Here is a 113571-nt window from a genome sequence, read left to right as displayed (position 1 = left end):
TTCACGCCCTCGATCCGCACCTCCCAGACATCGGGGTTATCGGTTACCGAGGCTGGTGGCGCGGGCAGGTTATTACGAACGAACAAGCGGTCACTTGAGGTAATAACGCCATTGCCGATGGCCCCCCGTTGGGTTTCCATCGTGTTTGCGCTGTGAACAATCAGGGCGTTGCGTTCTTTCCAGGCGGCGTAATCCGGGAGTGATTTTGGTTCATCGGCTTTGGCAAGGGGCGTAAATCCCAGCACGCTTACCGCGGCCATGGCGCCGGCACTGCCAAGTAGCAGGGTGCGGCGGGAGGGGTTCTGAAGGCCCGGGTCATTCGGGCCGCGCATCAGCGCTGATTCCTGCTTCATTATCCGTCTCCTTCTTAGGGTTGTCGTCGGACGGTGGGACTGCTTTTTCAATTCTTCGCGGTTATATCCTTATATCTTATAGGTAATGGTTAAAAATTAATCAATACTTTTGTGTGTTATTCAACGGGTTTTTCAGTCGCTATAATTCGCCCCCTATTGAACGCGCAGCAACGAGGCCGCGAACGAACCCGGGAAACAGAGAAGGGTGCTGAGATGATTCGATTGAAGATGAATCCGCTAACGGAGTCAGCAACGCTTCTTCGGCGGGCGGGTGTGGTTCTGGGCAGTGTCGGATTGACAGCACTCTTTTCCCTATTGGTTTTGCTGAGGGCGCTGTTCGGGAGGTTGAACCGGCCCATCGTCGACAAATACTGCCGCGAGTGGTCGGCCTCGCTGTTACGACTGGTTCGTGCCAGCCTCACCGTACGCGGGCAAGTGCCTGATTTCGGCGACGGGCGCCGGTACATCATCATGTGCACTCATGCCAGCCACTATGATATTCCGGTCACCTTCGTATCGTTGCCGGGATCGATCCGTATGCTGGCAAAAAAGGAGCTGTTCAGTATCCCGCTGCTGGGGCAGGCGATGCGTGCAGCGGAATTCCCCTCAGTAGACCGCTCCAATCGGCAACGTGCAGTCAGGGATCTGGAGAAGGCCCGGGCGATGATGGAAAGTGGAATCGTGCTCTGGGCCGCGCCCGAGGGAACCCGCTCGCCGGACGGAAAACTTCTGCCTTTCAAGAAAGGCTGTTTTCACCTGGCGCTGGATACTGAGGCGGTGATCGTGCCGGTGGCCGTGCGGGGTATCCACCGTGTTTTACCGGCCCGCACCTGGCAGATCAACCTCGGGCAGCCGGTGGATGTGAGGGTAGGAGAACCGCTGGATACGGCAGGAAAGACCAAAGCCGACCTGGACGAAGTCATGACCGAGGTGCGCGCAAGGCTGACGGAGCTGTTGGGAGACGGTGAAGCCGGTTAGCACCGGCCTCACATCGGCACGCAGATCAGGCCGTACCGGCAGCCACCAGCGTGGAGAGCAGATAGCCGGTATAGGCCACGTACACCAGCACCAGGATGCCACCATCCACACGGCTCACCAGTTTTCGCCATCCGGTAAGCCCGTAACCCATCAGGAACAGACCCACCGTGAGCGCCAGCATCAGCGTCCAGTCACGGTAGAGCACTTCCGGGTCCACCGCGAGGGGTTCGATAACAGCCGCGAGACCCACCACGGCGAGGGTGTTGAAAATGCCCGACCCCAGAATATTGCCCAGGATCAGGTCGTGTTCGTTCTTTTTGACCGCGGCCAGAGCCGAGGCGAGTTCGGGCAGGGAAGTGCCGATGGCAACGATGGTGAGACCGATCACCAGATCGCTGACTCCAAGGCTCTGGGCAATCGTGACGGCACCCCAGACCAGCATCCGGGAGCTGACGATCAGCAGTACCAGGCCAATTACCAGCCAGATCACGGCGGTTTTCAGGGGCATGGGGTGCGCAATGATCTCGGCGTCGGCATCACCGGCCAGGGGGTCTGCCTTGCCTTTCAGGCCCTGGAAGATTGACCAGCCCATAACCACTGCAAATACCGCCAGCAACACCCAGCCATCCATACGTGAAAGTTGCCCGTCGAGCAGCTGGGCGCCGGCAATGAGGGTGAGTACGATCAGCAGTGGCAACTCCTTGCGGATCACCTGGGAGTGCACTGCAATGGGCGCGATGATGGCTGTCAGGCCGACAATGAGCGCAATGTTGGTAATGTTGGAGCCATAGCCGTTACCCAGTGCCAGCCCGGGATTGCCATCGGAGGCTGCCATGGCAGACACGGCCAGTTCCGGTGCCGAGGTACCGAAACCGATAATCACCATGCCGATCAGCAGGGTGGGCATGCCGAGATGTTTGGCGGTCGCCGCGGCGCCCTCCACAAATTTATCGGCACTCCAGACCAGGAGGACCAGGCCGGCGATGATTGCGCCAAATGCCATTAGCATAGATAGACCTCAGTTGATGAAACGCCCGAGCATGTAGACACCGGCGTAGCCCAGGGTATAGGCCGCCAGAAGGTGTGCAAGATACCGCATATAGGCGGCAAAGGTCAGCCCCGGAATCTTGCTCATTGCCACTATACCGGCGGCTGAGCCAATCACCAGGAGCGATCCACCCACACCCACGGCATAGGTCAGGCCCATCCACTCGCCGGGGCTCATGTCGATGCCGGCCTTCAGCAGGGCCGCCGTCAGAGGCACGTTATCGATAACGGCCGAGAAGATGCCCATCAGGTAATTGGCGTACAGCGGCGGCAGGATGTCGTAAATCGCCACCAGCGAATCCAGCGCATGGATCTCCTTGAGCATGCCCACCAGCAGGAGGATGCCGAGAAAGAACAGGAGCGTTTCAAACTCGATGATGCGGATGTACTCGAGAATCGGGTCCAGATCGGAGTCGTCACTCATGAATCGAGACACCAGGAACATGATGGACAGGCCGAACAGAAAGGTCAGTACCGGTGGAATCCCGAACAGGGCATTACCGGCAATGGTGCTCAGGATTGTTAACAAAAACAGCCCGCTGATGATCGCGTCCACCCGTCGCACCGGGGTGGTGTTGGAGCGCAGTGTCACGGTTCCTGTGAGCCCTCGCGACAGGAAAACCGCAAGGATGAAAACGGTGATCGAGGCCGGAATGGCCAGGGTTAGAAGGGTCAGTATTTCAACCTTTTCCGCCAGGAAAATCATCAACGTAGTGACGTCGCCGGTGATCAGAGAAACACCTCCCGAGTTGACCGCAAACACAACCAGCGTGACGAACTGGATACGTTTTTTCAGCTCCAGATCGAGAGACAGAATCAGCGAACATGAGACTAAAGTGGCGGTGATATTGTCTGCTAAAGAGGAGAAAATGAAACAAAAAAGACCGGTCAGGAATAGTAGCCGTCGCTCGCTTACCTGCTTCGGCATGATCAGGTAAATCACGTTTTCGATCATACCCTTCTTGTTCAGGTAGGCGACAAACGTCATGGCTGCGACCAGAAACAGCCACAGCCCGGCGATTTCGGCGATGCTCTCGGACAGACCATCGGAAATGGCAGACGTTTCACCAGCGTTATCACTGAACAGGAACAGCAGCATCCAGCTCATGGTGCCAAAGAACAGCGTTACCTTGGCCTTGTTGATGTGGATGACCTCTTCAAATATGACGCCAAGCAGTGCCAGAACCGCGAGCATAATCAGAAACGCATCAAGGGCAGACATTGGGGAAATCCCGTCCTGGTTTGTCAAAGTGGAGGCCTGAGCCGGCCAGACAGATCACGTGGGCGGATTGGATTTTAGACCTTTGACCCGTAGCAAACCACTGTTCGTAAGTGCACGTATCTGCCCCTGAAGCAATTAGATGCCGAAGAAAGACGCAACGATTGACAATCGCAATTTATTATCCCGGCAAAAATCGGGATAATTGCGCGCACATTCAGACCGGAAGCAGACGGCGGCGCCGTTTACCTCGCGCCCGGCCGGCTTCCGACAGGCTCTCTTGCTGATCGTGAGAGGGCAAAAGGCTCAACACTAGCTAGGGTGAAAACCAATGGCCGTTAGACAGGCAGACGTAGTGCTGGTCGGCGGTGGCGTCATGAGCGCCACTCTCGGCATGATGCTCAGGCAGCTTGATCCGTCCCTGGACATCGTCATGGTGGAGCGTCTCGACCACGTTGCCCATGAGAGCACAGACGGATGGAACAACGCAGGTACCGGGCATGCCGGGTACTGTGAGCTTAACTACACTCCCGAGACCGGTGATGGCGATGTCACCATCGATCGGGCCCTGCAGATCAACGCCCAGTTCGAGGTGTCACTGCAGCTGTGGTCCTACCTTGTGGAGCAGGGCATCCTGCCCGAACCCTCCAGCTTTATTAACCGCACACCGCATCAGAGCTTTGTCTGGGGCGAGAAGGATGTGGCCTTCCTCAAGCGTCGTTATGAACGCCTGAGTGCCCATCACCTGTTCCGCGACATGGAATATACAGAGTCCCCGAAGGATCTCGAGGAATGGATGCCGCTGATCGTCAATAACCGGGACCCCATGCAGCGGGTTGCAGCGACCCGGATCAAGCACGGTTCCGATGTGGATTTCGGCTCTCTTACCCGCAGCATGGTGAGCTGGCTGGAAACTCAGCCGAATTTCGAGCTGATGCTCAGCTCACCGGTGCACTACATCGACCAGCGGGATAACGGCCGATGGAAGATCCGCGTCAAGAACCAGAAGACCGGCGAGCTGACCAAGCTCGAAACCGGCTTCGTGTTCCTCGGCGCCGGCGGTGGCGCGTTGCCGCTGCTGCAGAAATCCGGTATCGACGAAGCCCGGGGCTACGGTGGCTTCCCGGTGAGCGGTCAGTGGCTGGTGTGTGGCAAGCCCGACATCGTCAAGCAGCATGACTCCAAGGTATACGGCAAGGCGCCGATCGGGGCACCGCCCATGTCGGTACCGCACCTCGATACCCGCATCATTAATGGCGAGCCGGCCCTTCTGTTTGGCCCCTTCGCCGGTTTCACTACCCGCTTCCTGAAACAGGGCTCGATCTTTGATCTGATTGGTTCGGTGAAGCCCACCAACCTGAAGCCCATGCTCTCGGTGAGCAAGAGCAACATGGACCTGACACGCTATCTCATCGGTGAAGTGTTCCAGTCCCACGGTGACCGGGTGGCATCGCTGCGCAACTTCTTCCCGGACGCCATGGAAGAGGATTGGCAGTTGCGCATGGCCGGCCAGCGCGTCCAGATCATCAAGCAGGTCGATGGTGGTGGTGGCAAGCTTGAGTTCGGCACCGAAATTGTGGCGGCAAAAGATGGAACGCTGGCGGCGCTGCTGGGTGCTTCGCCCGGAGCGTCCACCGCAGCCAATGCCATGATCAACGTGATCGAGCGCTGTTTCCCGGAGAAGATCAAGACGCCGGAGTGGCAGGAGCGGATGAAAGAGCTTGTTCCGTCCTATGGCCAGTCCCTGGTAGAAGACGAAGCACTGCTTACCAAAGTTCGCGAGAGGACCTTGTCGACCCTGAAACTGGGCTGATATTCCTAATCGATCTAAGAAAGCCTAAGGCACTGCGATTGCTGGATTCACTCCCGGCTGTCGTAGTGCTTTTTGCGTTTCAAATGGGGGCGAAATTTGCGATTTCACAGCTAATGCGTAGGGTTATAAGTCAACCCTTATGAAAGGAGAGAGCCTGTGAGTGAGCAAAAGTACAATCCTGAGAAAGGGTATATTGCATTACTGGGCTGGAGCCTGAATGCGGTTGAAGCGGCCGACAAATTCGATCGTCGGTATGTTGTTGTGGCACCGGACTGGGCCGAAGCCTATTGCGAAGAGCATGACATTCCCTACGTGCCCTGGAATTTTGAGCGCCTGAATGACCGTTCGGTAGAAATTGCGCAGACCCTCAAGGAGATGGGCGTAGACGTTGCCATCCCGTTGTTTGAGGAGACTGTGGAGTGGGCAGGTGCCATTAACTCAGTGTTGATGGACAAGCCTCGTTTGTTCGGTCAGGCCATGCTGCTGCGTGACAAGGCCCTGATGAAACGCCGTGCCCAGCTCGGTGGTATCCGGGTGGGTATCTTCGAGGAAGCGCACGACAAGGGTGATGTTATCCGGTTCCTCAAGCGGGTTAACCAGACTCTGCTGAAGCTGGATGGTGACCCCAACGATCCGATTCACCTCAAGGCCTTTGATAAGGCCGGCTGCCTTGGCCACCGGGTGATCCGTACGCCTGATGAAGTCGATACCATCCCGGAAGAAGAATTCCCGGTTTTGATGGAGTCGCACCTGGATGGCTGGGAGTTTGCGGTCGAGGCCTGGATTCACAACGGCAAGATCGCCTTCCTGAACATTTCCGAGTACGTGACGCTGGGCTATTCGGTATTTGTGCCCGCAACACCGGACCTGGAGAAGTATCGCGACCAGATTCGCGGCGAAATCGAGAAGCTGATCAAGACCTTCGATATCGAATTCGGGTTTATCCACCCGGAGTACTTCGTGACCAGCGACCGGACCATGTACTTTGGCGAGGTGGCCTATCGCCCACCGGGCTTCAAGGTATTCGAGCTGCTTGAGCGTGCCTATGGTTTCAACGCGTATCAGGGCATGATCCTGGCCTTTGACCCGAAGACCACGGAAGAGGAAATCAAGGCCTTCTTCCCGAAGGAAGTGGTGGATGCGAAGGGTTACGCCGGTTGTTTCGGTGTGTATCCGCGCCGCCGGGTTGTCAGCAAGCTGGAAATCCCGGACGAGACCGAAAATCACGAGTATTTCGAGTCTCACGAGCTGACTGCGCCGCTTGAAGAAACGGTCACCAAGCGTACCGCTTTCGGTACCCACTGGGGACTGGTGTATTTCTTCGGTGAAGACCCCTATGTTATGCGGGACCTCCTGAAACATCAGGAAGACCTCGATTTCTATGTATAATCAGGAGAAGCATTAACAACAACCGGGTTTGGTGCCAGGCCCTGAGGATTATCGTTTGAACGATCACCAATCGGGCAGCGCAGCGCCAGCTGTAAACATTGACAAGCTGGCTCAACGCCTGGATGACGCCATTCAGGCTTTGGAAGAAAGCCGGTCTTTTACCAAGGCCGGCAAACTGCCGCGTGTGCTGGATATTGCCCGCCGGGTCCTGCTGCAGCCGGATGGCTGCCGGATCATCGAGGAGCGCGCTGAGCGCCTTGAACTGGCGGGCGTCTTTGCCGGCACCGACTGGGCCGAACCCGGTATTCTCCTTCCCACGCTGACAACCTATTCGCTGCAGAGCCAGAATGCCGATACCGTCGTCATTGAGGCCTTCAGCGAATTGCGGCTTCTTGCCGTCGCCCGGGGCAGCTATCTGCACCCTTCGGTGTCGGCTGAACAGGCCCACCACTATCTGACTCAGGTTCTTGCCATCAACCTCGGCCTGCTGTTTGGCATGACCGGCGAGGCTGAGCGGGAGCAGGGCAAGCTAGCTCTGATCAGCCAGAACCTTGTGCAGTACGTGGCCCACCACATCGGCTACGAACATGTCATTGATAGTCTGATCGAGGAGATCTGGCGCATCCTTGAACAGCGACCGATCCAGGTATCGGACGTACGCAAGATGATTACCCAGATTGCCCTTTGCCGGGCCGATCCGCAGGCCGATCTGGGCAGTGCCGGGCGCGGTGCCGACCGGTTGATCTCCAGCCTCTATGGGCCCACCCGGGCCTGCAGTGAAGACCCCGGAACCGTGGTCTATGAGCAGCGGCTGGAAACCATGGACGCCCAGGCCCTGCAGAACGAGGCCACCGGGTTTGCGCGTTCCATGCACGATACCGGCCTGGTCTCGCCTTACCATGCCTCGTTCATACGTTTCATCCTGTTGGACCAGGACACCTTGCTGAGCGAGGCGCTGGGGCTGTCCAGTACCGGCCGGGATTGCCTGATGTGCTATCGGGAGCTGGTCCACACCCTGATTAAAGAAGGTATCTATCCGGAAACGGCACAGGGCATCTACGGCCTGGCGCTGCTGCTGGAGCGGGGTATTCTTTACCAGCCTCCTGTTGCGCCGGGTCTGTGGCGCCAGGCACGGCTCTCTCTGTGCCCCCATGCGCGGGAGCGACTTGAACTGGCCTATGGCTACCAACCGCAACCCAATGCCTGGCTGATTCAGGGCGTGTTGAACATGTTGGGCCAGCCTTTGGGCGTGGGGCAGGGCAACAATCCTACCTGCCAGTCGGCCCGTGCTCTCTCGATGTGGGCCTATAACGATCCGGATTATCTCTTGCAGATGGTTGCCTGGGCTGCCCGAGACAATGAGATCGTCATTCACTTTGAAGGCCAGCCGGTGTCGTCGGCCCGCAGTGTCGGCGGTGTCGCGTCCGAGGTAACCCTCGATCTGGATCCTGTCTCCCTGGTTGTAGTGCCGCATCTGGACCGCATTTATGTGGAGATGGGCCGGTTGTGCGTCGGCCGCCAGGGCGATCCCCACAAATGGGTGAACCCGGAGTTCCACGGCTGGTCTGCCGGGCGCGGATTTGCTATTAACGTGGATGTGGCCACTGGCAAGCTGCATGATCTGGAAGGCTTTATCCGGCATTTCTATGCCAGCTATCACCCCTACTACAACGGCAATCAGCCGCTGATCCACCCGCAGCCTGCGGGTATTGCAGTGACCGACAGTGCCGCCCGGTTTATCGGCTGGCACGCCATTACCATTCTCCGGGCCGCGCTCGACCCGGAAGGTGAGATGCGGATTTATTTCTTCAATCCCAATAACGACAGCGGCCAGAACTGGGGCGATGGAGTCAAAGTCAGTACCTCGGGCAACGGAGAGCGTTTTGGCGAGTCGTCGCTGCCTTTCGAACAGTTCACATCGCGACTGTACATCTTCCATTACGATCCCCTGGAGCGGGGGGAGCCTGCGGAAGTGAACGAGGATGCCCTTCGGCGCGTAACAGAGGGTGTGTATCGCAGTTGGGGTCTGGATCGCGTGCCGGCGGATGCTTTGCAGGCGGAGCCGCCCATAACCGATTGATCCCGGAACCTGCCGATCACCCGGAATCCACAGATCAAGAGGAAGGCCATGGCCAACGAACAGACCCCGGCCCGTAATGGGGCCGAGTTGTTTATCCGGGCGCTGGAAAACGAAGGCGTTGAATACATTTTCGCGGTGCCCGGTGAGGAGAATCTAGCCTTCCTTGAGGCTTTGAGGACCTCCAGTATTCAGCTGGTCCTCAACCGCCATGAACAGGCTGCCGGGTTCATGGCCGCCACCTACGGCCGCCTGACGGGGCGCGTGGGAGTCTGCCTTTCCACGCTCGGGCCCGGCGCCACCAACTTCGTGACTGCCGCCGCCTACGCCCAGCTGGGCGGTATGCCCATGATGATGATCTCGGGCCAGAAACCCATCAAGTCCTCCAAGCAGGGGCTATTCCAGATTCTGGATGTGGTGGACCTGATGCGTCCGCTCACCAAGTACACCCGGCAAATCAGCAATGCCAACACCATCCCCGCCAAGGTTCGGGAAGCTTTCCGCCTGGCCTCTGAAGAGCGCCCGGGTGCCGTGCATCTGGAGCTGCCGGAGGACATCGCCGATGAGGCGCCCGAATCCGATACCCATATCTTCAAACCCAGTGACGCCCGGCGGCCCTCGGCCAGCCCGAAAAGCCTGGAAATGGCGTGCGAAATGCTGCGCGAGGCCCGGCATCCGCTGATCATGATCGGCGCCGGCGCCAACCGGAAACGGGTTTCCCAGGCGTTGCTGCATCTCGTGAATGTCACCGGCATCCCGTTCTTCACCACCCAGATGGGCAAGGGCGTGGTGGATGAGCGACATCCGCGCTACCTGGGCAACGCTGCCCTGTCGGCCGGGGACTTCGTTCACTGTGCAATCGACCGCGCCGACCTGGTGATCAACGTGGGCCATGATGTGGTGGAAAAGCCACCTTTCTTCATGACCCCCGGCGGCAAGAAGGTCATTCATGTGAACTTCAGTGCGGCCGACGTGGACCCGGTGTACTTCCCCCAGCACGAGGTTGTCGGGGATATCGCCAACAGCGTGGAATACATGGCCGAGAACTGTGGCCAGTGCGCCAACCATGATTTCACCCGCCTGATGGAGGTGAAGGAGGCGGTGGATGCGCACCTGCAGGAACGAGCTGAAGACGATCGTTTCCCGGTGATCCCCCAACGCATTGTTCATGATGTGCGCCAGGTAATGCCCGATGACGGCATCATCACGCTCGACAACGGCATGTACAAACTCTGGTTTGCCCGCAATTACCGCGCCTACGACAACAATACGGTACTGCTCGACAACGCCCTGGCCTCCATGGGCGCCGGCTTGCCCAGCGGCATGATGGCCTCCATGCTGTATCCGGATCTGAAAGTGATGGCGATCTGTGGCGATGGTGGCTTCATGATGAACAGCCAGGAGCTGGAAACGGCGGTTCGACTGAACCTGAATCTGGTGGTCCTGATTATCAATGACAGTGCCTACGGCATGATCAAGTGGAAGCAGGGCCAGGAAGGCTACAGCGATTTCGGCCTGGATTATCGCAACCCGGATTTTGTCACCTATGCCCAATCCTATGGCGCCAAGGGTCACCGCGTGACCCGCACAGAGGACCTTCGGCCAACCCTGGAAGGTGCCCTGGCTGAAGGCGGTGTTCATGTGGTGGACGTGCCCGTGGATTACAGTGAAAACCGACGGGTGTTTGATGAGGAGCTGGCGGAACTGACCTGCAAACTCTGAGGGGTGTATTATGCGTCCATGGATGATGAACCCGAGGTAGCACTGCAATGATCCGTTCCTTTTTTCGCGGCCTGGTGGCCATCGCGACACTGACGTTGCTCGCCGGTTGCAGCAACCCCGAGACACCCCAGGAAGTGGCGGCGGCCTTCTGGCAGGCCATGGCCGAGAACGACGCCGGTGATGTGATGGAATACTCCACCCTGGCAGAAGCCACCGCGTTCGACGGTTACAAGCGTAGCTGGACCGACGCTGTGCCATCCTTCGGCCGGGTCGTCATTGAAGATCGCGAAGCCACTATCGTGACCCGCCTGCCGGCCGAAGCCGGAACCGAAGGTGAGCGGCTGGAGCTGGTCACCTATCTCGTACGGTTCCAGGATCAGTGGCTGGTGGATTACGACCGTACTGGCGAGGCCATCCTTAATCCTTCCCCGTTCAGCAGCATCATGGGCGAGCTCAGCCGGCTCGGTGACGAGCTCAGCGCCCGTTTCTCATCGTCTTCGGATGACTTTGAGCAGCAGATGGAGCAGCTGGCGCGGGATCTGGAAGCCTACTCCGAGGAAATCGGCCGCGAGGCAGAGGGCGCCATGGAGGCGTTCGGCAAGAAGTTGCAGGAAGCCATGCGGGAGCTTGAGCGCTCGGTGGAAGACGCCCTGAAAGACAGTGAGCCGACACCGGAAGAGGACCGGGTGATTCTGGAGCAGGCTGCCCGGGATCTGGATCGCCAGGCCGATGAGCTGAACGAGCCCACCATGGAATCGATCGCCAGTGCCAGCCGCACCGTGGCCGAAACCGGCGAACGCTTCACGCGCCTGAGTGAGGAAACGCTGAATCGTTACCGGGAGGAGTGGCAGCAGAGGCTGGCTGAGATGCGCGCTGACGCGGACGAATTTATCGAGCAGCTCAGACTTTAGCGGGCTTGCTCGGCGCCTCGCAGCATGGCCTGAAGCAGCTCCTCGGCATCGAATTTCGTCAGCGCTTCGTTGGCGCCCACCTGATTGGCATAGCTTAGGCTCATCTCACTGTTCAGTGACGTATGCAGGATGATGTAAGGCTGCTTCAGCGCTGAATTGTCCCGCACATTGAACGCCAGTTCGTACCCATCGAGCCCCGGCATCTCGATATCGCTGACCAGAATGTCCGTGGGCCGGCCCAGTTCATGGTCGCGCAGCAGAATCTGCAGCGCGTCATCACCATTCGACGTCACCTGGTAGGGGATGTCCTTGCTGTCCAGCACGTCCGAGAGTTGCTTACGGGCCACCTGGGAATCGTCGACCATCAGAATGTTCAGGGACTTGAGCGTCTCACTCTGCACATCCGTGAGAACCACCTCCTGGGTGTCCAGGGATTCCGGGTACACCTTCGCCAACAGCAATTCCACATCCAGCAGCTGGATGATATCGCCCTCCACGTCCAGCAGCCCTGTGATAAACGCCTTGCTGCCCAGGGCTTTGGGTGGCGGCATCACCAATTTCCAGTCAGTCTCGATGATCTGTTGCACGCTGCGCACCAGAAAACCGATCTCCTGGCGCTGGATATCCGTGACAATAATCGAGGCTTTTTCCCGTTCTTCCTGCGTCAGCGGCGGATAGCCGACCGCGGCAGCCATATCGATCACCGGAACGGCGGAACCCCGGAAGGTGGCCGTGCCGATGACGGCGTGATGGCTGTGGGGCAGTTTCGTCAGCCGCATGAAAGGCAGGATTTCCCGGATCTTCAGGGTTCCGATCCCGAACAGACGCTCGCCGGAAAGCCGGAACAGCAGAAGTTTCTGGGTCTGCTTCGCTTTGCTGGACATACAACCGGGTCCTTTCAAACGCAAAAGCCCCTGCCGCAGGAGCTTTTCAAGAATTGGATTCAGCAGGCTGTCTGGCGGGCGGACGCTGCCAAGCCAATAAGCCTGAGGTATGTAGCAATAGTAGCAGCTTTACCGTGAATCGGGATTCAGAAGGATTGTTTCAAATGGTGACAGAAACACTCCGCGCGAGGCCTTGTGTTGCCATACCAGTGTGCCCTCAGAACGCCATGTCCTTGCCGTCCCAGGCCTTGAAGCAGCCGGTTTCGGCGAGGGTGAGGCTATCAATCTGCCGCCTGAGGCCATCAACCGATTGTTCAACCGATACCTCGGCGTCGCTGCCGCCCATGTCCGTGGCCACCCAGCCCGGGTGGTAGATGCCCACGGCTATGCCCTGCTCACGCAGGTCCACGGCCAGATTTCGCCCGAGATTGAGCGCCGCCGCTTTTGAGGCACGATATATGTACCGGCCGCCACCGGCAGAAGCCTGGGATCCAAGCTTGCTGGATATGATGGCGATTTTCGGGGTGCCGACCCCGGCCAATGCCAGTCTGAGATTGGGTAGCAGCGCCTGTATGGTGAGGAATACGCCGGTCACATTGACCTGGAAGTGCTCCGCCCAGAGTTCTGGCGGATAGCCGCCTTCCAGCTGTTCATGGCGATCAAGCAGAATGCCGGCGTTACAGACCAGGGTTGAGATCGGTTGATTTTCGAGGCGCTCGCCCAGCGCGGTCACGCTGGCGGGGTCGGCGACATCCAGCACCTCCATGCCCGGTTCGCTGCGGGCCGTGCCGATGACATGCTCGCCCGCCTCTCTCCATTCATCGGCCAGGCCCTTGCCGATGCCGCGATTGGCGCCCGTGATAAGAATGGTCATGTTTGTATTCCTTGTGGCTGAGGCTCAACAGTAGCACAGGTCTCTGGCGATCCCTGCCGGAGGTGCTGCCTACCAGGGGAGGTTATTCAGGATGAACCAGGCGGTGCCGCCGGTCGCCAGGATTGCCACCAGGGCAAGCAGACCGTCCCGCGCCACGATGGCGAGGCCGAACGCCATCAGGGCGATTCCGGCACCGTTGGCGCTGAATGGAATCACTTCCATCAGTGGCATGGCAGCCGCTACGGCCATGCAAATGATGGCGATAACGTATTGCCCCGGCCCGCGAACCAGCCAGAGCAGCCTTTGTTTTGTCCATCGATCCACAAATCGGGCGGGCTTGTTCATCCAGTCCAGCCCCCTGGCAAGCTTTTCTCTTTCGATGTTCCGGCGCGCCAGCTTTGAGGGAATCCATATCGAGTGGCGCTGGAAAATCAGTTGCCCCAGGGTGAGTAGCACCATCAGACCAAGCAGCGTCGGTACTCCCGGAATATCACCTATCAGCGGGGCCAGGGTGATTACGCCGGCGATCAGAACCATCGGCCCGAAGGAACGTTCACCAACAGCTGCCAGTACATCGCCCACAGACACCTGAACCTGTCCCCCGGTGTTTGCGCGAAGGCGTTCCAGAAGTTCTGTCAGACTGGCCGGATCGTCTGGCTGGTTCATGGTGGTGCTCGTGGTCTCCTATTGAACAGGTTTTGCAGACACTACCTTGATTGGGCAACGAGTGCATGAACACAAGATGACAGGGAGTTAGCCCGGGCGTTGCCGCTCAGAATATTGAGTGCCTGACTAATTAGTCTATATTAATTAGACCTCCCCTCCTCGGCGGCATCAAAGATGTATCCAGGCCAGAGCAACGGGTTGCCGTTCTCAAAGTTGTTGCACCCGCATTTTTTGACGCCCGCACGGCGCAGATCTGCTTTGGTGCTCGCGTTCATTCTCTGTTTTTCCGCCCCAAGCTATGGGGACTGCGACATCTCACTGCGCTGGGACGATGATCCGCCCTATTTCATGGTTCAGGAGGGTAAGTTGGTCGGCATTGATGCCGACCTGGTCCGTGAGGCCATTGGGCGCCTGAATTGCGGGCTTTCCTTTCAGAAGATGCCATGGGCCAGGGCGCTTCGGGAGTTGCGTGATGGGCATGTGGATATGCTCTCCGGCGCCTACCGGACTCCGGAGCGAGAGGAGTATGCCCATTACTCCGACGTGGTCGGTCTGGTATCACCCAATATCCTGTTTATACGGCGATCTGACGAGTCAAGGTTCGAGCTGAATGGCTTGCGGCAGCTGCTGGAATCGGGTTTCAGGCTTGGTGCCCAGATTCATGTGTCCTACAGCGAGGAATACAGCGCCCTCATCCAGAATCCCGACTACGACAAAAACATCGAGTACCTCTCCCGCAGGGAGCCGCTATGGCTCATGCTGGCCCGGGATCGGGTCGATGGTGTGGTGGCGAGTGAGTTAACCGGGCTCTAAGAGATTCAGGAACTGGGGCTGACCGGAACGGTTATTCCCAGCTCCCTGGTCGTGTCCAATAAGCCCGCGTACTTTGTTTTTTCCAAAGCCACGGTTACAGCCGGATTTGTGGCAGATTTTGATCGCGCGCTGCAGTCGATGCTGGATGATGGCACCTTCACGGCTATCGTAAATCGGTACGTTTGCGTGGATGCAGGCGCTGGGCTGTCAGAAACTGAAGATGACCCAGAGGCTTGTTCTTTGGCAGGTCTTTCGGGGGTAGCAGATCTGGCAAAAGCGAATGAAAAAAGCCGGAGTGTTGCTCCGGCTTTTTCGTCTTCAGGATTGGGTCATCACTCGCCAGTTTCAGTGGCGCCGACACCACCCTGGTAGTTGGCAGGAATGAATTCATAGCCCTGGTCTGCGCTTTTCAGGTGCCCCAGGCCGGGAAAAGACAGGTGGGCAGAGCCTACCCAGTACCCGGTTTCCTGGGCGTCGGCAAAGGCCTGTGCACGAGACTCCACTGCCTGTTCACTGTTCACATCGAACTGGATGGCAATGTCCGGCTGCGGGAACTGAACCGCTGCCACGTGAATCAGGTCGCCCCAAAGCATCAGCGTGTTGTCCCCGCTTTCCACCTTGTAAAGGCTGTGGCCCGGGGTGTGCCCGCTGGCGGACACTGCAGAGATACCCGGCACCAGCTCCCGGTCTTTGTCGAATGGCTTGAACTGGCCGGACTCGACATACGGGTTCAAAGAGGCCATCGCGCCCTTGAAAAAGCCCTTCGAACCTTCGTCAGCGGCCTTCAGGTTGTCTTCGTTCAGCCAGAAATTCTGGTCCTCCACGCTGGCGCGAACAATGGCATGCGGGAACACAATCTCACCGTCAGATACCAAACCGCCAACATGGTCCGGATGCATGTGCGTGATGTAGATTTCATCGACATCTGCCGGCTCGTAACCGGACGCTTTCAGGTGCTCAACGAGTTTTCCGAGTGTCGGCCCGAACAGACTGCCGGCACCGGTGTCGACCAGTACCAGATGGTTGCCGGTGTTGATCAGATAGCCGTTAACTGACGTGTCGAGCGGGGCAGAGAGGAAGTTATCCGCCAGGGTGTTATGCACGTGTTCTTCGGTGGTGTTCAGCAACAGTTTGTCCACCGGCAGCTTGACGGTGCCATCGGACAGGGCGGTGATTTCGAAGTTGCCGAGCATGGTGCGGTAATAGCCCGGAGCCTGCTCTTTTACCATCGGGGCCTCCGCCTGGGCGGCGGCCGCAAACAGAACACCGGCTGTCAGGCCGGTAATGCGAGTCAGCATGGTAGGCATACGTAATCCCTCTTCCGTCTTGTAAACAGAATGAATGTTTGGGTGTGGCGGTAATCTTCGTTGAGGGAACCAGTTTAGACCACTCTGGCCGGGCACAAAAAAAGGCCTCGTTGTGTGACGAGGCTTTTTGGTTGTTTGGTGGAGACGGCGGGAATTGAACCCGATGCCGCGCGCTCTTGAGGCAACACAGTAAACCACTGTTCCTGTCAAATCAGACATTTGGGATAATAGCCATTCACTGTAAGCCACATCAGACCACTAAGCCGTGGACACTTTGTTGACACCTTCGGTAAGCTTCCTATCGGTGTTTCAATGGAGTGAACGATGTCCTGGTTCAAAATCTTTTCTGCTGTCGTTGTCGGCAATATCGTCTCTTGGGCAATAATCGGCATAATTGGGTTTTTCCTTTCGTTCGTAATTATGGAAGCGACCATGGAGGAAATCTTTGGTGGTCGCCCTACGTTCAGTGTTCCTTCAAGTTCTTCTCAACAACCTTCGATCGGCTCGAACGTTGACTTGGCCGAGCAGGCGAGAGAGGAACAGCTACGTCTTCAACAAAACCGGCGACAGCAAGCTGAGGAGCGCACAGACCCGAGCGTTATTCGTACCAACAGGCAAATGTGTGAATTCTGGACTGAGGAGTTCAAGAAAGATGGATCTGAACAAAGCCGGAAGTACCGTGACGCAGCCTGTTCTAGGTAACGCGCCAGTCTCAACTGACTTAACGTCTTTATTGGCCGTTGTTTAGCCGTGCCTAAAAAGCCTTTTCCTGGCTTTTTGTGTTGTTAGAACCTGCCCATAAAATGATCATACGTATTGTTTTCCTAACTCTGCTTCTATACTATCGGCGGTCCAATTTGCGCTGCTGAAAGGGATGAGCGAATGCCGATTGAGCTTAGAAAGGTTTCGAAAGATGTTGTTGCGGAGCTTCAGCATCAGTGGCTTGAGCCCCTTTCTAAATTGCCAGATGTTCCCGACGCCCCTTATGAAATGGCTGTCGCTTGGGCTGAAAAGTCAGCCGAAAGTCCCTCTGGCACAGATGTTCATTGTATTTATGATCGCGAGAAGGAAGAGGCTCTTGCGATAGCGACTTTTAAGCCAGTATTCCCCAATAACCCGGATGGGTGGCTTAAAGTGATGAACATTGGTCTTTCTCCGTGGTTTGATCTTCGTCAGCCTGAAACGGAGGAGTCTAATCGTTTTACGCGCGGTAAAATCTTGGGTCAGATCGCTTCATCCCTCGTTATTGGCGGTCTGGAACTTGCTACTTCTGTTGGCGTCAAAAAGGTTAAGATTTACGCGAGTAACGAAATTACACTTGAATTTTTTGAGCTTGTGGTCTCAACTATGGACACAGAGCTCTATAAACTTTCCGAGCTAAGTGTTGATACTCACGGAAATTGGCTCGTATTTACTGTAGGTTGATTTGATTAAGGTAGAGTTCCCTTAAGGAGAGGAAGCTATGCAAAACCAAAATCCTGCGTTTTTTAAGTATAAGGAAGAGCTTAGAAAAGATATCGCAGACTCTGTTGCTAAAGCGTTTGTTCAGATGGGAGAGAAAGGCAAGCATATTGATTGGAGCCTCTCTAACTCTCGCGCCTCTCGCAAAGATCGAAAAGCAGCTTAAAACAAGCTGCACTTTAGAAAAAACCCGGCTAGTGCCGGGTTTTTTGTTTGTTAGAGGTTGCTATCGAAACTAGGAGTCTGCGCGGCAGAAGCTACATTCTGGCACAATAGATCAAAATTCTTCAGCAACAGGATGACTGATGGGAACCACTTTCCGCCCGTATTCGCCTGGCCAGGAACTGCTTCTTCCCCCGAGCCTGAACGAGTGGCTGCCTGAGGGGCATCTGGCCTATTTTGTCAGTGATGTCGTCGAGGAGCTGGATTTAAGCGCGTTTTATGCCCGCTACGAAGGCAACGGCCGACGCAACTCGCCCTTCGATCCACGAATGATGCTGAAGGTTCTGATCTACGCCTACGCCACCGGCGTTTTCTCTTCACGCAAGATCGCCCGGAAGCTGGAAGAAGACGTGGCCTTCCGGGTTCTGGCGGCAGGCAACTTCCCCAGGCATCGCACGATCTGTGATTTCCGCAAACACCATTTGGTTGCCTTCAAGGCCGTGTTTATTCAGGTGGTCCGGATTGCCCGGGAAGCGGAGCTGATCACGCTGGGAACACTGGCGATTGATGGCACCAAGGTTCGGGCTAATGCCAGCAAGCACAAGGCCATGAGCTATGGCCGCATGGGCGAGGAAGACGATCGTTTATCGAAAGAGATCGATGCACTTTGTCGTCAGGCGCGTCAGACAGACCAGTCGGAAGACCGACAGTTCGGCCCGGATAACCGGGGTGATGAACTGCCTGAAGAGCTTCAGTACCGGCAGGCGCGGCTGGACAAGATTCGTGCCGCCAAAGAGAAATTGGAAGCAGACCAGAAAGAGCGGGACAAGGCCCGGGGTCGGTCCCCGGACGATGATCGGCGCTCACCTCGCGGGGGCCCGAACTTCAAGCGGGATTATGGGGTTCCGGATGACAAGGATCAGAGCAATTTTACCGATCCGCAAAGCCGGATTATGAAAACGGCGGACGGGTTCCAGCAATGCTACAACGGCCAGTTGGCCGTGGATGGTGAATTCCAGCTGATTGTCGCCAACCACCTGGGCAATAATCCCAGTGACAATGGCTGTCTGATACCACTGCTGGATCAGGCAAAAGACACTCTGGAAACCTATCCGGATCAGTGTCTGGCTGACGCGGGTTACCGTAAAGAAGAAGATCTACAGACCCTGGAAGACAAAAGCATCGACGGCTATGTCTCGCTGCGCCGGGAGGGCAAGAAGAGTTCAGAGATAGACGCGAGCCGTTATCCGGCCAGCGCCCGGATGGCCGGGAAGCTGGCCACGGCAACCGGGCGATCGGTTTACGCTCAGCGCAAGCATCTGGTTGAGGCGGTCAACGGCTGGATCAAGCATGTTCTGGGCTTCCGACAGTTCAGTCTGCGGGGCCTTCACGCCGTGCAGGGTGAATGGGATCTGGTCTGTCTGTCGCTTAATCTCAGGCGGATGAGTTCACTGATGAGGCTGAAATAGAGGGTCCGAGGGATCCTTGGGCGTACTGAGTGATCGGACTACGATAACGCATTCGCTGATAACCGTCTTGACTGACTGAATAGAGAGAATCGAGACTCTATTCGGCTGGATATTGTGGATACGTTCTCGGGCCGAACTGTGATTCGACGCGGCGGGGTCACTTGCTCAAAATACTTCTGCCGCGCAGACCCCTAGCTCTCTTTTCATATTCTTCTAGGGTTGTTCTACAACTGCCCGAAACCGCCACCACATACTACGACGGCCAGCTCTTTTTCACACACGAATGGGAAGGAGTGTGGCAGAGTGCAAAACAGTGGGCGAGCAAAAGCAAATCATTCTGATCGCAACCCCCGTCATGACTCAGAACCGCTACGCCCAGCTTACGGGCTCAACGGAAGGGCAGGTCAGGGGCCAGATTGAAAAAGGACATTTGCCTTCACTCAAGTTTGGCCGGGTGCGCATGATCAACATCGCCGCGCTCTCTCAGCAGGCCCTGGACCAGGAGGACTGGCAATGACTCCGGACGTTCGCAACCAGAAGAAAACAATCATGCGCCTGCGCTTTCAGCAGGCCTGTGAAGTCCATGAAGCGGGCGATTACGAGCTTGCCGCCCTGCGATCAGCCAGATCCACCAGATGGTGTCTTCCTACATGGGCGTCGATTCCGACCTCTACTGATCCGGCCTCAATCTCACCATCAGCTGGGCCGAATTCTTCCTCCAGGATGACACTCGCGACTTCAACGCGTGGGCTGTAGGGCAGGCCTGCACTGCACTGAGGGCTGCAGCAAGAAAACGCTGAATAATCACCTGGGCTACCTCAATGCGGTCTATAACCAGCTGAACCGGCTGAACGAAATTGAATTCGACAACCCGATCAGGAACGTCGAGATGATCCGCCTGGATGAAAGGGAGCTATCCTGGCTTACGATCGAGGAGATCCGTCACCTCCTCAAAACCATCGAGGAGTATAGCCAGAATCCGCACGTTCATCTTTTAACCAGGATCTGTCTGGCAACAGGTGCTAGGTGGGGAGAGGCTGAGAATTTGCAGCTGCGTCACATCCAGGAAGGAAAGCTTACGTTCGTGAACACAAAGAGCGGAAAGTCGAGGTCAGTGCCTGTCAGTAAAGAGCTGTTCGAGGAAATCCGGAAGCACTTGAAAAATCATGGATACTTCAGCTTTTCTTTGTCGGCGTTCCGTCGAGCGCTCGATAGGACTGATATTAATTTTCCTTCTGGTCAAGCTGCGCACGTCCTGAGGCACACTTTTGCAAGTCACTTCATTATGAATGGCGGGGATATCTTGTCGCTTCAGAAAATCCTGGGGCAATCTACTATTGCGATGACTATGCGTTACTCGCACCTTTCAGCGGACCACCTTAAGGATGCTATTTCAAAAAGTCCTATGAGTAATTTGGCGAGTTAACTTGAAAAAACCAACTTCTTGCTCTTTAATTACCAGCCACCGGGCGGCCACCCGGTGGCTAAGTAACTCCTTACATAGTTGCTTTAGTTCGGGGTAGAACGGTAATGCTCTGGGATCTTGATCCTTTTACCGTTCTTACCTTTCCTCTCATGTTCGGGAACATGAACCTTTTTCTTACCTTTTTTTGTGGCTGCCATCGTCAGTATCCTCCGTTAGGCTGCTTGTTTCATTCGGCTTTTTAGCCAGGTGACGACGTTATTATCCAGGAAACCGGAGTGCTCATAAGTCACCCTGTTTACCAAGATTCGGTCGTTCGCATCGAGAGCTGGTGAAAGCTTTCGATAAACGTCGTTGGCGGAATCTGACGTGTGAATCAGCCAGGTGGATTTAAGCCCTTTGATCCTGTCGGGATAGCTCCGCGAAATGCGCTCCTCAAGACCGTTATAGCGTTGACCCGGGCTGTTCAGGTCATAGTTCACTGAGAATACTCTCATTAGTCACCTCTCATATCTTGTGTTAACAGTAGATGACCACCGCACTATATAGTGGTGTGGTCAAAAAACACTCTACCAGCATGTGTATTTGTCCGACAATTGAAATAAGCTGTTACAAATCTAAAAGGTGAAAATAAAATTTATGGCACGCCTATTGCTTTAGAGTATTTTCAAAGGTATCTGAGAGTTACAGGATGGACAGTTTGTGGACGTAGCAGGGATGGGGCCGTTTTTCAGGCAAAAAAAAGCCCCTGAAATCAGGGGCTTTCTCTCGGTTGTTTGGTGGAGACGGCGGGAATTGAACCCGCGTCCGCCAGTACTCAGCCTTGAGGTCTACATGTTTAGCGTCTCTCTATTGATTTAAGTTCAAGCGACCCGAGAGCCAGGGTGCAGGAACCGAGTTCTTTAAATCTTAGCCGTTAACCAGTGAACTCTGGGTAACGGAGCATCCCGTAAGCGATGACGTCCTGAGATGTTGCTTCCGGGCTACGGGCGACCCGGTCAGGACGACTAGCAGCTTACGCTGCTAGTGCGTAGTTTTCGTCGTTTGCGACTATTGCGTTGCAGCTTTGGATTAACGAGATTGGCTGCCATCTCGACATGCACTCAAGGGTTCGCCACCGGCGTCGAAGCCATGTCGTCCCCTTACCTTCAGTATATGTGTCCGGTTTGCCGGACTTCAAGGTTTCTTTGTTGCAGTTTTGTGCTTTCGGGGCTGTAGATGTACCTAGAACCCTAGCTGGCCTTGCGCTCAATGGCGTCATGTCGGCCTGCCAGGGCCTCGTGGCTCAGGGCCTCGAAGCTTTCCCGGAAGTAGCCCATCACGGCGTCCGGATCCGCGTGAATCGCCTTGTCCACGGTGATGCCGAATTGCACGGTGCCGGCATAACTGAGAATACTCATGCCGATACCGATGCTGCCGCTCTGGGGAACCCAGAACATGGGCTGGGTCAGCTTGCTGCCCGCCAGATACAGGGGCTCTTTCGGGCCGGGCACGTTGGTCAGTACCGCCGAGGCCTTGTTGCTGAGCAGATCCAGGGCCCTTCGTTCGATAACATCGGGGCCGCGCCCGAAGATATCAAGCAGGCTGTAGGTAACCTGGGCCTGATAGGACTGTTTGAGCCGGTTCATGTTCTCCTGCACCTGGCGGAAGCACACGAGCGGGTCCCTCACTTCCACCGGCAGGGTAACCAGTACGAGCCCGAACTTGTTGCCGAGGGTTTCGATGGGCTGATCAAGAGGCCGCAGATTGAACGGTACGGCAACCCGAATGCCGCACTCGGGGATGGTTTCTTTGTGGGCGGCAAAATGTCTCTGCAAGGCGCCTGTAACGGTGCAAAGGAGGGCATCGTTGATGGTGCCCCCCAGAGCCTTGGCACAGGCCTTTACCTCGGCAAGGTCGAGGGGATCGGCCCAGGCCACTTGCTTGCGCCCGGATAACGGCTCTTTCAGTCCGGTTTTGGGTTCGCCGGGCGCCAGGCCCAGTTTCAGGAGGTCAAGGGCGACACCGCTGGCGGTGGTGGCCAGTTTTAACGGGTAGTTGGGCTCCTCACGGACGGACTGGATAAACAGTCTGGCCTGGTTGGTGGCTGTCTGCGCGCTATCCACGGCACGGTGCAGAAAGTTCTGGATGGCCGATTTCCTGCCGGGTTTGGAGCGACGCTTGCGGGCCACTTTGCCCAGCCGGGGTTCCGGCGTTTTGTCGGTCAGTGACAGCATCACACGAACCAGCGAGATGCCATCGGCGATGCAGTGGTGAATGCGGATGAGTAGCGCGCCGCCGTCCCCGTAATTGTCGATGTAGTGCATTTGCCAGAGCGGTTGCCGGAAATCCAGCGACGTGCTGTTCATGTCACTGACCAGCTTCTGGAGCTCTGCCTTATCGGCCTTGCCCGGCAGGGCGATGCGGTGCAGATGGTTGTCCAGGTCGAACAGGGGATCGTCCTGCCAGTACGCCCGGTCGCCAGTGTCGATCACCCGTTGCCGGAACCGGTTGAAGCAGAGAAACCGCTCCTCGAGCGTGTGCCTGAGGCGGTTCATCGATACGGGGCGTTCCAGTGTCCATACCCCGCAGATCATCATGGGGTTCTGGGGCGAGTCCATGCGTAGCCATGCGCGGTCTACGGCGGACATTGGTATCTGTTTGGGTGACATAAGCGGCTCCCTTTGCCATGCACCAGAGTTCCCGAGTATAGGCCCGATGGAATTCTGAACAAAGAGAGTGAGTATGCGACATACCCGTTCACGCCGGCCATGACCGGCGTCAGGTATTTGTTAATTGGTGGCGGGCAGGATCAAACGTTGGTTTCGCGCAGGATGCGTTGCTTCTGGCGGTTCCAGTCGCGTTCTTTCTCGGTGGCGCGCTTGTCGAACAGCTTCTTGCCTTTTACCAGGGCGATTTCGCATTTGACCTTGTTGTTTTTCCAGTACAACGCCAGCGGAATGCAGGTGTAGCCGGCCTGGTTGACCTTGCCCACGATCTTGGCAATTTCCTTGGCGTGCAGCAGCAGCTTGCGGGTGCGCGTGGGGTCTGCGATCACGTGGGTGGACGCCGCAATCAACGGGGTAATGTGAGAGCCGAGCAACCAGGCTTCGCCGTCCTTGAGCAGCACATAGGCGTCCACCAGCTGGGCCTTGCCCGCACGCAGGGACTTCACTTCCCAGCCCAGCAGGGAGAGACCCGCTTCAAAGCGTTCCTCAATGTGATACTCGTGCTTCGCCTTTTTGTTCAGCGCAATGGTATTGCTCGGCGTTCCGGGTTTTTTCTTGCTCATGAATCAATGAATCCGGGGTCGGACGAATGAACGGGCCGGCGTTGCTGCAGCCGGAAAAAGGCGCATTGTAGCCCAACAGTGGCGGACCGGTCACGAATTCGGCGTTGTGGCGGTGTCTGGTTCGTGCGCGACGGGATCCTTCAGCTACAATACTGGCCCAGACTTTCTCCCCGACCTGTTGAGTGGCCTCAGGGACGCGAATGCCTACGCCGTATCAGACACATATCGGGTCCTTTACCCGAAAATCAACCTTCTTCTGGGCCGCGGTGGGCGCTACCGTGGGTCTTGCCAACCTGTGGCAGTTCCCTTATCTGGCCAGTCTGCATGGTGGTGGCCTGTTCATCCTGCTTTACCTCGCCTGTCTGCTGCTGGTGACCCTGCCACTGATGGTGACGGAAGCGGCTGTTGGCCGGTATTCCCGGCACGGCATTGTATTGGCCATGGACGGGTTGATTCGCAGTGCCAGGCAGTCCCGGGCCTGGATGGCGGTTGGCCGGCTCAGCATACTGGCCGCCTTTCTGGTTCTCTCGTTTACGGCAGTCTTCGGATCCATTGCTCTGGCTTACGTGTTCTTCGGCGCACTTGGCCGTTTCTCCGGCGCCGGTGAGGCAGAGGCAACCGGGATTCTGGCGGGGCTGGTGTCCGACCCCAGGCAGTACCGGGTATTCATGGGCTGGCATATCTTCTTTCTGCTACTGGTGCTCTGGGTCTCGGCGCAAGGCGTAGTGAGGGGGCTGGAAAGGGCCCTGAGAGTGGTTGTGCCGGGCGCCCTGGTGCTGATGCTCGTGCTGTTCGCCCTGGCTGCCTGGCATGGTCGGATCGACGGGGCCATCAACCATATTCTGGCCATGCATCCCGAGGACCTTTCCTGGGAAAGCCTGAAAGCCGCATTGTTTCATGCCTTTTTTACGCTCGGGCTCGGTATGGGTGTCTGGGCGATACTGGGCTCGTACACCACGCCTCAAACCCGTCTGAAGCGTTCGATTCTGGCCGTGGTGCTGATGGATACCCTGGTGGCAATTCTGGCTGGCCTGATGATCTTCGCGATCGCAACAGACGGCAACAGCTTTGACGGTGAACGGGGCTTCAGCCTGCTCTTTGTTTCCATGCCGGTCACGCTGGCCCAGTTGCCCGCGAGCCAGTTCGTGATCGCCGCTGTTTTTCTGCTAGTGGTGCTGATTGTCTGGACCACATCCCTGAATCTGCTGGAGCCCATCGTGGGCTGGTTTCGTGAGTGGACCGGGGCGCCCAGGGCACTGTCGGTGCTGCTGATTGGTCTGTCGGTGTGGCTGGCCGGGCTCGCGTCTCTGCTGTCGTTTAATGTCTGGGCCGAGGAGCGGATGGGCGGCGCCACCATGTTCCGCTGGCTGGAGCTGATCACCGGTGGCCTGCTGATTCCGCTCGTTGCCATCTTGATTGCGCTGTTTACCGGCTGGTGCCTGACCCGACACCTTTCGGGTACCATGCTCGGCGCAACGCCAAAACTGTTCGCCGGCATCTGGTTCTGGGTGATGCGCCTGGTGCTGCCCCTCGTGGTTGCCTGGATAGGGATCCAGTACACGGCCTTTTCACTGGCTAACCTGTGCAGCAACGGCAATGTTGCAGCCTGGTGCGATCAGCCTGCTGCCATGGTCTCGGAAGACGGGGAAGTGCCAGCGAGAGATCGGCCTTTTGCCGCTACGCCGGCCGAGCCGGAGGAGAAAGCCGCCGAGGCCGAGAAGACAGCGCCCGCGTCAGACCAGAAGCCGCCGGGGGTGGAGGAAAGTCGTGGTAAGTCAGGCGAAAAAGCCCCAAAACAGGACGATATCCTTTATGATAGCGTGTGATTGAGGCTGTCTTCCTCTCCAGAAGTCTGCAACCTTTTCACAGCGTGTTTGCAAGCAGGACAACCGGTTCCAATGCCCCATCAGATTGATAAAACAGCTTTGGTTATGCACTCCGCCGAGCGCATGTTTCACCTGGTGAATGACATCGCCCGTTACCCGGAGTTTCTCCCCTGGTGCGCTGGCGCGGAGATTCATGAGCGCCAGCCCGAGCAGGTGACAGCGTCGCTAGAAATCGCCAAGGGTGGGGTGCGGCACACGCTCACAACCCGGAATCAGTTGCTGATGCCTGAGGCGATCGAGATGAACCTGGTGGATGGCCCTTTTCGCAACCTGACTGGTCGCTGGCATTTCAAATCCCTGGATGAGAACGCCTGCAAGGTGATCCTGACCCTGGAGTTCGAGTTCTCCGGATCGCTTTCAAGGATGACCTTCGGGCCGGTATTCAGTCAGGCGGCCAATACGATGGTGGATGCCTTTTGCCGGCGCGCTGATGAGCTCTACCGGAAGGAGGGTGCATGATTCAGGTGGAAGTGGCCTATGCCCGGCCTGACCGGCAGGAGATTGTGCCGGTGAATGTGCCCGAGGGCACGACCGCCCTGGAGGCGGCCAAGCTGTCGGGGATCAGCGATATTTTTCCGGAGATCGATCCGGATACGATTGATATGGGCGTGTTCGGGAAGGTGATCAAGGACCCGGCCGCCCATGAACTGCGTGAAGGTGACCGGGTGGAACTGTATCGCCCGCTGAAGATCGATCCGAAGCAGGCGCGACTGAATCGGGCGAAAAAGAAAGGTCAGGCTCAGTAGGCCGGCGTTTCTTCCAGCAGTTGTGCCTCGTAATAGGCGTACTGGTCGTTCTCGTAGTACACGATAATGCGCTGTTCCTGGATGTCCCCGCCTTCTCTCTGGAAGGTATACACGTAGTATTCGCGGGAGGGGTCAACCGGGTTGAGCATGAGCGGTGTTCCCATCACGGCGTGCACCTGGCTGCGTGGCATGCCCTCGGTCAGCTGCGTCAGCTCCTCATCGGTAACGATGTTTCCCTGCTGGACGTTGATTTTGTAGACGCCCGGGAAAACGCAACCGGATAGAACGAAAGTGAGAATGAGAGCTGTGAGCTTTTGCATCGCCGGGGGAAATCCTCTATCTTGAAATCGCCTGCCAGAGGCAGGTGTGACACGGGTTAACCGTTCAATGGCGGCTTCATCATACCGGAAGCCGTGAGGCACACCAAAGAGTGAATAGTAACATGTCATCCGAAAACGCCGAATTACGAAAAGTCGGTCTGAAAGTGACTCTGCCGCGGGTCAAAATCTTCAACATTCTGGAGACCGCGGAGGAGCATCACCTCAGTGCCGAAGATGTATACAAGAAGCTTCTGGAGCAAGGCGATGACGTGGGGCTGGCAACAGTCTACCGGGTGCTGACGCAGTTTGAAGCAGCAGGGCTGGTACTGCGCCATAATTTTGAGGGCGGCCATGCCGTGTTCGAGATGGCCGGCGACGACCACCACGACCATATGGTGTGCACCCAGACGGGTGAGGTAGTCGAGTTTGTCGACGAGGTCATTGAAGAGCGACAAAAGAAGATTGCCGAAGAGCACGGTTACGAAATCGTCGACCACAGCCTGATTCTGTACGTAAAGCCGATCAAGTCCTGAGCCTGGCTCGGGTCGTTGGCTGAAGGAACGAAAAAAGGGGCGGGTTTATGGCCCGCCCCAACAGCTCTCAGGATCGAGAGGGGTAGTGGATCGTTGCTCGCGGCTCAGTGATGGGTTGCCTGCCCCTTTGAAAACATTTCCCTGGCATGAGCGATCGTATGTTCGGTCATGTCCACGCCTCCCAGCATTCTCGCCACTTCACTGATTCTGCCCTGATCGTCCAGCGTCTCGATTTTCGAGAAGGTGGCATCCTGCTCGGTGAACTTGCTGACAAACAGGTGCTGATGACACTGGGCCGCCACTTGCGGCAGGTGGGTGACGCAGAGCACCTGTCCGTTGCCGCCAAGAGTCCGTAACAGTCGGCCAACCACCTCGGCCGTGCCGCCGCCAATGCCGACATCCACTTCATCGAAGACCAGTGTGGGTGTGGTTGATGTCTGGGCAACCACCACCTGGATGGCAAGGCTGATCCGCGACAGTTCGCCGCCGGAGGCTACTTTGGCCAGTGGCCGCGCAGGTTGCCCCGGGTTGGCGCTGACCAGGAATTCAATCTCTTCCAGTCCGTGGGGTGCCGGCTCCCCACCGTTGCTGCGGTTCAGGTGTGTAATGAACTGCATGTTGGGCATGCTTAACTGGGCGAGCTCCGCTGCGACCCGCTGATCCAGTTCGGCGGCGGCCCTGGCACGGGCCTCTGACAGCTCCGCGGCCAGTTCATCGAAGTGTCCGCGCTGGCTGTCCAGCTCTGCGGCCAGCTGCTCCAGGCTGCCTTCGCCACCGTCCAGCTCGGCCAGCTCCGCACTCAGGCGCTGATGCAGTTCCGGTAATTCTTCCGGTGTGATCCGGTGTTTGCGGGCCATCTGGTAGATGGCGCTCAGCCGTTCTTCCACTTCCGCCAGTCGAGCCGGATCGGCCTCGTAGTCCTCGACGAAATGGCGAAGGTTGTCGCCGGCCTCACTGATCTGGATCTGGGCTTCGTTCAGCATCTGGATCGTGTCTGCCAGTGCGGGAACATCCACCGGAAGCTGCTCCAGCTGCTGTAACGCCTGGCGCACCAGATCCACTGCGCTGGTTTCATCTTCGGTGCAAAGCAGGGCGGCCTGATGGCTGTTGTGCAGAACCGTATCAGCCTGGCTGAGCTGCGCCTGTTCCTGTTCCAGGTTTTCCTGCTCGCCCGCTTCCAGGGCCAGACGATCCAGTTCTTCCACCTGATACCGCAAAAGCTGGAGTTTGGCCTCTGCTTCATCGGCATTCTGCTGGCGTTCGGTCAGCCGCTGGCGGATCTGGTTCCAGGATTTCCAGGCTTCCCGTGTTTCAGCGGCCAGGGTCTCAACGCCGGCGAACTCGTCCACCAGCTTGCGGTGGGTTTCCTTGCGCAAAAGAGACTGGTGCTGATGCTGGCTGTGAATATCCATTAGCACACCGCCCAGTTCCTTGAGGTGGTTCAGGGGGCAGGGTTGGCCATTGATGTAGGCGCGGGAGCGGCCATCCTTGCTGATGACCCGGCGCAGGATGCAATCGTTGTCGTCATCCAGCTCGTGTTCTGCCAACCATTCGGTTGCCTCGGGAATGCCGGATACGTCGAAGGTCGCTGTGATGTCGGCGCGTTTGGCGCCATGCCGGACGGCGCCGGCATCGGCTCTGCCACCCATGGCCAGGCCGAGGGCGTCCAGAACGATGGATTTTCCGGCGCCGGTCTCGCCGGTCAATGCGGTCATGCCCTTGCTGAACTGGAGTTCCACCCGTTCAGCGATGGCGTAATTGGAAACCGTAAGTTGAGTCAGCATGCAGATAACCTCCGCGTTGTTCCTGAAACCGGCAAAACACTGTGGATGTATACAGTGACTGTGAATATATACAGGGTTTTTGTGGTTTGCAAACCTGAGGCAGGTATTTTCTTCAGGATTGCAGGCTTTGGTGGTTGAAACCTGGAGAGCGGGCCCCATATCCGTTCGCAACGACATTTTCCGGCTCGAGGCGGCCGGAGCCCATGTTCAACCGGCCACTGACAGCGGGCCGCTTTAGATGAAGCAGGAGTAGCCATGAGCACTGACGAGAACCGCAACGAGCATGAGGAACTGAACGAAGCCCTCGAGGCTGCGAAAGAGGAGGCCCAGGCCGCTGAAGGCGAAGCCGGCGACAACGAAACCTCCGAAGTGGAAGCGCTCCAGGCTCAGGTTCAGGAATTCCAGGAGCAGATGCTGCGCTCCCAGGCGGAAATGCAGAACGTGCGCCGTCGGGCCGAGATCGACGTTGAGAAGGCGCACAAGTTTGCCCTGGAAAAGTTCGTCAAGGAGCTGTTGCCGGTAGCTGACAGCCTTGAGAAGGCGGTCGAGAGCACCGAGGGTCACGATGAGTCCGGCGAACTGGTTGCCTCAATTCGCGAAGGCGTGGAAATGACCCTGAGTCTTTTCATGTCCAGCCTGAAGAAATTCAACGTTGAGCAGATCAACCCGGTGGGCGCACCCTTCGATCCCCAGCATCACGAGGCCATGTCCATGGTGCCTGCGCCGGATGCCGAGCCGAACAGCGTGGTAGCCGTGGTGCAGAAAGGGTATCTGCTGAATGGTCGTGTTGTGCGGCCGGCCATGGTGGTGGTCGCGAAAGCGGAAGATGCACCAAAAATTGATGAGCAGGCTTGAAAAGCCGATTAAAGCGCCAATATAGCCAGTAAATAGCGAAAGCGGAGGCAAATGGCCTCCTGGAAAGCATTCAGAAGAATTGGAGTGACTCAATGAGCAAGATTATCGGTATCGACCTGGGAACGACCAACTCTTGTGTAGCCATCATGGATGGCGACAAGGTGAAGGTAATCGAGAACGCCGAGGGTGATCGCACCACCCCGTCCATCATCGCCTACACCGACGATGGTGAGACCCTGGTTGGCCAGTCAGCCAAGCGCCAGGCGGTTACCAACCCGAACAACACTCTGTACGCCATCAAGCGTCTGATCGGTCGTCGTTTTGAAGACGATGTGGTCCAGAAAGACATCAAGATGGTGCCCTACAAGATTGCCAAGGCAGACAACGGTGATGCCTGGGTTGAAGTGAAGGGCGAGAAAATGGCGCCGCCGCAGGTGTCTGCAGAAGTTCTCAAGAAGATGAAGAAGACTGCAGAAGACTACCTGGGCGAAAAAGTGACCGAAGCCGTCATCACTGTTCCGGCCTACTTCAACGACAGCCAGCGTCAGGCTACCAAAGATGCAGGCAAGATCGCCGGTCTGGAAGTGAAGCGGATTATCAACGAGCCGACCGCAGCAGCCCTGGCTTATGGCCTGGACAAGAAGAGCGGCGATCGTACCGTGGCGGTATATGACCTGGGCGGTGGTACCTTTGACCTGTCCATCATCGAAATTGCCGATGTTGACGGTGAGCACCAGTTCGAGGTTCTGGCCACCAACGGTGACACCTTCCTCGGTGGTGAAGACTTCGACCTGAAGATCATCGAGTACCTCGCAGACCAGTTCAAGAAAGACAGCGGTATCGACCTGCGCGGCGATTCCCTGGCGATGCAGCGTCTGAAGGAAGCGGGCGAGAAAGCCAAGATCGAGCTTTCCAGCAGCCAGCAGACCGACGTTAACCTGCCGTACATCACCGCAGACGCGTCTGGTCCCAAGCACATGAACGTGAAGCTGACCCGTGCCAAGCTGGAATCTCTGGTAGAAGACCTGGTTCAGCGCAGCCTCGAGCCGTGTAAAGTGGCGCTGCAGGACGCAGGCATGAAGGCAGGCGAAGTCGACGAGGTTATCCTGGTCGGCGGTCAGACCCGCATGCCGCTGGTGCAGGAAAAAGTGAAAGAGTTCTTCGGCAAAGAAGCTCGCAAGGACGTTAACCCGGACGAAGCTGTGGCGATGGGTGCTGCCATCCAGGCGGCCGTTCTCTCCGGTGATGTGAAGGACGTTCTGCTGCTGGACGTAACCCCGCTGACCCTGGGTATTGAAACCATGGGCGGTGTGGCAACTCCGCTGATCGACAAGAACACCACGATTCCGACCAAGAAGTCGCAGACGTTCTCCACAGCGGACGACAACCAGACCGCGGTAACCATTCACGTGGTTCAGGGTGAGCGTAAGCAGGCTGCCCAGAACAAATCGCTGGGCCGTTTCGATCTGGCTGATATTCCGCCGGCAGCGCGTGGTGTGCCGCAGATTGAAGTTACCTTCGATATCGACGCCAACGGTATCCTGAACGTGTCCGCCAAAGACAAGGCGACCGGTAAAGAGCAGTCAATCGTGATCAAGGCCTCTTCCGGTCTGAACGATGACGAAATCGAGAAGATGGTGCAGGACGCCGAGGCCAACGCCGAGGAAGATCGCAAGTTCGAAGAGCTTGTCCAGGTTCGCAACCAGGGCGACGCGATGGTTCACGCCGTTCGCAAGACATTGAACGAAGCCGGTGACAAGGTCAGCGACAGCGAGAAAGAGTCCATCGAAGCGTCCATCAAGGAGCTCGAAACCGCTCTGGAAGGTTCCGACAAGGAAGACATCGAAGCCAAGACTCAGAAGCTGACCGAGGTCTCTTCCGAGCTGGCCCAGAAGATGTATGCAGATCAGGCGGATCAGACCCAGCAAGCCGGTGGGCAGGAAGAAGCCCAGGGCCAGAAGTCTGACGATGCTGTCGACGCTGAGTTCGAAGAAGTCAAAGACGACGACAAGCGATAAATCTGACGTACATCAGGTAGTTGGAAAACGCGGGGAGATCCCCGCGTTTTCCGCGTTTAAAAACAGGGTTTTAAAAGCATGGCCAAGCGCGATTATTACGAGATTCTCGGGATTTCCCGGGACGCGGACGAGAAGGAAATCAAGCGAGCCTACCGAAAGCTCGCCATGAAGTACCACCCCGACCGTAACCCGGACGACACCGAAGCCGAGAACAAGTTCAAGGAGGCCAGCGAAGCCTACGAAGTACTGGCAGAGCCGTCCAAGCGGGCTGCCTACGACCAGTTCGGCCACGCCGGCGTTGACGGCCAGGCCGGTGGCGGCGGATTCGGAGGCGGCGGTGCCAGCTTCTCGGATATCTTCGGCGATGTATTCGGCGACATCTTTGGTGGCGGCGGTCGTGGCCGCAACACCCGGGGTGCGGACCTGCGCTACACCCTGGAGCTGGATCTGGAAGAGGCCGTGAAAGGCAAGACGGTCCAGATCAAGATCCCGGGGCATCGCGAATGTGAAGTATGCGACGGCAGCGGCGCCGAGAAAGGCTCCCGCCCGGAAACCTGCAGTACCTGTAAGGGTATGGGGCAGGTGCGCATGCAGCAGGGCTTCTTTACCGTACAGCAGGCCTGTCCGACCTGTCGGGGCTCCGGCCAGATCATCAAGAACCCCTGTAAGGCCTGTCACGGTCAGGGCAGGGTTCAGGAAGAGAAAACACTGTCGGTCAAGGTGCCGCCCGGCGTTGACACCGGTGACCGCATTCGCCTTTCCGGTGAAGGCGAGATGGGCGTCGATGGTGGTCCTCCCGGAGATCTGTATGTGCAGATAGCCGTGCGGGAACATTCCATCTTTACCCGCGATGGCCGCAACCTCTATTGCGAAGTTCCCATCAGCATCGTTGATGCCTCACTGGGTGGAGAGCTCGAGGTGCCGACACTGGATGGCCGGGTGAAACTGAAGATTCCACCGGAGACCCAGACCGGCAAGCTGTTCCGCCTTCGTAACAAGGGTGTCAGCCCGGTTCGTGGTGGTCCTGCTGGTGACTTGCTGTGCCGTGTGATCGTGGAAACGCCGGTGAATCTGACCAAGCGCCAGAAAGAGCTGCTGGAAGAGTTCCAGAAAACTCTGGACGCCAGTAACGGCACAGAGCACGGCCCGAAGAAGACCTCCTGGTTTGAAGGCGTGAAAAGCTTCTTCGACGAAATGAAATTCTGATCGGCGCGACAAGAAGGAACGCGAGCATGAGGGTAGCAATCATCGGCGCCGCCGGGCGCATGGGAAAAGTCCTGATTGAAGCCGTTGACGGCACCGAGGGTCTCGAGCTGGGTGCCGCCGTGGTCGAGCCCGGCAGTAGCCTGATCGGCGCCGATGCCGGCGAAATGACCGGGATCGGCAAAACCGGCGTCAAAATGGCCGGCAGCCTGGCCGATGTGAAGGATGATTTCGATGTGCTTATCGACTTCACCTTCCCGGACCTGACTCTGGAAAACGCCGAGTTCTGCAAGGCCAACGGCAAGATGCTCGTGATCGGCACTACCGGCATGTCCGACGCCGAAAAGCAGCAACTGGCTCTGGCCGCCGAGTCCACGCCCGTAGTGTTTGCGCCCAACATGAGCGTGGGCGTTAACGTCGTCCTCAACCTGCTGCGCACCGCCGCCGCAACCCTGGGTGACGACTACGACGTGGAGATTATCGAAGCCCATCACCGCCACAAGAAAGACGCGCCCTCGGGAACGGCCCTGCGCATGGGTGAAGTCGTCGCCGATGCCCTCGGTCGTGACCTGAAAGAGTGTGCCGTCTATGGTCGTGAGGGCTTCACCGGCGAGCGAACCCGCAAGGAAATCGGTTTCGAAACGATTCGGGCGGGGGATGTGGTGGGTGATCACACCGTCTTGTTCGCCACCGAGGGTGAGCGTATCGAGGTGACCCACAAGGCCAGCAGCCGGATGACCTTTGCCAAGGGTGCCATGCGGGCCGCTTTATGGCTGAAGGATAAGCCGGCCGGGCTTTATGATATGCAGGACGTGCTGGACCTCAAGTGAGGCCATTTCTCGTGGACACAAAGCGCCATATTTTTTACAATAAGGCGGTTTGACTGCACCAAGCGTACCTTTGCACAAAGATTCTGAAAAAGCGGGACCGAGTTAAGACTCCGTCTCGCTTTTTTGCAACCTGAATTTGCGCTTGCGTTCCTGTTCGTGACGAACCGATACGCCACTCGATGAGGATACAAGCCTTGAGCACACCAGCAATCCTTGCACTCGCAGACGGAAGCCTGTTCTACGGCACAGCCATCGGCGCTGACGGAGAAACCAGCGGCGAAGTGGTGTTCAACACCGCCATGACCGGCTACCAGGAAATCCTGACCGACCCGTCCTACTCCCGCCAGATCGTGACCCTGACCTACCCGCATATCGGTAACACCGGTGTGAACGAAGAAGACATTGAGTCAGACCGCATCCAGGCCGCCGGCCTGATTATCCGCGATCTGCCTCTGCTGGCCAGCAGCTGGCGTAGCAAGGGAACTCTGGACGATTACCTGCGAAGCAACAACATTGTTGGGATCGCCGACATCGATACTCGCCGTCTGACCCGCATCCTCCGGGACAAAGGCTCCCAGAACGGTGCCATCGTTGCCGGTGAAAACGCCACTGCCGAGCGGGCTCTGGAACTGGCAAAAGCCTTCCCGGGCCTCAAGGGTATGGATCTGGCAAAAGAGGTTACCTCCGACAAGATCTGGTCCTGGAAAGAGACGGAGTGGACCCTGGGCGAGGGTTACGGTGAGCGTGAGGAATCACGGTTCAAGGTGGTTGCCTGGGATTACGGCGTCAAGCTGAACATCCTGCGCATGCTCGCCTCCCGGGGCTGCGACATCACCGTGGTGCCGGCGCAGACTCCGGCCTCCGAGGTTCTGGCGATGAACCCGGACGGTGTGTTCCTGTCCAATGGTCCCGGGGACCCCGAGCCCTGTGATTACGCCATCACCGCCATCAAGGAAGTGCTGGAAACCGAGATTCCGGTGTTTGGTATCTGTCTGGGGCACCAGTTGCTGGCCCTGGCCAGCGGTGCCAAGACCATGAAGATGGGGCATGGCCACCACGGAGCCAACCATCCGGTTCAGGATATCGCCACCGGCACCGTGATGATCACCAGCCAGAACCACGGGTTTGCCGTGGATGAGGCAACTCTGCCGGCCAATGTCGAGGCGACTCACAAGTCCCTGTTTGACGGCACCCTGCAGGGCATTCGCCGGACCGACAAGCCGGCCTACAGCTTCCAGGGCCACCCGGAAGCCAGCCCCGGCCCCCATGATGTGGCCCCGCTGTTTGACGAGTTTATCCGCCTGATGGAGGCGCGATCGGCCTGAGACCGATCGCTACGGAAAGCTCACGGGCGCCGCGTGTTGCGCTGCCAGAATTCAAAAGTTGCTGACAGGTTTACCAAGACATGCCAAAACGTACCGACATCCAAAGCATCCTGATCCTGGGCGCCGGCCCCATCGTGATCGGGCAGGCGTGCGAGTTTGATTACTCCGGAGCCCAGGCCTGCAAGGCGCTGCGCGAAGAGGGTTACCGGGTTATTCTGGTTAACTCCAACCCGGCAACCATCATGACCGACCCGGTCATGGCCGATGCCACCTACATCGAGCCGATCACCTGGAAGACCGTCGAGAAGATCATCGAGAAAGAGCAGCCGGATGCGCTGTTGCCCACCATGGGCGGCCAGACCGCGCTGAACTGCGCCCTGGACCTCGAGCGCCACGGCATTCTGGAAAAGCACGGCGTGGAAATGATCGGCGCCAACGCCGACACCATTGATAAAGCCGAAGACCGGGACCGCTTCGACAAGGCCATGAAGAAGATCGGCCTCGAGTGTCCGCGGGCCACCATCGCCCACTCCATGGAAGAAGCCTGGAAAGTGGCTGACGACATCGGCTTCCCGTGCATCATCCGTCCGTCCTTCACCATGGGCGGCTCCGGCGGCGGTATTGCTTACAACCGCGACGAGTTCGAGGAAATCTGCACCCGTGGTCTGGATCTGTCCCCGACCAACGAACTGCTGATCGACGAATCCCTGATCGGCTGGAAAGAGTACGAGATGGAAGTCGTCCGGGACAAAAACGACAACTGCATCATTGTCTGCGCCATCGAGAACTTCGACGCCATGGGTGTGCACACCGGTGACTCCATCACCGTGGCCCCGGCCCAGACCCTCACTGACAAAGAATACCAGATCATGCGGAACGCCTCGTTGGCAGTCCTGCGTGAAATCGGTGTGGAAACCGGCGGCTCCAACGTGCAGTTCGGCATGAATCCGGACACCGGCCGCATGGTCGTCATCGAGATGAACCCCCGGGTGTCCCGCTCCTCGGCGCTGGCCTCCAAGGCCACCGGCTTCCCGATCGCCAAGGTCGCCGCGAAACTGGCGGTGGGCTACACCCTGGACGAACTGCGCAACGAAATTACCGGTGGCGTCACCCCGGCCTCGTTCGAGCCGTCCATCGACTATGTGGTCACCAAGATCCCCCGGTTCACCTTCGAGAAATTCCCCCAGGCCGACGCCCGCCTGACTACCCAGATGAAATCCGTGGGTGAGGTCATGGCCATCGGCCGGACCTTCCAGGAATCCCTGCAGAAAGCCCTGCGCGGCCTGGAAGTGGGCTCCGAAGGCTTTGATGAGAAACTCGAAGATCTGGATTCCGAGAATTCCCGGGAGACCCTGACCCGCGAACTGAATGTGCCCGGTGCCGACCGCATCTGGTACATCGGCGACGCTTTCCGGGCTGGCATGACGGTGGAGGACCTGCACGAGCATACCCACGTGGATCCCTGGTACCTGGTGCAGATCGAGGACCTGATCAGGGAAGAGCAGGCGCTGAAGAGTGCCGGCAAGGCCGACATTGACCAGGCCACCCTGTTCCGTCTCAAGCGCAAGGGCTTCTCCGATGCCCGCCTGGCGAAACTGCTGGGCATCTCCGAGGTAAGCCTGCGCAAGCTGCGCCACGATCTGGATATCCGCCCGGTGTACAAGCGCGTGGATACCTGCGCCGCCGAGTTTGCCTCCGACACCGCGTACATGTACTCCACCTATGAGGAAGAGTGCGAGTCGGACGCCAGCGACCGCGAGAAGATCGTGGTGATCGGTGGTGGCCCCAACCGGATCGGCCAGGGCATCGAGTTCGATTACTGCTGTGTGCATGCGGCCCTGGCCATGCGTGAAGACGGCTACGAAACCATCATGATCAACTGCAACCCGGAGACCGTGTCCACCGACTACGACACCTCCGACCGGTTGTACTTCGAGCCGATCACCCTGGAAGACGTGCTGGAAATCATTCACGTCGAGAAGCCCAAGGGCGTGATAGTCCAGTACGGCGGCCAGACCCCGCTGAAACTGGCCCGCGGCCTGGAAGCGGCCGGCGTGCCCATCATTGGCACCAGCCCGGACGCCATCGACCGCGCCGAGGACCGGGAACGGTTCCAGCAGATGATCACCCGCCTGGGCCTGAAGCAGCCGGAAAACGCCACCGTGCGCAGTCACGAGGAAGGCATCCTGGCAGCCAGAGAGATCGGCTACCCGCTGGTTGTGCGTCCGTCTTACGTGCTGGGCGGTCGTGCCATGGAAATCGTCTACGACGAGGAAGAACTGGTTCGCTACATGCGCAACGCAGTGCTGGTCTCGAACGACAGCCCGGTGCTGCTAGACCACTTCCTGAACGCCGCCATCGAGGTGGACATCGACGCCATCTCCGACGGTAAAGACGTAGTGATTGGTGGCATCATGCAGCACATTGAGCAGGCCGGCGTTCACTCCGGTGACTCCGCCTGTTCACTGCCGCCGTACACCCTGCCCCAGCAGGTTCAGGACGAAATGCGCGATGCCGTCAAGAAGATGGCCATCGAGCTGGATGTGGTCGGCCTGATGAACGTGCAGCTGGCCTGGCAGGACGGCGAGATCTACGTGATCGAGGTAAACCCGCGGGCCTCGCGTACCGTGCCGTTCGTGTCCAAGGCCATCGGTGCGTCCCTGGCCAAGGTGGCGGCCCGGGTGATGGCTGGCAAGACCCTCAAAGAGCTGGAGTTCACCCAGGAAATCATCCCCAGCTATTATGCGGTGAAAGAGTCGGTGTTCCCGTTCAACAAATTCCCGGCGGTGGATCCGATCCTTGGGCCGGAAATGAAATCGACCGGTGAGGTTATGGGGCTGGGTGACAGCTTCGACGAAGCCTTCGCCAAAGCCGCGTTGGCTGTTGGTGAGCGTCTGCCGGCCAAGGGCACTGCGTTCATGTCTGTGCGGGATGTTGACAAGCCCGGCGCCGCAAAAGTGGCCCGGGATCTGGTCGAAGCCGGCTTCAAGCTTGTGGCTACCACCGGCACCGCCAAGGCCCTGAGAGAGGCCGGAATCGAGGTTGATCGCGTGAACAAGGTCCGTGAAGGTCGTCCGCATATCGTGGATGCCATCAAGAACGGTCAGGTTCAGCTGATCATCAATACCACTGAAGGTCGCAAGGCGATTTCCGACTCGGCCCAGATCCGCCAGTCGGCGTTGCAGACCAAGGTAACCTACACAACAACACTGGCGGGCGGCGAAGCCTTCTGCCGGGCCATCAAGTTCGGCCCGGAGCGCACTGTACGCCGCCTCCAGGATCTTCACGCAGGAAAGTGAGACTATGGCTGACAGAGTACCGATGACAAAGGCGGGCGAGACCCGCCTCCGCGAGGAGCTTCAGAAGCTGAAGTCCGAGGATCGTCCCCGGGTTATTGCGGCGATTGCCGATGCCCGGGAGCACGGCGACCTGAAAGAGAACGCTGAATATCATGCTGCCCGCGAGCAGCAGAGCTTTATTGAAGGCCGTATCCAGGAAATCGAGGGCAAGCTTTCAGCCGCTCAGGTAATCGATGTGACCACCATCGAGAATACCGGCAAGGTGATCTTCGGCACCACGGTACACCTGCTTAACATGGATACGGACGAACAGGTGATCTACAAGATCGTTGGTGAGGATGAGGCGGATATCAAGGCAGGCAAGCTGTCGATTTCCTCACCGATTGCGCGGGCGCTGGTAGGCAAGAGCGAGGGCGATGTGGTCGCCATTCGCGTGCCTTCCGGTACCGTGGAATACGAGATTGAGCAGGTCGAGTACATCTGATCTCGTCTGTGCTGAACGAAAAAAGCCGGCTGGGGTTTTCCCGAGCCGGCTTTTCTGTTTCTGGGTTCCGGGCGGATCAGTGTTTGTGGCGCAACAGGTTGGAGAGCTTGGGGTTCGGCTTTTTGGCCCGGCGCAGTATGACGGCGATCTTGCCGATGGTCTGGACGAGCTCGGCGCCAGAGGATTCGCACAGCGCGGTGATCGCCTCGTGCCGGGTTTCCCGGTCTTGGCTCGCCACCTTGATCTTGATCAGCTCATGATCATTCAGTGCGCGCTCGAGTTCTTCCTGCAGTCCCTCGGAAAGGCCTTTGTCGCCAACAATGATGACGGGCTTGAGGTTGTGGGCAATCGCCCGGTATTCCCGGCGCTGTTCCGGTGAAAGACTCATGATGTAATCTCTTTATTGGTGCAATTAACAAAAGGTCAGCGGCGGAAAGGCTGACTTGAACGTATAATCGACGAATTGTAACAGATCGTTCCGCTGTAAGAATGGCCGTTAACACGTATCGACGTGGGGGGCAGCAAGCAGAAGGAACCAACCCGGGTGGCAAGGGTCAAAAGGTTCGCGGAATTGGGGGCGTATTGAAGGTTGCTGTTGTAATTTCAGATATGGCGCCCAATATGAAGGTTAAGGCGACTTTTCATTAAAAAACTGTGTGCTGCGTGTGGCCGATACGGATGGGCCGTTTCTGGTGGACGGGCGTACAATTGGTGTAAGGTGTCAGAAAAGGGTGCTTTGAGAAAGGTTAACCCTACAATTCACAGGTGATGATCCTTGAACGATATGGCAAAAAATCTGGTTCTCTGGCTAATTATAGCCGCCGTGCTGCTGATGGTGTTTCAGAACTTTTCTCCCACCACCACCGGCCAACAAGTCAACTATTCCCAGTTTGTGGAGATGGTCCAGGAAGGCCAGGTCCGTCAGGTCACAATCGATGGGTTGCAGGTTCAGGGTACCCGTGGTGACGGCTCCCAGTTCCAGACAATCCGTCCTCAAGTGTCTGACAACAAGCTGATGGACGATCTGCTCGCGAACAACGTTGAGGTTATCGGTAAGGAGCCTGAGCGCCAGAGCCTGTGGACACAGCTTCTGGTAGCCGCGTTTCCGATACTGATCATCATCGCACTGTTTGTGTTCTTCATGCGCCAGATGCAGGGCGGCGGTGGCGGCAAAGGCCCCATGTCGTTCGGCAAGAGTAAAGCGCGTCTGATGAGCGAAGACCAGATCAAGACCACCTTCGCGGACGTGGCCGGTGTTGATGAAGCCAAGGAAGATGTTAAGGAACTGGTGGATTTCCTGCGAGATCCCAGCAAATTCCAGCGTCTTGGCGGCAGCATCCCCAAAGGTGTCCTGATGGTTGGTCAGCCGGGTACGGGTAAAACCCTGCTCGCCAAGGCTATTGCCGGCGAAGCCAAGGTGCCCTTCTTCTCCATCTCCGGTTCTGACTTTGTCGAAATGTTCGTGGGCGTGGGTGCTTCCCGGGTTCGTGACATGTTCGAACAGGCCAAGAAGCAAAGCCCCTGCATTATCTTCATCGACGAGATCGATGCTGTTGGTCGCCACCGTGGCGCCGGCATGGGTGGCGGTCATGACGAGCGTGAACAGACGCTCAACCAGCTGCTCGTTGAGATGGACGGTTTTGAGGGTAATGAAGGCGTTATCGTAATTGCCGCTACTAACCGTCCCGACGTTCTCGACCCGGCACTGTTGCGCCCGGGCCGTTTCGACCGTCAGGTTGTTGTTGGCCTGCCAGACATCATTGGTCGTGAGCAGATCCTCAAGGTGCACATGAAAAAAGTGCCCCTGGCGGATGGCGTAGAGCCGGTTCTGATCGCTCGTGGCACGCCCGGATTCTCCGGTGCGGACCTCGCAAACCTGGTCAACGAGGCGGCGCTCTTCGCGGCCCGTCGCAACCAGCGTCTCGTGTCCATGGAAGAGTTCGAGCTTGCCAAAGACAAGATCATGATGGGCGCCGAGCGCAAGTCCATGGTGATGAGCGAGAAAGAAAAGCGGAATACGGCTTACCACGAGTCTGGCCACGCTATTGTGGGTCGTCTGATGCCGGAGCACGATCCGGTGTACAAGGTGAGCATCATTCCGCGCGGCCGCGCTCTGGGTGTCACCATGTTCCTCCCCGAGGAAGACAAGTACAGCCATAGCAAGCGCTTCCTGATCAGCTCGATCTGCAGTCTGTTCGGTGGCCGCATCGCGGAAGAACTGACGCTGGGCTTTGATGGTGTGACGACCGGTGCGTCGAATGACATCGAGCGGGCGACCAGTCTGGCCCGCAACATGGTGACCCGTTGGGGTCTGTCCGAGAAGCTGGGTCCGTTGCAGTATGATACCGACAGCGAAGAGCCGTTCCTCGGCCGGTCTGCGGGTCAGTCCCAGACGGTGTACTCACCGGAAACGGCCCAGCGCATTGATGAGGAAGTTCGCAACATCATCGACAGCTGCTACGAAAAAGCCAAGCAGATTCTGGTCGATAACCGGGACAAGCTCGACATGATGGCCGACGCGTTGATGAAGTACGAAACCATCGATCGTCACCAGATTGATGACATCATGGAAGGCCGCACACCTCGCCCGCCGAAAGGTTGGGGAGACAGTGGTCCCGCTGGTGGCGTCAAGGCCGACGAGCCTGAGACGGCGCCGGAGCCAAAGGCTTCCGATGACGGTCGTCATCCCGGCGTTGGCCGGCCGGCCGGAGAACACTGACGGCTAGCAGCTTTTGGTTATAAAAAGAGTGTAGTTCCCTGCGCCGCCCGGATTCCGGGCGGCGTTTGTTTTTGTCATTGTGAAAAAAGGTTTGCCATGAAAATGAATTTTGCCGGGCGGGAACTGGATATGTCCCGCTGCCACGTGATGGGCGTTCTGAATGTAACACCGGATTCGTTTTCCGATGGTGGCCAATATAACCGGCCGGATGCGGCTCTCGTCCGGGCCAGGCAGATGGTTGCCGATGGCGCCACGTTTATCGACATCGGTGGCGAATCCACGCGCCCGGGTGCCACGCCCGTGTCGTTGCAGGAAGAGCTGGACCGGGTCTGCCCGGTGGTTGAGGCAGCAGCCCGGGAGCTCGACGCGGTTATCTCGGTAGACACCAGTGCGCCGGAAGTGATGGCTGAAACGGCAAAACTCGGGGCCGGCCTGATCAATGATGTGCGGGCCCTGCAGCGTGACGGTGCTCCGGAAGTGGCTGCAAAAGCGGGCATACCGGTTTGCATCATGCACATCCAGGGGGAGCCGGATACCATGCAGGATCGTCCCGAGTACCGGAATGTGCGTCGGGAAGTCAGTGCTTTTCTGACCGAGCGCATCCGCGTTGCGGAGCAGGCCGGAATTCGCCCTGAAAACATCCTGCTGGATCCCGGCTTCGGTTTTGGGAAAAGCCTTGAGCACAACCTGCAGTTGCTGGCCTCCCTTGAGCAGATGCACATCCTCGGGCATCCCCTGCTGGTTGGCGTTTCCAGGAAGTCCATGTTGGGCCATATCACTGGCCGTGAGGTGAATGAAAGGTTGCCTGCGAGCCTTGCGGCCGCGACAATAGCGGCCATGAAGGGTGCCAGTATTATTCGTGTGCACGATGTCAGGGAAACAGTGGACGCTATCCGTGTGGTGGCGGCAGTGAAGGAGGCAGGTTAATGTCCGAGAGAAAGTACTTTGGTACGGACGGTATTCGCGGGCACGTGGGTGAGTTTCCGATAACGCCGGAATTCATGCTGAAACTTGGCTGGGCTGCGGGCCAGGCCTTCAAGCGCGATGGTCAGCGCAACAGCGTACTGATCGGCAAGGATACTCGCCTGTCCGGTTACATGTTTGAGTCGGCCCTTGAGGCTGGCCTTGCGGCGGCGGGTGTGGATGTAAAGCTGCTTGGTCCGATGCCAACGCCGGCAATCGCTTACCTGACTCGCACTTTCCGCGCTTCGGCCGGCATTGTGATCAGCGCCTCCCACAATCCCCACCACGACAACGGCATCAAGTTCTTCTCAGCGGCCGGCACCAAGCTGGACGATGCTCTTGAAGCCGAGATCGAGCGCTGGCTGGACAAGCCCATTGAGGTTTGTGGCCCGACTGAGCTGGGCAAGGCCTCCCGCGTTGACGACGCGCCGGGCCGGTATGTGGAATTCTGCAAGAGCACTGTGCCCAATGAGTTTACGCTCGACGGCATGAATATCGTATTGGACTGTGCCCATGGCGCCACCTATCACGTGGCCCCCAAGGTATTTCGGGAGCTTGGGGCCAAGGTTTCGGTTATCGGTGGCGATCCCGATGGGCTCAATATCAACCTTAACGTTGGCTCCACTCATCTGCAGGCGCTCAAGGCAGCAGTGATCGAAAAAAACGCTGATCTGGGGATCGCATTCGATGGGGATGGCGATCGGGTTCTGATGGTGGATCGGGACGGATCCGAGGTCGACGGCGATGAGCTGCTCTACGTCATCGCGTCCCAACGCTTTGCCGAGGATCGCCTGAAAGGCGGTGTGGTCGGTACGCTGATGACCAATCTGGGTGTCGAGCTTGCTTTGAATGAAATCGGAATCGAGTTCGAGCGTGCAAAAGTCGGCGACCGTTACGTGATGGAGCGGCTGCTCGCCAACAACTGGGTGCTCGGTGGCGAAGGCTCTGGCCACATGGTTATCCGCGACTGCACCAGTACCGGTGATGGTATTGTTTCGGCGCTGCAGGTCCTTCTTTCAGTGTGGAAGTCCGGGAAAACCCTTGCGGATCTGCGGAAGGGGATGAGCAAGCTCCCCCAGAAAATGATCAACGTTCGGGTGGCGCAGCGTTTCGATCCGTTCAGTCGTGATGATATCGTAGCTGCGGTGCGCAAGGCCGAAACCGAGCTGGGCAGTTCCGGCAGGATTCTGTTGAGGGCTTCTGGCACAGAGCCGCTGATCCGTGTGATGGCGGAGGGGCAGGACGCCAGCGAGATTCTTCGGGTAGTCGAGGAACTGGCAAAAGTTGTGGAGAAATCCACCGCTTAATTTTGTGTTTTCAGGCGGTTGTCTGCCGGGAGGGAGTGCTGTATAGTTCGCCCTCCCTAACGTTCGGGAACTGTTATGCGTCGGAAGATTGTAGCCGGAAACTGGAAAATGAACGGGTCAAAAGACCTGGCACAAACGCTGGTAAGCGATGTGCGATCCCAGGCGGCCTCTCTTGATAATGGCGTTGAGGTTGTTATTATTCCTCCCGCTATTTACGTCCCGGACGTAGTTGCCAGCGCAGGCGATATACTGTCGGTCGGTGTTCAGAACGTGGCGCAATGGGCGTCAGGAGCCTACACCGGTGAGATTTCCGCGGACATGGCGTTGGATCAGGGCTGTCAATACGCCTTGGTCGGTCATTCCGAACGTCGCCAGCTCTTCGCTGAGACAGACGCTGCAGTGGCCGAAAAAGTCGGTCGCATTCTCGCTTCCGGGCTCCAGGCCATGGTTTGTGTTGGTGAAACCCTGGAAGAGCGTGAGGCTGGTAAGGCCGAGACCGTTGTTGCCGCCCAGGTAAAGGCCGGCCTTGCGACGGTCGCAAGCGAGCAGTGGCAGCGTGTAGTGGTTGCCTATGAGCCTGTCTGGGCGATCGGAACAGGTAAAACCGCTACGGCACAGGACGCGCAGGCAATGCATGCGTCGATTCGGCAGGTGCTTTCAGAGATGGGCGCGCCGGCCAATGAGATTTCCCTCCTTTACGGGGGCAGTGTAAAAGCGGATAATGCAGCCGCTCTTTTTGCCGAGCCGGATATTGACGGCGGTTTGATCGGCGGAGCGTCGCTCAAAGCAGAAGATTTTGTAAGTATTTGCCGGAGTGTTCCGGCGGGTACCTGAATTTAAAGGTTCGCGAGAGTCGTTATGGATTGGGTAGAAACGCTGGTAGTCGTTGTGCACGTGGTGATCGCGGTGGCGCTGGTGGGTCTGGTGCTGATCCAGCAGGGCAAAGGCGCAGATGCCGGCGCTGCCTTTGGTGGTGGTGCATCGCAGACTGTGTTTGGTAGTCAGGGTAGCGGTAGCTTTCTCACCCGCTTCACGACTCTGCTCGCAGTGGTGTTTTTTGTAACAAGTTTCTCGCTGGCGATTTTTGCCAAGCAGCGTGCCGAAGTGGCAGGCGAAGCCGGTATTCCTGTTGTTCAGGAATCCAGCAGCGCAGCCCCTGCTGATACCGCTGCTGACAATGGCGAAGCCGCAGCCAGCCAAGCCGAGGGTGGGGAGTCTGATCTCCCTGAACTCGAGTAAGAATGTTGCCCGGGTGGTGAAACTGGTAGACACGCTATCTTGAGGGGGTAGTGGCGAAAGCCGTGCCGGTTCGAGTCCGGCCCCGGGCACCATATTAGAAGAAAAACGGCTTGGAGTTTCCAGGCCGTTTTTTTTGGTCAGTCCTTGACCAGTCTGTCCGGCGTCTCTATACTCCGGCGGATATTGGGACCTGCCGCTTGGTGCTGGCGGGTTTCTGGCAGGCCAGGTGTCTGTCAGCAGGAAGCGGTACACCGGTTTGCTTCCTGCGAGTTCTTGCAACAAAAGGCCCCATTGTCAGGGGCTTTTTGATTAAGGGGCCTGGCGCAAAGGGCCCTGGTGCATAAAAAGGGCTGATAAAACAGCCCTTTTTTTGTTTTTGGGGCCGGTAAATTGATAACGGAGAAGGCACAACTTGTCAGCCAAGCTTAAGCAACTGGAAGACATTCTTCAGCCCGTGGTGGAAGGTCTGGGGTATGAGTTCTGGGGCATTGAATTCCGCTCGCAGGGCCATCATTCCCTGTTACGGGTGTTTATTGACGATGCCGAAAACGGCATCGGAGTCGACGACTGTGAGAAAGTCAGTCGCCAGATCAGCGGTGTGATGGATGTGGAAGATCCCATCCAGACCGAATACACACTGGAGGTCTCATCCCCGGGGATGGATCGCCCGCTGTTTCGTCTAGAGCAATACGAGGCCTTTGTTGGTCATCAGGTTCAGATTCGTCTCCGGATGGCATTTGAAGGTCGCCGGAAGTTTCAGGGGCTGATCAAAGGCGTGGAAGGTGATGATGTGGTTGTGGTCGTTGATGATCACGAGTATCTGCTGCCATTCGACAGCATTGAAAAAGCCCACATCGTGCCGGTATTTGAGTGAACGATTTGAATAAAGTCCGTGGACGCACAGTTGATTTTAAGGGCAGGGCAATCCAATGAGTAAAGAGATCTTGCTGGTGGTTGAATCCGTCTCGAACGAGAAAGGTGTCGAGAAGGATGTGATTTTTGAAGCGATCGAGCTGGCACTGGCCACCGCTGCCAAAAAACGCTTTGAAGACGAAGAGGCGGATATCCGCGTATCAATCGACCGGAAAACCGGCGAATACGAAACCTTCCGCCGCTGGCTGGTGGTGGATAACGATGCCGTTCCTGCGCTGGGCACTGAGCTCACCCTGCAGGAAGCCGAGGAAATCGACCCGGCCCTGAAGCCTGGCGATATCCACGAGGAGAAAATCGAATCCGAAGCCTTTGGCCGCATTGGCGCCCAGGCTGCCAAGCAGATTATCTTCCAGAAGGTTCGTGAAGCTGAACGCACCAAGATTGTGGACAGCTACCGCGACCGCGTTGGTGAGCTGGTGTCGGGTACCGTCAAGAAGGTTACTCGCGACAACGTGATTGTCGATCTGGGCGCCAATGCCGAGGCGCTGCTGCCCCGCGAATTCCTGATCCCCCGCGAGACGTTCCGGATGGGTGACAGGGTGCGTTCGCTGCTGCTGGAGATCCGTACGGATCACCGCGGTCCCCAGTTGATTCTCAGTCGCACCTCTCCGCAGATGCTGATCGAGCTGTTCCGCATCGAAGTGCCGGAGATTGCTGAAGATCTGATCGAGATCCGCGGTGCTGCTCGTGATCCCGGTTCCCGGGCCAAGATTGCGGTGAAGACCAACGATCGCCGTATTGATCCCGTTGGCGCCTGTGTTGGTATGCGTGGCTCCCGGGTTCAGGCCGTGTCCAATGAGCTGGGCGGTGAGCGCGTTGATATCGTGTTGTGGGACGACAACCCGGCCCAGCTGGTGATCAATGCCATGGCGCCTGCAGAAGTGGCGTCCATCGTTATGGATGAAGACCGGCACACCATGGAAGTGGCTGTGGCGGAAGACAACCTGGCCCAGGCAATCGGCCGTAACGGTCAGAACGTTCGCCTGGCCACCGATCTGACAGGCTGGACCCTGAACGTGATGACCGAGGAAGAAGCCGGTGAGCGTCAGGAGCAGGAATACAGCCGGCTTGTCGAGCATTTCACTGGCAATCTGGACGTTGATGAAGAATTTGCCGGTGTACTGATCGAGGAAGGGTTTACCTCCATTGAAGAGGTGGCCTATGTGCCAATGGAAGAGATGCTGGCGATCGAAGGTTTTGACGAGGAAACCGTCACCGAGCTGCGCCGTCGCGCCAAGGATGTCCTGCTGAACCAGGCCCTGGCAAGCGAGGAAGCGCTCGAAGGCGCTGAGCCGGCAGAGGATCTTCTGGGAATGGATGGCATGGACCGTAGCCTGGCCTTCAAGCTGGCCGGCATGGGTGTGCGCACCATGGAAGATCTGGCAGAGCAGTCGGTTGGCGACCTGCTCGAGATTGAAGGTATGGATGAAGAGCGTGCCGGTCAGCTTATCATGACTGCACGTGCCCCCTGGTTTGAAGACCAGGCTTAATTCGGGAGGAGGACCAGTATGGCTGAAGTAACGGTAAAACAACTGGCCGAAGATGTAGGCGCTCCCGTGGATCGTTTGCTGAAGCAGATTGTGGAGGCTGGCCTGAAAGCCCGCTCCGAGAATGATTCTGTCTCCAGCGATGAGAAGCAGCAGTTGCTGGCCTATTTGAGAAAGACCCACGGTGAGGCCGACGCCGAACCGCGCAAGATTACCCTGAAGCGCAAGACCACTACGACGCTCAAGGCCGGCAAGGCAAAGACCGTCAATGTTGAGGTTCGCAAGCGCCGTACTTACATCAAACGGGCGGAATTGCAGCCTGAGGCTGAAGCGCCGAAACCGGAAGAGCCGGTAGCTGAGCAGCAGCCGGAGCAGGCACCGGTGGAAGAGGCGCCAAAGGTAGCGGCCGAGCAGGCCCAGCAGCCGGAAGCAGAGAAGCCCGCAGAGGCAGCGACTGCAGAGCAGCCGGAGCAGGCAGAGAAGGCCGAGCCGAAGAAAGAGCCGGAGCCTGAGCCCGAGCCGGTTCCCGCTCCGGAAGATATGCCGATGCCTCCGCCCGAGGGCGATGGCAAGGACCGCAAGCCGAAGAAAAAGAAAGAAAAAGTTCGCGAGCGCGGCGACGAGATCGAAGAGGGCAAGCCGAAGAAGAAGCAGGCAGGCCATCGTGGTCCTCGCAGTCGTCCGGTGGAAGAGCCGCTGGTTATCTCCGAGGATGAGGAAGAGACCACGCTGCGCAAGCCGCTGCGTGCGAAAAAGAAACCCAAAGAGAAGCGTCATGCTTTCGAGAGGCCGACCAAACCAATGGTCAGAGAAGTAGAGATTCCGGAAACGATATCTGTCGGTGACCTTGCCCAGCGTATGGCAGTCAAATCGGCTGATGTTATCAAGACCCTGATGGGCATGGGCGTCATGGCCACCATCAACCAGGCACTGGACCAGGAAACTGCCGTTCTGGTGACCGAGGAATTGGGTCATAAAGCCAAGACCGTCAGCGACGATGCGTTCGAGGAAGAGGTTCTGAGCGAATTCTCCTTCGAGGGCGGCGAAAAGACCAAGCGGGCTCCGGTTGTGAGCGTGATGGGTCATGTTGACCACGGTAAGACCTCCCTGCTGGACTACATCCGCCGTACCAAGGTGGCCTCCGGTGAGTCTGGTGGTATTACCCAGCACATTGGTGCTTATCACGTAGAAACGGATCACGGCATGGTGTCCTTCCTGGATACCCCGGGCCACGCGGCCTTTACCGCCATGCGTGCCCGCGGTGCCCAGTGCACGGATATCGTTGTCCTGGTTGTTGCCGCCGATGACGGCGTGATGCCACAGACCAAGGAAGCCGTCCAGCACGCGCGCTCCGCCGGGGTGCCGATCGTTGTTGCCATCAACAAGATGGACAAGGAAGAGGCCGATCCCGATCGCGTCAAGACCGAGTTGGCGGGCATGGAAGTCATTCCGGAAGACTGGGGCGGTGACGTTCAGTTCGTGCCTGTTTCAGCACACACCGGTGAGGGCATTGAAGATCTGCTGGAAGCGCTGCTGCTTCAGGCAGAAGTGCTCGAGCTTGAGGCGGCAACCGATGCGCCTGCCAAAGGCGTGGTCGTCGAATCCAGCCTTGAGCGTGGCCGCGGTTCCGTTGCGACTGTCCTGGTACAGAACGGTACCCTGCGTCAGGGCGACATGGTTGTAGCCGGTTCCTACTTCGGTAAGGTCCGGGCGATGACCGATGAAGCCGGCAAGCAGGTCAAGGAAGCAGGCCCGTCTATTCCGGTCGAGATCCTCGGTCTGAACGGTACACCGGATGCCGGTGACGAGTTCTTCGCCGTTGCCGACGAGAAGAAGGCCAAAGAGCTGGCCGAGTTCCGTCAGAGCCGTGAGCGGGAGCAGCGTCTCCAGCGTCAGCAGGCCGCCAAGCTTGAGAACCTGTTCGAGAACATGGGCAAGGACGAGGTCAAAACCCTCAATGTTGTGCTCAAGACCGACGTTCGGGGTTCGCTGGAAGCCATCACCAAGGCCTTGCAGGACTTGGGTAACGATGAGGTTCAGGTCAAGATCGTGTCGTCCGGTGTTGGCGGTATTGCCGAGACCGACGTCAGTCTGGCCATGGCAACCAATGCGGTAATCTTCGGTTTCAACGTCCGTGCCGACACAGCGTCCAAGCGCCTGGTTGAGCAGGAAGGTCTGGACCTGCGCTACTACAGCATCATCTATAACCTGATTGATGATGTGAAAGCAGCCCTGACTGGCATGCTGGCACCGGAATTCCGCGAAGATATTGTTGGCATCGCCGACGTGCGTGATGTGTTCCGTTCGCCGAAGTTTGGTCAGGTGGCCGGTTGCATGGTTACTGAAGGCACGGTTTACCGTAACAAGCCGATCCGGGTTCTGCGGGACAACGTGGTTATCTTTGAAGGCGAGCTGGAATCCCTGCGTCGCTTCAAGGACGACGTACCTGAAGTCCGTAACGGCATGGAATGCGGTATTGGCGTTAAGGGTTACGACGTGAAAGTCGGCGACCAGATCGAGGTCTTCGATCGCGTCCGGGTCGAGCGCAAGCTTGAGTCCACCGGCGCGTGATGCGCCCGATTTTGAAGGAAGCCTGATGCCAAGAGAGTTCAGTCGTATTGATCGCATCGGCGATCAGATGCAACGGGAACTGGCCCAGCTCATCCAGCGGGAAGTCAAAGACCCGCGGGTGGGTATGGTCACGGTCAACGCAGTCAAGGTCAGTCGTGATCTTGGCTACGCCGATATCTATGTTTCCCTGCTTTCCACCGAAGAACTGACGGAAGAGTCTCCGGAGGTCCGGGAATCGATTGCGGTGCTCAACAAAGCCTCGGGCTTTCTGCGGGGCCAGGTAGGTCGCGCAATGAAGCTGCGGGTTGTGCCACAGCTGCGTTTCCACTTCGATACGCTGCAGGGATACAGCCGCAAGATGGATAGCCTCATTCGGGAAGCGGTCGGCGACAAGCCGGCCGTTGACCGCACCGACGATGATCAGGATGACCCGGAGCGTAACGCTTGAGCCGCAGACGCAAAGGCCGTGACGTTAACGGTATCCTCGTTATCGACAAGCCGGCAGGTGTTACCTCCAACGGCATCCTGCAGCAGGTGAAGCGCCTGTTCGGGGCCGCCAAGGCGGGCCACACCGGTGCTCTTGATCCCCTGGCCACGGGCGTGCTGCCGCTGTGCTTCGGTGAGGCCACCAAGTTCTCCCAGATGATGCTCGACAGCGACAAGGCCTACATTGCCACCGCCCGGCTCGGAGTCCGAACCGAAACCGGTGACAGTGAGGGCGCCGTCGTTGCCGAGAAACCGGTACCGGCCGGTCTCACCGCGGAGGTGTTGGAGCCGTTACTTGACGGTTTCCGGGGTGATATCCAACAGGTTCCCTCCATGTACTCGGCGCTCAAGCACAAAGGGCGTCCGCTCTACGAATATGCTCGCGAAGGTATCGAGGTGGAACGTCCGGCAAGACCGGTGACCATTTACGAACTGACGCTCCTGGATATTCGCGAGAATGAACTGGATATCGCGGTCAGCTGCACCAAGGGTACGTACATTCGCTCACTGGTTGAGGATATCGGTGAAGCCCTGGGCTGCGGAGCCCATGTGACGGCGCTGCGCCGTACCATGGCTTCCGGGTTCACTCTGGCCGATGCCCATGCCGTGAGTGATCTGGAGGCGATGCGTGAGCGGGGTGAAAGCCTTGATGGTCTCCTCGTGGCACCGGATGCCGCGCTGTCCATGTTCCCCGAGCACCGTCTGGCGGGGCAGGCGCTGGTATCGATCTTGAACGGACAACCGGTTAGAATACCGGGTCAGGCTTACGACGGGTTCGTGCGTCTCTATGCGAATGAGAGCGCTAACGAAAGCTTCGTCGGGCTTGCAGAAGCATTCCCGGAAGGCGAGCAGACCAATCTGGTCCCACGCCGACTGGTGAAAAGCAGCGGAAAGCGTTAGGCGCGTCGCTGTCTAGCCGGGCTGTAGAGATGCGCGGTTCGGCCGTATTCGAAAGCATCGCAAACAATGAGGTGAGTTATGGCACTTTCTGCCAACGAGAAAGCACAGATCGTTAAGGATTTTCAGCAAGGTGATGGCGATACCGGTTCCCCTGAAGTTCAGGTGGCACTGCTGAGCGCGAACATCAACAAGCTGCAGGATCACTTCAAGGCCAACAAGCAGGATCACCATTCCCGCCGCGGCCTGATCCGGATGGTAAACCAGCGTCGTAAGCTGCTGGATTACCTCAAGCGCAAGAACGCCGATCGTTACCTGGAGCTCATCCAGCGTCTGGGTCTGCGTCGCTAATCCGGGTCTTTACGACCTGAGGGCTGTGCCGGTACGTCCGGCGGCAGTCGTCAACCAGCAGTCCTCCTCGCGGGGACTGCTGGTTGTGTTTTTCTCCCACTGCAGTTGGATTGTCTGTGTGTTCGAAGGATTCCCTGTCGTAATGGAAAGCCGAAATTGATAGCAGGTTGTTGAAAAGCCCGGGCCTGGCGGCCTCCGGAACCGCCGCCTCCCAGACCGGGGTTTTGCAACAGCCTGTTAGCTTTCAGACGGGTTGCTCTTCAGACCACAGCACATCATCTGCAGAACTATGGTTTCGAGCGCAGGGGCGCCCGGAACGAATCAATCTGGAACAGATAGACCAGGAGTTTTTTGTGGATCTGAAACCTTTCAAGAAATCATTTGAGCTTGGCGGCAAAACCGTCACTCTGGAGACCGGCCGTATTGCCCGTCAGGCAACCGGTTCCGTACTGGTAACCGTGGATGATATTTCCGTTCTCGGCACCGTTGTTGGCGCCAAAGAAGCCAAGCCCGGCCAGCCGTTCTTCCCGCTGACCGTGAACTACTTCGAGAAGACCTACGCCGTGGGCAAAATCCCCGGTGGCTTCTTCAAGCGCGAAGGTCGTCCTTCCGAAAAGGAAACGCTGACCTCACGCCTGATCGACCGTCCGATTCGTCCGCTGTTCCCGAACGGCTTCATGAACGAAGTTCAGGTCATCACCACGGTCATGTCCTCCAGCAAGAACCAGGACCCGGATATTGCCGCGATGCTGGCGGCGTCTGCCGCTCTGTCCATCTCCGGTATTCCGTTCGATGGCCCCATCGGTGCGTCCCGCGTGGGTTACACCAACGAGCGCGGTTACTTCCTGAACCCGACGTTTGAAGAACTGCAGACCTCCCTGCTGGATATGGTCGTTGCCGGTACTGAAGACGCGGTTCTGATGGTTGAATCCGAAGCCAAAGGCCTGACCGAAGACCAGATGCTGGGCGGCGTGCTTTATGGTCATCAGGAAATGCAGACAGCGGTTACCGCCATCAAGGAATTTGCTGCTGAAATCGGCAAGCCCCGTTGGGACTGGCAGCCGGCCGCCGAGAACACCGAGCTGCTGAATGCCATCAAGGCCGACTTTGCCGGTGCTATCGAGGAAGCCTACGGCATCCGTGACAAGATGGCCCGCTACGAGCGGCTTGGCGAAGTAAAAGCCGCTGCCGTTGAGAAACTGGCCGGTGAAGAGGAAGGCCAACCTTCCGAAGACGAAGTCAAAAAGTACTTCGGCAAGATCGAGAAGAGTGTGGTTCGCCAGCAGGTCATTGATGGCAAGCCGCGAATCGATGGTCGTGACAACAAGACTGTCCGTCCGATCGAAATTGAAGTGGGTGTTCTGCCCAGCGTACACGGTTCCGCCCTGTTTACCCGTGGCGAGACCCAGGCCATCGTGACCACCACTCTGGGTACGTCCCGTGATGTGCAGATCATTGATGCTCTGGAAGGCGAGCGCAAGGACCCGTTCCTGTTCCACTACAACTTCCCTCCGTACTCCGTGGGTGAAGCTGGCCGTGTAGGCACCCCGGGCCGCCGCGAAGTTGGTCACGGTCGTCTGGCCAAGCGTGGTGTTCTGGCTGTTATGCCGACACTGGAAGAATTCCCGTACGCGATCCGTGCGGTTTCCGAGATCACCGAGTCCAACGGTTCCAGCTCCATGGCCTCTGTCTGTGGTTCCAGCCTGGCGCTGATGGACGCGGGTGTACCCATCAAGGCACCGGTTGCCGGTATCGCCATGGGTCTGGTCAAGGAAGGCGACAAGTTCGCGGTTCTGACTGATATCCTGGGTGACGAAGATCACCTGGGCGACATGGACTTCAAGGTGGCCGGTACCCAGGAGGGCGTGACCGCCCTGCAGATGGATATCAAGATCAACGGCATCACCGACGAGATCATGGAAATCGCTCTCGAGCAGGCTCACGCTGCGCGTCTGCATATCCTGGGCGAGATGAACAAGGTGATCTCCGAGCCGCGTGCCGAGCTGTCTGCCCGTGCGCCGAGCATCACCACCATCAAGATCAATCCGGAGAAAATCCGCGACGTTATCGGTAAGGGCGGTTCTGTTATCCGCGCGATCTGTGACGAGACCGGCGCCTCCATCGATCTGGATGATGATGGCAACGTGAAGATCTACGCCGACAACCAGGAAGCTGCCCAGGCGGCGGTTAACCGGGTCAAGGAAATCACGGCCGAGATCGAAGTGGGTGCTATCTACAAGGGCCGCGTAGAGCGCATTGTAGACTTCGGTGCCTTCGTTAACATCCTGCCTGGCAAGGATGGTCTGGTGCACATTTCCCAGATCTCTGATCGCCGCATCGAGAACGTGACTGACGAGCTGAGCGAAGGTCAGGAAGTTCTGGTGAAGGTGCTGGATGTGGACAACCGTGGTCGCGTGAAGCTGTCCATGAAGGAAATCAAGGAAGGCGATCAGCCGACCGATTTCTCTGCCTGATCGTTTTCGGGCTTGATAAAAACCCGCCTTTCCTCTGGATTGGCGGGTTTTTTCTTGCGCTTGGCTTGGTTGCAAGCGGCTGTTGGGTTTCCCTTTTCAAAAGACGCTACGAGCACATCCATGTGCGCTTGTTTCGGGCCGTCCTTGGCCCTCAACACTTTTGAAAAGGGAAACCCAACAGCCGCCCACACTCTATCGCCCAGCATTCATGAAGCGAAGCACCTCTCTCCGGTACCCGGGAATAACAAACGTCGCCCCGTGAGGCGTATCCGTCTGCAAGAACTCTTTGGGCTCCTGTGCTGCCTCAAACAGCGCCTCTCCATGATGAAAGGGAATAATCCCGTCTCGAACGCTGTGGATTACCATCACCTGCACCGGACTGATCCTAGGAATATGATCCACACCTTCGTAGTCGTCGGGTATGGTCCAGCTTAGCGGGATCTGCAACGGCCAGGTAAGCCAGAACCCACCTAATTTCTCCCGGGCGATCTTGCGAAAGCCGGAGAAGGTACCATCCAGGATTACACCGTCCAGCCGGGGCTGTTCCTCCCTCTGAGTCCATTCACTGGCCAGGGCGATTCCGAGACCGCCGCCGAGGCTCTGGCCGAGGATGTATAGGGGGCGGTCGGTCACGTCAGGTTTTTTGGCCAGCCAGCGCAGGCCGGTTTCCACGTCGTGCAGCGCGCCTTCGATGTCCGGGTCACCGGTGGATTTGCCGTAGCCCCGGTAGTCGATGGTAAAGACGTTGTAGCCTCTCTCGGGCAGCCACGCTACGTTGAGGATGTGGCTGCTGACGTTCTGGGCGTTGCCATGCAGGAAATAGACTGTGCCCCTGGCGTTGTTCTCAGGGGCTTCTGCGGGCAGCCACCAGCCATGGAGGGTTTCGCCGTCGGCCGTGTCGAGGTAGATGTCTTCGTATTCGAGGTTCAGTCGGTCCGGGGTGATGTAAGTCACCCGATCCGGGTAAAAGAAAACGCTGCTGCAACCGGATAGCAGCAGAAGCGCAACCAGAAGCCCGCTTAACCGGGCCGTGGTGGCAGTCAGAAATACGCGTGGATTCCGGCGTGCCATAGGCTTTGATACCTGTCGTAGTGGTCTTCCCGGGTGAACTCGGCAAACAGACTGAACTCGCGGCCGATGTGCCAGTTGGCTTTGGCGTAAAGCTGATCCTGGCGGTGTTGGCTGCTAACGATCCAGGCCTTGGTTTTGGCACCGGCGAGCAGGCTGAACTGGTTGTTCTGATGGAGCAGGCCGATGTCGGCGCCCGGGGCAGCATCGTAGCCTCGGCGCAGGTCGTCGTCGATCTCCAGGTCGGCGGTGGCGATGGCAAAGGCCTGGGTCTGGTTGCCAAGTCGCCAGCTGCCGCCAGCTCCGCCCTCGAGGTAGGGCGTCAGGACCCGATCGTTGCCAGTATCCGTGCGGCGGCCACCAAAACCTACCTGCCAGGACAGTGGCGAGAAAAAGGCGTTCCGCGGGCTCAGGGAGCGGATTTCCACGCCGGTAAGCTGTTCCAGTTGAAGTTCGTCGTTGTCGGTATACAGGCGCGCGTCGAGTCGGAGGAACTGCAGCTGGGCACCGGTACGGTAGCCGGCCGGCGGGTCCAGCACATCGTGGTAGGCCGGGCGCAGGGTCAACTGGGTAAATTCCCTGTGTGCCTGCTGGCCTGCTCCGAGGCTCAGGCGGAAGGTGTCGTGGCCCTGATCATCCCGAACTACCGGTTCTGGTGGTTCCTCGGGCGGTGCGACGTCGCTGATCTGGCTGCGCTCTCTCAACAGGTCATGGGAGAGTGGTGCGGTGATTTCACGGGGCCAACCGTCGGCCTCGCTCTTGTATCGAACATAATCGTAGGTGGCATCCAGAACATGTGCTCGTTGCTCGGCTGGCAGTGACTTCACTTCGCTACCATCAGCGGCTACATATCCGTTGGCGACGGCTGCCGCAAGGGTCTGTTGATCGTCGGGCAGGCTAGAGAGACTGTAGGCCACCGACGTGGCAGCCGAGGGGCGGTAGTAGACTTCGCTGACCAGATCCTTGTCGACCACCCAGCGAACCGTGTCCGACGGAATGGCGTGAGTGCTTACTTCCCCCAAAAGGTCCGTGCCCGGGCGGGCAATGTCTATCAGCGCCAACAGGCGATAGGCGCAGTTTTCATCGAAGAAGTAATAATCAAAATTCCGATCCCGTATTTCCCAGGCGTGGGCAATCATCAGGTCCACTTCATCCTGGGTAAGGTTCAGTTTGTACTCCCACAGGTCACGATGTTCGATGTCGGAGTAAAGCCGAATTTTCTCGTAGTACGGCTGGACCGTAGTGATGCCGGGATAGCCGCCGAAAATGCCCTTGTACGCGAACAGCAGTTCACTGTCGTGGGCGGCGGCATCAGCGGCATAGGAGATTGTGTTGGCCAGCAGCAGGTTGGTTTCGTCGTCATCCTGGGGTGGGTCCAGGCGCAGAAACGTGTGGCCGAACATGGAAGACGGGCTGTTGAGGTAAGAGGCGGCAAACACCAGGGTCACCGTCTCGGTGTTCAATGTTTCCGACCATTCCTGGAAGCCGGGACACTCGATTTCCGGTAGCGACAGATCGAGTTGCTGACTGAGCCAGGTCGCCCGTGCCGGGAAGCGGCAGAGGGCGTGGTCGTCGCCTTCCCCGTCTATCTGGATAGCATCCAGGGTGGCTTTGAGCTCTGCCCGGGGGGAGTGCTTGCCATTTTCGCTCAGGAAAAAGGCCGGATCATCGGCCTGGCTGGTATATCCGCTACCAAACCTGTCGGGTTGATAATGAATGAGTGTGAGCCAGGCAGGGTCGAGATGGAGCTCGGTTGCGTGTTCAGGCGAATTGGCCTGGGTCGGCAGGCTGACTGCAAGCCAGATCAGGGCTGGCCCAATGCGAAGCATGTTGCCCATGGGTTGGTGCTGCATCCGGGGTTGAACAGGGTAGAGAATGGAACGATGCGCCGTCCCTGGCGCATGAGAGTCCCTTCAAGGAGCCTGGATCAGGCTGCTACGTATTTGCTGAGTGACTCGTTTTGCTCCAGGAGCGCGACGATGGCGTCCACGGCTTCGCCGGAGGTGGTGTCAGAGTCCGGGAAAATGGTGGCAAAGTTGTCCTGCAGCACCTTGCGGAACGCATCGCGATCCGCTTCGTCAACACCCAGAAGTACTGCCAGGGTGTCCAGGTTCTCGCCGGAACCGCGGGACATGTCCCGGGCCACCTTGTCGATGTTGCTGTCCATGTACATGGCCATGGACTGAACAGACTGGTTGGTCTGGCAGCCAAGGGTACCTGTGGTCATACCAAACGTCTGGTTACCAAAGGTACCGTTGGTGGTTGCAGCGAGTACGTGGGGGGCAATGCCGGATTGTCCTTTCCAGATCATGGCACCGACGCCACAGCCCGGTTGGGCAAAGGCCATGGAAGAGGCACCAAGAAGAATTGCACCTGCGATCAGTTTTTTCATTATCCACTCCTTCCTGTGGTTTAAAGCTGTCGTCGCAATACACAATGCTGCTCCTGACGTGGAGCAGCATTGCGAAAACGGCCCTGACTGGTCTTGTGGAGACAGGTTGACCGTTGATCTGAGTATAGTTGAAATCCAGCCAACGCAAGTTTAAAGATTGGTGAGTATTTGATTTAGCCCAAAAAAAAACCGGAGCAGCGTGCATGCTCCGGTTTTATGCTTCGAGGCAAGGATCCAGGATCAGCCGCCCAGATAGGCGTTCTGGACATCCGGGTTGTTGAGCAGATTCTTGCCCGTGTCGTGCAGGCGAATCTTTCCGGTTTCCAGCACGTAACCCCGGTCTGCCAGGTTGAGGGCCTGGTGGGCGTTCTGCTCGACGAGGAAAACCGTAATGCCTTCCTCGCGAAGCTGGCCGATGATCTCGAAGATCTGCTTGATAATCAGCGGTGCCAGGCCCAGTGATGGTTCATCAAGGATGATCATCTCTGGCCTGCTCATCAGGGCCCGCCCGATAGCCAGCATTTGCTGCTCGCCGCCGGACATGGTGCCGGCACGCTGATGTTCACGTTCCTTGAGGCGCGGGAAGAGCTCGTAGACGTGCTCCTGGCTCTTGCGGATTTCGGCCTTGGTGTTGAAGAAACCACCCATGTGGAGGTTTTCCTCCACGGTCAGGCCCGAGAACACCCGACGCCCCTCCGGAACAATGGCGATGCCGGAGCGCATGATCTGCGCCGTGGATTCGTTGGTGATTTCCCGGCCCTCCAGGAAAATGCGTCCTGAACTGGCCCGGGGGTTACCGCAGACGGTCATCAGCAGCGTGGTCTTGCCGGCGCCGTTGGCGCCGATCAGCGAGACGATCTCACCCTTTTTGACTTCGACAGACACCCCGTGCAAGGCCTCGATCTTGCCGTAGTGGGTATGGACATCTTCTAGTACTAACATGTGTTTACCTCAGGCCTCGCCCAGATAGGCTTTGATCACGTCGTCGTTCTGGCGGATTTCTTCCGGTGTGCCACTGGCCAGGGGGCGGCCCTGGTTGATGACGTTGATGCGGTCGGAAATATCCATTACCAGGCTCATGTCGTGCTCAATCAGCACTACGGAAACGTTGTAGTCCTCTTTCAGGCTGATGATCAGCTGGTTGAGTTCCTTGGTTTCCGCCGGGTTGAGGCCGGCTGCCGGCTCGTCGAGCATTAACAGCTTGGGCTCGGTGACCATGCAGCGGGCAATCTCCAGACGCCGTTGCTGACCGTAGGCGAGGTTGCCGGCTTCCCGGTTGGCCAGATCCAGCAGGCCAACCCGATCCAGCCAGTAGGCGGCCCGATCCAGGGATTTCTGCTCTTTGGTCCGGTAACTGGGGGTTTTGATCAGGCCCGAAATCAGGTTGGTGTTCAGGTGGCGGTGTTGAGCCACCAGCAGGTTTTCCACCACGGTCATCTGGCTGAACAGGCGGACATGCTGGAAGGTGCGCACCATGCCGAGCCGGGAGATCTTGTAGTCAGGTTTGCCCTGTACTTCGCTACCTTCAAACAGGATCTTGCCGCCGGTGGGCTTGTAAAAGCCGCTCATGCAGTTGAATACGGTGGTTTTCCCGGCCCCGTTGGGGCCGATGATGGACACAATCTCGTGTTCCTGAACGTCCAGAGACACTTCGTCTACCGCCAGCAGGCCGCCAAAGCGCATGGACAGATTCTGTACTTCAAGCATCGTCTGTCACTCCTGCCTTTTCAGTTCAATATGAATGCGGCGCATGGGCATCAGGCCCTGCGGACGCCAGACCATCATCAGCACCATGGCGGCACCGAAGATCAGCATGCGGTATTCGGAGAACTCACGGGCCAGTTCCGGCAGGATGGTGACAGCGATTGCTGCCAGTACCACGCCGATCTGGGAACCCATGCCGCCGAGAACCACGATCGCCAGGATGATGGCAGACTCCAGGAAGACAAACGATTCCGGGCTGATGAAGCCCTGCTTGGAGGCGAACACAGTGCCGGCGAAACCGGCAAAGAAGGCGCCAATGGTAAAGGCGGACAGCTTCACTGCGGTGCGGCTGAGACCCAGGGAGCGGGCAGCGATCTCGTCTTCCCGCAGTGCTTCCCAGGCCCGGCCCACGGGCATCCGCATGAATCGACGGATTACGAGCGCGGTGAATACCGCCAGAACCAGGGCAATGAGGTACAGGAAGATAACCTTGTGTTCACCGCTGTAGGCGATGCCGAAGGTTTCGTGGAACGAGGTGTTGCCTTCTTCCTTCACCCGGCGCCCGAATTCCATGCCGAACAGGGTTGGATCGGGGATGCCACCAATGCCGTTGGGGCCACCAGTCAGCGTCGTCCAGTTGTTCAGAAGTATCCGGATGATCTCGCCAAACCCGAGGGTTACGATGGCCAGATAATCCCCCCGCAACCGGAGTACCGGAAAGCCCAACACCAGACCGAACAGGGCGGCAAGCAGAGCACCGATAGGCAGCGCCAGCCAGAACGAAATGCCGGTGTACTGGGAGAGCAGGGCAAAGGTGTAGGCGCCCACGGCGTAGAACGCCACATAGCCAAGGTCCAGCAGCCCGGCCAGGCCAACCACCACGTTCAGGCCAAGGGCCAGCATGATGTAGATCAGCACCAGGGTCGCCAGATCCACCGCACCGCGGGACACGAAGAAGGGCCAGAATAGTGCAAGAACCACGATGCCGGTCAGTACCCAGGACTCAATCTTTGCCCGACGGTTTTCCGCCATCGGCTCTTTGTTGGATTGGGGCAGAGGATGGGGAATGCTCTTCAGGCCTCCCATGATCTGTTCCCGGAACATCTGGAACAGGAATACGATCACTGCCGCGAGCAATACCATCACGATGGTGGTGGCATCGGCGCCGGTCAGGGTCACGTTGATGCCCTGGGCCTCAAGATTGAACCCAATGATCGGGTAGGAAATGATCAGTGTAATGAACGCGCAGAAAAGTGCGTGTCTGAAATTGTTAGCAGCCATCAGATCTTCTCAACCTCCGGTTTGCCGAGCAGGCCGGTGGGTTTGAACAGCAGAATCAGAATCAGCAGGCTGAATGAGATCACATCCTTGTACTCACCGCTGAGGTAGCCGGAGGTCATGCTCTCTGCCACGCCCAATATCAGTCCTCCCAGCATCGCGCCGGGTATGCTGCCAATGCCGCCAAGTACCGCTGCGGTAAAGGCTTTCAAGCCGGCAATGAAGCCGAACAGAGGATCAACCGAACCGTAGTACATGCCCAGAAGCAGGCCGGCAACGGCTGCCAGTGCCGCACCGATCACAAAGGTTGCCGAGATGATCCGGTTGGTGTCGATGCCCAGCAGGTTGGCCATACCCAGGTCCTGTGACACGGCCCGGCAGGCGCGGCCAGTCCGTGAACGGGAAATAAACAGGGACAGGGCTGTCATACAGATCAGTGTGGTGATGAAGATGGTGATCTGCATATAGGACAGGGACATCTGGAAACCGTCACCGGAACCGAAGTTGAAACCACCGTCAATCAGGGCCGGGAAACCAATGTTGCGGGATCCCTGTGCCAGGTGAACGTAGTTCTGCAGGAAGATGGACATGCCGATGGCGGAGATCAGCGGGATCAGGCGGTGACGCCCCCGCACGGGCCGGTAGGCCACCCGTTCCACTGCCCAGCCCATGGAGCTGGAGACGATCATGGCACACAGCAGTGCGACGATCAGTATCAGTGGCAACCAGGCAATGCCAAGAGCGGCGAGGCCGGTAATGGCAATCAGCGCCGTGTAGGCACCGATCATATAGATTTCACCATGGGCAAAGTTGATCATGCCGATGATGCCGTAAACCATCGTGTAGCCGATGGCGATCAGGGCGTAAGTGCTCCCGATCGTCAGCCCGTTGATGAGCTGCTGTGAGAAATAAAGGAGGTCTTGCATTGTTATGGGACTCCGAAAGCCTGCTCCCTCCGCTACCACACCCCGTGTCCGGGATATCCGGGCAGGAAGTGGGGGAGGATCAACAGGAGCCTAGAAAAACACCTTCTCCCGGATCGCGGTGAGAAGGTGTTCTCATGATTACCGTTTGTTAACGATTTTGGCTTAGTTTACCGGAGTTTTGCTTCCATCTGAATGCCATTCGTACACAACAAACTCGAATGACTTCATGTCGCCGGCCTTGTCGTATTCAACGGTGCCGATCGGAGTCTGGAAGGTGCCTTCGCGCAGCGCAGCGGCAACATCGAACGGATCGGTGGAGTCGGCCGCTTCAATACCTTCTGCCACCAGTTGAACCGCGGTGTAGGAGGTCAGAACGAACGGACCGGAAGGATCCTCGCCTTTGTCCTGGAACGCCTTCACGAGCGCCTGGTTTTCAGCTTTCTGATCGAATGCCGGTGGCAGGGTTACCAGGAGGCCTTCGGCTGCTTCGCCGGCGATAGTATTGATGTCCTTGTTACCCACGCCCTCTGGGCCCATGAAACGGGCATCCAGACCAGCGGAGTCAGCCTGGCGCAGGATCAGACCCAGCTCCGGGTGGTAACCGCCGTAGTAAACGTAGTCCACATCAGCTTGCTTGAGCTTGGTGACCAGTGATGAGAAGTCCTTGTCACCGGCGGTGATGCCTTCGAACATGGCGATTTCAACGCCAGCGTCCTTCAGGGTGTCACGAACCGCGGTGGCAATACCTTCACCGTACTGCTGCTTGTCGTGAACGATGGCCACGCGCTCAGGACTCTGTGAGGCGATGTAGTTGGCGGCAACCGGGCCCTGCATGCTGTCGAGGCCGATCGTACGGAACACCAGTTCATAGCCACGCTCGGTAATTTCCGGGCTGGTGGAAGCCGGCGTCACCATCAGGATGCCTTCATCTTCGTAGATGTCAGATGCGGGCTGGGTAGAGCTGGAGCACAGGTGGCCGATTACAAAACGAACGCCATCGTTGACCAGGCTGTTGGCAACCGTTACGGCCTGCTTCGGGTCACACACGTCGTCGTATTCAACGGCAACGAGCTCTTCGCCCATGACACCGCCATTGGCGTTGATCTGCTCGATCGCCATGCGGGCGCCAGAGAATTGCATGTCACCATACTGGGCAACGGGGCCAGTCATGGGGCCGGCGATACCGATCTGGATTTCTGCGGCGGCGTGGCCGGCACCCATCAGGGCGACGGAAGTACTAACAGCGGTTACGAGTTTTTTTACTGAAGTTCTCATTGAGTCTGTCCTGTTTTATTTCAGGGTTATTCTTGTGTTCTCAGAGAGTTAAAAAAACACCACACCTCACTGCTTGTCAAGCAGATGGCTCTGGAGTTTGCTCCGGAACACGGGCCAGTCTGCAAAGGCAAAACCCGTGCCGCTCTGAACGTTGTCACGCGTCCCTGCCGTCTTCTTCATCCTCTGAGACCAGCACCCGGAAGCTCTCATGTTCGCGGAGCTGATCAAAACTCACGTCTACGGAAGCATCGTCGCGGTATGCCTCGGAAATTTCAATAGCTTTCTTCAAGGTGCTTACTGCGTCCTCCCAGCGGCCGATTTCCGCATAGGCGCATGCCAGCTGATAGTGCGCGTGGCCATTATCCGGTGCAAGCTTCAGCGCGCGTTGGCAGAGACTGATGGCCCACAACGGTTCCTGCATTTCCAGGACAGCGTCGGCCTTGTAACTCAGAGCTTCCACATCATCCGGGCGAAGATCCAGAATCTGGTCGTAGGCGGAAATCTTGTTCTGCTGTGAGGTTTCCTGGCTGGCTTTCAGCCACAGGGAATGCACTTCGTTGGTGCGCTCGATCTCGGCCTGGTTCTGGTGAATGATGTCGGATTTCTGCTTGAGCTGGTCCTCGATGAACTCGAGCCGTTGCTCATACTCGATCACCAGCTCGTTGACCCGTTTTTCGGCCAGACTGGTCAGCTGATTGCGCATGTCCCGGATGGAGTTCCAGCCGATCACCACGAGAATGGAGGTGGCGCCGGCGATCAAGTAAAAGAAGTAGGTAACGGTATCGGTGGCATAGGACATGGTTTTGTCGGCAACGGACAGTTCCTTGTCTACCACCTTTTCGATCAGTTCTGCGCGGGTGTTCTGCATTTCTTTGCGCAACGCTTTGCTCTCTTCTAACAGGTAAAGCTCGATAAAAGGGGTATACATCGGCTTTTCCAGAGTCTTGATGCTCTCTCTCAGGTCTTCTGAGGTGAGTTCTCCCTCTGGCCCCAGTTTATCCTGGGCGAAGAGGGTACCGGCGAACGTCGTCATCAAAAGAAAAGGCAGGAAATACTTGATCATCGGGCGCATTCCGTCCGTCTGTCGTAAGTGGAACAAGTGGGAAACCTTAGCATAGTGGAAGGCCGAAGAAATGCCGGGAATCTCCCTGACTTGCAATCATGGGTGCAAAGACCTCTAATAGTTAGGGGTATAAAGAAATTCCCATGACCGAATCGGAGTATTGCTGTGAACAGTTATGAAGATGTACTGGTAGCTCTCAGGCGGGTTATCCGGGCGACGGACCTTCATTCGAAGCGTCTCAGCAAGCATGCCGGGCTCACGGGGCCCCAGCTGCTGATCATGAGAACGATTCGGGATCTGGGCGAGGTGACTATCGGCACCATTGCGGAAAAGGTCAGTCTCAGCCAGGCGACGGTAACCACCATCCTGGATCGCCTCGAGCATCGGAAACTGGTTTATCGGGTACGCAGCACCCAGGACAAACGTAAGGTTCACGCGCACCTGACCGAGGAAGGTGCAGATCTTCTGGCCCGGGCGCCCAATCCGTTGCAGGAGGATTTCATTCAGAAATTCCAGAGCCTGGCAGAATGGGAGCAAACGATGATCCTGGCTTCGCTTCAGCGGGTGGCCAACATGATGGATGCGGATGATATTGATGCATCACCGGTGCTAACCGTTGGGTCGGTTCTGAAGGATGACGGGTGGAAGGAGAAAGCCTGACCTCAATGAGCCAGGCTTTCTCCTGCCATTAGTGCACCGAAGACCCTTTCCTCGGCTTATTGGCGAAGCACACCTGGAAAACATCGCTGTAATGCTTGGCAAAGTTCACCGCCAGGCCTTCCTTCAGGTACTGCGGCAGCTCCTCATAATCCCCCCGATTGGCTTCCGGCAGGATCAGGTTACTGATTTTCTGCCGACGCGCCGCAATGACCTTCTCTCGAATGCCGCCTACCGGCAGCACCTGTCCGGTCAGGGTGAGCTCTCCGGTCATGGCGATGTTTTGTTGTGGCGCCTCTCCGCGTGCGATCGACAGCAGGGCGGTGGCCATCGTGACACCGGCGCTGGGGCCATCCTTCGGCGTGGCGCCTTCGGGCACGTGCAAGTGCACGAAGGACTTGTCGAAGAACGTCGGGTCGCCTTTGAAGCGCTTGAGGTTTGAGGACACATAGCTGTAGGCGATTTCTGCGGACTCTTTCATGACATCACCCAGCTGGCCCGTCAGTTTAAAGCCGCGTTGTGCGCTGTGAATCCTGGAGGCCTCGATGCTCAGGGTGGCTCCGCCCATGGCGGTCCAGGCCAGGCCAGTGACAACGCCGGTGCCTTTCAGGGATTTCTCTTTCTTGAACGAAGGCTGCCCCAGATAACTCTGCAGATCCGACACGCCCACCTTGACCGGCTGGTCCGGGTTTTCCAGCAGCTTCACGATCCCCTTGCGGAGTATCTTGTGCAGGAGTTTTTCCAGGCTCCGCACGCCGGCCTCTCGCGCATAGCCCTCAATAACCTGCTTGATCGCTGCGTCCGTGATGTTGAGCTGCTTTTTCAGCAGCCCAGCCCGCTTCAGCAGTCTGGGAAGCAGGAAGTGCTTGGCGATGGCCAGTTTCTCTTCCGCGATATAGCCGGACAGACGAATGACATCCATGCGGTCCAGCAGCGGCCGCGGAATCGTGTCCAGCTGGTTCGCGGTGCAGATGAACAGAACCTTTGAGAGGTCCATGCGGACATCCAGATAGTGGTCCAGGAAGTCGCGGTTCTGTTCAGGGTCCAGTGTCTCCAGCAGGGCAGAGGCCGGGTCGCCCTGGAAGGACGCACCGATCTTGTCGATTTCATCCAACATGATGACCGGGTTCGCCACTTTTGAATCTTTCAGTGCCTGGACAAACTTGCCTGGCATGGCGCCGATATAAGTGCGGCGATGGCCTTTGATTTCAGCTTCGTCCCGCATGCCGCCAACGCTGAAGCGATAGAACTTCCGCCCCAGTGCATCCGCCACGGAATGGCCGATCGATGTCTTGCCAACGCCCGGTGGGCCTACCAGCAAGAGGATCGAACCGCTGACCTCGCCCTTGATCGTTCCTTCCGCCAGAAATTCGATGATTCGGTCTTTCACATCGTCGAGGCCGTCGTGATCGCGGTCGAGTATCCGCCTTGCTTCGGCCAGATCGAAGTGATCTTCCGAGTGAACGCCCCAGGGAACCTGGGTCAGCCAGTCCAGATAGTTACGGGTAACGCCATATTCCGGGGAGCCCTGTTCCAGCACCTGCAGTTTTTCGAGTTCATCCCGGAAACGCTCCTGCACAGCCTCGGGCGGTTGCAGCTCTGCCATGCGCTGCTCGAAACGCTCCACGTCTGCGGTCTTGTCGTCCTTGGCCATGCCCAGCTCACGCTGGATGACCTTGAGTTGTTCCTTCAGGAAGAACTCGCGCTGGTGCTTCTGCACCTTGGCGTTAACCTCCTCGCTGATTTCCGACTGCAGCCGAGCGACTTCCTGTTCCTTGCGCATCAGGAGCAGGACCTTTTCCATGCGGCGGAGCAGGGGAACGGTGTCCAGCACATCCTGCAATTCGTTACCCGGAGCGCTGGTCATCGAGGCGCCAAAGTCGGCAAGCGGAGAACTGTCATCCGGCCCGAACCGGGACAGGTACTGTTTTACCTCCTCGCCGTACAGCGGATTGGTGCGCAGCAGCTCCTTGATCGCGCTGATAATGGCCAGGGTGTAGGCCTTGAGTTCGTCTGCCTCTTCTTCCGGTTCTGCCGGATATTCCACTTCAACCAGGTAAGGCGGTTTGCGGCGCAACCACTGGACAATCCGAAAGCGTTGAAGCCCCTGGGCGATGAATTGAACCTTGCCGCTTTCATTCTGGGCATGATGTACGCGCACGGCGCAGCCGACGGTCTCCAGCTGTTCGCTGGCAGGAACGCCTGCCTCCGCATCCTCTTCTTCCACAAAACAGATACCCATGACCTTGTGGTCGGTTTCGCCGACCCGCTTCAGGGTTTCCTGCCACGGATTCTGGTTGACCACCACAGGCTGCACCTGGGCCGGGAAAAACGGACGGTTCGAAACCGGCAGCACGTACATGCGCCGGGGCATCATCTGCTGGGGCAGGGCAAGGCTCTTGCTGTGCTCGTCCTTGCCGATATATTCGGTCACGTCCTCTTCGAATTCCTCTAGTGAATCGTTTTGCGTCTCATCATTCATGCCGCGAGTATCCATCCGGAAAGGTTGTGAATCTGCCCGGGACGGGCTGCTGCGTCGTTGCCCCGGGGCGTTGCTTATTAGCTATGTAACGGCAGATACGGTGATTTCAAGGAGTTGGGTTGGCGCTGTTGGCGCTTGAATTTCCGGGAGTTGGCCCCATGTCTCTGGCAGTTTCCGATGATTCATACGACTTTTCAGGTGCCTTGCATGAGCAACTCTCCGTATATTTTTGACGCTACCATGGAAAACTTTCAGCAGAAGGTGATGGAAGCCTCTGCCAGCACACCCGTTCTGGTCGATGTCTGGGCTGAGTGGTGCGCTCCGTGCAAGCAGTTGATGCCCTTGCTGGAAAAGCTCGCTGAGGATTACCAGGGCGCGTTCATGCTCGCCAAGGTGAACGCGGACGAGCAAGAGCAGCTTACCTCCAGCCTTGGTGTGCGCAGTCTGCCAACGGTCATTCTGGTCAAGAATGGCCAGGCGGTGGATGGATTTAACGGTGCGCTGCCGGAAAACGAAATCCGCAAGGTTCTGGACAAGCATGTTGAAGCGCCAAAGGAGGATCCGTATGACAAGGCCCATCGGATCTGGGAAGAGGGCGATGTTGAGGGAGCGCTGGCCATCCTGTCGCAGATGAACCAGGAGGATCCCGAGAACCTGAAGGTACTGATTGATCTTGCCCAGCTGAAAGCGGAGATGGGTGATCTTGAGACGGCTGAACAGGTACTGGAAAGCCTTCCGCCGGAGGAGAAGATGCAGCACCAGGCAAAGCAGTTGGCGGCCCGCCTGAAGTTTCTCCGGCAGTCTGCCGAGCTGCCACCGATCAAGGATCTCGAAATGGCGCTGGAGCAGGATCCCAAAGACCCGAACGCTCTGCATCAGTTGGCGCTCCACCACGTATTACAGGAGAACAACGCCGAGGCCATGGATCTTCTGATCCGTTTGATGCAGGTGGACAGTAAATACAAGGACGAAGTGGCCAAGACAACGCTGATCGAGCTGTTCGACAAGCTGGGTAACAATAACCCGGATGTGCGGACCTATCGGCGAAAGCTCTATACCCTGATGCACTGATTAGGTTGCTCGGGGAGATCAGAACCCGAGGTTGAATCCGGGGCCGGGTGAATGTCTTCATCCGGCCCTCGTTCAAGCAAACACAATGCTTAAGCTCCCACCCCAGCCAGACAATTGCGAACTCTGCGAACGCCCGGTTGCCAGGCTCACCCGGCACCACCTTATCCCCAAGCACCTGCATCGGAAGAAGCGCTTCCAGAAACTGTTCACCAAAGAAGATCTGATCACCCGAACCCTGTGGGTGTGCAGGCCGTGTCATAACGCCATTCATAAAGCTCGCTCGGAATACGAACTGGGTCTGTACTTCAACACCCGGGAAAAGCTGCTGCAGCTGGAGGAGTTGCGGACGTTTGTTGAGTGGCTCAGGGACAAGCCAGAGGGGTTTGTGCCCAAGTTTGTGAGGCAAAAATAACGAACCTGATCCAATGACTAATAGATGCAGTATTCATAGGCTCATTTATTGGGAGAGGTCATTATGCGTAGTCGAAAAGATGATCGTCGAATTCAGCGATTTCTGGCTTTGAGCGCCCTTATTCTTCTCACTCCATGGATCCTCATTGCCGGCTTGCTGGCGATGGAGAACGTCCAGGATGGGGTTCTGGGTAATGGTGGTCTGCAGGTAGCGTTGATTGGCATTATCGGGGCTGTGTTCGGAGCCCTGGTCTTTTGGGTTATTCCCAACTGGAAAGCGCGTCGTTCCAATCGCTGAAAAGCAAAGCGGCCCCGTCACTGGGGCCGCTTTTTATCACGCCAGGGCCGGCCTTTAGCCGTTGCCCCTCTTCATGGCTTCATACTCATCTTCAAAGAAGAACTTCTCTTCGCCAAAGGCCGGTTCCAGCTCGTGTAGCCAGGTGGCCGTCTCGCTGTACTTGGCGAAGAACGGGCGCTGAACCCAGTCCGGATTACGACCCTGCAGGAAGCGCAGGACGAACACCTTCTCGCCGTTGATTTCAGTTATACCCTGAATCTCCACCTTGCCGGGGCCGGCGCTCATGGAGGGGCCGCGGGCGGTCCGGGCCAGGCCGCTGACCTTTTTCATGGCTTCCCGATAGATGTGGAAGGCTTCGGCGAGAGGTACTTCAAAGTAGTTTTTGGCACCGGTGTCCCGCTCTACAAACATGTAGTAGGGGATGATGCCCAGCTGCACTTCCTTCTTCCACAGTTTTGCCCAGGCGTCGGCATCGTCGTTGACGTGCTTGATCAGCGGGCCCTGGGCTCGGATCTCGGCGCCGGTGGCGCGGATACGTCGGATGGCCTCTTCGGCGATCTCGGTGGTGATTTCCTGCCAGTGGTTGTAGTGGGCCATGATGGCCACGTGCTTGCCGGCGTCCACGAGACGAGCGAACAGATCGATCAGCTCATCCGCATCCTTGTCGGTCACAAAGCGGTAGGGCCAGAAGGTGAGGGCCTTGGTGCCGATGCGGATGGTCTGGATGTGGTCGAACTCGGGCTGCAGCAGTGGCTCGAGATACTGCACCAGGTTCTTGGTTTTCATGACCATTGGATCACCACCGGTCACCAACAGGTCGGTTACCTCGGTGTGCTCCTGCAGGTAGCCGTGGAGCTTCTCGGCTTCGGTGCTGGCCATTTTCAGGTCCTTGTCACCGACAAACTGTGCCCAGCGGAAACAGAAGGTGCAGTAAGAGTGGCAGGTCTGACCCTGGGCCGGGAAAAACAGCACTGTTTCGCGGTACTTGTGCTGAACGCCGTCCAGCACCTCACCGTCGAGCTCCGGCATGTTCATTTCCATCTGGCCTGCCGGGTGCGGGTTCAGTTCATCCCGGATTTCCTTGGCAACCGCCTGGATCTCTTTTTTGTCGGCACCTTCCCGGTGCATTGTTGCCATGCGCTCGTAATGCTCTTCTTTCAACATGCCTTTCTGGGGGAAGACAAGCTGATAGATCGGGTCGTTGGGAACCTTGTCCCAGTTGATCAGTTCATTGATCACATATTCGTTGACCCGGAACGGTAGCACGCTGGCTACCACCTTCATTTCAAACAGCGTCTCCTCAGGGAGATTCTGAATAACTTCAATCTTGTCGAGCTGGCGGTCTGTGTAGACCTTGAAACGCCGTTCCTCGAACTCGGTAGTGGGAATCCGGTTCGGAAAGGTGACGATGGAGTTCATAGATCGCCCTCTGTTGGTGCCAATGACGGAAAAAGTGGTCCGACCACTTTTCGGTGGTTAAAAATCAGGCAGGCGAGTATACATAAACGGGGGATTATTTTCAGGTCTAATTAAAAAGTTCCGGTAAATTAGATGGGTAGAAGAGTTGAAGGCTCAGAATATTCAACAAAAATCGCTAACGGCGGCGAATGTGTAGCGAATTGCGGCGAGGATATCGTTTAGCGTGGTAATCAATTTTCCGGTTGATAAGAATGCTACGACATTGGTCGCAGTCTGGTTGTCTGATGGTCCAAAAACGGTCATTCTTCCGTAAGTAACCGCAAAGAGCGCCCCTGAAATGGATTTGGATAGGGTGTAAATTGAATTTAGCGTTAAAAATGTAGTAAAAAGACGACAAAATGGGTTGGCTGATCCGCGCGCTTCATCGGCATACCGATCATTCGTGGGGCCAAAAGCCCGTAAATCGGGTGCGATCGGGCAGGAAAAGTGTGAAAGCTGTTCTATGCTTTGTACAGGTTCTGTGTACTGGGAGCCGGTACACCTGTCAGGCTGACATACCCACAACAAAACACTGCATTTCATCGCAGCTTATCGACACCGCAACGCGCCCGGCTGCTGATCGTGGCGGCGCTGCACTTTTTGATGCCAAGGGGAGGGTTTGATGTACCAGGACGATGATCCCATTGAAACCAGTGAATGGCTGGACGCGCTGGAATCTCTGATCGAGAACGAAGGCGTAGACCGGGCCAAATACATTCTTGAGAGGCTCTCTGAACGGGCGAGCCGTGACGGAACCGAACTGCCATATTCCATTACCACGCCATTCCGGAACAGTATTCCTGTGTCCCAGCAGGCGCCGATGCCCGGCGACCTCTTCATGGAGCGCCGTATTCGCTCCCTGATCCGCTGGAATGCCATGGCCATGGTTATGCGCGCCAACCAGCGTCCCGGAGATCTTGGCGGCCATGTCTCCTCGTTCTCGTCGGCTGCGACCCTCTACGATGTTGGCTTTAACTACTTCTTCCATGGTGGCGACGAAAAGCGCGAATCCGATCTGGTTTATTTCCAGGGGCACTCATCTCCGGGCATCTATGCACGTTCCTATCTTGAAGGCCGGTTCGATGAAAAAGATCTCGACAAGTACCGCGAAGAGGTAGATGGCACCGGCCTTTCGTCTTACCCGCACCCCTGGTTGATGCCGGATTACTGGCAGTTCCCCACGGTTTCCATGGGTCTGGGCCCGATTCAGGCCATTTATCAGGCCCACGTAATGAAGTACCTGGACAGCCGGGAGCTCATCGAGATGGGCGATCGCAAGGTCTGGTGCTTTGTCGGTGACGGCGAGTGTGACGAGCCGGAAACCCTGGGGTCTATCTCCATGGCCGGCCGGGAAAACCTCAGCAACCTGATCTTTGTGGTTAACTGCAACCTTCAGCGTCTGGACGGCCCAGTCCGTGGTAATGGCAAGATTATCCAGGAACTTGAGGGTGTCTTCCGCGGTGCCGGCTGGAACGTGTTGAAGGTCGTTTGGGGTCGCCACTGGGATCCCCTGTTCGAGAGGGACAAAGAAGGGAAGATGCAGCGCGTCATGGACGAGGTCTGTGACGGCGACCTTCAGAACTTCAAGAGTAATGGCCCGGCCTATACCCGTAAGAATTTCTTCGGCAAGTACCCCGAAACAGCCAAGCTCGTTGAGGACCTGTCGGATGAGGAGATCAACAAGCTCAACCGGGGTGGCCATGATCCTTACAAGATCTATGCAGCCTTCCATCATGCCATCAATAAGAACGGTGGGCGTCCGACCGTCATACTGGCTCATACCATCAAAGGCTATGGCTTTGGTGAGGCCGGCGAGGCGCAGAATACCGCTCACTCTCTGAAGAAGCTCGATATCGAGCAGCTTAAATCGTTCCGCGACCGCTTTGCAGTGCCGCTGAAGGATGAGGAGCTCAAGGACGTTCCCTACTACCGGCCAGCGCCGGATAGCCCGGAAATCGTCTACATGAAGAAGCGCCGGCAGGAATTGGGTGGTTTCTATCCCAAGCGCCGCAAGGATTGCCAGCCGCTGCAGATTCCTGATCTGGACATCTTCAAAGCGGTACTGGAGGGCTCCGGCGACCGGAAGATCTCCACCACCATGGCCTTCGTCCGTATCCTGACAGCTCTGACCAAGGACAAGCGCATCGGCAAGCGTGTGGTACCCATCGTGCCCGACGAAGCCCGTACCTTCGGTATGGAAGGCATGTTCCGTCAGCTCGGCATCTACACCGCCGAGGGCCAGAAGTATGTGCCGGAAGACCGTGACCAGATCATGTACTACCGGGAAGACAAGAAAGGCCAGATTCTTGAGGAAGGCATCAACGAAGACGGCTCCATGGCAGCGTGGATGGCGGCAGCGACCTCCTACAGCACCAACAACTTCCCGTTGATTCCGTTCTACATCTTCTATTCCATGTTCGGTTTCCAGCGGGTTGGCGATCTGGCGTGGGCATCCGGTGACATCCAGGCCCGTGGTTTCCTGATCGGCGGTACCGCCGGCCGGACCACCCTGAACGGCGAAGGCCTGCAGCACCAGGACGGCCACAGTCACGTGCTGGCCAACACCATTCCGAACTGTAAAGCCTACGATCCGGCTTATGGTTATGAAATGGCGGTCGTGCTCCGCAAGGGTATGAAGGAGATGTTCGAGGACAACCAGAACGTCTTCTACTACCTGACCATCGAAAACGAGAACTACGAACAGCCTGCCATGCCCAAGGATTGCGAAGACGGCATTATCAAGGGCATGTACAAGTTCGAGTCTGTTGAAACCAAGGGCAACAAGAAGACGCCTCGGGTTCAGTTGCTTGGTGCGGGCGCTATCCTCAACGAGGTGCGCGCTGCCGCCCAGATGCTGAAAGACGACTGGGGTGTTGCCTCCGATGTGTGGAGTGTTACCAGCTTCAACGAGCTCGCCCGTGAGGGCCTGCACGTAGAGCGCTGGAACCGCCTGCACCCAGATGACAAGCCGAAGAAGGCGTATGTTACCCAGTGTCTGGAGAAGCAGACCGGGCCAGTGGTTTCTTCCACCGATTACATCAAGCTGCACTCCGAGCAGCTCCGGGCGTTCATCCCGAAAACCTTCCTGACCCTGGGCACCGACGGCTTTGGCCGCAGCGACACCCGGGAAAAGCTGCGCAGCTTCTTTGAAGTCGACCGTTACTACGTAACAGTCACGGCGCTGTCAGCTCTGGCCAAGGACGGTGAGGTGAAGAACGATGTGGTTCTCGAAGCCATGCGCAAGTACGGAATCGATCGCAACAAAACGAACCCGGTGCTGAGCTAAGGAGACCGCCATGAGTGAACAGGAAATCAAGGTTCCGGATCTCGGCGGTGCGGATGAGGTCGAGGTTATCGAAATCACCGTCAGCGCAGGGGATTCGGTTGAAGCAGAAGATCCGATTCTGACCGTAGAGTCAGACAAGGCCTCCGTGGAGCTGCCGTCGCCCGGAGCCGGCAAGATTACCAAGATCACCGTTAAGGTGGGCGACAAGGTCAAGGAAGGCGACGTCGTAGGGATGATGGAAGCCAGTGCCGATGGTGGTGGCTCTGACGATTCCAAGAAAGAGCCGGAAGGAAAAGCTGAGGAAAAGAGCGAAGCCAAGGAGCAGGAGAAATCCGAAGAGAGCAAGCCGGCGCCGAAGAAGGCTTCCGGTGGCTCACGCAAGGAGACCGTGAAGGTTCCTGCGCTGGATGGCTTCGACAATGTTCCGGTAATCGAAATCAATGTCGCCGAAGGCGATACCATCGAGGCTGACGATCCGCTGGTTACCGTGGAATCGGACAAGGCCACCATGGAGATTCCCTCGCCGTACTCGGGCAAAGTGGGCAAGATCCTGGTGTCCGAGGGTGACAAGCTCTCCGAGGGCCATGAGCTGCTGGAGATGACCGTTCAGGAAGAGGGCGGCGAATCGGAAGACGACTCCGAGCCGGCGTCTGAAGAACCGGCGAAGGAAGCGAAGTCGGAGCCCGAGTCCGAAGAGAAGCCAAAGCAGCAAGTAGAGTCTGCCCCTGAACCTCAGGGTGCAACCTATGAGCCGCCCACGCCTGGCGCGAAGGTCCATGCTGGCCCTGCTGTTCGCAAGCTGGCCCGTGAGCTGGGTGCCGATCTGGCCCGCATCAAGGGCTCTGGCCCGAAGAGCCGGATTATCAAGGACGATGTCCACGCCTATGTGAAGAGCCAGCTGAAGCAGGCTCAGCAGGGTAGCGGTGTTGCCACCGGCTCCGGTATCCCCGGGGTCAAGCTGCCAGACTTCAGCCAGTTTGGTGAAGTGAAGCGTGAGGCCATGTCGCGGATGATGTTCGCTACGGCCAACAACATGCAGCGCAGCTGGCTGAACGTGCCTCACGTCACCCAGTTCGAGGATGCGGACATCACCGACATGGAGGATTTCCGCAAGGCCCAGAAGGCAGCCGGCGAGAAGAAGGGCGTGAAAATGACGCCGTTGCCGTTCCTGCTGAAGGCCTGTGCCACGGCGCTGGCAGAACTGCCCCAGTTCAACGTGTCCCTGGACATGGAGCGCAAGGAGGTGGTTCGCAAGAAGTACATTCACATCGGGATTGCGGTGGATACGCCCAACGGGCTGATGGTGCCGGTTATCAAGGATGTGGACAAGAAGGGCTTGTGGGAGCTTGCTGCCGAGAGCGCCGAGCTTGCCCAGAAAGCCCGGGACAAGCAGTTGAAGCCGGCAGAGATGCAGGGTGCCTGTTTTACCATCACCAGTCTGGGTGGTATTGGCGGCACGGCATTTACGCCGATCGTGAATACGCCGGAGGTGGCGATACTTGGGGTTTCCAAGGCGGCGATGAAGCCGGTTTGGGATGGCAAGGAGTTCCAGCCCCGGTTAATGCTGCCGTTGTCGCTGTCTTACGATCACCGTGCAGTAAACGGGGCGGATGCCGCCCGGTTTACCACGGTGCTCAGTCAGCTTCTTGGGGATATTCGTTCCCTTCTGCTGTGATAGGAAGCTAGTTGTCACCCAGCCTGAGGGTTGGGTGGCGCGACAAAGGCCGGTGCGGCTTTTCAGAACACGCTACAAGCACATCCCTGTGCGCTTGTTTCGGGCCATCCCTGGCCCTCTACAGTTCTGAAAAGCCGCACCGGCCTTTGTCGTTCTGGCTCTTTCCTGATCGCTTTTTCGCACAAACAAAAACCCCGGCCGGAGCCGGGGTTTCTGCTGAGTTAACTAACTTCTAACGGAAGGATTAGAAGCTGTATTGTGCTACGTACATGAGACGATTTGCGTCGCCGTCGGCTCCGCCTTGGCTTTCAGTTTCCAGATTCTCGAACTGTACGCCCATGCTAACCTTATCAACCGGGCTCCACATATAGTTGATATACATGGACGTGTTCTGCTCAGTCGTGGTTGCTGCGTCTGCTCCGGCAAAGTTGCTACCCGCGCGATATACATACGCATTGGCGCCATCTGCATAGTTGATCGCACCCTGGATTGAGATCATATCGGTAATGGCAATTTTACCAGCCAGGAAACCGGCAAAACCGATGGCTGAATCATCGGCCGAACCTGTGTCGTAAGCTGTTTGCTTGGCCATGACGGCTGCTGCGTAAGAAAATCCACCCTGTGAATCTTCAAACTTTGCAGTCAGTGCAGGAGAGCTGGCGACGGTGCCTCTATCTTGGCCCGGTGTTGGCTCTAGCTGTTGCGTTCCGTCGGGTTGAAGTGTAAGAACCGGAGCTACGCCTACTACTCCGCCGTAGTCGATAGCATTCTCCAGTGAAACGGAGAACGGGCCGCTCATGTAGGTGATTTGCTCGGTACGGTCTTGTGCACCAGCAGTACCCGGAACGCCATCGAAGTCCACGTTAGCAGTGTTGCCGACCCAGGAGTTACAGTTGGACCAGTACCGACCAATTCTGACATTGTTGTATTCGCCATAAGCGTGGCGCAGGCGCGGATCAAGGCTGGCGCTATTGCTGAAGTCGAATTCGACAACAACTTTGACCCCTTCCGGATTAACCACAGAAAGACCGACACGGCTGGTATTTGCGTCCATGCCAAAATGGCCGTCGGCTGTGTCAGCGTCGCCTTTTGTGATTTTGGCAAAGTTACCGGCGCGACCGCCGTTAGAAATTTCTTCGTCGATTTGTCAATCTCAGTTTGTTGCTTTGCATCGTTGTTGTCTCTACACATTTTTGTTGTTGGACCCAAAAACAAGGTAGTTACGAATTCGTGACAATTTAAATAAATTCATGCAGAAATTAGACGAATGTCTATAACAGCTTTTCGTTCATATACAGACATCTGCAGTTGCCAATGAGGCGTAAAGTTGTTCCATGACGTCCGAAAGTACAGTTATTGAGTCAGCCACGTTCGCGTTTCTTGATATTGAAACCACCGGCGGTAATTCAGCCCGGGACCGGATTACCGAGATTGGTATCCGGTTCTGGCAGGCCGGCGAGGTGGTGGGTGAGTGGCAGACGCTGCTGAATCCGGAAACGCGGATATCCCCGTTTATCGAGAACTTTACCGGCATTTCCAATGAAATGGTCGCCGATGCCCCGTTGTTTGAAGAGGTGGCGGATGAGCTGGAGGAGCAACTCAAGGGCAAGGTGTTTGTCGCTCACAATGCCCGCTTTGATTACGGTTTTATCAAATCCGAATTCCGCAGACTGGGGCGCCTGTTCTCAGCGAAGGTGTTGTGTACGGTAAAGCTTTCCCGGCGGCTGTATCCGGAATTCCGGCGGCATAACATGGACGCGCTGATTGCCCGCCATGGCCTTGCCCGGGTTCAGCGCCACCGGGCCATGGGCGATGTGTCCGCCATGCTTGCGTTCTTTGAGCATGCACGTTCGGAAAAAGGCGACGGGAAGTTAGATAAGGCTCTCCGAGAGCTGCTGCAACGGCCGAGTATTCCTTCCCACCTTCCGTCGGATACGCTTCAGGACCTGCCCCGGGGCCCTGGGGTATATCGGTTTTACGGCGAAAACGATGTACTTCTATATGTGGGCAAAAGCACCAATATTGCCCAGCGGGTGGCCTCGCACTTTTCCGGCGATCATAACTCTGCCCGTGGTGTAAGAATGTCCGAGAGTCTGCGCCGTGTTGAGTGGACGGAAACTGCCGGCGAGCTTGGCGCGCTCCTGCTGGAACTCAAGCAGATCAAGACCCTGAAGCCTCTGTTCAACCGTCGCTCCCGGGCGGCCAAGAATCTGGTGAGCATTGAGCTGTCGAAAAACGAGGCGGGGTATCTCCAGGCGCGCCTGGTTCGTGAAATCGAGCCCCACCGGTTGGGGGACTATTTCGGGTTGTTTCGCAGCAAGCGGGATGCCGAGCGGGCATTGAGCGGCATCGCGGCCAAGAATGAATTGTGCAACCGGCTACTCGGCCTGGAGCCGGAGCACGAGGGTCCTTGTTTCCAGCGCGCACTGGGGCGCTGCAAGGGCGCCTGTGAGGAACTCGAGAATGTCGAGCGCTATAACCTCAGGGTGCAGATTGCCTTCCACGGCCTGCGACTGAAAACCTGGCCCTGGAAAGGGCCGGTCGGGATCGTTGAGCGGGATGAGCGGTCCGGGCGCACGGACATCCTGGTGGTTTATAACTGGATGCATGTAGCCACCCTCCATGAAGAGGAGGAACTGGCGGATCTCTCACTCAGTGGCCAGGCAGTCACCTTTGACCTGGATTCCTACAAACTTCTGATCGGCGCCCTCATGGACAGAAAAAAGGGCGGGCACGAACGGCAGCAGGTGATCGAATTGCCTGCCATCGGGGAACCGGATGTTCTTATGCCGTGAGTGGCGTATTATGGTGCAAGAGTCCGCACACCTACTTACTTGTTTGGTGCGGCCACTCAACTATTTTTAATTGCTTAGCCGCTTTCCCGAGAGAGATTTATGAATAAAGAACCCGTCAGCCGCGAACTGTTCGATGAAGTCATGGTGCCCAACTACGCTCCCGGTTCCATCATTCCGGTGCGAGGAGAGGGCTCCCGGATCTGGGATCAGGAAGGCCGCGAGTTCATCGATCTCCAGGGCGGCATCGCAGTGACCTGCCTGGGCCATTCCCATCCGGGGCTGGTGGGCGCGTTGCACGATCAGGCTGAGAAAATCTGGCACCTGTCCAACGTGATGACTAACGAACCCGCCCTGCGTCTGGCGAAAACTCTGTGTGACCTCACCTTTGCCGAGCGCGTGTTCTTCGCCAACTCCGGAGCCGAGGCCAACGAAGCGGCGTTCAAGCTGGCCCGTCGGTACGCCTGGGAGCATCACGGTAAAGAGAAGAACGAGATCATTTCGTTCAAGAATTCGTTTCACGGGCGCACCCTGTTTACCGTGAGCGTAGGCGGCCAACCCAAGTACCTGGAAGGTTTCGAGCCGGCACCCGGCGGCATTCACCATGCCGAGTTCAACGATCTGGAATCCGTGAAGAAACTGATCTCGAAGGAGAAAACCTGTGCCATCGTGGTTGAGCCCATTCAGGGTGAGGGTGGTGTTATGCCCGGCGACCAGGCATTCCTTCAGGGGCTGCGAGATTTGTGCGACGAAAATGACGCATTGCTGGTGTTTGATGAGGTTCAGTCCGGCGTTGGCCGAAGTGGCCACTTCTACGCCTATCAGATGTATGGCGTGGTGCCGGATATTCTCTCCAGTGCCAAGGGGCTTGGCGGCGGTTTTCCGGTCGCAGCCATGCTGACCACGGCCAAGGTTGCAGCCAGCCTGGGCGTCGGTACTCACGGTAGTACCTACGGCGGTAACGCACTGGCCTGCGCCGTGGCGCAGCGGGTAGTGGATACCGTCAGCCAGCCGGAGATTCTCAAGGGTGTGAAAGCCCGTTCCGACAAGCTCCGCAAGGGCATGATGGATATTGGCGAACGCTACGGCGTGTTCACCGAAGTGCGCGGTGCCGGCCTGCTGCTCGGTTGCGTGCTCACCGAGAAATGGCAGGGCAAGGCCAAGGACTTCCTGAACGCCGGGCTGGAAGAGGGCGTGATGGTTCTGGTGGCCGGCGCAAACGTGATTCGTTTGGCGCCATCCCTGATTATCCCGGAACCGGACATTGAATTAGCCCTCGAGCGTTTCGAAGCGGCAGTGAAAAAACTGACGGCCTAAGGAGATCTTATGTGGCTGGTACGTCCGGCTGAGCCGGATGATCTGGACCAGATTCTCGCCATTGCGGGCACCCAGTGTGCCCGTCTTTCTTCCACCCTGCCCAAACAGGGCGACGCCCTGGCCTACAAGATCGAGCAGTCCCTGGCGTCGTTTGCCGGCCGGATCAGCGCAGAGGATGACCCTCCCAGGTTCCTGTTCGTGCTTGAGGACACTGAGACCGGAGACATCGCCGGCACGGCCGGTATCGATGCCCATGCCGGCAATGGCCAGCCTTTTTACAGTTACCGGCGGGATGCCCTGATCCATGCCTCCCATGAACTGGGAGTGTCCCGCCGTGTGGAGGTGTTGTACCCCTCCCACTCGCTGACCGATGTATCGCTGCTGTGCTCTTTCTCGATCCGCCCGGGGCTGCAGGGTACGGATGCGTTCGAGTTGCTGTCGCGGGCCCGGATTCTGTTTATTGCTGATCACCGTGAATGGTTTGCCCAGCGTATGGCCGTGGAAATCCAGGGCGTTCAGCTGGACGACGGGAGCGTGCCCTTCTGGGACAGCCTTGGCCGGCATTTCTTTAATATGGATTTTGAAACGGCGGACCAGTACTCCGGGCAGCTCAGTAAAACCTTCATCGCAGAGCTCATGCCGCCCAATCCCATTTACGTGACGCTGCTGAGTGAATCGGCCCAGAAGGCGATGGGTCAGCCGCACCAGATTACTGTACCCAACTTTGAGTTGCTCCAGCGGGAAGGGTTCCAGCCGGGAAACTATCTGGACATTTTTGATGCCGGTCCGGTTCTTGAAGCTCGTACCGACAGCCTGAAAACCCTCGTGACCAGTCACCCGAAGGAACTTCATGGGACCAACGAGGACACCGGCGAAACCTGTCTCATTGCCGCCGGCGAGGGTGAACAGTTTCGCTGCACCCTGACACCGGTCGCCGAAACACTGGACGACAAACTCAAGGTGCCGGTCTCGACCTGGCATACGCTGAACCGGACCGCGGGTGACCGGGTAAGGATCGCGCCGCTATGACCTATTCGGGCACCGAGGACGCAGTTACGTATCAATCCGCCGGGATCACGGAGGCGACACCATGCTGGTAATTCGCCCGTTGCAGGAAAACGATCTGGACGACCTGTATGCCATGGCCCAAAGCGCCGGGAAGGGGCTGACCACCCTGCCGGCGGATCGCGAGCTGCTGCAGAAGAAGATCAATCACGCCCGTGAAACCTTCAACCAGCGCATTGCACCGGAAGCAGGGCTCTATCTCTTCGCTCTGGAGGATACCGAACGCAAGAAAACGGTCGGTATCAGCGGTATCCAGGCTCGCGTTGGTCTGGATGAAGTTTTCTACAATTACCGTCTGAGCGTCACCGTCAATGCCTCGAAAGAGCTGGGTGTGCACGTGCGGACTCCAACGCTGCATCTGTCAAACGACATGACCGATACCAGCGAAATCTGCTCCCTGCTGCTCTCCGATGAGTACAAAGGCGGAGGCAGCGGCCTGCTGCTTTCCCGCTGCCGGTTCATGTACCTGGATGAATTCCGCAAACACTTCTCGGAAAAAATCTTCGCGGAAATGCGGGGCGTGTCGGATGCCAACGGCCGGAGCCCTCTGTGGGACGCGCTGGGAACCAAATTCTTCGACATGGAGTTCAGCGAAGCGGACATGCTCTCGGGGCTGGGCAACAAGTCGTTTATTGCCGAGTTGATGCCCAAGTATCCGATATACCTGTCCATGTTGCCGGATTCCGCACGTGCCGTGATCGGCCGGGTCCATGACAACACCGCTCCGGCACTCCGGATGCTTCAGTCCGAGGGGTTCAACTTCAACGGACTGGTAGACATATTTGATGGCGGGCCCGTGGTTGAAGCCTTCGTTCACAATGTCCGGACGGTTCGCGAAGGCATGAACCGGCACGCCATGGTCACTCGCAAACCGGTCAACCTGGACGTTCCATCTGAGGAGCGGGTCATGGTTTCGAACCGCTCATTCCGGGATTTCCGGGTGACTACCGTGCCGATAGATTGTATCGGACCGGATACCGTCAGCCTGCCACCTGAAGTTGCCGAAGCCTTGCAGATTGAATCTGGCGATCCGGTTCGCCTGGCCCCCTTGAAAGACTCGGGGCTGCTGACCAAACATAGTTATAGAAGCTCAGTACCGGGAGGTGCATCGAAATGGCAAAGCTGACGGGTGAACTGTTTATCGACGGGCTCTGGCTACCGGGCCACGGGCCGGTATTCGAATCTGTCCAGCCGGTGACCGGTGAAACACTCTGGGATGGCGAAAGCGCCAATCTGGAGGATGTGGATGCGGCCGTTCGTGAAGCCCGCAATGCCTTTGTGAAGTGGCAGCGCAAGAGCTTTGCCGAACGCCAGGCCGTTGTTGAAGCCTTTGGTGAACTGCTTGAGGCTCACAAGGAAGAGCTGGCACACCAGATTGGCCTGGAGACCGGCAAGCCGCTGTGGGAATCCCGCACGGAAGTGGCGGCGATGATCGGCAAGATCGGCATTTCCGTGAAAGCCTACAACGACCGTACCGGGACATCTGAATCCGATGTTGCCGGTGGTCACGCCGTGCTCAGGCACCGGCCCCACGGGGTCGTTGCGGTTTTCGGCCCCTACAACTTTCCAGGGCATTTGCCGAATGGCCACATAGTGCCGGCTTTGCTCGCCGGTAACACGGTGGTGTTCAAACCGAGTGAGCTGACCCCGGGGGTCGCCGAGCTGACGGTAAAACTCTGGGAGAAGGCCGGCATTCCCGATGGAGTGATCAACCTCGTCCAGGGCGCTTCTGCCACGGGCAAATCCCTGGCCGGCCACCCGTTGATTGACGGCCTGTTCTTTACCGGCAGTTCTACCGTGGGTCATCTGTTGCACAAACAGTTCGGTGGCCAGCCTGAGAAAATCCTGGCCCTGGAGATGGGCGGCAACAACCCGCTGATCGTTCAGGATGTGGCTGATGTGGATGGTGCAGTGCACCATGCCCTGCAGTCGGCCTTCCTGTCGGCCGGTCAGCGCTGTACCTGTGCACGTCGCCTGCTGGTACCCAAGGGCAAGAAAGGTGACGCGTTCATCGACCGGCTGGTGGAAGTCTCCGCCCGAATCAAGGTCGGCGAGTTCGATGCCGATCCGCAGCCGTTTATGGGCTCCGTGATTTCCGCGGAGGCCGCCGAAAAACTCCTGGCGGCCCAGGCCAGCCTGCTTGAGAAGGGCGGCAAATCCCTGCTGGAGATGAAGTCCCTGAAGTCCGGAACCGGCCTGCTGTCGCCTGGTATCGTGGATGCCACAGGTCTGGACGTGACCGATGAAGAGTTCTTTGGCCCCTTGCTGAAGGTGTATCGCTACAAGAGCTTTGATGATGCACTGGCACTGGCGAACGATACTCACTACGGGCTGTCAGCGGGCATCCTGACGGACGACCGGAAACTCTATGAACGGCTGGTGGAAGAAGTGCGCGCCGGTATCGTGAACTGGAACCGGCCGCTGACCGGCGCCAGCAGCGCGGCGCCCTTTGGTGGTGTTGGCGCCAGTGGCAATCATCGCCCGAGCGCCTACTACGCTGCCGACTACTGTGCCTGGCCCATGGCTTCTCTGGAGGCCGGCAAGAGTGAGATGCCAGAGTCTCTGGCACCCGGCCTCAATTTCGATTAACGGAACCCAGTGCCATGGTGAAACACGCGGTTGAAGCAAACTTCGATGGTCTGGTCGGTCCCACCCACAATTACGCGGGACTGTCCTGGGGCAATGTAGCCTCCAAATCCAATGTCAGTTCCGTCTCGAATCCGAAAGAGGCGGCACTGCAGGGCCTGGCCAAAATGAAGCGCCTTGCGGACCGGGGCTATGTGCAGGGCGTTCTGCCTCCCCATGAGCGGCCGCATATTCCGACACTTCGGGCCCTGGGGTTCGAAGGTCCGGACGCTCGCGTTCTCGAGCAGGCGGCCAAATCCAGTCCATCGATCCTGGCGGCAGTCTCTTCTGCGTCGCCGATGTGGACGGCCAATGCGGCCACGGTATCGCCGAGTGCCGATACCTCTGACCATCGCGTGCATTTCACTCCGGCCAACCTGAGCGCCAAGTTCCACCGTTCCATTGAGCATGCGGTGACCGGACGGGCTCTGAAATCCATTTTTGCCGACGAGAGCTATTTTGCGCACCATCCGGCGCTGCCATCAGTGAGCCACTTTGGCGATGAGGGCGCGGCCAACCACACCCGGTTGTGTGCCGGTTACGGTGAGCCCGGCGTGGAACTGTTTGTGTATGGCCAGATGGCGTTCAACGAGCAGGCTCCGGCTCCGAAGAAATACCCGGCACGGCAAACGCTTGAGGCATCCCAGGCGGTGGCACGGCTGCATGGTCTCAGGGACCAGAATGCGGTGTTTGCCCAACAGAATCCGGACGCCATTGATGGCGGCGTTTTCCACAACGACGTGATAGCGGTGGGCAACGGTAATACGCTTTTCTACCATGAAATGGCGTTTCTTAACGAAGCGCAGGTGCTGGCGGACATCAGGGAGCGGCTCACCGGTGCCGAGCTGGAAGCGGTCCGGGTCAGCAGTGCCGATGTGCCGCTGGAAGATGCCGTGGCCTCCTACCTGTTCAACAGTCAGTTGCTGAACACACCCGACGGCATGCTGCTGGCGGTGCCCGGCGAGTGCCGAGAAGTGGCTTCGGTCAGCCGTTATCTGGATGGCCTGGTGAAGTCCGGCGGGCCGATCACCGCGGTGGAAGTGTTCGACGTCAAGCAGTCTATGCGCAATGGCGGTGGCCCGGCCTGTCTGCGGTTGAGGGTGGTGCTCAACGACGATGAGCTGAAAGCCATCAACCGGGGTGTGTTGCTCACCGATGAACTCTATGAGCGCCTGACCACCTGGGTGGAAGCCCATTACCGGGATGAACTCAGCCAGAACGAGCTTGGCGATCCGATGTTGCTGGAGGAGGTTCGCAAAGCCCTGGACGAACTCACCGGGATCATGGGCCTGGGCTCCATCTACGATTTCCAGCTCTAGCAGCCTGCCGGGCTGCGAGTTGTCAGGCAGAAATCGACGACGTCAGCATATCCATGGTGTGCCGGATCAGCTGCTCGGCCGGAAACGCCGGGTTACCCTCGCCCATTTCCGACTGGCAGAGCAGGATCACCCCGTGCAGGGCCCCGCGCAGGTACAGTGCGGTCTGAACGGGGTCGTTGATCCGGTCGCGGTTCATGGTGCCGTCCCGTAGCCCCAGTTCGATGGCCCCCACCATCAGCTCCATCAGGTCTGATTTGGAGCACAACATTTCCTCTGCCTGACTTTCGTCTGCCTCTGCCATGGCGGTGGACGCCTTGGTCAAAGCCGAGAAGTAATCCGGTTCCTCCAGATAGAAGCGATAATAGGATTCTCCCATCGCCCGGATCTGGCTCAGCCCGTTATCCGCGGTCTGTCTTGCCTCTTCAAATCGACGGAACAGGCTATGGCCCGCCCTGAGCATAATGCCCCTCTGTATCGCAGCCTTGTCCTTGAAGTACACGTACAGCAAGGCCCGGCTAAGGCTGGCGGTACGGGCGATGTCGTCCATGGACGTGCGTTCGTAGCCCTTTTCCGAGAACACCAGTTCGGCGGCGTCCAGGATGGTGTCGTAACGGGCCTGTTTCTCACGCTCGCGACGGGTTTTCAGCGGTTCGCTCATTCAATCATCCGGTAAGTTGGCAACAGCACGCATAGGATACCTGAAATCGAATCAAACCCGATTATTGACAAAATGTCAAAGAATGACATGATGTCTAAATCAATCATCGGGTTTCTCCAGGGACAGGACCCCGCCAACTACACAAGCAAGGATGAAAGGAAGAGTCATGACACCACTTCGAATCCCCGTTGCCATCGTTTCTCTTGCGGTTTTTTCACTGTTTCTGTCGGGCTGTAAAGCCAGTGACGTAGCCCCGGAGTCCGGGCAGCAGAAGGTTTCAGTGCGTGTGTCTGAAGTTTCCGACGGCGAGAGCCAGGATATGCCGCTGCGGTTTTCCGGAATTGTTCGTGCTACCCAGCGAGCGACACTGACCTTCCAGGTCAGTGGCACCCTCAAGGAGCAGGCGGTGGAGCTCGGTCAGAAGGTGCAGGCCGGTGATCTGCTCGCCCGGGTCTACAATCCTGGCCTGGAGCCGGCCCGGGATTCTGCCAGGGCCCGCCTGGAAGAGTTGAGAACCCAGTATCAGCAGGCTCAGCGGGAGTGGGAGCGCTCCAGCCGATTGCACGAGCGCGGTGTGGTGTCCGAACAGACGCTGGAGCAGCTCGCAGCTCGGCGGGACTCCCTGGAGGCGAGCGTCGCAACGGCGCGGGCGTCCCTGGCGGAGGCAACCCAGCTGCTCGAGGAAAGTACACTTCGGGCGCCCTTTTCCGGACGGGTTGAAGCCCTGCTGGTGGAGCGGGACGAATTCGTGGCGGCCGGACAGCCGGTGATGCGGCTTTCCTCGCCCGAGGGCCGTGAGGTAGAGGTGCGGGTACCGGCGTATCTGCTGGATCATGTCGAGCTGGAGCAAACCTTGCCTGTCTGGTCCGTCCAGGACCGCAGCCGCCCGCCACAATCCGGTTCGGTGGTCGAGATTGCCCAGGCCAGCGCCATTCGCGGCGAGCTGCATCCGGTTCTGGTGAGCCTGCCGGTAAACACCCTGGAGCCCGGCCAGCCGGTAGAAGTGGGCATCACGCCTGTTCGGGAATCTGCCATCACAGTGCCCCTGCTGTCGGTGATCCGCAACGCCGAGGGCGTCAGTGTGTTCCGGGTCCGGGATAATGTGGCCTCCCGTGTTGCGGTGGAAGTCGACCGGGTCGTGGGCGAGCGGGTGGTGGTTACCTCTGGCGATTTGTCCCCGGGTGACCTGGTGGTTTATGCCGGCATGACACGGCTGGCGGACGGTGATGCCGTGGAGGTGCGCTGATGACCCGCCGGCTTCTGAACTGCCAGCGTCTGCTGGGCATGGTGGTGACCATGCTCTGCCTGTTGGGTATCGCGGCTTACAGCACCATGCCACGCCAGGAAGACCCGTCGTTTCCCTACCGGGCCGGCCTGATCAGCATCAACTATCCGGGTGCCAGCGCCGAGGCCGTTGAACGGCTCGTACTCAGGCCCCTGGTGGATGAACTTCGGCAGGTGGAGGAGGTGGATTATACCCAGTCCACCGCCCGTACCGGCGTTGCCATCGTGCGCCTGCGCCTGAATGACGACATCTACGACACCGACCCCGCCTGGGACCGAGTGCGCCAGGCCATGGAGCGCGCGAAGCAGGACTTCCCGGACGATGTGGGCCGGATGGTACTTGATGACCGTCTAATCGATATTCCTGCCATCGTCATGGCCGTAGGTGGCTCGCCCTCGGTAACGGAACTATCCGACGTTGCTGAACGGTTGAAGCAGAACCTCTCGGATTTGCCGGGGGTTTCCCGGATTGAGCTGGAAGGCGATGCAGACGAGCAGATTACCCTGGCACTGGACGATGCCGCGCTCTTCCGGCTTGGTATCTCACCGGCGCGGGTGCTGGACACGCTGGCGCGGCGAAACCAGACCATTCCCGGCGGCTTCGTGGTGGTCAATGGCCGCCGCCTGTCGGTCCTTCCCAACAGCGAGTTTGCCGATATTGACGCCATCCGCGCCACGCCCATTGAACTTCCGGATGGCTCCCAGGTGCCCCTGGCCGCGGCAGCGGATGTCTGGCGTGGACCAGTAGAACCCAGACAGCCGGAAACCTGGTACGACGGCGAACGGGTGGTGCTGGTCTCCATCATTATGGAAGAGGGCACCACCGATGCGATCCGCTTTGGTCAGCGGGTGCGCGAACGCATGGAGCAGATTCGCGGAGACTTTGAACCCTACGAGATCCGGGAGATGTTCTTCCAGCCGGACAAGGTGCAGGAACGGCTCGATAACCTGGCCTGGAGCCTGGTGCTTTCAGTGCTGATCATCGTGGCGGTGGTCTTTACCGGCATGGGCATTCGTATGGGGCTGCTGGTCGCGTCCATTCTGCCCATGGTTGCCCTGATCAGTGTCGGGCTCTATGACCTCGGTGGGGGCGTGCTGCATCAGATCGCCGTCATTGGCATGGTGATCTCATTGGGCATCCTGATCGACAACGCCATCGTGATCGTCGAAAACATCCAGGGGCACCTGGATGAGGGCATGCGGCGGCTGGATGCCCTGCGCCAGGCCGTCAGCGAGCTGGCCGGCCCGCTGGGTGCCTCAACGGGAACGACACTGGCGGCCTTCGCACCCCTGCTTCTGGCCAAGGGCGGTGCTGCGGATTTCACCCGTGGCGTGCCGGTTATGATCATGCTGACACTGTCCGTCAGCTATCTGTTGGCTATCTCCGCCGTTCCCTTGCTGGCGGCCAGATTCCTGAAGCCCCGCCGCAAGGCGGGCCAGGACCGATTGATCGGAGTAGCCCGTTTTCTGGGTGGCCTGGTATCCCGTTACCCCGGACGGCTGATTACCGCCGGCGCCATACTTGTGGGCATCAGCCTTGCGATGACCCCCTTCATGGCCCAGCAGTTCTTTCCGAATGCCGATCGCCCGAGGGTGATTGTCGAAGTCTACATGCCCGAAGGCACCGACCAGGCCCGCACGGCTGAGGCCACGGAAAGTCTGGAGCGAATTATCCGTTCACAGCCGGACGCCCTGAAGGTCCACCGGTTCTTAGGCTTCACCGGACCTTCATTTTATTACAACCTGCAGCGCGCCCCCCAGGCACCGAACCGGGCACGGCTGGTGGTTACCACACCCACACTGGAAGACACTACCGGCATGATCCGCTGGATTCGCGCGCACGTGAAAGACCAGATGCCGGAACTGGATGTGACCGTGGGTATCCTCGGGCAGGGGCCGCCCAGGGCTGCGCCGGTGGAAATCCGTGTCTACCATGCCAATGATGGTGCCCGGATCGAAGCGGTGGAGCGGATCTTCAGCATTCTGAGAGGCGTTGAGGGCACGGTTGATGTCCGCCATGACCTGGATATTGGCGTTCCGAGTATTGCCATCAACGTCGACGATGCCACGGCGGCCCGCTACGGCCTGACCCGGGCCGATGTGGCCCAGAGCCTCTATGGCCAGAGCTTTGGTGTGGTGGCTGAGCGCTATCGCCAGGAAGAGGATCCCATCCCCTTGGTGCTGCGTTCCCGCGAGGGCACGGCCCTGTCGCTTTCACGGTTGCTGTCAGTGAATATCTACAACGACCGGGGGGACGCCGTACCGCTCTCAGCAGTAGCGACAGTGGATACCACCTGGGAACCGGCGGCTCGATACCTGCGTGATGGCGTAAGAATGAACACCGTCACGGCTAATCTCGAAACCGGTTACAGCTTCAGCCAGGCTCTGGACGGCCTTTACGCAGGGCTTGAGAGAAACCCGTTACCGCCGGGTACCCGCATGGCCATGGGCGGCGATGCTGAGGGCTCCGGTGAAGCCAATACCGCATTGCTCACCGCAGCCCCCATTGGGATGCTTTTGCTGCTGTTCTTCCTGCTGCTGCAGTTCAACTCCTTCCGCCGGGTCGGCATTATCCTTCTGACGGTGCCGCTGGCTACCGTCGGTATTTTCCCCGGATTGGTGCTGTCCGGCTCACCCTTCGGTTTCCAGTCTCTGCTTGGCGTGATCGCCCTCGTGGGAATCGTGGTGAACAACGCCATCGTTCTGCTGGACGTGATGGATCGGGAACTGGAGAAAGGAAGAGACATCCGCGACGCCATGCGCAACGCGGTAGAGCAGCGCACCCGCCCGATCCTGCTGACCACAGCAACCACCGTGGCCGGCCTGCTGCCATTGGCATTCTCAAGCTCCACGCTCTGGCCACCCATGGCCTGGGCCATCATCTCCGGCCTGCTGGCCTCAACGGTGCTCACGCTGCTGGTCATCCCGGCTGTCTGCACCCAGTTGATCAAAGCCAGCGTGCCGGAACCCGAAAACGCCCCGGCCTGATCAGCCGGAACGAGGGTCAGATGAAACTTTCATCTGACCCCGTTTCTGGCCGGATCATCAGCCCGACTCGATGGCCCACCGGAACCTCCGGATTGGGGAACACAATCGCCTCTGGTGAATGCCCCACCCGGTAACTGGTCTCGTCGTCCTCCCAGATGACTGTGCCGGGCTGATACTCGGTGAAATTGGCGACATCGTCCGGAATGTGGAACCGGAAGTTCTTCCCGGTGTTCAGAATCTCATGCACCACCTCGAACACCGTCAGGTGATCAAACGGCGGCTGCGGCGCAGGTGAGGGTAGCCCCCGGAACCGCCGTCGCAAGGCATCCTGGATGCCGGAAAAGCGCCCCAGATCATTCTGACCAAACGGCCGAACCTTACCCAACTCCATGGTAAAACTCTCGGCCTTCAACAGCGACGAGGAAAACGACGAAAACGTGGTGCCCGCCTTGTGCTGCAGCAGAAGCGTCTCCACCTCCGCCTCCAGCAGAAAATCACGCTGGTCGACCGGAACCGTCCGGCCCTCAACAAACGGATACAGTGCAAACCGCTCCCGGTGTGACGGCCGAATGGCCGTGTGCAGGTCGTAGTGATAGAGCGCCTGGGGATTGGCCATGGCAAACTGCCGGCAAGCCTCCTCAAGCTCCTGCGCCCGCGCAGCCTCGGCCAGCCCCTCATACTCGTTCCGACTATGCGCGCCATCGAACAGCCGATTGAGGTTCACTTCCAGAAAGCGCTTCCCTGCGACCATCGCGGGGGGATTACCCAGAATCAGCAAGACCGGGCAAGCCAGCTCCCATTCGCCCTCAATCAGTTCGGAAACCAGTCCGTTAAGAACCTCAATGGGCGCTGTTTCGTTCCCGTGAACACCTGCGGAAACGATGATGGCCTCGGCATTCGGGTTGCTTCGGCCAGCCGGGGGAACAATGTCCAGAACACCCACGGCCTTGCGGCTGATTCGGGTACCGTCGGGGAGAAAGGTCTTGATTTCTGGGAGTGATGCGGCTGGGTTGTCCAGGGCGTGGGAAAGCCAGTCACAATTCGTTCCGAACAGATCTTGTTTTGCCGACATAGAAGCCCCGAACCAGGTTTGGGGGCGGGCAGGGTATTGCCTCCCGGGAATGTCTGAAGCCATGGATGGCTTCAGTCAAGCGCACATGGATGTGCTCGTAGCGTTTCCCGGGAGGCAATACCCTGCCTGCCCGGGCACTGAAGTATGATGTTCCGCGGGCTCAGCCGTTCACCGGCCGCTGATGCTTCAGAAGATGAGTTTCGAGTTTGCGGAAAGCAAAAACCAGTATAAACGTGAGCGCCATATAGCAAAGTGCCACAAAGATAAACGCATCAAACGGCGCATAAAACCGGGAGTAAATATTACGGGCTGCTCCCGTCAGATCCACAATGGTTACTACACTCGCAATCGCACTGGCGTGCAGCATGAAGATCACCTCGTTGGAGTAGGCCTGCACCGCCCGCCGCGCTGCACTTGGCAGCACAATCCGCCGCATCCGCATAAACCAGTTCATGCCATAGGCTTTGGCTGCTTCAATTTCACCGTTGGGTGTAGATATGATCGCACCGCGGATAATCTCCGTGGTATAGGCCGCCGTGTTCAGTGTGAAAGCCAGCAGTGCCGGGTAGAAAGGCTCCCGGAAAATCTCCCACCAGAAGGTCTCCTGGATGCCCTCAATCTGGGCCAGCCCGTAATAGATGATGTAAAGCTGGATCAGCAATGGTGTGCCGCGGAACAGATAGGTGTAAAGCCACACCGGGCCGGAGACGAAGGGGTTGCGAACCGTCCGGAGGATGGCCAGCGGAACCGCCACCAGCAAACCGATAACCAGGGACAGAAACACCAGATGCACGGTGGTCACCATGCCATCCCAGTATTCCATGATGGTCATGGCGGTAAAGATTTCGTTCTGGTTCAGCCACTCGGCAATGAAATCAGGCATCCGTTAACCCCCCTGAACCACGCCGACATTGGCCCGTTTATCGAGCCACTTGATGAACAGCTCAGACCCCGCCGTAAGGGCCAGATAGACAAATGCCACCGGAATGAAAAAGTGGAACGGCATGCGCTCCGCCTTGGCGGCTTCCTCCGCCACACGAACCATGTCGGTCAGGCCAATGATCGAAACCAGGGCGGTGGTCTTCAGCAGAACCTGCCAGTTGTTGCCCAGACCGGGCAGGGCATGGCGCAGCATCTGCGGCAGCATGATTCTGCGGAAGGTATGAAAACGGGTAAAACCATAGGCCCGGGCAGCCTCAATCTGGCCGGTTTCAACAGCCAGGAACGCGCCCCGGAAAGTTTCGGTCATATAGGCGCCGAAAATCAGCCCGATCGTTACAACGCCGGAGATAAACGGGTCGAACTGAAAGAAAAAGTCGATCTCGTAAGTTTCCCAGATGTAATCCGAGAGCATATTCACTGCAACCTGGCCGCCATAGTAGAACAACAGCATCATGACCAGATCGGGCACGCCACGAATCAGAGTGGTGTAGGTGGTCGCGATACCTTTGGCAACCCGGCTTTGCGACAGTTTGGCAGACGCGCCAATCAGTCCCAGGGCAACCGAGAGAGCAAGAGACAGGAAGGCCAGTTCAATGGTGACTATTGCCCCATCCATCAGGGCCGGGCCATAGCCTTTCAGATCAAGCATGGGAAAGTCCGGTAAGCAGGGGCGGCCCCAACGGGCCACCCCTCGGCAGATTTACATCTTGATGTCGTAAGCGAAGTACTTCTGCATGATGGTGTCGTAGGTACCATCTTCCTTCAGGGTGCGAAGGGCAGCGTTCACTTCTTCGGCAAGCTCGGTATCGCGCTGGCGCATGGCAACACCCACGCCCTGACCCAGCTTGACCGGCTCACCGACTTCCTTGAAGCCTTCCTTGGTGAGGACGGTCTGCTCGCCAACCGGATAGTCTACGAACACAACGTCCAGACGCTGGCCTTCGAGGTCCAGAACCATGTCATCGGCGGTGGTGTAACGCTTGATGTTGACAATGCCACCCATGTTTTCGGTGACGTAGGTGTCCATGGTGGTGCCGCGCTGAACGCCGACGGTCTTGCCTTCCATCGCATCCATGTCGGTGACGTCGCTGTTGAAGCTCTCAGGGCCGAACCAGCCACCCGGGGTGTTGTAATACGGCTCGGAGAACAGAACCCGCTCTGCGCGCTCCGGCGTGATGGACATGGACGACATGATCAGATCGAATTTACGTGCCAGCAGGCCCGGGATCATGCCGTCCCATGCCTGGATCACGAATTCGCAGTTGGCGTTCATTTCTTCGCACATGGCTTCGGCCAGTTCCACTTCGAAACCGGTCAGTTCGCCATTTTCGTCTTTGTACTCAAACGGCTCGTAGGGCACGTCGAAGGCGATACGCAGATCCCGTTCCTGGGCCTGTGCGCCACCAGCAATCAGGGCGAGGGCGCAGCTTGCTGCAAAAATCATTTTTTTCATGTGTCACTTCTCCAGTGGTTTGCCTTTTGGGCTTTATTTTTGATGGAAGTTTTTGGTTCCAGCATTTTATTTTTCACCGGTTCAAGATAGCACCGAGTGTCAGAAGTTGGGAGTCAGGAACTGCTTCATGCGTTCCGAATCCGGGTGATCAAACACTTTTTCGGGGGTACCCTGTTCCTCGATCACGCCCTGATGCAAAAACAGGACCTGACTCGACACATCCCTTGCGAACGCCATTTCGTGGGTAACCACGATCATGGTGCGGCCTTCCTCGGCCAGGCTTTGCATAACCTTCAGTACTTCCCCCACCAGCTCAGGGTCCAGCGCCGACGTGGGTTCGTCAAACAGCATGACTTCCGGTTCCATGGCCAGGGCCCGGGCAATAGCCGCCCGCTGCTGCTGGCCACCGGACATCTGGGCCGGGTAGTAGTCCTTGCGCTCGTAGATGCCCACCTTGTTCAGATAGGCTTCCGCGCGCTCGATGGCTTCCTTCTTGGGAACCTTGAGCACGTGGATCGGCGCTTCAACGATGTTCTCCAGCACCGTCATGTGAGACCAGAGATTGAAGCTTTGGAACACCATGGAAAGTTTGGCGCGGATCAGCTCAACCTGCTTGTTATCCGCGGGAATGCGTTCGCCCCTGCGGTTGGTCGTGAACTTTATTGGGTCGCCGTGCACGATAATGTCGCCGGAAGTGGGGGTTTCCAGCAGGTTTATACAACGCAGGAGGGTGCTCTTGCCGGAGCCGGAGCTGCCGATCAGGGAAACCACGTCGCCTTTGCGGGTCTCCAGTGAAATACCCTTGAGTACTTCAAGCTTATCAAAGGTCTTGTGAATGTCCCTGCAGATCAAAGGCGCTTGGTCCGCCATGGGTGACTCCTGAGGCTGTAATTCAAAGGCGCATGTTTTACGGACTGTGGATACGGAAATCAATCCCTTAAAGAGAGCGTTTTGCCGAATTTCACCGCCGTTCGCTGCATGACATTGTGGTCGAATGATTGTTCAATGCAAGCTTTTTGCCATGCTAGGCTTCTGCCCGCAAATGATCATTCGCTTTGTCCTGTTCAATGGGCAGCCTGATCAGTTTGCCTCCGTCTTTCTCCATGTCTCTCATGGCCTCACTGACAAACCGTACGTGGGCCATCGCCACCTTCTGGGCGTTGGCCGGCTTGCCAGCGATGACGGCCTCATACAGCTGCCGGTGCTGGCGGACGATTTTCTTCCGCATTTCTTCTCTCGGGTTCAGGTTGGCAACCGAGGCCTGAACGGTCAACAACATCATGTTTTTCAGGCTGTTGAGCACATGCACCAGTACCGGATTATGGGATGCCTCGACAATCGCAAGATGGAAACCATGGTCGAGACGGGCGTTACGAAGCGGGTCGGTATCCTCAAGCGCCCGGAACGCCTTCGTGATGCGATGCCGGTCGAGGCGGGTTGCCCGCAGGGCAGCGAGATAGGCGGCCTGGCCTTCCAGTTGTTCGCGTACTTCCAGAAGGTCGAAAAGTGTGCGGGGATGTCCCTCGAAAAGATGCATCAGCGGACTCTGTTCTCCCAGCTCGCTCGCGCCGGGCACCATGCTGGCCACAAACGACCCCTTGCCGTGGCGGGTCTCAATAACGCCGCGGCCCTGAAGCTCATGCAGGGCTTCCCGGATCACTGCGCGGGAAACACCCAGCCGGGTCGCCAGTTGGCGCTCGGACGGTATCTTCTGCTCCGGAGCCAGCCCGCCGTCGAGAATAAGGCGTTCCAGCCGATATGAGATTTCCTGGGAGATTGCCATTTGGGGGCCTGTTTATGCTCTCTGGTCTGACCAGTGAATGCTTCTGATTGTAGGTGTTTCCGTTCTCAGCTGATGTGCGTCCGAGCCCGTTAAATATGGCCGATTCAGAGTATTTCGTCCATTTTTAATACTTCAAAAACTGGTCAGACCAGTGCTCACCGAACTGGACTAAACCCGGATTGGCTACGAATATCATTCTAATGTCGGCCTGCGCCGGCGTTGCCATAGACGCTGATAAAAACAAAGCCAACGGAGACGTTTCGATGAATTCGAAGAATAACATCCGAAATAGCTGTGACACTGGCGAGACCCCACCTCGCAGAAGTTTCCTCAAGACAATCGCCATGGGCGCCACTCTGGCAGGCGCAATGCTCATGGGCGCAGGTCAGGTCCAAGCTGCTACCACGTGGAAAATCCAGTCGACCTGGGACGCGGGTACGGTGGGCTACACGCTCTTCGAGGAGTGGTGTAAGAGTATTGAGGCCAAGTCCGGCGGAGAGCTCAAGTTCCAGTGCTTCCCGGCCAAGGCGGTTGCTGCCGACAACAACGCGCTGTTTGACGCTGTTCGTAACGGCGTGCTGCAGGGTATGAACCCGTTCACCCTGTACTGGGCGGGCAAGATCCCTGCCTCTGTGTTCCTGTCTTCCTACCCAGCGGGTCCGGATCAGCCCCATCAGTGGGACACCATGTTCTACTCCATGGGTATGCTCGAGAAGACCCGGGAAATCTACAAGAAGTTCGGCCTGTTCTACGTTGGCCCGATCCAGCACGATGCCAACATCATCCATTCCAAGCAGCCGGTAAACAGTCTTGACGACCTGAAAGGTATGAAGATCCGCGTACCCGGAGGCATGGTTGCCGAGGTTTTCCAGCAGTTTGGCGTGTCCACGGTCAGTCTGCCGGGCTCGGATATTTTCCCGGCTCTCGAAAAAGGCACCATTGACGCGGCGGACTTTGTAGGTCCTGCGGTCAACTACGAGCTGGGCTTCTCCCAGGTTACTGACTACATCATCTTTGGACCTCCCGGCGTGATGTCTATCTACCAGCCGGTGGACCTGATGGATCTGACCGTCAGTCTGCGTGCCTGGAACTCTATCTCGCCTGAGCTTCAGCAGCTGGTTGAGGACGAGGTTCGGATCTACTCCCAGAAGCACTACCTGGCCATCCAGGCGCGCAACATCGAGGCGATGGAGAAGTTCAAGGCGGATGGCGACACGGTTACCCGCCTGAGCCAGGAAGATCTGGAAACCTGGCGTAAAGCTGCGATCCCCATCTGGTTCAACTGGGCCAACAAGAATGATGACGCGCGCGCCATCCTGGATATCCAGCTGAAGTACATGATGAACGACACGGTTGGCTACATAACCGAAGAAGACATCAAGGGCTTCTGAGTTCCAAAGCTCAAATAAAAAACGACACACGAGGAAGGCAGGGTTAGCCGACTAAGGATTAGCCCTCCCTTCCTCGCTCTTTGATCTGGGTGGTAACAACATGTCTGATCTGAGTTCCTTTGGCTTTGTTTTGCCGCACTGGTTCTACTGGGGCTGGCTTGCGGTAATGCCATTGCTCATGATGGCTTGGGATAAGTGGAGCAGTAAGCACGGCGGAGATGACGCCGAGCCCGAGAAAACGGTTTCCGAGCTGCAGTCTGAAGAAGATGATCCTCTTGCTCACTTTGAGTACGAGGGTAACTGGTTTACGAAAATCGTTGACTGGATGTGCGAGAAGTCAGGTCTTTTCGTTGCGTTCTGGACCATCAACGCCGTGCTTTTCTATTTCTTTGAAGTGGTGATGCGATACATCTTTAACATGCCAACGATCTGGGTGCATGAGGCCAGCTTCCTGATCTTCGGTATGCAGTACATCCTTGCCGGTGCCTTTGCGCTGTTGCACGGAGCGCACGTTCGGGTAGACGTCGTCTACAACTTCCTGCCGGTTCGCGGGCGCGTGGGCATGGATATTTTCACCTCCATGTTCTTCTTCATATTTGCAGCCGTTCTGGCCACCACATCCTGGACCTTCTTCCAGGACTCCCTGATGATGCAAGAGACCACTGTCGAGACCTGGGGTATCCAGTATTACCCCGTGAAAGGCGTGATGTTTGTGGGCGCAATCCTGTTGCTGCTCGCCGGCTTTTCGAAGCTGCTTAAAGACATCGTACTGTTCATCCGTCTCGGTCAGGAGCGCACATCATGAGTACAACAACTGCAGCGCCCAGCAGCGGCATGGCCGGAAAACTGGGTACATGGTTAATGATCATCGCCACCGTGGGTCTGGCGTTTGTCATCTGTGTTGAACTGATCAACATTCTCTTTTATGACCCATGGAGTGATGACAAATTCCTCTTCAAGCTCTCGGGTAGCTTGTCCGGCGTCGAAATCGGGCCGTTGACCTACCTGATGTTTGGATCTCTGGCTGTCGCCCTGATGATGGGGCTGCCGCTTGCTTTCGTGACCGGTGGTCTTGGTGTCATGTTCATCTACCTGGTGGGTGACGCCATGATGTTGAACATTGTCCCCGGCCGGATCTTCCCGTTGATGGCAAACCCCGACATTGCTGCGATCCCTCTGTTCATCTTCATGGCGTCGATGCTTGAACGCGCGGGCCTGATCGAAGAAATGTTCAGCGTGGTTTACAAGTGGATGGGCGGCATCAGTGGCGGCCTTGCTGCTGCAACCATTGTCGCCTCTACGATTCTGGCTGCGATGGTCGGTGTTATCGGTGCCGCCGTTGTCACCATGGGCATTATCGCACTGCCGGCCATGTTGAAACGTCATTACGACCACAAGATTGCCATCGGCTCCATCATGGCGGGTGGAACCCTGGGTATCCTCATTCCGCCTTCGATTCTGGCCATTCTGTATGCCGTTGTTGCACAGCAGTCTGTGGGCGAGCTTTATCTGGGCTCTCTGTTGCCCGGTCTGATGCTCTCCGGTCTGTACCTGACTTATGTTCTGGTGCGCAGCTGGCTGAATCCGAAGCTGGGCCCGCCCATTCCGGTGGAAGACCGGATCAGTCTGAAAGAAAAGCTCAAGCTTCTGGGCAACCTGATTGCACCCCTTGCACTGGTTGGTCTGGTTCTGGGCCTGCTTTTCGGTGGTATTGCCACGCCGGTTGAAGCGGCTGGTATCGGTTCGTTCGGTGCCATTATCGTTGCGATGATGCACAAGAAGTTCTCGATTGCCGGCCTTCGCGAAGCCTCCGTGACCACGGCCAAGGCGTCTGCCATGGTTCTGTGGATCATGTTCGGTGCATCGGTATTCGTCGGTTTCTACATCCTCCAGGGTGGTCAGCAGTTTGTCACCGACGCCATACTTGGAACCGGCATGTCGGCGTACGGGATCCTGCTCCTGCTGATGGTCTTGCTGGTGGTTCTGGGTATGTTCCTTGACTGGGTTGGTATCCTGCTGCTGGCAGTGCCCATCTTCATTCCGATTGTGAAGGCGCTGGAATTCCCTGGCTTGTTCGGCTTCCCGCCGGTAGCCGGTGACGACGTGGTGCTCTGGTTCGGTGTGTTGTACCTGGTGAACATGCAGATGTCTTTCCTGAGTCCGCCGTTTGGTTACGCACTGTTTTACATCCGCGGCGTTTGTCCTCCGGAAATCTCCATGGGTACCATCTTCAAGTCTTCCCTGGTGTTCCTGGCGATTCAGGCGTTCGGACTGTTCATGTGTGTCCTGATCCCCGGCATCGTAACCTGGCTGCCAGGGCTGGTTTACGGTTAATCAAATCAAGGAGTAAAGCTTTATGTTGACGATCAAACGACTGGACCTTGCCGAGGCGCGCATCCTCATTGAGGGCGCGGCTGAAAAGGCCCGTGAAATCGGTGTGCCCATGTGCATCGCTGTGGTGGACGAATCCGGCAATCTGGTGGCCTTCGAGCGCATGGACGGCGGCAAGATCACCAGTGTGACCATTGCCCAGGACAAGGCCTTCACGGCGGCTGCGGCCAAGAAAGCCACCCATGACTACAACAAGGTGAACGTGCCCGGCAGTCTCGCTTTCGGTATCCACACCGAAGTTGGCGGGCGCATCAGCTCTGTTGGCGGTGGTCTGCCGGTGATCGTCGACGGCGAAGTGGTGGGTGGTATCGGAATCAGTTCCGGTACCCCCCAGCAGGATATGGACTGTGCCCAGGCCGGTCTTGACCACTTTGAAACAAAACGCGGTTGATGACTGTCACACTGACGTAATTCGAACCCAGAGAGTGCTATGACTACCAAGCCGAAAGTCAGCAAAGCCGAGCTGGCGGAGCAGTTCCGGGCGTTTATCGACCCGGACTACGTCATCACCGATGACGAAACCATGAAGCCCTACGAATGCGACGGCATGTCGATGTATTGCGAAATGCCGTTGCTGGTGGTGCTGCCGGAAACCGTTGAACAGGTGCAGCGGGTGATGCGCATCTGTAACGAGAACGCGGTACCTGTGGTGGCCCGTGGAGCCGGAACGGGACTCAGTGCCGGTGCCATGCCCAACAAGGAGGGCGTGGTACTGTCGCTGGCCAAGTTCAATCGCATCGTGGAGATTGATCCGCTGGCCCGAACGGCAAGACTGCAGCCCGGGGTGCGAAACCTCGCCATCAGCGAAGAAGCGGCCCAGTACGGTCTGTATTACGGGCCAGATCCTTCCTCGCAGATCGCCTGCACCATTGGCGGTAACGTGGCCGAGAACTCGGGCGGCGTGCATTGCCTCAAGTACGGTCTGACCGTTCACAACATCCTGAGCGTGGAAATGGTCACCGCCGAGGGTGATGTCGTGACCGTGGGCAGTGATGGTCTGGACGGCTGTGGGATGGACCTGCTTGCGCTGATGACCGGCTCCGAGGGGCTGCTGGGTGTGGTGACGGAAGTCAAAGTGAAGCTGTTGCCGAAACCCGAAGTAGCCCAGGTTGTCATGGCCGGGTTTGATGACGTGCAGAAAGGTGGTGACGCCGTGGGCGGGATTATCTCCCACGGCATTATCCCTGGTGGCCTTGAAATGATGGATGGCCACGCCATCATCGCAGCGGATGACTTCGCCCAGGCCGGCTACCCGCGGGACGCCAAGGCGTTGTTGCTCTGTGAAGTGGACGGCACCGAGGAGGAAGTTCACGAACACATTGCCCAGGCCGAAGAAGTCTTCCGAAAGCTGGGTGCCACTTCGGTTCGGACCTCTCAGAGCGAGGAAGAGCGAGCCCTGCTGTGGAAAGGCCGTAAGTCTGCGTTCCCGGCCGTGGGCCGGATTTCACCGGACTACTACTGCATGGACGGTACCATTCCCCGTCGTGAGATCGCCTATGTTCTGACGGAAATGGAGAAGATGTCCGAGGAGTTTGGTCTGCGCGTCGCCAACGTGTTCCATGCCGGCGATGGCAACCTGCACCCGCTGATCCTGTTTGATGCGAATGTGCCCGGCGAATTCGAGCGCACGGAGGCCTTCGGTTCACGCATCCTGGAAATGTGTGTGGAGGTAGGTGGCTGCATTACCGGTGAACACGGCGTTGGCGTTGAAAAGATTCGCCAGATGGCAGTGCAGTTCAACGATGAGGAGCTCCAGCAGTTCCACGACGTAAAGGCCGCGTTTGATCCCGCCGGTATCCTGAACCCGGGCAAGGGCGTACCGGCCCTTCGGTTCTGCCAGGAATACCGCTCCCTTGAGCACAAACAACACACGCACGAACATACGGAAGCCGCCCATGGCTGATATTTCCCAACAGTTGAAGGAGCAGGTGCTCCAGGCCCGGGAGAGCGGGCACAAACTCAATATTGTCGGCGGTGGCACCAAGGCCTTTATGGGCCGGGAAGCCGACACCGATGCCGGAACCCTCAACGTGGGCGAGCATACCGGTATCGTTGACTATCACCCGGTGGAGCTTGTTTTGACCGTCCGTGCCGGTACGCCGCTGAGCGAAATCGAGGCGACTCTGGCTGAAGAAGGTCAGTGCCTGCATTTTGAGCCACCCCATTTTGGTGCCGCCTCCACCATCGGCGGCACCCTGGCCTGTAACCTTTCCGGTCCGGGACGCCCCTGGGCCGGCTCGGTGCGTGACCAGGTGCTGGGTATCCGGCTGCTCAATGGCAAGGGCGAACATCTTCGCTTTGGTGGTCAGGTCATGAAAAACGTGGCCGGCTATGACGTATCACGTCTTCAGGCCGGTGCCCTGGGAACTCTGGGCGTAATCACTGAAATCAGCATGAAAGTGATGCCGAAACCGGCCGCTTCCCTGACCCTGGTTCAGGAAATGGGCATGGACGAGGTGGTTCACTATATGAACAGCCGGGCGGCCGAGCCCAAGCCCATCACCGCCGCCTGCTGGGTGGACGGCAAGGTTTACCTGCGCCTGGCCGGTGCGAAATCCGGTGTGGAAGCCACCGCTGAAAAGTGGTCCGGCGAAGTGATGGAAGAGGGCGACCACTTCTGGCGACAGGTGCAGGATATGCGTCACGAATTTTTTGCCGGTAACGACGTGCCTTTATGGCGCTTCTCCGTTGGTTCGACCGCTGCCACACCGAAACTGGAAGGTAACTGGTTTATCGACTGGGCCGGTTCCCAGCGCTGGTTCCGTGGCGCCGGTGAGCTGAAAGATCTGGAGCCTGCGGCCCGAGCTGCCGGTGGCCAGGTCAGCCTGTTCCGTGGTGGCGATCGCACCGGTGAGGTGATGCATCACCAGCCGGAGGCCCTGAAGGGCATTCAGCGCCGCATCAAGAATGCCTTTGATCCGGACAATATCTTCAATCCCGGACGTTTATACAGCTGGTTGTAATTATGCAGACGAATCTGGTTCAACAATTTGCTAACACCAAGGAAGGCCAGGAAGCCGAGTCGATCCTGAGGGCCTGTGTGCATTGTGGCTTTTGCACCGCGACCTGCCCGACCTATCAGGAACTGAACGACGAGCGTGATGGTCCTCGTGGCCGGATCTACCTGATGAAGATGTTCCTGGAAGGGGCGGAAGTTACCGAGAAAACCCGCGAGCACCTGGACCGCTGCCTGACTTGCCGCAGCTGTGAGACCACCTGTCCGTCCGGTGTCCAGTATGGGCGTCTGGTGGACATCAGCCGCGGTCTGATGGAAAAGGAGATGCCCAGGGAGCCGAAAGACAAGTGGCTGCGCTGGGCCCTGGCGCGGGTGATTCCCAACCGCCAGTTGTTCGGTGTTCTGCTTCGTCTGGGGCAGGTTTTCCGCCCGGTATTACCGGAAAAACTGCGCACCAAGGTGCCGCCCAGAAAGCAGGCCAGCCCCTGGCCTGCAGCCAGTCACAGCCGTATTGTGCTGGCACTGGCCGGTTGCGTGCAGCCTTCGGCCACTCCGAATACCAATGCAGCCGCCGCCCGGGTTCTGGATCGGCTCGGCATTACCATGGTGGAAGCCCCGGAGGCTGGCTGCTGTGGTGCCGTGAATTATCACCTTTCCGAGCACGAGAAAGGCCTGGAAAGAATGCGCCAGAACATTGATGCCTGGTGGCCCGCTATCGAGGCGGGTGCTGAGGCAATCATCATGACGGCTTCCGGTTGCGGGGCGATGGTTCAGGATTACGGTCATCTGTTGAAGGACGATCCGGTCTATGCCGCCAAGGCCCAGAAGGTGAGCGAACTGTGCACCGATCTCGGCGCCTTTTTGCTGAAACAGGATCTGGAAAAGCTCAAGGTCCGGCAGGACCCGGGCAAGGTGGCATTCCATTGTCCCTGCACCCTGCAGCACGCAATGAAGCAGAACGGTGTGGTGGAGCAGGTGCTGACACGGGCGGGTGTTAACCTGGCTGCGACCAAGGACAAGCACCTTTGCTGTGGGTCTGCGGGCACCTATTCGGTGACCCAGCCGGAGATGAGCCAGAAGCTGCTTGGTAACAAACTGAAGGCTTTGACCGTCGACAATCCGGACCGCATCGTGACCGCCAATATCGGTTGCCAGATGCACCTGGAAACCAAGTCGCCGGTGCCGGTGCAGCACTGGATCGAGCTTCTCGACCAGTAAAACCGAAATCGGGGTCGGATGAGGTGTTCATCTGGCCCCTAGCCTATCTGCCCCCAAGCCCGGGGCTTTTTTCGCTATACTGCCCCACCAAATTACCGAACCACAGGGAGTGGAACCGTATGCCAAGGATGATGGCTGGTCTTGTTTTGTCTTTATTTCTCACTTCAGCAGTCAGTGCCGAGGTATACACCTGGATAGACAGCCGGGGCGTAGCGCATTTTTCCGATTACCCGCCGGGAGAAATTCCCCATAAGCAGCTTGACGTGCAGGCGCCTGTCACGGTGCCGATGTCCGAGAATCTCGGGCAAGGCAAACGCGTGTCAGGAATCCGCAAAGAGGTTGAAGGCCTGCTTGCCTCCGGTCGCCCGACGGGCTCCGGAGCAACGGCAAAAGAAAAGGCCGATGCCGAGCTGGAGAAGACCTGCGCAACCTATAGAAGCAAACTGGAGCGGATCCAGTCTAAACTGCGGGCGGGCTATAGCAACGACCGGGGGAACAGTCTCCGGCAGCAGCGCAGGACGCTCAGCCAAAAGCTGAGCCGCGAGTGCATCCTGCGCTGATTCAGGCTGATATCAGGCGCGCTTGAAGCTGGCCAGGGCGACAGCGGCGGTCACAAACAGGCCGCCAAATACGCGGTTCATCTGCCGCTGGCGCCGGGCTGTGGTCATAAACCGGAACAGCTGGCTTGCCAGCAGGGCGTAGCCGAGCATTACCAGGCAATCCACCAGAATCAGTGTGATGCCCATGGTGAGCAACTGCGGGCCATGGGGTGCGCCTGCTACCAGAAACTGTGGAAACAGGGCCACCAGAAAGACCGTGGCCTTGGGGTTGGTGAGGTTCACGAACACGGCATTCCAGAACCGCTTGTACCCGCTAACGGGCTGACGGTCATCGTCCATGGATTCCATCACAGGCTCTCGCCATTTAGAAATGCCCAGCCAGATCAGGTAGGCAACACCCAGCCATTTGATAACCGACAGGGCGATGTTGGAGGACGCGATGATGGCGCCGAGGCCGGCACCCACCAGCAGAATCTGGATGCCAAAACCAAGCTGCAGCCCCATGATTGCCGGCAGCGATCGGCGAACGCCGTAACGCATACCATTACTCATGGTATTGATCGCCCCTGCACCCGGGGACACACTGATCAGAACGGCTGCAACAAGGAAGGTCAGCCAGGCTGCAAGTGACATGATTTACGCTCCCGAAAAAGCCAACAGATACACGGTATAAGCCACGAAGGCAAGTAGCAGGGCGCTCCCTTCAAACCGGTTGACACGTCCGGGCCCGCGGAAGCCATAGCACATGGCAAACAGAACCAGGGTGAGGGCAGCCATTACCGGGAAGTCACGGGTGAGCACTTCTGGCGCCACCGGCATGGGGGCAATCAGTCCTGCAATCCCCACGACGGCAAGGGTGTTAAACAGGTTGGAACCCAGAATGTTGCCCAGGGCCAGATCATGCTCTCCTTTGCGGGCGGCAATGATGGATGAGGCAAGTTCCGGAAGTGATGTACCAACGGCCACGATGGTCAGGCCGATAACCAGATCGCTGATGCCAAAGGTGGTCGCCAGATCAACCGCACCCCACACCAGTATGCGGGAGCTGATAATCAACAGCAGCAGTCCGACCACCAGCCATAAAATGGCTTTGCGCACTGGCATTGCGTTCACTTCTTCGGTCATCTCCTTAGCGAGAGCATCGTCTGGTTGCCGAAGGCCCTGGTAGATGCTCCAGCCAATCAGTACAACGAAAGCCAGCATCAGACCGATGGCATCCATCCGGCTCAGATCTCCGTCCCACAGTTGCCAGCCGGCAAAGGCGGTGACCAGAATGAGAATGGGTAGCTCCTTTCGCATGACCTGGGAGTGAACGGCGATCGGCGCCAGCAGGGCTGTGATGCCCAGAATCAACGCAATGTTGGTGATATTTGAGCCATAGGCGTTGCCCAGAGCCAGACCGGGATTACCCTGCGAGGCCGCCAGTGCAGACACGGCCATCTCTGGCGCAGACGTGCCGAAACCCACCACAACCATACCGATGAGCAGTGGTGGCGTACCGAAGTGGCTGGCTGTGGTAGCCGAGCCTTCCACAAATTTGTCCGCACTCCACACCAGCAGAATCAGGCCTGCAATGATCGCCCCAATGGCCATCAGCATTTCAATCACTCCTTGTCATCAATTGCCGTCTCGGCAGCGCAAGGATTAATGGTGCCACAGGTTCCGGCAATAGGTACAAATGCGCTTCGACCATAAAACCGATCCCGCTGTAATTGATTTCAATCAACCCTCGTATGGCCGCAGCAATGTTAGTTTGGTTAAACATTGATCAGGAAAGGAGTTGATGACATGGCAAATGGAAATCAAAGCATCGTAGTCGCGTGTGACGGTTCGGAGCATTCATCACACGCCGCCAAAATGGCAGCAGAGTTTGCCAAAGCGACGAGCCAGCCACTCAAACTGCTTGCCGTCTTCCCCGGTACCAAGCTCGAGAGACTGATCGTAAGTGGCATACCGCAGAGTGACATTGACGAACAAGCCAGCGAATACGGACGCAAGGCATTTGATGCCGCGAAGCAGGCGGTAAGCGGGATTGTTGAGCCGGCGGAAGAAGTCCTGCTAAAGGGTGATCCGGCCAAGGAAATCGTCGAGTACCTCGATGAACATCCCGGCTCCCATATGTTTCTGGGGCGCCGCGGCGACTCTACGTTGAGAAGCCTCACTCTTGGCAGTGTGAGCGAGAAGGTCGTCAGGCATGCCCATCGTCCGGTGACGGTGGTTAGTGAGTAACCGGCAAAACTTGGTAGACTCTCCAAAGCCCGCATGAAGCGGGCTTTTTCATTTCTGATCCTCAATGCACTCCATGTTTCGCCACAATTCATGCGAAAAACAACCGAGATAGCTCTGTGGCAGAGACTTTATGCTGACCGGGTAAATTCAACGAAACGAGGTGGCTATGAAGACTGCAGAGTTGATTGAGAAGTGGCTTGATAAGTGCGACCTGGCGAGATTGGCCGAGGAGCGCTACAAAGAAGACCCGAGCCCCACCAATTACTCGGAACTGAAAAGGGCCATGTGTGAGCGACGGCTGATGGAAGAGCGCATTGATCCCAGGACTAGCAATGCCCAAAGAATCCCAGCATGAGTCGGCTTTCTCGGGCGTCAGAAACAACAAAACCCGCACAAGGCGGGTTTTGTCTGAATTCTTAATGGTGCCCGGAGGCGGAATCGAACCACCGACACGGGGATTTTCAATCCCCTGCTCTACCAACTGAGCTATCCGGGCATGTTGCGCTACTGCTGTGCAACGGGGCGCTATTAAACCGGTTTCGATGTTTTGAGTCAAGGCTGAGCCGGAAAAATTTCTGAATCTTTTCAGGCATGCTCAGGCTTTGATCAATCCGGGGTTATTGTTCCGGTGGAACGTAGCCTTCGGCCTTGTCGAACGGTTCGTTGTTGAAGAAATGTTCCATCTGCGCCTGCAGGTACTTGCGGGTGTTCGGGTCCATCAGGCTCAGGTGTTTCTCGTTGATCAGCATGGTCTGCTGGGCCTGCCATTCTTCCCAGGCCTGCTTCGAAATATTCTCGAAAATGTCCTGGCCCTTGGCGCCGGGCATGGGCGGGAAGTCCAGGCCTTCCAGTTCTTTCTGGTATTTGCGGCAGAAAACGGTACGGCTCATGGTGGCTCCTGTTGGCAAATGTTGCTGGCGGTGATGATAACAGATCGTTGCGGCTGAGGGCGCTAGCGGACCGAATCGGATCAAATCAGAGCAGGGCGGCTTGCTCAGGTTCGGTAAGCAGCGACCGGATCGGCGCCGGCAGACCGAGGTTCAGGGCTTCATGGCGGTGCAGCCATTTCAGATGATCCCTGTCTGCAACGGTGTTGGCGTTGCCGGTGACGTTAAGGCGGGCCGGCTGTATGTGCAGGTGGTAATGGGAGAAGGTATGTCGGAAGCCGCTGATCAGCTCCGGCTCTCCGCAATCCAGCCCCAGGCTCTGTTCGCAGGCTTCCTGAAGCTCATCGGCCCCGTACGCCGGGTCCAGTTCCGGCAGGCTCCAGAGGCCGCCCCAGATGCCACTGGGCGGGCGCCGTTCCAAGAGAATGCGTCCCTCGCCGTCCTCAAGAATCACCATCCAGGTGGTTTTCTCCGGCTTGGCCTTTTTCGGTTTGGAGCCGGGGTAGAGTGAGGTTTCACCCTGGGCGTAGGCTCTGCAGCCCTCTTGCAGCGGGCAGCTCTCGCAGGCCGGGCGGCTGCGGGTACACACCATGGCGCCGAGATCCATAATGCCCTGGGTGTAGTCGCGCACCCGCTGTTTCGGCGTGTGCTCTTCGGCCCGTTGCCACAGCTGGTTAAGCACGGCTGTCTGGCCGGGCCAGCCGGGTATGGCATGGTAGCGGGCCAGCACCCGTTTCACGTTTCCATCCAGTATGGCGGCGCGAATGCCGAAGGCCTGGGCCAGAATGGCGGCGGCTGTGGAGCGGCCGATTCCGGTCAGGGTTTCAAGCTCTTCCTGAGTCTGTGGAAATTCACCACCAAAATCGCGAACCACCGTTTGCGCGGCTTTCTGCAGGTTGCGAGCCCGGGCGTAGTAACCAAGGCCAGACCAGTGGCTGAGTACATCATCCACGGGGGCTTCGGCCAAGGCATGGACGTCGGGAAAACGTTCCATGAACGCCTCAAAGTAGGGGATAACGGTGGTTACCTGGGTCTGCTGCAACATGATTTCCGAAACCCATACCCGATAGGCGTTCCGGTTGTGGTGCCACGGCAGGTCATGCCGGCCGTGGTTGTCGTACCATTGCAGCAGTTTGTCGGCGAAACGGTCGGGCATCAGTTGAACAGACCCTTGAGCTTGTCGCCGATCTGCTCCTGGACCTTTTCTTTCACCTTTTCCTCTGCCTTGGTCTTTGCCTTCTCGACTTCTTCTCGAGCTTTGGCCTTGGCGGCGTTTTCCGCGATGGTTTTCAGGGTGTCCCGGAAGCGGGATCCATCGAAAGAACATAGGCCGGCCGGGTCCTCGGCGAAGTTGCCCCGGCACTCCACAGGAATTACCGCATTTTGTACGTATTCGGTGACACGGCAGGCGTTGTCCCTGTGGATCTCGCCGACGACTCTCAGGCCCACCTCATAGTCCAGCTGGCTCTGGGACATATCGACGGTGCCATTGCCCTCAAGGCGCATGCCGGCCAGTGCTGCCACCAGATCGGTGTTGTTCAGGGTGTTACCGTTGATGTCGAGAGTGCCACGCATGCCGTTGAACGGTGTGCTGGTACCCCAGTCTGTGGTTGTCAGATCTTCCTGGTTGACCAGGGCGATGCCCTGGCAGGCCATGCGGGTCAGGTTCATCTGGCGGAACTCGCCCTCTGCCAGGTTGAAGCTGATCTGGCCGTCAGCATTGCTGCGCAGGGCCGAGATGCGGTTGCCGGTGGTGGTGGCGTTCACCTTGAGGTTTGCGCCGCCGGCGAGCATCTCCACCTCCGCCAGATCGGTGAGCAGGGGCAGGGTCTGTACGTTGGTGACGTCTGAACCCACGGTCCATTTCGGATTATCGCTGCGGGCGTCGATGGTCACGTTGGCGCCAAAGCTGCCTTCGTAGAGTTTGCCGCTGAACTCGTCAATTTTGAGCAGGCCGTTTTTCGCCGTGGTGCTGGCTTTGATTTCGTTGATGGTCAGGTTGCTGACGATCAGCTGGCCGAGGCCCAGGTCTATATCCAGCAGCAGGCTGCGAATGGTCTCCAGGGGTAGCAGATCGCCCTCGGGGCCGGCTGCAGCGGTTTCCTGGGATGCGGGTGCTTCCTCGGCTTCTCCCTCTGTTTCTCCTTCTGCCTGGGGTGGCAGGTAACGGTCGGCATTCAACTGGTCGCCCTGCAGATTAAAGACGATGCCTGAGTCGGCCAGGTTGTAGCTACCGGAGCCATTGAAGGTGGTGTCATCCAGTTTGATGGTCAGCTCGGTAAGCTCCACCTTTCCGGCCGGGCCGCCAATGCCGGTGGAGAACGCGATAGCTTCCAGCACGTCCGGATCGCTGGTTTCAACCGCGGGCTGGCCGAGGTTGTTCAACAGGTCCTTGAGCGAGAACTCGGCGATGGACAATTCGCCACTCAGGGTTGGCTTGTCGCCGAAACCAGTGACATTCAGATCGGTAGACAGGTTCAGATTGGCAAGGCTGGCGGTAAAGCCGCTCAGATTGGCGGTTTCGTTTTCCAGGTTCGCCCTGGCCGAGCCCTCAAGTTCAGCCGTGACCTCCTTGCCACCAAACGGCTCGCCGGTCATGTCGAACACGGCATTCAGGCCGGATACGGCGAATTCGTTGAGCGCCTCGTTGGCGGCAAGACGGGCGCTGATGCTGCCATCCACTTCAAAGGTGGGCTGGGTCGTCGCAACCCGAAATCCGATTTCCAGCGGGAACTCGGAGCCCAGGGTAATGTTGCTGGCGTTGACCGTGAAGTTCTCAAGGGTCACTGACTGGCCGGTGCTTTTGTCGGTGTAGTGCACCTGGGCATTGCTGATCTGAACGTTTTCAACGTTGAAGTTCAGAGGTTCGCCGCCGGCGCCCTCGCTATCCTGTGCCTGCTCATCCTGGGTCCCGGCTGTCTCCTCCGTTGCCGCCCCGGCTGGCTTTTCGGGCATGATGCGGGTCCAGTTGCCCTCGCCCTGTTCGTTTACTTCAAGACGGGCATCCAGCCCGTCCAGCACGAAGGTATTTACCCGCGGTGACATGGCAATCAAAGACCAGAAATCGATCTGGGCAACCAGCTGCTCCAGGGCCACAAAACGATCACCTTCAAGTGTGGCCTCTACGGAATTCAGCTCCAGACCCAGCGGGATAAAAGACCAGCCAATGTCGCCTTCCAGCATCAGATCCAGGTTTGTTGCATCCTCAACGGCCTGTTCAATCTGGGGCTTGTAGTCGTTGGGGTTGATCACGGCCATGGCAATGGCAACGGCGGCCACTGCAAGAACGACCAGTGCAACGACGGCAATCAGCACATAACGGACGGCTTTCATATTTCAGGCTTCCTTCCTAATGTTGGGAGCTTGCAGTATTCGCGGCGAATACTGACGCCAATGACCCAAAGGATAACGCAGGGTTAACAAATTAACAGCGCGGAGTATGACAATGCGGTAGTGTTGGGCCAAAATACACCCCCTTAAATTTCCGACTACATTGATACCTATAAACACAAGAAGGAGTTGGCCGTGGCTATTACCGTTTCGATTGAGCTGAACCGGGAACTTGAGATTCCGGGAAGCTATGATGAAGTGTTTGATCTGCTGGCGGATGTGCCACGTTCAGCCAGTCACTTTCCCAAGGTCCACAAACTGACCGATCTCGGCGACAATACCTACCGCTGGGAAATGGAAAAAGTCGGCGTCGACAAGCACGCGATCCAGTCGGTCTATGCCTGCAAGTACCATTCGGACAAAGAGGCCGGGCGGATTACCTGGGAGCCGGTAAAAGGCGAGGGCAACGGGGTTGTGAGCGGTTCCTGGACCATCAAGTCCAAGGGTGACAATGCCACTGCCGTGAAGTTCCAGACCAGTGCAGAGTTGACTGTGCCCCTGCCCAGCCTGCTCAAGCTGGCAATCAGCCCGGTCATCAAGCACGAGTTCAACAGCCTCGTGGATACTTACATGAACAACCTCAAGAAGGCCTTCTGACCAAGCCTTGCTTGCCGTTCACCCGCGCTTCGCTATCGTAGCGATTAAACCGGTTGTGGGACTCCAGCGGACATAAAAGGTATAATCGCCGGATAGAATTTTTCCGGCGTTATGCCGCTCAATTGTCACGGAGTCCCCATGGCCGAACGTAAGGCTCGGGTAGAACGAAATACCCTTGAAACCCAGATCACCGTTGAGATTGATCTCGACGGCACCGGTAAATCCAGTTTCGACACCGGCGTGCCCTTTCTGGAGCACATGATGGATCAGATTGCCCGTCATGGTCTGGTGGATCTGAACATCGTTTCCAGGGGCGATCTGCACATCGACGACCACCACACGGTGGAAGACATCGGTATCACCCTTGGCCAGGCCTTCAAGCAGGCCGTTGGCGACAAAAAGGGCATTCGTCGGTACGGCCACGCCTACGTGCCGCTGGATGAAGCTCTCTCGCGTGTGGTTATCGATCTGTCCGGCCGCCCTGGCCTGATGATGGATGTACCTTACACCCGCGGCGCCGTGGGCGGTTTCGATGTTGACCTGTTCGAGGAGTTCTTCCACGGCTTCGTGAATCACTCGATGGTGACCCTGCACATCGACAATCTGAAGGGCAAGAATACCCACCACCAGATTGAAACCGTGTTTAAAGCCTTTGGCCGTGCCCTGCGCATGGCGATCGAGATGGACGAGCGCATGGCCGGCATTACGCCGTCCACCAAAGGTTCTCTGTAAAAGGCTCGTCGCCAGAAGGCTCGCTTTAACCGGTCACTTGTGGCCGGTCAATCAAGGACAAAGCAACAACCATGAAAACCGTTGCCATAATCGACTACGGCATGGGCAATCTTCACTCTGCCAAAAAAGCGGTAGAGCACGTTGCCCCGGACACCACCGTACTGGTCACCGACAACGCCGAAAAAATTCGTGAAGCAGACCGTGTCATTCTTCCCGGCGTGGGCGCCATCCGCGACTGCATGGCGGAAATGCAGCGGCTGGGTGTCGTTGAACTGGTTCGGGAAGTCTCCAGAGACCGGCCGTTTCTCGGCATCTGCGTGGGCATGCAGGCCCTGATGTCCCGCAGTGAGGAAAACCGTGGGGTTGACTGTATCGGCCTGTTCCCTTCGCAAGTGCGCTATTTCGGTGATCACCTCACGGAAAACGGCGAGCGCCTGAAAGTGCCCCACATGGGCTGGAATCAGGTGCAGCAGACCATTGATCATCCCCTGTGGCATAACATTCCCGAGGGGGACCGTTTCTACTTCGTGCACAGTTACTACGCAGAGGCCGAGGGCAACGCTGATATGGCGGGCCGCACCCACTATGGTGTAGACCTTGCGGCAGCGGTGGCACGAAACAATATTTTTGCGGTGCAATTCCACCCGGAGAAAAGTGCCCGGGCGGGCTTGCAGTTGCTTGAGAATTTTACGAACTGGACTGGAAAATGCTGATAATTCCCGCGATCGATCTGAAAGACGGCAAGTGCGTACGGCTTCGTCAGGGCCGCATGGACGACTCCACGGTGTTTGGTGACGACCCTGTCGATATGGCTACCCGCTGGGTGGAAGCCGGCGCGCGGCGCCTGCACCTGGTTGACCTGAACGGAGCCTTTGCTGGCGAACCGGTCAACGGAGAAATTGTTCAGGCAATCGCCCGGAAATACCCGGATCTGCCGATCCAGATCGGAGGTGGCATCCGCTCAGCGGAAACCATCGAGGCCTATCTCAAGGCCGGCGTGCAGTGGGTCATTATCGGCACCAAGGCCGTGAAAGAGCCGGAATTTGTGACCGAGATGTGCAAGAAATTCCCCGGCCACATCATTGTTGGCCTGGATGCCAAAGACGGCCGTGTGGCTACAGATGGCTGGGCAGAGGTCTCGGAAGTGATGGCCACCGATCTTGCCAAGCGCTTTGCCAACGACGGCGTGGACGCCATTGTTTACACCGACATCAGCCGCGACGGCATGATGCAGGGTGTAAACGTCGAGGCCACTGCGGCACTGGCCGAAGAAGGGGGGATCCCCGTTATCGCCTCCGGCGGTGTCACCAACATGGACGACCTCAAGCGTCTGGCTACTGTGGCAGACAAGGGCATCCTCGGTGCCATCACCGGCCGGGCTATCTACGAGGGTACCCTGGATGTGGCGGAAGCCCAGGCCTTCTGCGACAGTTTGAAGGGATAAGGACGACTTATGGCTCTGGCGAAACGCATCATTCCCTGCCTGGATGTCGACAAAGGCCGCGTGGTAAAGGGTGTCAACTTCGTTGATATCCGTGATGCCGGCGACCCGGTGGAAGTGGCCCGTCGTTACAATGAGCAGGGTGCCGACGAGATCACTTTCCTCGATATCACTGCCAGTCACGAAAGCCGTGACACCACCTATGAGACCGTGGAGCGGATGGCGGCGGAAGTCTTTATTCCGCTGACCGTCGGCGGCGGTGTGCGTACCGTGGATGACATTCGCAAACTGCTGAATGCCGGTGCCGACAAGGTATCGATCAACACCGCGGCCGTGTTCAATCCGGAATTCGTGCGGGAAGCGGCGGAGCGCTTTGGCAGCCAGTGCATTGTGGTGGCCATTGATGCCAAGCGGGTGAGTGAAGAGGGCGAGGAGCCCCGCTGGGAGATCTTTACCCACGGTGGTCGCAAGCCCACGGGGCTGGACGCTGTTGAATGGGCGCGCAAGATGGTGGAAATGGGTGCTGGTGAGCTACTGCTGACCAGTATGGACCGGGACGGCACCAAGATCGGATTCGATCTGGGCCTGACCAAAGCTATCAGCGATGCGGTGATTGTGCCGGTGATTGCCTCTGGCGGTGTCGGAGAGCTGCAGCACCTGGCCGATGGCGTCACCCAGGGCGGTGCCGATGCAGTTCTGGCGGCGTCTATCTTTCATTTCGGGCAGCACACCATTCCTGAGGCGAAAGCCTTTATGAAGGCCCAGGGAATCGAAGTCCGCGATTAATCCTTCTTCGCAAAAGCAGGTCGAATGGCCTGCTTTTCTCCTTCCGCAAACATCTCCCGATTGCCGTTGCGCATGGCCCACAGGCCGCTGACGGTGGCAATG

104 protein-coding genes, 2 tRNA genes and 1 other RNA gene (2 of these 107 running past the window's edge) are annotated in these 113571 nt (G+C 57.8%); 66 read left to right on the top strand and 41 right to left on the bottom strand.

The window, feature by feature from the left end; all coding sequences use genetic code 11:
- On the bottom strand, positions 1-353 hold the start of the coding sequence (locus ACGK9W_RS13720) for a sulfite oxidase (protein ID WP_053113083.1). 874 nt of this gene lie to the left of the window's left edge; only the first 353 of its 1227 coding nucleotides appear in the window; the start codon lies at positions 351-353; its stop codon lies beyond the left edge, outside the window.
- Positions 354-566: 213 nt separating this feature from the next.
- Between ACGK9W_RS13720 and ACGK9W_RS13715 the strand changes: the two genes are divergently transcribed.
- Positions 567-1331 (top strand): 1-acyl-sn-glycerol-3-phosphate acyltransferase, encoded by a 765-nt coding sequence (locus ACGK9W_RS13715; RefSeq protein WP_092030392.1) that lies wholly within the window; start codon positions 567-569, stop codon positions 1329-1331.
- Between the two features lie 25 nt (positions 1332-1356).
- On the opposite strand, the gene ACGK9W_RS13710 is transcribed toward ACGK9W_RS13715, so the two are convergent.
- Positions 1357-2340: a calcium/sodium antiporter gene (locus ACGK9W_RS13710; protein ID WP_176443030.1), complete on the bottom strand. Its 984-nt coding sequence runs from the start codon at positions 2338-2340 to the stop codon at positions 1357-1359.
- A 9-nt stretch (positions 2341-2349) separates the two neighbouring features.
- The gene (nhaD, locus tag ACGK9W_RS13705; RefSeq protein ID WP_053113081.1) at positions 2350-3600 is read right to left on the bottom strand and encodes a sodium:proton antiporter NhaD; all 1251 of its coding nucleotides are present in this window, start codon (positions 3598-3600) and stop codon (positions 2350-2352) included.
- A gap of 328 nt (positions 3601-3928) precedes the next feature.
- Here nhaD and mqo point away from each other — a divergent pair, with 328 nt between their 5' ends.
- From mqo to ACGK9W_RS13680, 5 genes are all read left to right on the top strand, one after another.
- Positions 3929-5410: a malate dehydrogenase (quinone) gene (gene mqo, locus ACGK9W_RS13700; protein WP_405417178.1), complete on the top strand. Its 1482-nt coding sequence runs from the start codon at positions 3929-3931 to the stop codon at positions 5408-5410.
- 156 nt (positions 5411-5566) lie between these two features.
- Positions 5567-6799: an acetyl-CoA carboxylase biotin carboxylase subunit family protein gene (locus tag ACGK9W_RS13695; RefSeq protein ID WP_088559026.1), complete on the top strand. Its 1233-nt coding sequence runs from the start codon at positions 5567-5569 to the stop codon at positions 6797-6799.
- Positions 6800-6854: 55 nt separating this feature from the next.
- Positions 6855-8879, top strand: coding sequence for a hypothetical protein (locus ACGK9W_RS13690; RefSeq protein WP_039881863.1), 2025 nt, complete (start codon positions 6855-6857; stop codon positions 8877-8879).
- Positions 8880-8927: 48 nt separating this feature from the next.
- On the top strand, positions 8928-10598 hold the full coding sequence (locus tag ACGK9W_RS13685) for an acetolactate synthase large subunit (RefSeq protein ID WP_008171088.1): 1671 nt from the start codon (positions 8928-8930) through the stop codon (positions 10596-10598).
- A gap of 47 nt (positions 10599-10645) precedes the next feature.
- Positions 10646-11509, top strand: a complete 864-nt coding sequence (locus ACGK9W_RS13680) for a hypothetical protein (RefSeq protein ID WP_008171090.1) — start codon at positions 10646-10648, stop codon at positions 11507-11509.
- On the opposite strand, the gene ACGK9W_RS13675 is transcribed toward ACGK9W_RS13680, so the two are convergent.
- The 3 genes from ACGK9W_RS13675 to ACGK9W_RS13665 all read right to left on the bottom strand — a co-directional run bounded on the left by ACGK9W_RS13675 (position 11506) and on the right by ACGK9W_RS13665 (position 13933).
- A complete protein-coding gene (locus tag ACGK9W_RS13675) occupies positions 11506-12393 on the bottom strand; it encodes a chemotaxis protein (protein WP_405417175.1) in 888 nt (295 codons plus the stop codon). The two genes, ACGK9W_RS13680 and ACGK9W_RS13675, sit on opposite strands and share 4 nt — an antisense overlap.
- Before the next feature lie 217 nt (positions 12394-12610).
- Positions 12611-13267, bottom strand: coding sequence for an SDR family oxidoreductase (locus ACGK9W_RS13670; protein ID WP_008171094.1), 657 nt, complete (start codon positions 13265-13267; stop codon positions 12611-12613).
- Positions 13268-13336: 69 nt separating this feature from the next.
- Positions 13337-13933 (bottom strand): exopolysaccharide biosynthesis protein, encoded by a 597-nt coding sequence (locus ACGK9W_RS13665; RefSeq protein ID WP_008171095.1) that lies wholly within the window; start codon positions 13931-13933, stop codon positions 13337-13339.
- Positions 13934-14194: 261 nt separating this feature from the next.
- On the opposite strand from ACGK9W_RS13665, the gene ACGK9W_RS13660 reads away from it, so the two are divergent.
- Positions 14195-14746, top strand: coding sequence for a substrate-binding periplasmic protein (locus tag ACGK9W_RS13660; protein WP_405417174.1), 552 nt, complete (start codon positions 14195-14197; stop codon positions 14744-14746).
- Between the two features lie 332 nt (positions 14747-15078).
- Here ACGK9W_RS13660 and ACGK9W_RS13655 read toward each other — a convergent pair whose 3' ends face one another.
- Positions 15079-16053: an MBL fold metallo-hydrolase gene (locus ACGK9W_RS13655; RefSeq protein WP_405417173.1), complete on the bottom strand. Its 975-nt coding sequence runs from the start codon at positions 16051-16053 to the stop codon at positions 15079-15081.
- Between the two features lie 324 nt (positions 16054-16377).
- Between ACGK9W_RS13655 and ACGK9W_RS13650 the strand changes: the two genes are divergently transcribed.
- The 6 genes from ACGK9W_RS13650 to ACGK9W_RS13625 all read left to right on the top strand — a co-directional run bounded on the left by ACGK9W_RS13650 (position 16378) and on the right by ACGK9W_RS13625 (position 20571).
- Entirely contained in the window at positions 16378-16755 is a 378-nt protein-coding gene (locus tag ACGK9W_RS13650) for a hypothetical protein (protein ID WP_405417171.1), read from the top strand.
- 180 nt (positions 16756-16935) lie between these two features.
- A complete protein-coding gene (locus tag ACGK9W_RS13645; protein ID WP_405417169.1) occupies positions 16936-17478 on the top strand; it encodes a hypothetical protein in 543 nt (180 codons plus the stop codon).
- Positions 17479-17515: 37 nt separating this feature from the next.
- Entirely contained in the window at positions 17516-17680 is a 165-nt protein-coding gene (locus ACGK9W_RS13640) for a hypothetical protein (RefSeq protein WP_405417167.1), read from the top strand.
- A gap of 139 nt (positions 17681-17819) precedes the next feature.
- Complete coding sequence (locus tag ACGK9W_RS13635; RefSeq protein WP_053112091.1) at positions 17820-19145, top strand: IS1182 family transposase; 1326 nt, start codon at positions 17820-17822, stop codon at positions 19143-19145.
- A gap of 295 nt (positions 19146-19440) precedes the next feature.
- Positions 19441-19662, top strand: coding sequence for a hypothetical protein (locus ACGK9W_RS13630; RefSeq protein WP_405417165.1), 222 nt, complete (start codon positions 19441-19443; stop codon positions 19660-19662).
- A 228-nt stretch (positions 19663-19890) separates the two neighbouring features.
- Complete coding sequence (locus ACGK9W_RS13625; protein ID WP_405417163.1) at positions 19891-20571, top strand: tyrosine-type recombinase/integrase; 681 nt, start codon at positions 19891-19893, stop codon at positions 20569-20571.
- 212 nt (positions 20572-20783) lie between these two features.
- Here the strand turns inward: ACGK9W_RS13625 and ACGK9W_RS13620 are convergent, their stop codons facing one another.
- From ACGK9W_RS13620 to smpB, 4 genes are all read right to left on the bottom strand, one after another.
- On the bottom strand, positions 20784-21050 hold the full coding sequence (locus ACGK9W_RS13620; RefSeq protein WP_405417161.1) for a hypothetical protein: 267 nt from the start codon (positions 21048-21050) through the stop codon (positions 20784-20786).
- A 295-nt stretch (positions 21051-21345) separates the two neighbouring features.
- Positions 21346-21710, bottom strand: a transfer-messenger RNA (tmRNA) gene (gene ssrA / locus ACGK9W_RS13615).
- A 90-nt stretch (positions 21711-21800) separates the two neighbouring features.
- Positions 21801-23219: a WS/DGAT/MGAT family O-acyltransferase gene (locus tag ACGK9W_RS13610; protein WP_405417160.1), complete on the bottom strand. Its 1419-nt coding sequence runs from the start codon at positions 23217-23219 to the stop codon at positions 21801-21803.
- A gap of 140 nt (positions 23220-23359) precedes the next feature.
- Complete coding sequence (gene smpB, locus ACGK9W_RS13605) at positions 23360-23839, bottom strand: SsrA-binding protein SmpB (RefSeq protein WP_008171507.1); 480 nt, start codon at positions 23837-23839, stop codon at positions 23360-23362.
- Between the two features lie 200 nt (positions 23840-24039).
- On the opposite strand from smpB, the gene ACGK9W_RS13600 reads away from it, so the two are divergent.
- The 3 genes from ACGK9W_RS13600 (at position 24040) to ACGK9W_RS13590 (ending at position 26471) form a co-directional block, all read left to right on the top strand.
- On the top strand, positions 24040-25665 hold the full coding sequence (locus ACGK9W_RS13600; RefSeq protein WP_273157114.1) for a sodium-dependent transporter: 1626 nt from the start codon (positions 24040-24042) through the stop codon (positions 25663-25665).
- A gap of 72 nt (positions 25666-25737) precedes the next feature.
- Complete coding sequence (locus tag ACGK9W_RS13595) at positions 25738-26184, top strand: type II toxin-antitoxin system RatA family toxin (RefSeq protein ID WP_008171509.1); 447 nt, start codon at positions 25738-25740, stop codon at positions 26182-26184.
- On the top strand, positions 26181-26471 hold the full coding sequence (locus tag ACGK9W_RS13590; protein WP_053113045.1) for an RnfH family protein: 291 nt from the start codon (positions 26181-26183) through the stop codon (positions 26469-26471). Before ACGK9W_RS13595 ends, ACGK9W_RS13590 begins: the two co-directional genes overlap by 4 nt.
- Here the strand turns inward: ACGK9W_RS13590 and ACGK9W_RS13585 are convergent.
- Positions 26465-26791, bottom strand: coding sequence for an outer membrane protein assembly factor BamE (locus ACGK9W_RS13585; protein WP_053113044.1), 327 nt, complete (start codon positions 26789-26791; stop codon positions 26465-26467). The two genes, ACGK9W_RS13590 and ACGK9W_RS13585, sit on opposite strands and share 7 nt — an antisense overlap.
- Positions 26792-26913: 122 nt before the next feature.
- On the opposite strand from ACGK9W_RS13585, the gene fur reads away from it, so the two are divergent.
- A complete protein-coding gene (gene fur, locus ACGK9W_RS13580) occupies positions 26914-27324 on the top strand; it encodes a ferric iron uptake transcriptional regulator (RefSeq protein ID WP_008171512.1) in 411 nt (136 codons plus the stop codon).
- 104 nt (positions 27325-27428) lie between these two features.
- On the opposite strand, the gene recN is transcribed toward fur, so the two are convergent.
- Positions 27429-29108 carry a DNA repair protein RecN gene (gene recN, locus ACGK9W_RS13575; protein ID WP_053115472.1) on the bottom strand — a complete coding sequence of 560 codons (1680 nt, stop codon included), beginning with the start codon at positions 29106-29108 and terminating at the stop codon, positions 27429-27431.
- A gap of 255 nt (positions 29109-29363) precedes the next feature.
- Here recN and grpE point away from each other — a divergent pair, with 255 nt between their 5' ends.
- The 7 genes from grpE (at position 29364) to greA (ending at position 39122) form a co-directional block, all read left to right on the top strand.
- Positions 29364-29963 carry a nucleotide exchange factor GrpE gene (gene grpE, locus ACGK9W_RS13570; protein ID WP_008171515.1) on the top strand — a complete coding sequence of 200 codons (600 nt, stop codon included), beginning with the start codon at positions 29364-29366 and terminating at the stop codon, positions 29961-29963.
- Between the two features lie 92 nt (positions 29964-30055).
- Positions 30056-31981 (top strand): molecular chaperone DnaK, encoded by a 1926-nt coding sequence (gene dnaK / locus ACGK9W_RS13565; protein ID WP_014578301.1) that lies wholly within the window; start codon positions 30056-30058, stop codon positions 31979-31981.
- 78 nt (positions 31982-32059) lie between these two features.
- Positions 32060-33187 (top strand): molecular chaperone DnaJ, encoded by a 1128-nt coding sequence (dnaJ, locus tag ACGK9W_RS13560; RefSeq protein WP_014578300.1) that lies wholly within the window; start codon positions 32060-32062, stop codon positions 33185-33187.
- 26 nt (positions 33188-33213) lie between these two features.
- Positions 33214-34014 (top strand): 4-hydroxy-tetrahydrodipicolinate reductase, encoded by an 801-nt coding sequence (gene dapB, locus ACGK9W_RS13555; RefSeq protein ID WP_008171519.1) that lies wholly within the window; start codon positions 33214-33216, stop codon positions 34012-34014.
- A 194-nt stretch (positions 34015-34208) separates the two neighbouring features.
- Positions 34209-35339: a glutamine-hydrolyzing carbamoyl-phosphate synthase small subunit gene (gene carA, locus ACGK9W_RS13550; protein WP_008171520.1), complete on the top strand. Its 1131-nt coding sequence runs from the start codon at positions 34209-34211 to the stop codon at positions 35337-35339.
- A gap of 80 nt (positions 35340-35419) precedes the next feature.
- Positions 35420-38638: a carbamoyl-phosphate synthase large subunit gene (gene carB / locus ACGK9W_RS13545; protein WP_405417155.1), complete on the top strand. Its 3219-nt coding sequence runs from the start codon at positions 35420-35422 to the stop codon at positions 38636-38638.
- A 22-nt stretch (positions 38639-38660) separates the two neighbouring features.
- Complete coding sequence (greA, locus tag ACGK9W_RS13540) at positions 38661-39122, top strand: transcription elongation factor GreA (protein WP_008171522.1); 462 nt, start codon at positions 38661-38663, stop codon at positions 39120-39122.
- Between the two features lie 76 nt (positions 39123-39198).
- Here greA and yhbY read toward each other — a convergent pair whose 3' ends face one another.
- A complete protein-coding gene (gene yhbY / locus ACGK9W_RS13535; protein ID WP_008171523.1) occupies positions 39199-39510 on the bottom strand; it encodes a ribosome assembly RNA-binding protein YhbY in 312 nt (103 codons plus the stop codon).
- A gap of 387 nt (positions 39511-39897) precedes the next feature.
- On the opposite strand from yhbY, the gene ftsH reads away from it, so the two are divergent.
- The 13 genes from ftsH (at position 39898) to pnp (ending at position 54549) form a co-directional block, all read left to right on the top strand.
- A complete protein-coding gene (gene ftsH, locus ACGK9W_RS13530; protein WP_169702170.1) occupies positions 39898-41841 on the top strand; it encodes an ATP-dependent zinc metalloprotease FtsH in 1944 nt (647 codons plus the stop codon).
- A gap of 96 nt (positions 41842-41937) precedes the next feature.
- A complete protein-coding gene (gene folP / locus ACGK9W_RS13525) occupies positions 41938-42768 on the top strand; it encodes a dihydropteroate synthase (RefSeq protein ID WP_008171527.1) in 831 nt (276 codons plus the stop codon).
- On the top strand, positions 42768-44111 hold the full coding sequence (glmM, locus tag ACGK9W_RS13520; protein ID WP_008171529.1) for a phosphoglucosamine mutase: 1344 nt from the start codon (positions 42768-42770) through the stop codon (positions 44109-44111). The genes folP and glmM overlap by 1 nt, the downstream gene beginning before the upstream one ends.
- 75 nt (positions 44112-44186) lie before the next feature.
- The gene (gene tpiA, locus ACGK9W_RS13515) at positions 44187-44945 is read left to right on the top strand and encodes a triose-phosphate isomerase (protein WP_082813948.1); all 759 of its coding nucleotides are present in this window, start codon (positions 44187-44189) and stop codon (positions 44943-44945) included.
- A gap of 24 nt (positions 44946-44969) precedes the next feature.
- Complete coding sequence (gene secG, locus ACGK9W_RS13510) at positions 44970-45350, top strand: preprotein translocase subunit SecG (RefSeq protein ID WP_405417151.1); 381 nt, start codon at positions 44970-44972, stop codon at positions 45348-45350.
- A gap of 7 nt (positions 45351-45357) precedes the next feature.
- Positions 45358-45442: transfer RNA gene (locus tag ACGK9W_RS13505), tRNA-Leu, on the top strand.
- Between the two features lie 320 nt (positions 45443-45762).
- Positions 45763-46224, top strand: a complete 462-nt coding sequence (gene rimP, locus ACGK9W_RS13500) for a ribosome maturation factor RimP (RefSeq protein WP_008171533.1) — start codon at positions 45763-45765, stop codon at positions 46222-46224.
- Positions 46225-46279: 55 nt separating this feature from the next.
- A complete protein-coding gene (gene nusA / locus ACGK9W_RS13495; protein ID WP_014578293.1) occupies positions 46280-47773 on the top strand; it encodes a transcription termination factor NusA in 1494 nt (497 codons plus the stop codon).
- An 18-nt stretch (positions 47774-47791) separates the two neighbouring features.
- The gene (gene infB, locus ACGK9W_RS13490) at positions 47792-50341 is read left to right on the top strand and encodes a translation initiation factor IF-2 (RefSeq protein WP_092033276.1); all 2550 of its coding nucleotides are present in this window, start codon (positions 47792-47794) and stop codon (positions 50339-50341) included.
- A gap of 25 nt (positions 50342-50366) precedes the next feature.
- Positions 50367-50789, top strand: coding sequence for a 30S ribosome-binding factor RbfA (rbfA, locus tag ACGK9W_RS13485; protein ID WP_008171536.1), 423 nt, complete (start codon positions 50367-50369; stop codon positions 50787-50789).
- Positions 50786-51727 carry a tRNA pseudouridine(55) synthase TruB gene (gene truB, locus ACGK9W_RS13480; RefSeq protein WP_014578291.1) on the top strand — a complete coding sequence of 314 codons (942 nt, stop codon included), beginning with the start codon at positions 50786-50788 and terminating at the stop codon, positions 51725-51727. The genes rbfA and truB overlap by 4 nt, the downstream gene beginning before the upstream one ends.
- 78 nt (positions 51728-51805) lie before the next feature.
- Positions 51806-52075 carry a 30S ribosomal protein S15 gene (rpsO, locus tag ACGK9W_RS13475; protein WP_008171539.1) on the top strand — a complete coding sequence of 90 codons (270 nt, stop codon included), beginning with the start codon at positions 51806-51808 and terminating at the stop codon, positions 52073-52075.
- A 359-nt stretch (positions 52076-52434) separates the two neighbouring features.
- Positions 52435-54549, top strand: coding sequence for a polyribonucleotide nucleotidyltransferase (gene pnp / locus ACGK9W_RS13470; RefSeq protein WP_227497770.1), 2115 nt, complete (start codon positions 52435-52437; stop codon positions 54547-54549).
- Here pnp and ACGK9W_RS13465 read toward each other — a convergent pair.
- The 10 genes from ACGK9W_RS13465 to ACGK9W_RS13420 form a co-directional block, all read right to left on the bottom strand.
- The gene (locus ACGK9W_RS13465; protein WP_008171543.1) at positions 54525-54755 is read right to left on the bottom strand and encodes a hypothetical protein; all 231 of its coding nucleotides are present in this window, start codon (positions 54753-54755) and stop codon (positions 54525-54527) included. The genes pnp and ACGK9W_RS13465 overlap by 25 nt on opposite strands.
- Positions 54742-55620: an alpha/beta hydrolase gene (locus ACGK9W_RS13460; protein ID WP_008171545.1), complete on the bottom strand. Its 879-nt coding sequence runs from the start codon at positions 55618-55620 to the stop codon at positions 54742-54744. Before ACGK9W_RS13460 ends, ACGK9W_RS13465 begins: the two co-directional genes overlap by 14 nt.
- A complete protein-coding gene (locus tag ACGK9W_RS13455; RefSeq protein WP_405417146.1) occupies positions 55590-57455 on the bottom strand; it encodes a DUF4105 domain-containing protein in 1866 nt (621 codons plus the stop codon). The genes ACGK9W_RS13460 and ACGK9W_RS13455 overlap by 31 nt, the downstream gene beginning before the upstream one ends.
- An 89-nt stretch (positions 57456-57544) precedes the next feature.
- On the bottom strand, positions 57545-58009 hold the full coding sequence (locus ACGK9W_RS13450; RefSeq protein ID WP_008171548.1) for a DUF3015 domain-containing protein: 465 nt from the start codon (positions 58007-58009) through the stop codon (positions 57545-57547).
- A gap of 240 nt (positions 58010-58249) precedes the next feature.
- Entirely contained in the window at positions 58250-58951 is a 702-nt protein-coding gene (locus tag ACGK9W_RS13445) for an ABC transporter ATP-binding protein (protein ID WP_008171549.1), read from the bottom strand.
- Positions 58952-58960: 9 nt separating this feature from the next.
- The gene (gene livG / locus ACGK9W_RS13440; protein WP_405417144.1) at positions 58961-59716 is read right to left on the bottom strand and encodes a high-affinity branched-chain amino acid ABC transporter ATP-binding protein LivG; all 756 of its coding nucleotides are present in this window, start codon (positions 59714-59716) and stop codon (positions 58961-58963) included.
- A gap of 6 nt (positions 59717-59722) precedes the next feature.
- Positions 59723-60994: a high-affinity branched-chain amino acid ABC transporter permease LivM gene (locus ACGK9W_RS13435; protein WP_108017896.1), complete on the bottom strand. Its 1272-nt coding sequence runs from the start codon at positions 60992-60994 to the stop codon at positions 59723-59725.
- Positions 60994-61917 carry a high-affinity branched-chain amino acid ABC transporter permease LivH gene (gene livH, locus ACGK9W_RS13430; protein ID WP_014578284.1) on the bottom strand — a complete coding sequence of 308 codons (924 nt, stop codon included), beginning with the start codon at positions 61915-61917 and terminating at the stop codon, positions 60994-60996. Before livH ends, ACGK9W_RS13435 begins: the two co-directional genes overlap by 1 nt.
- A 162-nt stretch (positions 61918-62079) precedes the next feature.
- Complete coding sequence (locus ACGK9W_RS13425) at positions 62080-63192, bottom strand: branched-chain amino acid ABC transporter substrate-binding protein (protein WP_053113032.1); 1113 nt, start codon at positions 63190-63192, stop codon at positions 62080-62082.
- 154 nt (positions 63193-63346) lie between these two features.
- Complete coding sequence (locus tag ACGK9W_RS13420; RefSeq protein ID WP_053113031.1) at positions 63347-64255, bottom strand: TPR end-of-group domain-containing protein; 909 nt, start codon at positions 64253-64255, stop codon at positions 63347-63349.
- 165 nt (positions 64256-64420) lie between these two features.
- Between ACGK9W_RS13420 and ACGK9W_RS13415 the strand changes: the two genes are divergently transcribed.
- The gene (locus tag ACGK9W_RS13415; protein WP_008171562.1) at positions 64421-64915 is read left to right on the top strand and encodes a MarR family winged helix-turn-helix transcriptional regulator; all 495 of its coding nucleotides are present in this window, start codon (positions 64421-64423) and stop codon (positions 64913-64915) included.
- 28 nt (positions 64916-64943) lie between these two features.
- Here the strand turns inward: ACGK9W_RS13415 and lon are convergent, their stop codons facing one another.
- Entirely contained in the window at positions 64944-67394 is a 2451-nt protein-coding gene (lon, locus tag ACGK9W_RS13410) for an endopeptidase La (RefSeq protein ID WP_273045361.1), read from the bottom strand.
- A 207-nt stretch (positions 67395-67601) separates the two neighbouring features.
- Between lon and trxA the strand changes: the two genes are divergently transcribed.
- The 3 genes from trxA to ACGK9W_RS13395 all read left to right on the top strand — a co-directional run bounded on the left by trxA (position 67602) and on the right by ACGK9W_RS13395 (position 69174).
- The gene (gene trxA, locus ACGK9W_RS13405; RefSeq protein WP_014578279.1) at positions 67602-68465 is read left to right on the top strand and encodes a thioredoxin; all 864 of its coding nucleotides are present in this window, start codon (positions 67602-67604) and stop codon (positions 68463-68465) included.
- Positions 68466-68550: 85 nt separating this feature from the next.
- Entirely contained in the window at positions 68551-68877 is a 327-nt protein-coding gene (locus tag ACGK9W_RS13400) for a hypothetical protein (RefSeq protein ID WP_014578278.1), read from the top strand.
- Positions 68878-68940: 63 nt separating this feature from the next.
- Complete coding sequence (locus ACGK9W_RS13395; RefSeq protein ID WP_014578277.1) at positions 68941-69174, top strand: hypothetical protein; 234 nt, start codon at positions 68941-68943, stop codon at positions 69172-69174.
- 54 nt (positions 69175-69228) lie between these two features.
- Here the strand turns inward: ACGK9W_RS13395 and ACGK9W_RS13390 are convergent, their stop codons facing one another.
- The gene (locus tag ACGK9W_RS13390) at positions 69229-70593 is read right to left on the bottom strand and encodes a KamA family radical SAM protein (protein WP_053113029.1); all 1365 of its coding nucleotides are present in this window, start codon (positions 70591-70593) and stop codon (positions 69229-69231) included.
- 661 nt (positions 70594-71254) lie between these two features.
- Here ACGK9W_RS13390 and aceE point away from each other — a divergent pair.
- Both aceE and aceF read left to right on the top strand, forming a co-directional pair.
- Positions 71255-73918 carry a pyruvate dehydrogenase (acetyl-transferring), homodimeric type gene (gene aceE, locus ACGK9W_RS13385; RefSeq protein ID WP_053113028.1) on the top strand — a complete coding sequence of 888 codons (2664 nt, stop codon included), beginning with the start codon at positions 71255-71257 and terminating at the stop codon, positions 73916-73918.
- Positions 73919-73928: 10 nt separating this feature from the next.
- Positions 73929-75593, top strand: coding sequence for a dihydrolipoyllysine-residue acetyltransferase (gene aceF, locus ACGK9W_RS13380; RefSeq protein WP_104270743.1), 1665 nt, complete (start codon positions 73929-73931; stop codon positions 75591-75593).
- Between the two features lie 244 nt (positions 75594-75837).
- Here the strand turns inward: aceF and ACGK9W_RS13375 are convergent, their stop codons facing one another.
- Positions 75838-76647 (bottom strand): porin, encoded by an 810-nt coding sequence (locus ACGK9W_RS13375; RefSeq protein ID WP_104270742.1) that lies wholly within the window; start codon positions 76645-76647, stop codon positions 75838-75840.
- Positions 76648-76927: 280 nt separating this feature from the next.
- Here ACGK9W_RS13375 and ACGK9W_RS13370 point away from each other — a divergent pair, with 280 nt between their 5' ends.
- The 6 genes from ACGK9W_RS13370 (at position 76928) to astB (ending at position 84711) form a co-directional block, all read left to right on the top strand.
- A complete protein-coding gene (locus tag ACGK9W_RS13370) occupies positions 76928-78388 on the top strand; it encodes an exonuclease domain-containing protein (RefSeq protein WP_104270741.1) in 1461 nt (486 codons plus the stop codon).
- Between the two features lie 99 nt (positions 78389-78487).
- Positions 78488-79702 (top strand): aspartate aminotransferase family protein, encoded by a 1215-nt coding sequence (locus tag ACGK9W_RS13365; RefSeq protein WP_014578271.1) that lies wholly within the window; start codon positions 78488-78490, stop codon positions 79700-79702.
- A 9-nt stretch (positions 79703-79711) separates the two neighbouring features.
- Complete coding sequence (locus ACGK9W_RS13360; RefSeq protein WP_092033293.1) at positions 79712-80731, top strand: arginine N-succinyltransferase; 1020 nt, start codon at positions 79712-79714, stop codon at positions 80729-80731.
- Positions 80732-80792: 61 nt separating this feature from the next.
- Complete coding sequence (gene astA / locus ACGK9W_RS13355) at positions 80793-81893, top strand: arginine N-succinyltransferase (protein ID WP_014578269.1); 1101 nt, start codon at positions 80793-80795, stop codon at positions 81891-81893.
- Positions 81881-83356 (top strand): succinylglutamate-semialdehyde dehydrogenase, encoded by a 1476-nt coding sequence (gene astD / locus ACGK9W_RS13350; protein WP_053113022.1) that lies wholly within the window; start codon positions 81881-81883, stop codon positions 83354-83356. Before astA ends, astD begins: the two co-directional genes overlap by 13 nt.
- 14 nt (positions 83357-83370) lie before the next feature.
- Positions 83371-84711 carry an N-succinylarginine dihydrolase gene (gene astB / locus ACGK9W_RS13345; RefSeq protein ID WP_008169251.1) on the top strand — a complete coding sequence of 447 codons (1341 nt, stop codon included), beginning with the start codon at positions 83371-83373 and terminating at the stop codon, positions 84709-84711.
- A 22-nt stretch (positions 84712-84733) separates the two neighbouring features.
- On the opposite strand, the gene ACGK9W_RS13340 is transcribed toward astB, so the two are convergent.
- Positions 84734-85369, bottom strand: a complete 636-nt coding sequence (locus tag ACGK9W_RS13340; protein WP_008169253.1) for a TetR/AcrR family transcriptional regulator — start codon at positions 85367-85369, stop codon at positions 84734-84736.
- A gap of 166 nt (positions 85370-85535) precedes the next feature.
- On the opposite strand from ACGK9W_RS13340, the gene ACGK9W_RS13335 reads away from it, so the two are divergent.
- Both ACGK9W_RS13335 and ACGK9W_RS13330 read left to right on the top strand, forming a co-directional pair.
- Positions 85536-86615 (top strand): efflux RND transporter periplasmic adaptor subunit, encoded by a 1080-nt coding sequence (locus ACGK9W_RS13335; protein WP_405417138.1) that lies wholly within the window; start codon positions 85536-85538, stop codon positions 86613-86615.
- A complete protein-coding gene (locus tag ACGK9W_RS13330) occupies positions 86615-89641 on the top strand; it encodes an efflux RND transporter permease subunit (RefSeq protein WP_092033303.1) in 3027 nt (1008 codons plus the stop codon). The genes ACGK9W_RS13335 and ACGK9W_RS13330 overlap by 1 nt, the downstream gene beginning before the upstream one ends.
- Positions 89642-89657: 16 nt before the next feature.
- On the opposite strand, the gene astE is transcribed toward ACGK9W_RS13330, so the two are convergent.
- The 6 genes from astE to ACGK9W_RS13300 form a co-directional block, all read right to left on the bottom strand.
- Positions 89658-90713 carry a succinylglutamate desuccinylase gene (gene astE, locus ACGK9W_RS13325; RefSeq protein WP_053113020.1) on the bottom strand — a complete coding sequence of 352 codons (1056 nt, stop codon included), beginning with the start codon at positions 90711-90713 and terminating at the stop codon, positions 89658-89660.
- Positions 90714-90873: 160 nt separating this feature from the next.
- Complete coding sequence (locus ACGK9W_RS13320; protein ID WP_008169264.1) at positions 90874-91596, bottom strand: ABC transporter permease; 723 nt, start codon at positions 91594-91596, stop codon at positions 90874-90876.
- A gap of 3 nt (positions 91597-91599) precedes the next feature.
- On the bottom strand, positions 91600-92304 hold the full coding sequence (locus tag ACGK9W_RS13315) for an ABC transporter permease (protein WP_053113019.1): 705 nt from the start codon (positions 92302-92304) through the stop codon (positions 91600-91602).
- 51 nt (positions 92305-92355) lie between these two features.
- Positions 92356-93108, bottom strand: a complete 753-nt coding sequence (locus tag ACGK9W_RS13310; protein ID WP_053113018.1) for a transporter substrate-binding domain-containing protein — start codon at positions 93106-93108, stop codon at positions 92356-92358.
- A 99-nt stretch (positions 93109-93207) separates the two neighbouring features.
- Positions 93208-93978 carry an ABC transporter ATP-binding protein gene (locus ACGK9W_RS13305; protein WP_104270738.1) on the bottom strand — a complete coding sequence of 257 codons (771 nt, stop codon included), beginning with the start codon at positions 93976-93978 and terminating at the stop codon, positions 93208-93210.
- Positions 93979-94132: 154 nt separating this feature from the next.
- The gene (locus tag ACGK9W_RS13300) at positions 94133-94891 is read right to left on the bottom strand and encodes an FCD domain-containing protein (protein WP_008169272.1); all 759 of its coding nucleotides are present in this window, start codon (positions 94889-94891) and stop codon (positions 94133-94135) included.
- A 344-nt stretch (positions 94892-95235) separates the two neighbouring features.
- On the opposite strand from ACGK9W_RS13300, the gene dctP reads away from it, so the two are divergent.
- From dctP to ACGK9W_RS13260, 8 genes are all read left to right on the top strand, one after another.
- Positions 95236-96282, top strand: coding sequence for a TRAP transporter substrate-binding protein DctP (dctP, locus tag ACGK9W_RS13295; RefSeq protein ID WP_008169277.1), 1047 nt, complete (start codon positions 95236-95238; stop codon positions 96280-96282).
- Between the two features lie 100 nt (positions 96283-96382).
- Positions 96383-97087 (top strand): TRAP transporter small permease subunit, encoded by a 705-nt coding sequence (locus ACGK9W_RS13290; RefSeq protein WP_008169278.1) that lies wholly within the window; start codon positions 96383-96385, stop codon positions 97085-97087.
- Positions 97084-98616, top strand: coding sequence for a TRAP transporter large permease subunit (locus ACGK9W_RS13285; protein WP_008169280.1), 1533 nt, complete (start codon positions 97084-97086; stop codon positions 98614-98616). The genes ACGK9W_RS13290 and ACGK9W_RS13285 overlap by 4 nt, the downstream gene beginning before the upstream one ends.
- A 22-nt stretch (positions 98617-98638) precedes the next feature.
- On the top strand, positions 98639-99064 hold the full coding sequence (locus ACGK9W_RS13280) for a heme-binding protein (protein ID WP_008169282.1): 426 nt from the start codon (positions 98639-98641) through the stop codon (positions 99062-99064).
- Positions 99065-99103: 39 nt separating this feature from the next.
- Entirely contained in the window at positions 99104-100576 is a 1473-nt protein-coding gene (locus ACGK9W_RS13275; RefSeq protein ID WP_008169283.1) for an FAD-linked oxidase C-terminal domain-containing protein, read from the top strand.
- Positions 100569-101636, top strand: coding sequence for a glycolate oxidase subunit GlcE (glcE, locus tag ACGK9W_RS13270; RefSeq protein WP_008169285.1), 1068 nt, complete (start codon positions 100569-100571; stop codon positions 101634-101636). Before ACGK9W_RS13275 ends, glcE begins: the two co-directional genes overlap by 8 nt.
- Before the next feature lie 2 nt (positions 101637-101638).
- Positions 101639-102847, top strand: coding sequence for a glycolate oxidase subunit GlcF (glcF, locus tag ACGK9W_RS13265; protein ID WP_008169287.1), 1209 nt, complete (start codon positions 101639-101641; stop codon positions 102845-102847).
- Between the two features lie 119 nt (positions 102848-102966).
- Entirely contained in the window at positions 102967-103407 is a 441-nt protein-coding gene (locus ACGK9W_RS13260) for a DUF4124 domain-containing protein (RefSeq protein ID WP_008169290.1), read from the top strand.
- Positions 103408-103419: 12 nt separating this feature from the next.
- On the opposite strand, the gene rhtB is transcribed toward ACGK9W_RS13260, so the two are convergent.
- Both rhtB and ACGK9W_RS13250 read right to left on the bottom strand, forming a co-directional pair.
- Positions 103420-104040, bottom strand: a complete 621-nt coding sequence (gene rhtB, locus ACGK9W_RS13255; protein ID WP_008169293.1) for a homoserine/homoserine lactone efflux protein — start codon at positions 104038-104040, stop codon at positions 103420-103422.
- Positions 104041-104043: 3 nt separating this feature from the next.
- The gene (locus ACGK9W_RS13250) at positions 104044-105006 is read right to left on the bottom strand and encodes a calcium/sodium antiporter (RefSeq protein WP_405417132.1); all 963 of its coding nucleotides are present in this window, start codon (positions 105004-105006) and stop codon (positions 104044-104046) included.
- A 189-nt stretch (positions 105007-105195) separates the two neighbouring features.
- On the opposite strand from ACGK9W_RS13250, the gene ACGK9W_RS13245 reads away from it, so the two are divergent.
- Together ACGK9W_RS13245 and ACGK9W_RS13240 are read left to right on the top strand one after the other, a co-directional pair.
- Positions 105196-105636 (top strand): universal stress protein, encoded by a 441-nt coding sequence (locus ACGK9W_RS13245; protein ID WP_053113016.1) that lies wholly within the window; start codon positions 105196-105198, stop codon positions 105634-105636.
- 166 nt (positions 105637-105802) lie between these two features.
- The gene (locus ACGK9W_RS13240; RefSeq protein ID WP_405417129.1) at positions 105803-105991 is read left to right on the top strand and encodes a hypothetical protein; all 189 of its coding nucleotides are present in this window, start codon (positions 105803-105805) and stop codon (positions 105989-105991) included.
- A 65-nt stretch (positions 105992-106056) separates the two neighbouring features.
- Here ACGK9W_RS13240 and ACGK9W_RS13235 read toward each other — a convergent pair.
- The 4 genes from ACGK9W_RS13235 to ACGK9W_RS13220 all read right to left on the bottom strand — a co-directional run bounded on the left by ACGK9W_RS13235 (position 106057) and on the right by ACGK9W_RS13220 (position 109856).
- A tRNA-Phe gene (locus ACGK9W_RS13235) sits at positions 106057-106132 on the bottom strand.
- A 121-nt stretch (positions 106133-106253) separates the two neighbouring features.
- Positions 106254-106526 carry an oxidative damage protection protein gene (locus ACGK9W_RS13230; RefSeq protein WP_008169302.1) on the bottom strand — a complete coding sequence of 91 codons (273 nt, stop codon included), beginning with the start codon at positions 106524-106526 and terminating at the stop codon, positions 106254-106256.
- A gap of 85 nt (positions 106527-106611) precedes the next feature.
- Positions 106612-107679: an A/G-specific adenine glycosylase gene (mutY, locus tag ACGK9W_RS13225; protein ID WP_405417127.1), complete on the bottom strand. Its 1068-nt coding sequence runs from the start codon at positions 107677-107679 to the stop codon at positions 106612-106614.
- Positions 107679-109856: an AsmA family protein gene (locus ACGK9W_RS13220; RefSeq protein WP_405417125.1), complete on the bottom strand. Its 2178-nt coding sequence runs from the start codon at positions 109854-109856 to the stop codon at positions 107679-107681. Before ACGK9W_RS13220 ends, mutY begins: the two co-directional genes overlap by 1 nt.
- A gap of 192 nt (positions 109857-110048) precedes the next feature.
- On the opposite strand from ACGK9W_RS13220, the gene ACGK9W_RS13215 reads away from it, so the two are divergent.
- The 5 genes from ACGK9W_RS13215 (at position 110049) to hisF (ending at position 113469) form a co-directional block, all read left to right on the top strand.
- A complete protein-coding gene (locus ACGK9W_RS13215; protein WP_405417123.1) occupies positions 110049-110510 on the top strand; it encodes an SRPBCC family protein in 462 nt (153 codons plus the stop codon).
- A gap of 138 nt (positions 110511-110648) precedes the next feature.
- Positions 110649-111242 (top strand): imidazoleglycerol-phosphate dehydratase HisB, encoded by a 594-nt coding sequence (gene hisB / locus ACGK9W_RS13210; protein ID WP_014578250.1) that lies wholly within the window; start codon positions 110649-110651, stop codon positions 111240-111242.
- Positions 111243-111313: 71 nt separating this feature from the next.
- Positions 111314-111955, top strand: a complete 642-nt coding sequence (gene hisH, locus ACGK9W_RS13205; protein ID WP_405417122.1) for an imidazole glycerol phosphate synthase subunit HisH — start codon at positions 111314-111316, stop codon at positions 111953-111955.
- On the top strand, positions 111949-112686 hold the full coding sequence (gene hisA, locus ACGK9W_RS13200) for a 1-(5-phosphoribosyl)-5-[(5-phosphoribosylamino)methylideneamino]imidazole-4-carboxamide isomerase (protein WP_064227531.1): 738 nt from the start codon (positions 111949-111951) through the stop codon (positions 112684-112686). Before hisH ends, hisA begins: the two co-directional genes overlap by 7 nt.
- 9 nt (positions 112687-112695) lie before the next feature.
- Positions 112696-113469 (top strand): imidazole glycerol phosphate synthase subunit HisF, encoded by a 774-nt coding sequence (gene hisF, locus ACGK9W_RS13195; protein ID WP_405417121.1) that lies wholly within the window; start codon positions 112696-112698, stop codon positions 113467-113469.
- Here hisF and ACGK9W_RS13190 read toward each other — a convergent pair.
- Positions 113466-113571, bottom strand: partial view of a divergent polysaccharide deacetylase family protein gene (locus ACGK9W_RS13190; RefSeq protein WP_405417120.1) — the end only. Its footprint extends 710 nt past the window's final position; the window shows 106 of its 816 coding nt (coding positions 711-816); the start codon falls outside the window, past its right edge — the gene reads right to left on this strand; the stop codon is at positions 113466-113468. The genes hisF and ACGK9W_RS13190 overlap by 4 nt on opposite strands.

Source organism: Marinobacter flavimaris, from assembly GCF_045057155.1.
Lineage (GTDB): Bacteria > Pseudomonadota > Gammaproteobacteria > Pseudomonadales > Oleiphilaceae > Marinobacter > Marinobacter manganoxydans.
The sequence above is the reverse complement of the archived record's forward strand: the minus strand, read 5'-3'. Positions and strand labels throughout refer to the sequence as shown.

Excerpts from the sequence above, each read along its gene's own strand:
- ACGK9W_RS13445 (WP_008171549.1), bottom strand. The coding sequence starts at position 58,951 with ATGTTAGTACTAGAAGATGTCCATACCCACTACGGCAAGATCGAGGCC.
- smpB (WP_008171507.1), bottom strand. The coding sequence starts at position 23,839 with ATGAGCAAGAAAAAACCCGGAACGCCGAGCAATACCATTGCGCTGAAC.
- ACGK9W_RS13600 (WP_273157114.1), top strand. The coding sequence starts at position 24,040 with ATGCCTACGCCGTATCAGACACATATCGGGTCCTTTACCCGAAAATCA.
- ACGK9W_RS13310 (WP_053113018.1), bottom strand. The coding sequence starts at position 93,108 with ATGAAAAAAATGATTTTTGCAGCAAGCTGCGCCCTCGCCCTGATTGCT.
- ACGK9W_RS13595 (WP_008171509.1), top strand. The coding sequence starts at position 25,738 with ATGCCCCATCAGATTGATAAAACAGCTTTGGTTATGCACTCCGCCGAG.
- greA (WP_008171522.1), top strand. The coding sequence starts at position 38,661 with ATGACAAAGGCGGGCGAGACCCGCCTCCGCGAGGAGCTTCAGAAGCTG.
- tpiA (WP_082813948.1), top strand. The coding sequence starts at position 44,187 with ATGCGTCGGAAGATTGTAGCCGGAAACTGGAAAATGAACGGGTCAAAA.
- nusA (WP_014578293.1), top strand. The coding sequence starts at position 46,280 with ATGAGTAAAGAGATCTTGCTGGTGGTTGAATCCGTCTCGAACGAGAAA.
- ACGK9W_RS13465 (WP_008171543.1), bottom strand. The coding sequence starts at position 54,755 with ATGCTGGGCGATAGAGTGTGGGCGGCTGTTGGGTTTCCCTTTTCAAAA.
- ACGK9W_RS13645 (WP_405417169.1), top strand. The coding sequence starts at position 16,936 with ATGCCGATTGAGCTTAGAAAGGTTTCGAAAGATGTTGTTGCGGAGCTT.
- ACGK9W_RS13370 (WP_104270741.1), top strand. The coding sequence starts at position 76,928 with ATGACGTCCGAAAGTACAGTTATTGAGTCAGCCACGTTCGCGTTTCTT.
- secG (WP_405417151.1), top strand. The coding sequence starts at position 44,970 with ATGGATTGGGTAGAAACGCTGGTAGTCGTTGTGCACGTGGTGATCGCG.
- astE (WP_053113020.1), bottom strand. The coding sequence starts at position 90,713 with ATGTCGGCAAAACAAGATCTGTTCGGAACGAATTGTGACTGGCTTTCC.
- glcE (WP_008169285.1), top strand. The coding sequence starts at position 100,569 with ATGGCTGATATTTCCCAACAGTTGAAGGAGCAGGTGCTCCAGGCCCGG.
- ACGK9W_RS13635 (WP_053112091.1), top strand. The coding sequence starts at position 17,820 with ATGGGAACCACTTTCCGCCCGTATTCGCCTGGCCAGGAACTGCTTCTT.
- livG (WP_405417144.1), bottom strand. The coding sequence starts at position 59,716 with ATGCTTGAAGTACAGAATCTGTCCATGCGCTTTGGCGGCCTGCTGGCG.
- dnaJ (WP_014578300.1), top strand. The coding sequence starts at position 32,060 with ATGGCCAAGCGCGATTATTACGAGATTCTCGGGATTTCCCGGGACGCG.
- ACGK9W_RS13250 (WP_405417132.1), bottom strand. The coding sequence starts at position 105,006 with ATGCTGATGGCCATTGGGGCGATCATTGCAGGCCTGATTCTGCTGGTG.
- ACGK9W_RS13710 (WP_176443030.1), bottom strand. The coding sequence starts at position 2,340 with ATGCTAATGGCATTTGGCGCAATCATCGCCGGCCTGGTCCTCCTGGTC.
- trxA (WP_014578279.1), top strand. The coding sequence starts at position 67,602 with ATGAGCAACTCTCCGTATATTTTTGACGCTACCATGGAAAACTTTCAG.
- ACGK9W_RS13360 (WP_092033293.1), top strand. The coding sequence starts at position 79,712 with ATGTGGCTGGTACGTCCGGCTGAGCCGGATGATCTGGACCAGATTCTC.
- ACGK9W_RS13400 (WP_014578278.1), top strand. The coding sequence starts at position 68,551 with ATGCTTAAGCTCCCACCCCAGCCAGACAATTGCGAACTCTGCGAACGC.
- carB (WP_405417155.1), top strand. The coding sequence starts at position 35,420 with ATGCCAAAACGTACCGACATCCAAAGCATCCTGATCCTGGGCGCCGGC.
- ACGK9W_RS13280 (WP_008169282.1), top strand. The coding sequence starts at position 98,639 with ATGTTGACGATCAAACGACTGGACCTTGCCGAGGCGCGCATCCTCATT.
- dnaK (WP_014578301.1), top strand. The coding sequence starts at position 30,056 with ATGAGCAAGATTATCGGTATCGACCTGGGAACGACCAACTCTTGTGTA.
- dctP (WP_008169277.1), top strand. The coding sequence starts at position 95,236 with ATGGGCGCCACTCTGGCAGGCGCAATGCTCATGGGCGCAGGTCAGGTC.
- fur (WP_008171512.1), top strand. The coding sequence starts at position 26,914 with ATGTCATCCGAAAACGCCGAATTACGAAAAGTCGGTCTGAAAGTGACT.
- ACGK9W_RS13420 (WP_053113031.1), bottom strand. The coding sequence starts at position 64,255 with ATGATCAAGTATTTCCTGCCTTTTCTTTTGATGACGACGTTCGCCGGT.
- aceF (WP_104270743.1), top strand. The coding sequence starts at position 73,929 with ATGAGTGAACAGGAAATCAAGGTTCCGGATCTCGGCGGTGCGGATGAG.
- ACGK9W_RS13260 (WP_008169290.1), top strand. The coding sequence starts at position 102,967 with ATGCCAAGGATGATGGCTGGTCTTGTTTTGTCTTTATTTCTCACTTCA.
- lon (WP_273045361.1), bottom strand. The coding sequence starts at position 67,394 with ATGAATGATGAGACGCAAAACGATTCACTAGAGGAATTCGAAGAGGAC.
- yhbY (WP_008171523.1), bottom strand. The coding sequence starts at position 39,510 with ATGAGTCTTTCACCGGAACAGCGCCGGGAATACCGGGCGATTGCCCAC.
- infB (WP_092033276.1), top strand. The coding sequence starts at position 47,792 with ATGGCTGAAGTAACGGTAAAACAACTGGCCGAAGATGTAGGCGCTCCC.
- hisF (WP_405417121.1), top strand. The coding sequence starts at position 112,696 with ATGGCTCTGGCGAAACGCATCATTCCCTGCCTGGATGTCGACAAAGGC.
- recN (WP_053115472.1), bottom strand. The coding sequence starts at position 29,108 with ATGCTGACTCAACTTACGGTTTCCAATTACGCCATCGCTGAACGGGTG.
- ACGK9W_RS13245 (WP_053113016.1), top strand. The coding sequence starts at position 105,196 with ATGGCAAATGGAAATCAAAGCATCGTAGTCGCGTGTGACGGTTCGGAG.
- ACGK9W_RS13220 (WP_405417125.1), bottom strand. The coding sequence starts at position 109,856 with ATGAAAGCCGTCCGTTATGTGCTGATTGCCGTCGTTGCACTGGTCGTT.
- rpsO (WP_008171539.1), top strand. The coding sequence starts at position 51,806 with ATGGCACTTTCTGCCAACGAGAAAGCACAGATCGTTAAGGATTTTCAG.
- hisH (WP_405417122.1), top strand. The coding sequence starts at position 111,314 with ATGAAAACCGTTGCCATAATCGACTACGGCATGGGCAATCTTCACTCT.
- ACGK9W_RS13365 (WP_014578271.1), top strand. The coding sequence starts at position 78,488 with ATGAATAAAGAACCCGTCAGCCGCGAACTGTTCGATGAAGTCATGGTG.
- ACGK9W_RS13640 (WP_405417167.1), top strand. The coding sequence starts at position 17,516 with ATGCAAAACCAAAATCCTGCGTTTTTTAAGTATAAGGAAGAGCTTAGA.
- ACGK9W_RS13585 (WP_053113044.1), bottom strand. The coding sequence starts at position 26,791 with ATGCAAAAGCTCACAGCTCTCATTCTCACTTTCGTTCTATCCGGTTGC.
- ACGK9W_RS13230 (WP_008169302.1), bottom strand. The coding sequence starts at position 106,526 with ATGAGCCGTACCGTTTTCTGCCGCAAATACCAGAAAGAACTGGAAGGC.
- ACGK9W_RS13395 (WP_014578277.1), top strand. The coding sequence starts at position 68,941 with ATGCGTAGTCGAAAAGATGATCGTCGAATTCAGCGATTTCTGGCTTTG.
- ACGK9W_RS13285 (WP_008169280.1), top strand. The coding sequence starts at position 97,084 with ATGAGTACAACAACTGCAGCGCCCAGCAGCGGCATGGCCGGAAAACTG.
- ACGK9W_RS13675 (WP_405417175.1), bottom strand. The coding sequence starts at position 12,393 with ATGTCCAGCAAAGCGAAGCAGACCCAGAAACTTCTGCTGTTCCGGCTT.
- ACGK9W_RS13425 (WP_053113032.1), bottom strand. The coding sequence starts at position 63,192 with ATGAGAACTTCAGTAAAAAAACTCGTAACCGCTGTTAGTACTTCCGTC.
- ACGK9W_RS13680 (WP_008171090.1), top strand. The coding sequence starts at position 10,646 with ATGATCCGTTCCTTTTTTCGCGGCCTGGTGGCCATCGCGACACTGACG.
- ACGK9W_RS13340 (WP_008169253.1), bottom strand. The coding sequence starts at position 85,369 with ATGAGCGAACCGCTGAAAACCCGTCGCGAGCGTGAGAAACAGGCCCGT.
- glmM (WP_008171529.1), top strand. The coding sequence starts at position 42,768 with ATGTCCGAGAGAAAGTACTTTGGTACGGACGGTATTCGCGGGCACGTG.
- grpE (WP_008171515.1), top strand. The coding sequence starts at position 29,364 with ATGAGCACTGACGAGAACCGCAACGAGCATGAGGAACTGAACGAAGCC.
- ACGK9W_RS13665 (WP_008171095.1), bottom strand. The coding sequence starts at position 13,933 with ATGAACCAGCCAGACGATCCGGCCAGTCTGACAGAACTTCTGGAACGC.
- ACGK9W_RS13320 (WP_008169264.1), bottom strand. The coding sequence starts at position 91,596 with ATGCCTGATTTCATTGCCGAGTGGCTGAACCAGAACGAAATCTTTACC.
- ACGK9W_RS13590 (WP_053113045.1), top strand. The coding sequence starts at position 26,181 with ATGATTCAGGTGGAAGTGGCCTATGCCCGGCCTGACCGGCAGGAGATT.
- astD (WP_053113022.1), top strand. The coding sequence starts at position 81,881 with ATGGCAAAGCTGACGGGTGAACTGTTTATCGACGGGCTCTGGCTACCG.
- astA (WP_014578269.1), top strand. The coding sequence starts at position 80,793 with ATGCTGGTAATTCGCCCGTTGCAGGAAAACGATCTGGACGACCTGTAT.
- aceE (WP_053113028.1), top strand. The coding sequence starts at position 71,255 with ATGTACCAGGACGATGATCCCATTGAAACCAGTGAATGGCTGGACGCG.
- ACGK9W_RS13315 (WP_053113019.1), bottom strand. The coding sequence starts at position 92,304 with ATGCTTGATCTGAAAGGCTATGGCCCGGCCCTGATGGATGGGGCAATA.
- nhaD (WP_053113081.1), bottom strand. The coding sequence starts at position 3,600 with ATGTCTGCCCTTGATGCGTTTCTGATTATGCTCGCGGTTCTGGCACTG.
- ACGK9W_RS13290 (WP_008169278.1), top strand. The coding sequence starts at position 96,383 with ATGTCTGATCTGAGTTCCTTTGGCTTTGTTTTGCCGCACTGGTTCTAC.
- folP (WP_008171527.1), top strand. The coding sequence starts at position 41,938 with ATGAAAATGAATTTTGCCGGGCGGGAACTGGATATGTCCCGCTGCCAC.
- hisA (WP_064227531.1), top strand. The coding sequence starts at position 111,949 with ATGCTGATAATTCCCGCGATCGATCTGAAAGACGGCAAGTGCGTACGG.
- ACGK9W_RS13715 (WP_092030392.1), top strand. The coding sequence starts at position 567 with ATGATTCGATTGAAGATGAATCCGCTAACGGAGTCAGCAACGCTTCTT.
- ACGK9W_RS13670 (WP_008171094.1), bottom strand. The coding sequence starts at position 13,267 with ATGACCATTCTTATCACGGGCGCCAATCGCGGCATCGGCAAGGGCCTG.
- ACGK9W_RS13335 (WP_405417138.1), top strand. The coding sequence starts at position 85,536 with ATGACACCACTTCGAATCCCCGTTGCCATCGTTTCTCTTGCGGTTTTT.
- ACGK9W_RS13300 (WP_008169272.1), bottom strand. The coding sequence starts at position 94,891 with ATGGCAATCTCCCAGGAAATCTCATATCGGCTGGAACGCCTTATTCTC.
- ACGK9W_RS13650 (WP_405417171.1), top strand. The coding sequence starts at position 16,378 with ATGTCCTGGTTCAAAATCTTTTCTGCTGTCGTTGTCGGCAATATCGTC.
- hisB (WP_014578250.1), top strand. The coding sequence starts at position 110,649 with ATGGCCGAACGTAAGGCTCGGGTAGAACGAAATACCCTTGAAACCCAG.
- ACGK9W_RS13655 (WP_405417173.1), bottom strand. The coding sequence starts at position 16,053 with ATGCCTACCATGCTGACTCGCATTACCGGCCTGACAGCCGGTGTTCTG.
- ACGK9W_RS13610 (WP_405417160.1), bottom strand. The coding sequence starts at position 23,219 with ATGTCACCCAAACAGATACCAATGTCCGCCGTAGACCGCGCATGGCTA.
- ACGK9W_RS13330 (WP_092033303.1), top strand. The coding sequence starts at position 86,615 with ATGACCCGCCGGCTTCTGAACTGCCAGCGTCTGCTGGGCATGGTGGTG.
- ACGK9W_RS13240 (WP_405417129.1), top strand. The coding sequence starts at position 105,803 with ATGAAGACTGCAGAGTTGATTGAGAAGTGGCTTGATAAGTGCGACCTG.
- mutY (WP_405417127.1), bottom strand. The coding sequence starts at position 107,679 with ATGCCCGACCGTTTCGCCGACAAACTGCTGCAATGGTACGACAACCAC.
- ACGK9W_RS13375 (WP_104270742.1), bottom strand. The coding sequence starts at position 76,647 with ATGGACGCAAATACCAGCCGTGTCGGTCTTTCTGTGGTTAATCCGGAA.
- livH (WP_014578284.1), bottom strand. The coding sequence starts at position 61,917 with ATGCAAGACCTCCTTTATTTCTCACAGCAGCTCATCAACGGGCTGACG.
- ACGK9W_RS13450 (WP_008171548.1), bottom strand. The coding sequence starts at position 58,009 with ATGAAAAAACTGATCGCAGGTGCAATTCTTCTTGGTGCCTCTTCCATG.
- ACGK9W_RS13435 (WP_108017896.1), bottom strand. The coding sequence starts at position 60,994 with ATGGCTGCTAACAATTTCAGACACGCACTTTTCTGCGCGTTCATTACA.
- glcF (WP_008169287.1), top strand. The coding sequence starts at position 101,639 with ATGCAGACGAATCTGGTTCAACAATTTGCTAACACCAAGGAAGGCCAG.
- rbfA (WP_008171536.1), top strand. The coding sequence starts at position 50,367 with ATGCCAAGAGAGTTCAGTCGTATTGATCGCATCGGCGATCAGATGCAA.
- dapB (WP_008171519.1), top strand. The coding sequence starts at position 33,214 with ATGAGGGTAGCAATCATCGGCGCCGCCGGGCGCATGGGAAAAGTCCTG.
- ACGK9W_RS13390 (WP_053113029.1), bottom strand. The coding sequence starts at position 70,593 with ATGAACTCCATCGTCACCTTTCCGAACCGGATTCCCACTACCGAGTTC.
- ACGK9W_RS13455 (WP_405417146.1), bottom strand. The coding sequence starts at position 57,455 with ATGGGCAACATGCTTCGCATTGGGCCAGCCCTGATCTGGCTTGCAGTC.
- mqo (WP_405417178.1), top strand. The coding sequence starts at position 3,929 with ATGGCCGTTAGACAGGCAGACGTAGTGCTGGTCGGCGGTGGCGTCATG.
- ACGK9W_RS13275 (WP_008169283.1), top strand. The coding sequence starts at position 99,104 with ATGACTACCAAGCCGAAAGTCAGCAAAGCCGAGCTGGCGGAGCAGTTC.
- ACGK9W_RS13460 (WP_008171545.1), bottom strand. The coding sequence starts at position 55,620 with ATGGCACGCCGGAATCCACGCGTATTTCTGACTGCCACCACGGCCCGG.
- astB (WP_008169251.1), top strand. The coding sequence starts at position 83,371 with ATGGTGAAACACGCGGTTGAAGCAAACTTCGATGGTCTGGTCGGTCCC.
- rhtB (WP_008169293.1), bottom strand. The coding sequence starts at position 104,040 with ATGTCACTTGCAGCCTGGCTGACCTTCCTTGTTGCAGCCGTTCTGATC.
- ACGK9W_RS13685 (WP_008171088.1), top strand. The coding sequence starts at position 8,928 with ATGGCCAACGAACAGACCCCGGCCCGTAATGGGGCCGAGTTGTTTATC.
- ACGK9W_RS13305 (WP_104270738.1), bottom strand. The coding sequence starts at position 93,978 with ATGGCGGACCAAGCGCCTTTGATCTGCAGGGACATTCACAAGACCTTT.